This window comes from Priestia endophytica DSM 13796 (assembly GCF_900115845.1).
Classification (GTDB): domain Bacteria; phylum Bacillota; class Bacilli; order Bacillales; family Bacillaceae_H; genus Bacillus_I; species Bacillus_I endophytica.
In genome coordinates, this window is the sequence record NZ_FOXX01000001.1 from 749728 (window position 1) to 856333 (window position 106606).

Genomic DNA, 106606 nt, shown 5'->3' on the forward strand with positions numbered 1-106606 from the left:
TCTAAAATCGGTTTTAAATCTTTATGGAAATAGTGAACTTCTTCTTTTCCATGTTTCCTTTTTATATAATGAGGAATCTGCTCCATTGGTCCTGGCCGATATAAAGCATTAACAGCAACTAAATCTTCGAACTCACTTGGTTTTAACGTTTTTAATACCTCTGTAATACCCGACGATTCAAATTGAAAGATTCCCGCTGTATCTCCATTGCTTAGTAGACGAAAAGTTTCTGAATCGTTTAAAGGAATGGTTTGAAGCGTTAGTGTTCTGTTGAACTTTTGGACAGATTTTAAGATTCTTTCTAGGATTGTTAAGTTCCTCAGTCCAAGAAAATCAATTTTCAATAGTCCTGCGGCAGCTGTTTCATTCATGGCGTATTGTGTTAAAGGTACGTCTCCATGCCCTTCCTGTAGCGGTACGTAATGTGTTAATGGCTGTTCACTAATTACAATGCCTGCTGCATGAATCGATGAGTGACGAGGCAAGCCTTCAACTAGGAGCGCTACTGAAAATACAGTCTGCAAAAGAGAGGAAGATTGAAGAATGGAGCGAAACTCTTCTGATGTGTTGTACACTTCTTTTAACGTTACTCCTTGCTTAGCCGGAATAAGTTTTGACAACTTGTTTATTTCTGCTCCGTCTACTCCAAATACTTTTGCAATATCACGCAAAGCTGCTTTTGCTGCTAAGGTTCCGAACGTAATGATTTGGGCAACATGCTCTTTTCCATATCTTTTCATAACGTACTGGATCACTTCATCACGGCGATGATCCGGAAAATCAATATCAATATCAGGCATGCTTATTCGCTCTGGATTTAAAAAGCGTTCAAATAATAAATCATATTGAATAGGATCAACAGTTGTAATATCAAGAGCATAAGCAACAAGTGACCCTGCAGCAGATCCCCTTCCAGGACCTGTTATAATTCCTTTTCGATGAGCAAAATGCATAAAATCTGCAACAATTAAAAAGTAATCGCTAAAGCTCATTTTCTCAATGACATTAAGCTCATACTGAAGGCGATGTTGATAACGTTTATCTTCAGAGAGCCCCTTTTGCTCCATCCCTCTCTCACAAAGCTTCCTTAAAAGAACATGAGCACTTTTTCCTTCTTCTACAGGATATTTTGGTAGAAAAGAAGAACCGAGACTCAATGAAACGCTGCAGTTGTTTGCAATGTGTACAGTTTCTTCTAATAGTGAGGGAAAATGGGCAAAAGCTTCTTTCATTTCTTCTTCTTTTTTTAAATAACGTTCCTGTTCGTGGATTTCAATTTCTTCTCTTTTAACACCTTTTCTCACCGCTTCTAAACATTGATAAGCAAGCTGATGCTCTTTCTCTAAATAACGAACATCGTTCGTACCTACCGCTTTTATTCCACAAGAGCGAAACATATTTATCGTTTCCTCTGAAGCTTCTTTCTCTGTTACAGCTATGTAGAAATGATGGCGAAATAGCGAGGAGAATGGTGACAGAATGTTTTTTACGTGTTCTTTATTAAAGAACAGCTGTGAATAAGGGAAAAGGGCAAACAGATGCTCACTGTACGTTCTCAACGTTTCAAGCGATACTCCTTCTTTCTCATTGATTTGTACAGCTGTCGCAAGTTTTAAGAGATGTTGATATCCTTGATTATTTCTAGCAAGCAAAATAAGATCATAGATTTTTTCTTCCACTTGTACTGTAAGTGTTATCCCTAGAATTGGCTTAATACCTTCTTTTTTGCATTCTTTATAAAAAGGAAGAATAGCGTGCATGACATTGTGGTCTGTTAAAGCAATTGCCTTTTGGCCATCTTCCTTTGCTTTTTGAACAAGTTCTTTTATTTTCACTGTACTCTGAAGCAAAGTATATCCACTTTTTACTTGCAAGTGAACAAATGACATTGCATTTCACCTTCCTTTGTAACATAACGTTTTCTTTTCCTCTTTCATACATGCCTCCTTCACACATATACATATAGAAAAGGAGGAGAAAGAGATGAAAGATACATTTGTAACCCTTTTTATTACGAGTTATTTTATTGCACTTGGTGTTATTATTGGCGGCTCTTTTATCGGCTCTTTTGGTGCCTTTTTAATGGGCAAGCCCCCTTTAACATATATGAACACTCTTTCCGACAACTTAAAAATCTGGGCCCTTATTGCGGCTATTGGCGGGACTTTTGATACTTTTTTCAGCATTGAAAAAGGCTTTTTTCAAGGCGCAACAAAAGAAGCGTTCAAACAGATTCTTTATATTCTTTCTGCTCTAGGCGGCGCTCAAACAGGTGCACTTCTTATCAAATGGCTTATCCAGGACTATCTCTCATCATGAGAATTCCACCTTTACATGAACGTCCTTCTTTTCGCTTTCTACTTGTCGGAGCATTTTTCGGAGCATTAATTAGCTGGGGCGTGTTTCTGTTTATGTACGGAACACTACAAGAAAGACAAACCATTACTATTATTAAACAAAAAAGAGAAATTGAACAACTGCAAGATCAACTGTCAATTTGGCAAAATGAACACGAAAGCGAGAAACCTGATGAGGAAAAACCACAAACAAAAGAGCTCGTTATCCAAAATTTAGATGTTAAAATTATAAATAGCGATAACTTTAAACTTGGATACTATTCTACCTTTTTTATCGAAGAAGCGGTTAAGAAAGAGTTAAACAACTTAATTTCTCAGCCTGTTGAAGAAGTTTATGAATCAAAAGAGCTCATAAAAAGAGTCATCGAAAACAGACAATATGAAATTGATAAAAAAATATACAGGATTGAAGTTCGAGAAATCCTTTTTCATCGGACTTTATCTGTTCAACTTAAAGTCACAGATGTAAAATCTTCCCTGTAAAAGCTATGGAAAAGGTGATTTCCATTCAAAAGGAAACCACCTCTTTCTCTACTCTTGACATACTTTTCGTAAATCATTTAAAACGGACTGAACGTCACTCCACTGATAAATAGAAGCTCCTGAAGCAAGCGGATGACCACCGCCGTTATAATTACGGGCAACACCGTTAATAACGGGTCCCTTTGAACGCAAGCGAACTCGGATTAGACTTTCTTCTTCAACAAAGAAAACCCAAGCTTTTACTCCATCAATGTTTCCAAGAAGGCCGACAAGCTGAGATGCTTCTGATGGAGTTGCATTATATTCTCGTAAAATATCCTTTGTAATTGTAATATAAGCAATTCCCTCTTCTTCAAAGGTGAAATTGTTTAACACATAACCTTGAAGACGTGCGACATTAAGCTTTGTTTTATACATTCCTTGATAAAGATCCGTGAATGAAAAATCAGCTTGAACAAGCTCACTTGCATATTGAAGCGTTCTTTGCGTTGTATTTGGAAAAAGGAAACGACCTGTATCCCCTACAATCCCTGCATAAATAAGGCGTGCAGCTTCCTTTGTCATTGTTAGTCCGCTGTCTTTTAGCTCTATGTATAGTTCATAAATCATCTCGCTTGTTGAACTTGCCGACGTTTCAACCCACAATAAATCTCCATAAGGGTCTTCATTTGGATGATGATCGATTTTAATGATAAACTTACCGTTTTTATAGCGCTGATCAGATACACGCGCTTCATTTGCTGTATCACACACAATTACAAGAGCATCGTGATAAATAGCATCATCAATCTCGTCCATTTTATAAAGAAACTCCAAAGAAGGATCACTAGCTCCTGTTACATAAATGTTTTTAGTTGGAAAAGAGGCCTTCAAAATTTCAGCTAATCCACCCTGTGAACCATATGCATCAGGATCTGGACGTACATGTCGATGAATAATGATGGTCTCATATTTCATAATTTCCTGCAAGATTCTTTCTTTCATTTTCTCTCTCCTTGAAATATCTAAAAGTAGACATTTAGAATTTATAGCTATGCTTTCGCTAAACTGTGCACTTTATTTACTGTATTATGATCTGTTTATATTACCTATTAAATCATACAATGGCTCTGTTTTAAATAAATGTCATCCCAGTTGTAGAAAAATTCCTTTTTACAAGCTAAAATAAAAGAAAATGAAGCATTACCACTATTAAAAGATGGAGGAATTGTATGCCTATTTTTGTAGTATTGATTATTTTTTCGCTCGTTTTTTATCTTTTCTACAAAACAAAGTACATTCGTTCAAAAGCTCCAATGGAAAAACAATGGCTCTCTGCTAAATGTAGCATTGCTCTTGGTCTCTTTGTTTTTCTGTTCGGAATAAACCTCTTTTTCATCCATAATTCTATTGTTTCCACAATTGTAGCATTTGTTTTCGTTTTACTAGGCGGAGCAAGCGTAATTGCCGCTTTCAAAGCTTACAAATACTATCTTCCAAAAACGATTGAAGAACGTAAATAACGTTCCATAAAAAAACGCAAAGCAGAGTTGCTTTGCGCCTTTTTATGTTCGATCAAGCACTTGAGCCATCATAAGTGCTTTACCAACTAGAACTCCTTCACTATATGCTTCAACATCTACTTTTCCGAATTTGCGACCAATTTCAAGTACTTTTGGACGAATTTCAAGCGTACTGTCAATTTGGACAGGTTTGATAAAATATAAAGTTACATTTTCAATAACGAGATCGCCTTTTTTATAGACACGAAGAGCTCTGTTTGTTGCTTCTGTCAATATCGTCATAAAAACCCCATTTGAAATAGTTCCCATATAGTTTGTCATTTGTGGCGTTACTTCACAACGATAATAGAAGTTATCTTTTGCCTCTGACACGTCTTGAAACTGACTTGTCACAATATCATCAATCGTCTCTCCAACTTGTGGCTGCTTTTGAATCATTTGAAGAGCTTTTAATACATCTTGCCTACTAATAATTCCTTGAAGCACATTATATTCATCTACAACAGGTAATATTTCAATCCCTTCCCATACCATCATATGAGCGGAGGAAGCAACAGACGTCTTTTGGTGGACGGTAATTGGATTTTTCGTCATCACTTTTTCAATAACCGTATCTCTGCTATAGTCAATAATGTCTTTTGAAGTCACAATTCCTTTTACATGTAAATCGTCATCTACAACTGGAAAACGAGTATGTTTTGTATGATGATTATACTCATACCATTTTGATATAGGATCACTTATGTTTAGAATAGCGGCATTCTCAGCAGATGTTAAAATATCTTCGACAAGGACAATTTCTTTTTTTATAAGGTGATCATAAATTGCTCTATTGATCATAGCTGCTACTGTAAACGTATCATAGCTTGTTGAAATAACAGGTAAAGCAAGCTCGTCCGCTAACTTTTTAACATGATCTTCAGTGTCAAATCCTCCTGTTATCAAAACAGCGGCTCCTGCTTCTAATGCTAGCTCATGAGCATCTGTTCGATTTCCGACAATAAGCAAGTTATCTGCTCCTGTGTAACGCATCATTGCTTCAAGTTTCATTGCTCCAATAACAAACTTATTGAGTGTTTTATGGAGCCCTTCCATACCGCCTAATACTTGCCCATCTACAATATTAACAACTTCTTCATACGTCAACTTTTCAATATTTTCTTTTTGTTTTCGTTCAATTCTAATCGTTCCAACTCTTTCAATGGTCGAAACATACCCTTTATTTTCAGCATCTTTGATGGCACGGTAAGCCGTCCCTTCACTTACTCCAAGGTCTTTTGCAATCTGTCGAACCGAGATCTTTTCGCCAATCGGTAAATGATCGATATGCTGCAAAATTTGTTGATGCTTTGTCGCCACGATTCTTCACCCTTTAAAATTACTTAGTTTATTTGTTAATCGCCACTGTTATCTATCTTTCTCTACAGCGTCATTTATTTTGTATACTCTACTTCATTAAACCATTTTTTTACGATGATGTAACTACTCTTTATCTTACTTTTCATTTTTCATAATAAAAAGCCTTTCTTTTTATGAAAGGCTTTCCATTTCTTTCTCTACTGATACATTCTTCTCTTCAAAGGGGCTTTTGCTTTTTTCACTTTTAGTCTTTTCTCTCCTTTAGGAGCGGATAAGAAAGCTAAGAAATTACCGCTTAAGACAAGAAGAGCAAAAAGAATCCATACTAGTGAGAAAAGACCAAATGTTCCCCCATAAAAAGGCTGTAGATATGGCATTGCATAATAAAGCAAAAGGCTTGTTAGCAAAACATATAAAAGATATTTCTGTTTCATATGGGCCTCCTAACTATTCCTTTTGCTTTATTTATATGCAGAACTTGTCTTAATCAGACGTAGACGTTATCCTTCACCTTGATTTTCACTGTATCCTGTGTCAAAATGACCATTTTCATACGCTTCCATAATGTGCTGGGTTGTCAGTTGTTCTCCTTCTTCATCGTAAAAAAACATTTCATCATAAGACTTGTTTACTGACTTTGGATCTTTCATCTATTATCACTCCTCAAATTATCTTTATTCTCCGTTATTTTCTACTTATTTTTTAACATTATTCCCAAAAAAAGAAGACACCTAATTGGTGTCTTCTTTTTATAACAATATGTGTTGCTTTGCCTTTTCAATTGCAAGGCTCACTTGCGCAAAGCCTGTGCCTCCTTGGCTATTACGACGCTTAACAGCATTATAAGGATCAATTACATCATAAATATCATTTTCGAAAAGATCTGATGCTTCTCTATACTGCTCTAATGTAAGATCTTGAAGATAAATGCCTTGATTAATGCATGTTAAAACAAGTTTTCCTACAACTTCATGCGCTTCTCTAAACGGCATTCCTTTTGATGCTAGATAATCGGCTAGCTCTGTCGCATTTGAGAAATCTTGTGAAGTTGCTTTCGTCATATTCTCTGTTTTGACAGTCATCGTATCAATCATGCCGCTGAAAATTGTCAACGAACCTTCAAGCGTTGTTACGGTATCAAACATTCCTTCTTTATCTTCTTGCAAATCTTTGTTATAAGCAAGAGGAGTTCCTTTTAGAACTGTTAAAAGACTGAATAAATTTCCGTATACGCGGCCTGTTTTCCCTCTAATTAACTCTGCCATATCTGGATTTTTCTTTTGTGGCATAATGCTACTTCCTGTTGCATATGTGTCATCCATTTCAATAAATTGAAACTCTTGGCTTGACCATAAAATCAACTCTTCACAGAATCGAGAAAGATGGGTCATAACAAGCGAACTATTGCTTAAAAATTCAATAATAAAGTCTCGATCGCTAACGGCATCCATACTGTTTTCATAGATACCTGAAAAGCCTAATAGCTCTGCTGAGTAGTTACGATCAATAGGAAAAGTTGTGCCTGCAAGCGCTCCTGCCCCAAGCGGTGAGAGGTCAATACGTTTTAATGATTCTGTAAAACGCTCAACGTCACGTTGCAACATCCAGAAATAAGCCATTAAATGGTGAGCAAATGAAACAGGCTGAGCACGTTGCAAGTGCGTATATCCTGGGAAAACAGTCTCAATATGTGCCTCAGCTTTATTTATAAGAACTGTTTGTAGTTTCTTTAATAAGCCAATAATCTCTGTAACGTGCTTTTTTAAATAAAGATGCATATCTGTTGCAACTTGGTCATTACGGCTTCTCCCTGTATGAAGTTTTCCTCCTACAGGCCCAATTTCATCAATAAGAAGTTTCTCTAAATTCAAATGAATATCTTCATACTGAGCAGAGAAAGAAAGCTCATTACTTTTTGCTTTCTCCGCTAATTTATTTAGTCCAGCCGTGATTTGGTCTTTCTCATCTTCTGTGAGAATGTTGCATTTTGCAAGCATTGCAACATGAGCAAGACTTCCTTGAATATCTTCTTCTACAAGTGCTTTATCGAATGTAATAGATGCTCCGAATTCGTCAATCCATTGCTCAGGACGTTTTGTAAAACGTCCTCCCCACAATTTGGTCATGAGTTCACCTTCTCCTTATTGTTCACCATGCTATTTACTTTTGTTGGTAAGCCCCAAAGGTTGATAAATCCAACAGCAGCATCATGATTAAATTCATCTTCTTTTGTATATGTTGCAAGTTTCTCATCGTATAGAGAATTTGGCGATTTTCTTCCTTCAACAACAGCATGACCTTTGAATAGTTTCACGCGTGCTGTACCGTTTACTGTTTTTTGTGTTTCTTTTAGGAAACCTAGTAGCGCTTTTGTAAGCGGTGAGAACCAAAGACCTTCATAAATAACTTCTGTTAATTTCTTTTCGATCACTGGTTTGAAATGTGCTACTTCTTTTACAAGTGTTAAGTCTTCAAGCTCTTTATGTGCTTTAATTAACGTCATTGCACCTGGGCATTCGTATACTTCACGAGATTTAATACCAACAAGACGGTTTTCAACGTGATCAATACGTCCAACGCCGTGTTTACCAGCAATGTTGTTTAATTTTAAGATAAGTTCAGACAGTGGAAGATTCTCTCCATCTAATGAAACAGGTACACCTTGAACAAATTCAATCTCTACAACATCTGCAACATCTGGTGTTGCTTCAACTGGAGTTGTAAGGTCATATGCTTCTTCAGGTGGTGCTGCCCATGGATCTTCTAAAACACCGCACTCATTGCTTCTTCCCCATAAGTTTTGGTCAATTGAGAAAGGGCTATCCAAATTGATTGGAATCGGAATATTTTTCTCTTTTGCATATTCAATCTCTTCTTCACGAGACCACTTCCAGTCACGAACAGGAGCTAATACTTCAAGGTTTGGATTTAAAGCATTGATTGATACTTCGAAACGCACTTGGTCATTTCCTTTTCCCGTACAACCGTGCGCTACAGCTACTGCATTTTCTTTTTCAGCTACTTCCACAAGTTTCGCAGCGATTAACGGACGAGAAAGTGCTGAAACAAGTGGATATTTCCCTTCATAAAGAGTGTGCGCTTGAAGCGCTGCTAATGCATAAACATTCGCGAATTCTTCTTTTGCATCGATAACATGTGAAGAAATTGCGCCAACAGAAAGTGCTTTTGATTGAACGAAATCTAGATCTTTTCCTTCGCCGACGTCTAAACAACATGCTACAACGTCATAACCCTTCTCTTGCAACCATTTAATTGCGACTGATGTATCTAATCCACCTGAGTATGCTAACACGACTTTTTCTTTTGCCATTTCTAAAATCCTCCTCTTAATATCCTTGCATATATATATATAAGTATATTTTTATCAATTTGTTTTTTTATTCATCTTTGTTAATAATAATGTATCACCTATCTCTCAGACTTTCAATACTTATTCATAAAAAAGTATAAATATTAGTGTATATTTCTTGTTTTTTTTATTCTCTCTTTCTATTTACTTTTCATTCAAGCCCGCTAACATAAGGTTTTTAGCCCTTTCATCCTCTTTTACTTTCAATGTTCACCTTTTTCTTTTTTTCTATCTTTTTGCAAGAAACAGTGAATAATCACTACATATTCAGCAAATACACATATTGTTAAAAAACAGGAACAAGTACTAACATAGCGGGCGAGGAGTAACAGTTTTTATACCTTATGAAAAGAAGGAAGAATTGTTGAATAAAGGGAGAAGCCTAAATTTTCTATAGGTATGTTATAAAATAAAAAGAAGCTGAAAAAACTCTCAGCTTCTTTTAAAATAGTTATTTAATATGTTTTATAACGTGAGCAAGTTCAGGAATGATGAGTTTATCCATCGCAAGTTTAACAGCTCCTGAAGAGCCCGGAAGAGAGAAAAGAGCTGTGTTCTTCACCACTCCGGCTGCAGCCCTACTTAATAGTGCTGCAGACCCGATATCTTCTTGATAACTTAACATACGGAAAAGTTCACCAAAACCAACGATTTCCTTTTCAAAAAGAGGTGTGACAGTCTCAATTGTTACATCTCTTTTAGCAAGTCCTGTGCCTCCATTTGTAATAACTGCTTCAATACGTTCATCATTAATTAACCTTTGAACAGCTTCTAAAATCACTTCTTTTTCATCTTTTACAATCACATGCTCAACAACTTTAAAATTCTTTTCCCCTAGTTTCTCTTTTATGAGTGCTCCACTTTTGTCCGTTTCTTTTGTTCTTGTATCACTAATTGTAATAACTCCACAAGCAACAGCCGTTGGTGCTTCCCTTTTGTGTTCTTCAACGCTCATTTTGCTTTCCTCCCTTCTCTTCCATTAAGAAGCGATATTGGTAGAAGCGTTTTGCAAAATCCGTTACTTCAGCTGTAAATTTGTAGTTAAAACTGCCTGAAAGAAGCATTGCAAAAAGAGATCGCTTCTTTGAAGAGTGACGTTTTGTTGATAAAATAAGCATTGTTTTAATAATTTGTTGTAATAGATGAGCACTTAATGCATTATGTAATACTTTTTCGCTTTGCTCGTTATAATAGGCCGTTTCAAACGTCTCAACCTCTTCTTTCAGCTGCTCCCAAGCAGCGAAACGATGCTCTTTTGGCACAATAGCTGCATGAAATACTTTTAGAATAAGAATCATTTCAAATGGATCTTCACAATCATATCCATAGCTTAGTGCTGTTAAATGGATAGATTGAAAATTCAATGTGATGAGAAGAGGAATATCTGTACCCACAAATAAAACATTTCCTGTTCCAGAAGCTGCTCCTTGAACAAACGAATAAAGCCGCTGCTTTTTCAGCTGCTCATCAGCGAGGTATGACAGCTGATCAATATTTAGCATCTTAAGATCCTGAATCTCCTCTATGCGCTCATCTAACAATGAAGCAGTTCTTAGAAGACGTTTACGCTCGCTTTTTTGTATGTAAGATCGATCAATAAAACCTTGAAGGTGAAAAAGCCCATTGTCTAGAAACTCCATGTACTTGTAGTATTTATCTTCAGGAAGGGAGTCAAAAAAGTTTTGCAGCAACTGCTTGTTCTCTCTCTCAGCTGATGTTAAACTCCACTTTTCAAGCTCCTGTTCCCATTGCAAGATTTCTTCAAGCATAATTCTTTCTCGGCTTGTACGTTTCATTCTCACACCTCCGTTATTGTTAAAGATTATTTTAACATAAGGAGATATAAGAAACATTAGGCGGTTACAGTTATCATTCCTTTATATTAAAATGAAAGAGACGGAACGTAAAAAGAAGGAGGCTATTTTTTTTCTATGAAAAATTCAATAAAACTTATCGCACTCGATATGGATGGTACGTTGTTAGATAATGAACAAAATGTATCTTCTCAAAACAAAGAGGCTATTAAGCTTGCTAAGCAACAAGGAATTCCAACTGTATTGAGTACAGGACGCTCACTTCTCACATGCCGCGAATATGCAGAATCGTTAGAGCTTTCCTCCTTCCTTGTTACTTCAAATGGAAGTGAAATATGGGATTCTTCTTTTAAGCTTGTTGACCGCAATCTTATTGAGCATGCTCATATCGAAAAACTATGGGAACTCAAACAAAAGTATAATATTTATTTTTGGGCCTCTACAACAGAACGATTATGGAGAGAAGAATTCCCTGATAAAATTGTGGAACATGAGTGGTTAAAGTTTGGATTTGATATTCCAGATGATAGCATCAGAAAAGCTGTTTTAGGAGAACTTCAAGAAAGTAAACAGCTTGAAATCACAAATTCAAGCCCAACAAATATTGAAATCAATGCTGTTGGAATTAATAAAGCAAAAGCATTGATGAAAGTTTGTGAACGGTTAGATATTACAATGGATAACGTTATTGCAATGGGAGACAGTTTAAATGATATCGCTATGATTGAAGAAGCGGGTGTTGGAGTTGCAATGGGGAATGCCCAAGAAGTTGTGAAAGAAAAAGCAGATTGGATTACTTCTCCAAATATTGAGAATGGAGTTGCAAAAGCTATCCATCACTGGGTTTTATCCTAAATAAAAATCCCCTTCTATGAGGGGATTTTTTATTTACCAGCCGTATTCGTATTGAACAGGGGCTTCAATTTCTTCACGAAGTTCTTTTGCAGCTGTTCTTGGCCAATATGGATCGCGAAGCAATTCACGAGCTAAGAATACTAGGTCTGCGCGATTGTTACGTAAAATCTCTTCTGCTTGGAAACCGTTTGTAATAAGACCAACAGCTCCTGTATCAATATTTGCCTCATTTTTAATTTGATCTGCAAATTGAACTTGATAACCAGGATATGCTGTAATTGGTGCTGGGGCTACGGCACCTGAACTTACATCAATAAGATCTACACCTTGTTCTTTCATCCATTTCGCAAATGGAACATAGTCGTCGGCTTTTAAGCCTTCCTCAAGATAGTCAAATGCAGAAACGCGAACAAATAGGGGTCCGTTCCATTCTTCTTTCACAGCTTCAATCACTTCTTTTAAGAAACGATAGCGATTTTGGGGTGATCCACCATACTCATCTTCTCGTTTATTACTAATTGGAGAAAGAAATTCATTAATTAGATAACCATGTGCACCGTGAATTTCAATAATGTCAAACCCAGATTCTTTCGCTCTACGCGCACCTTCTTTAAAGTTTTGGATTGTATTTTGAATATCTTCCTTTGTCATTTCTTTCGGTGTTTTGTAGCTCTCATCAAAAGCAATAGCAGAAGGAGCCAAAATTTCTTCTTCAAGCTCCGCTTTACGACCTGCGTGTGCAAGCTGAATGGCTACTTTTGCACCGTGCTCTTTACTTAAAGAAACAATATTTTTTAATCCATCAATATGTTCATCGCTCCAAATCCCAAGATCACGAGGAGAAATACGTCCTTCTGATGAGACAGCTGTTGCTTCAACTATAATAAGACCAACTTGACCAACAGCACGAGTTGTATAGTGTGTTAAGTGCCAGTTTTTCACTTTCCCACTTTCATCACTTGAATACATGCACATAGGAGACATAACAATTCTATTTTTGATTGTAACACCTTTCACTGTATAAGGGGAAAATAACTTCGTTTTCATAACTTTCGCCTCCCGAAATTTTTAGATGGAAACAGAGATATTGTATCATCTCCTCTTCTACACTTCACTTAAGATGCTCAAAGTAAATCTTCTTTATAAAAAAAACCTCTTTCCAATAAGGAAAAGAGGCTTTCTCTTTTATTACATGTTTGCTAAACGAGTTACGTCGCGAGCAATCATTACTTCTTCGTTTGTTGGGATAACAATAACTTTTACTGGAGAGTGTGGATAGCTTACAAAAGCTTCGTCCCCACGTACATTGTTAAGGTCTTTGTCCCAATATACGCCCATAAATTCAAGGCCTTTTAGAATACGCTCACGAATTTCCACGCTGTTTTCACCGATACCAGCAGTGAATACAATTGCATCAACACCAGACATGCGTGCAGCATATGAGCCAATATATTTATGGATACGGCTTGAGAATACTTCAAGAGCTAACTCTGCACGTTCGTTGCCTTCTTCGGCTTGTCCAAGTAGGTCGCGAAGGTCACTTGAAATACCAGAAACACCAAGAAGTCCACTTTCTTTGTTCAATACTTGAAGAACTTCATCAGCTGTTTTTCCTGTTTTCTCCATAATAAAAGGAATTAAGGCTGGGTCAATGTTACCTGAACGTGTTCCCATTGCCACACCTGCAAGTGGTGTGAATCCCATTGAAGTATCAATTGATTTCCCACCTTCAACAGCAGCAATACTTGCACCGTTTCCTAAGTGGCAAGTAATGATGCGAAGTTGCTCAATCGGACGACCAAGTAACTCTGCAGCACGTTGTGATACAAATTTATGTGAAGTACCATGGAAACCATATTTACGTACGCCATATTTCTCATAGTACTCATATGGTAAGCTATAAAGATAAGATTGCTCTGGCATTGATTGATGGAATGCTGTATCAAATACAGCAACTGAAGGAATGTTTGGCATAATTTCTTTGAATGCTTTAATTCCTACAACGTTTGCTGGGTTGTGAAGAGGAGCTAGTTCGCTTAACTCTTCAATTTGCGCTAATGTTTCATCAGTAATAAGAGCAGAATCGCTAAATGTTTCTCCACCATGTACAACACGGTGACCAACGCCATTGATTTCATCATAAGAACTAATAACGTTTTCAGAAATTAATTTATCAAGCAAGATTTTCACTGCCACAGCGTGATCTGGGATATCTGTTATTTCTTCTTTCTTTTCTCCATTAACAGCGATATTAAATACTGCGTTATCTAATCCAATACGTTCTACAAGACCTTTTGTTAATACCGTCTCACTTGGCATTTCGAATAATTGAAATTTAAGTGATGAACTACCGGCATTAATTGCCAAAATTTTGGTCATACTCAAATACAGCTCCTTTTTTCATATAGACACGGACTAGGTAGCTTATTGCGCCACCATGTTCTACAATTTTCTATGTTATTCGACACAATTTCTATCCTATTCCATTTAATCACTAGTAGTACACAATTTCAATATAGTAAACGCTATCAGTAAATATTCATTTTTTTCTGACATCTAATATATTTTTGTAATATAAATAACCTTTTTGTAACTGTTTACTTTTTTATTCGAATAAATCCTCAAGAATTTACTATATCAAAATAAAATAAGAATACGACAGATTTCTATCGTATTCTTATTCTTCATTGCTTTGCAGTAAACCATTCATTAATTTGACTCATAATATCACTCATAGCTTCTTTATTTGAGAAAGAAGGCAGATCAACAAGCAAAGCCTGTGAAGGTGGGACTGCAGTAGCTCCTTTTTTCTGAACAATGAAGATACTTTTAGCATGCTGTTCTTTTTTAAACATTGTTAGTGGAAGTTGAAGCAGTCCTTGAATAAATCCTTCCTCTTTAATGAAAGCATGTAGTTTCTTCGCTTCATCCCCTGAAAAAATATTATTCGGAACAAGAGCAATAAGGTAGCCTCCTTCTTTTAAATAGCGGAAGCTTTGTTCGATAAATAAATAATGAGCATATGAATGCCCTTCTTCTGCTCTTAAGCGATAATTTGAAGCACCTTCATCGTTAGGATAATAACCAACTGGTAAATCTACTGTGACAACGTCAACAGGATCAACAAAGAGAGGCTGTAAGCTATCTTGATTAAAAAATTCCATTTCATGATGCTGCAGATTTGCATTAACATACGAAAGTTTTACAAGAAGCTCGTCAACATCACTTCCGTATGCCCGTACTTTTTTGCTATTTCCATTTAAAATAGCTGTAAGTAGGTTCCCCGTTCCAACAGCAGGATCTAGTATGGAAACCTCATCTTTTTTCTCCATCAATTTTTGAACAAAATAACCAACAAAGATGCTGACTGCATCGGGAGTCATTTCATGATTAGGCTGTGTTGCTTCTTTCATTCCTTTTAATACTGCGAGCTGAAAAGCTTTTCGAATACTCTCTTTAGATAGCTTTTCGATATCTACACGTTCATATTCTTTTTCAACACGCTTTTTTGTTACATCATCAACTTCTTCCTGAAGAATCGCTTTTTCAAATAAATTTTCGCCTGTTTCACTAACAGCCTCCAAGTACGTGCAGTTCAATTTATTTCGCAAAATGTTTGCTGTATCATCTATCACTTTAAAGAGCGTTTCCATCTCTTTGAGCTCAGTCATTTCTATCTCCTCCGAATCAAAAATCTCTTTTGATAACTTGACTATTTTAGCATATTTCCAAATCGAGACGCAAAAAAAGACCCCGAGAGTTTCGAGGCCTTTTTATGAAAAAATTACTTTGCTGCTTTTGCCGCTTCGATAGCTGCTTCATAGTTTGGATGTTCTGTTACCTCTTCAAGGTATTCTGCATATGTTACGTTGTCTTCTGAATCAACTACGAATACAGAACGCGATAAAAGACGAAGTTCTTTAATCGTAACACCAAATGCTTCGCCGAAGGAAAGATCACGATGATCTGATAAAGTTTGAACGTTTTCAATACCATTGGCACCGCACCAGCGAGCTTGAGCAAATGGAAGATCAACGCTAACCGTTAGCACTTTCACATTTTCAAGTGAAGCTGCTTCTTCATTGAAACGACGTGTTTGTGCATCACAAACGCCTGTGTCAATTGAAGGCACAACGCTAATGATACGAACAGAACCTTTTGAATCATCTAAAGTAACTTCTGATAAGTCGTTTGCTAATACAGTAAAGTTTGGAGCTTTTTGTCCTACTTCTACTTTTTTCCCTAGAAGCGTTACTTCATTTCCTTTAAATGTTGTCATGATAATTTCCTCCTATATAAAAAGAATATGTACATTTAAATGTTAGCCTGTTTATGTACATATTGCAACGATTTCGTTCTGTCACTTTTCACAAGGAGAAACATTGATTATGCTTCAGGATCAATTCCTTTTGCATGGCTGTCAGAAGAAGAGCCTTTTTTCTTTCCATCTTCCTTCTTTTTAAAGAGTCCTTGTATCTTTTCTACTGCTTGTGGTGCTGTTTCTAACAATCGCTCGTAAAGATGCGTACTTTCATCAAGATGCAGCATTTTCACACCTGAAGAATTGACAATAAGAAAAGCAATTGGCGTAATGGATACTCCGCCACCGCTTCCTCCTCCAAAAGGACTTCGCTCTTTTTTAGACGGAGTATGAGCAGACTGGCTGCCTCCTTCTCTCTTTCCCCCATCTGTAGAAAAATCACTTCCTCCTGCCGCAAAACCAAAACCGACTTTAGATACGGTTAAAATTACGCTTCCGTCAGGTGTTTCAACAGGATCTCCTACAATTGTATTAACATCAATCATTTCTTTTAAGTTTTCCATTGCTGTAGACATTAAGCCTTCAATAGGGTGTTCACTCATGAGGAAACCTCCTTGTGCTCGTTTTTAAATTTCTCTTTTTTACGTATTATGCTACGTCGATGTGAAAGCATAGCTATTCCCGTTAATATAGCATGACCGTTTTGGACTGAAACCATACATTGGAAGGACGTATATGAAGCTGGCTTATTAAATATGGGCGTAACAGCTAGTTTTGGTTCAGGGTGAACATTCATATATTCCACAAGTAGACCTACAATGCTTCCCTTAATCCCCCAGCATACTCCACTTAGAACACCCGTTATTGCTGCATCTCTCACACCAATTTTCGTTTCCCAATCAAGATTACGAACGTGCACCTTTCTTAAAAATCTTCGAACAATTTCATGAAAAGAAACGATATCTTGAATGACCTCTTCTACCCGATGAAACAAGTCAGTGACATTTTCGACCGAAATACTTTCTTGTGTCGATCCTTTTTTATTATTATTAATGGATTCTGTTTGCTTGATTTTCAACTTAGTTTCGCCGTCATCTTCATTTAATGTTGCTTCAGGGATTTCATATGTATAACGAATAAGCCCAAAGAGTGCTTTGCATTTTATCTGATAAAAGTCATCTTTATGCTGATGGCGAAGATGAACCTCTATTGTTATGTTAGTAAACCAAACTAAAATAAAAAATGCGATAAGAACAAGGAGTATAATGAATACAACATTCACCTTCTACCACCTCCAAATATTTATTATTTCCCATTTATCCCACTCTAAACCCAGTTACTATTAACAAATTAGTTCTCTATCCCGTAATCAAAAACTATAAAATTAATGGAATGTGAAATAATTATTTTAATTTTCTAACACTTGATGATATGATAGAAGGTAGAAAGCGGTTACTCTATTATCATCATATGGGAGGTTAAATCATGACAGCACATCGTAATAATATCTATTTATTCTACAAAAAAAATGAAAAAATTCTTGCAAACCTAAGCAGCTTGCACGAGCTAGCCGAACAAAATGGATTTAATATTGTCAGCACGATGAAAGAGGCAAACATCATTGCAGCCCTTGGAGGAGACGGAACATTCCTACAAGCTGTCCGTAAATCAGGGTTCAGAGATGACTGTTTATATGCTGGTGTAACGCTTGATGAACAGCCTAGCTTTTACTGTGACTTCAACATCGATGAAAAAGAAAAAATGGTTGAAGCTATGACAAATGCTGACATCGAAGTACGCCGCTTTCCCATTATAGAAGTAAAGGTGGATCAGAATCCTCCTTTTTATTGCTTAAATGAATGTACAATTCGCTCCTCTGTCATTAAGACTTTAACAGCGGATGTATATATTAATGACCTACATTTTGAAACGTTCCGAGGAGATGGCATTGTCATTGCAACGCCAACTGGAAGTACAGCATACAACAAATCAATCAATGGTGCTGTTGTAGATCCATTAATGGACTGCATGCAAATTAGTGAAATTGCTTCTCTTAATAATAATACGTACAGAACGCTTGGCTCTTCTTTTATTTTAAGTGAGCAAAACTCTCTTACATTAAGACTTGGAAGCTACCAAAACTTAAATCCAATTGTAGGCGTTGATAATGAAGCATTGAATATTCAACAGCTTGAAAAAATCGAAGTAAAGCTTCATCATCAAAAAATTAAAACTGTAAAATTAAAAGATAATTCGTTCTGGCGCCGTGTACAGCGCACGTTTTTATAAAAAACAAAAAGGCTTGGACATTTATTGTCCAAGCCTTTTTAATGTCTACAGCATATAATTTCAAGTTCTATAAAATTACGTGCTAAAATTAAAATTCACTGCTTTCTTTATTTTTCTCAAACATAATTGTTTCATCAACGACTGTCATACTTACTCCAACGTTTGGAATAGCGTCTTCTTCAATCTTAAATAAATCTTGTTCTAACACTGTAAAATCTGCTAAATACCCTTCCGCAATTTTCCCTCTATCTCTCTCTCGACAAACAGCTTGAGCACTTCCTTCTGTGAAAAGCTTTATTGCTTCATATATGGAAAGCTTTTCAGAAGGAATATACTCTATATTTGAAGATGGGCCTCTTTTGGTAGTAACAGCAGCATGAATGCCTAAAAGCGGATTTACAGGCTCGATTGGTGCATCTGAGCCTCCTGCACACATAATTCCTTCTTGTAATAATGTTTTCCAAGGGTAGAGATATGAAAACGTATTTTCCCCAACTTTATCAAGAACCCAAGGAAAATCACTTGCAACAAAACGAGGTTGAACATCGAGTACGACGGGAATTTCTTTCGTTCGTTGAATCAAATCATCTCTTAAAATTTGAGCATGAATAATACGATCTCGCTGTCCCTTTTTTGGTGGATAAGCTTCTAAACTTTCTAGAACATACTCATAAGCAAGATCTCCAATTGCATGAACTGCTACACTCATTCCATGACTTCTTGCTGCTTTTACAAGCCCTTGTAGCTCTTCCCTTGTATGAATGGCAACACCATTCGTTGACGGATTATCCTTATATGGAACGCTTAAAAGAGCCGATCTGCTGCCAAGCGATCCATCTGAAAAAATCTTCATAGCATCAAGTTCAACAAAAGAAGATTGTTTCTTATTCTTTGCCATATATTGAATCATATCTCCTACAACTTCATGATGGACAAGCAAGTTTAAACGAAACTTGCATCCGCTTTGTTCTGTTACATAGAGAAATGTCTCATACGTTTCTTTAAAACCTGTGTAATAGTTTAAATCCTCTGTATGCCCTCCAGTTAGACCAACCTTTAAGCAATCTTCAATCCCCATCTGCAAGGCCTTTTGCACATATGCTTTAGAAACAGGAGGCATATATGCTGTAACCAAATCTTGAGCTCTGTCAAGAAGCATTCCTGTTGGCTCTTTTCTACTATTTTTTACAATAACTCCACCAGGAGGATTTGAAGTATGTTTATTAATACTTGCTAGCTTTAGTGAATAACTATTCGCGAGACTTGCATGATGACAAATTCTTCTTGCAATGAGCGGATGTCCCTTGCTTACCTTATCAAGTTCCTCTGCTGTTGGAATGCTTTTATCCTCCCATTCATTTTCATTCCATCCTTCTCCAATAAGCCATTCCCCTTCTTCAAGTTCTTCTGCTTTTCTTTCTAAGAGGTGAAGCATTTCCTCCTTTGATTTTGCTTGTGATAAGTCCAGACGCATTAACCGTTCTCCATGTCCTATAAGGTGCATATGACTATCAACAAACCCTGGATACATGACAGACCCTTGTAAATTTATAACTTCTTCAATAGCATGTTTGTATTCTTGACGAAGCTTTTCTTTTTCTCCAACAGCTTTTATAATTCCGTTTTCAGTAAAAACTGCTTCAACTGTCTCTCCTTGGTTTTTCATCGTATAAATTATGCCGTTACACCAAAGCTTTCCCATCACAATAACCCCTTTTATCATCATAATTGTTGTACTATGTATCGTATCACACAGAAATAAGCTCAACAAAAAAAGAGCAGAAATTCTGCTCTTTTCCTTGTCTAAAATAATGATTCTTCAATGCTGTTAGAGCTGTCGTTTGGCTGAATAAGAATGGTTTCTGTTTCATTGACAGCTTTTTCAATTAGTTCATCAAAATCTACGAACTCTTCATAGCGCTGCACCTTCTCAAGCTTTGGACGAGTTTTAGGCGCTACTGGTGTAAAGATTGTACAGCAATCCTCATAAGGACGAATCGAAATATCGTACGTGTTGATTTTTTTAGATACTGAGATGATTTCAGTTTTATCTGTAGCAATAAGTGGACGTAAAACAGGTGTTGATGTAACATCATTAATCGCCACCATGCTATCAAGCGTTTGGCTTGCTACTTGTCCAAGACTTTCTCCTGTTACAATAGCTAGACCACCGTTTTGTTCTCTAATTTTATCCGCAATTTTTAACATCATACGACGTGTTGATGTCATTGTATAGTTTTCTGGAACCTGCTTATGAACAAGCTGCTGAATCTCTGTGAACGGAACAATATGAAGCTTAATGCTCCCTCCGTATTTTGTTAACTCTTTTGTTAAATCTACTACTTTTTCCTTTGCACGTTCACTTGTAAAAGGAGGACTGAAAAAGTGGACAGCTTCAATTTCAACACCGCGCTTCATTGTTAAATAACCAGCAACAGGGCTATCAAGTCCACCTGAAAGCATTAAAGCAGCTGTTCCGCTCGTACCAACAGGAAGACCACCAAGTCCTTCGTAATCCCCACTCATAATATATGTTGCTTCATTACGCACTTCCACTTTTACATTTACATCTGGGTTGCGAACATCAACAGTTAGATTTTTTGTATTGCGAAGCAAATGGGCACCGATTGTTTGATTTAATCCATTTGTATCATACGGAAAATCTTTGAAAGAGCGGCGTGAAGAGACTTTAAATGTCACACCCTCTTTATCATATTCTTTCAATGCTTCAAGAGCAGCTTCTTTCATTTTCTCGATATCATTATCTACTTTTTGAGCTAAGCTAAAGCTTTGAATCCCGAAAACTTTTCGTAAACGTTCAATGATTATTTTCTCATCTTCATCATGAAGTTGAATGTACATGCGATCTCGAGTTTGAACAATCTCTATCCTGGGAACATCATAAAGAACACTCTTAATATTTTTACGTAATCGGCTTACAAATTTTTTGCGGTTTTGGCCTTTTGTTGAAATTTCTCCATATCGAATTAGAATATGATCATATTTCATGGATTACCTCACTACCTTTTTTAAATGTGAAATGGTTTTATATAACGCTTGTGCTGCTTTTTTGCCGTCTTCCGGATTATTACAATAAGAAAAACTAAAGCGAATAGCCTGACTAGCTTGTTCAGGTGATTTCCCCATCGCAAGAAGGGTTTTGCTCGGTTGGGCTGTTTTAGAAGAACAGGCAGATGTTGTAGATGCATATACATTTTCATTCTCTAAGCTATGAATGACAACTTCTGCTTTCATCCCTGGAACTGTTACATTCACAATATGCGGAGCAGCTCCGTCTTTCGGCGTATTAATAATAAAGTCTGGGTAAGAAGAAAGTTCTTTTCTAAACTCTTCACTCATTTTTCGTAAAGTCTCTTGGTCGTGTTCAAACGTCATCCGCAAAGCTTTAGCCATAGCTACAATGCTTCCTACATTTTCAGTTCCCGCTCGATGACCGTGTTCTTGAGCTCCACCTGCAAGAAGGGCTGAAAGAGAGATACCCTCTCTTATATATAAAATACCTGCACCTTTTACACCATGAAATTTATGAGCGGAAAATGTGCAAAGATCAATATAACCTAATTTTAAATCGATAGGGACCTTGCCTATCCCTTGAACAGAATCAACGTGAAAAAGAATTTTAGGATACTGTTGCAAGGCAAGACCAATTTCTTCTACAGGCTGCACTGTACCAACTTCGTTATTAACATGCATAACAGATACAAGGATTGTTTCAGGTGTAATAGCATCTAAAATAGCGTTAACAGACACTCTTCCTTCACTATCTACAGGAACATAGGTTATGTTGAATCCCATATCTTCCAACTGTTGCAGTGAACTATGAACAGAGTCATGCTCAACAGTCGTCGTAATAATATGATTACCTCGATTTCCAAAAGTAAAAGCTGTTCCTTTTAAAGCAAAGTTGTTTCCTTCTGTTCCTCCAGAAGTAAAAACAATTTCTTTCGCTTTTACACCTAACAAATCACCAATTTGGCTTCTTGCATATGTTAATAATTTTTCAGCTTCTCCGCCTAGCTTATGAAGAGAAGAAGGATTTGCAAAATAGTCTTTCGCAACCTTTGCATAAGCGTCAATAACTTCGTCATAAGGCTTTGTTGTTGCACTATTGTCTGCATAAATCATCTTCAGTTCCCTCCCTACTTTTTATAATAACTATGATTAATTTCTTTTTTTACAAACTTTTTTTATCATACCATACGAAGAAAGTTTTGCAATAAAGCTGATTGAAAACACAAAGAAAAAAGCCGCTACATTTTATCGTAGCGACTCGTCTTCTTTTAACGAATTTTCAATGGATGAAACAGAACCTGGTTCAACGGTCTCAAGAGCTGAAGACGCTTCTTCATAGGCTCTCTTATATTCGTATTGTCTAAAAGCCTGTTCTGCTTGTAACAAACTTTCAGCAACTTCTGGATGACGGCTTCTGTAGCGGTTTCCATACTGAATCATTCGTTCTACAAGTGCTGCCTCAAAAATCAATTCTTCTGTTTCACGGAAGGAAAGCTGAACTTCTTCAACAGCCTGTTCGAGCAGCTCATTCACAGCTACTGTATCGAGCGGCTTTTCTTCTAATTTTGTGCTAACTTCTTGGATTTTCCCATAAGCACGTTGAATATCTTCTCGATAAGATTCTGGAATTCCAGGTACATTGCTTTTTTCCACAATACGACGAGCTTCAAAAAGCTGCTTGCGCAAGTCTGCAATTTTCTCTTTAGCTGCTAGCTCGTCTTTTCTTAAGTCTTGAAGCATTTCAATATATGCTTGCTGAATACCTTCGACTTTATTCAGCTGTGTTAGCACTTCTTCAAGTTCCTCAAAAATCACGCTATAAGCAATGTTTTGTTGCTCCGCTTTATTGACAATGTTGTAATAAAGATTTGTTAATCGCTTTAGCTCTCGATCAATCTTTTGATAAAGCTCAAGCTCCTCTGGTGTTAAGTGGTAGCTTTTTTGAACAAGAAGCGCCTCTTCTTTCACTTCATGATTTCTTGCCTGAAGGGCTTTAATCATAACTGAAATTCGATCAATGTCCTGATTCATTTGCTGAAATGCACGCGCTTCTTTTTCAAGCATATCGTAAATACCGTCAATCCTAGCATTAATTGCCGCAACACTTGCTTCTGCTTCTTCAATATTTAATGTTTCAATCTCTCCAATAATAGCTTTAGCTGCTCTGCTTAATTCCTCTAATGACTCTTCAATTTGAAGATGCTCAAGAATGTAACCTTCTTCAATCATCCCAATATAGCCTTCTCTTAATTCCTCAAGCTGTGTTGGTACCGTTGTTTGAAGCTCTGTAAAAAGAGCCGGGATCTTCTCAAGATTGTTTGTCATTACTGCTAACCGTTCTTCAATGCTCATTAAAATGGCACTTGCTTGCAAATAGTTGCCATTCTCTGTTTCTTCGTTAAATTTCACAAACTGTTTCTGAATTTTTTCAAGCTTCTCTGTAAGAGGTTCTTCTGCTTTTCCATATGAGTAACGATGTGCAAGCAATCGTTTCTTAGTTTCCCTGAAAAGTTCTTCCATTTCTACAATGGTTTTCTTATTATTTTCCTCACTACCGAGCAAGTTTTGAAGCTCTTCTAAAATTGTGTCAATATCTTGTTTAATATTAGCAAGCTCTTCATCTAAAGAAGCAATACGCGCTTTTGCTTTTCGAAATTTGTACTTATCAGCAAGTTCTTCAATTTCATAAAACGCATCGTCCATTTTAGGCAGGCGTATAGCAACAATGTTATCCCATTTTTCACGCCAGCTTTCAAATAATTCTTCTGTTTCTCCTGTCATTTTAAGCTGTTTCACTTTTGCAATTTCATCTGCTACAGGTTCGCTCATCAATACCGCCTTTATAGAATCCAATCGATCAACTTCTCGATAAACTTTTTTTCGAAGGAAGAAACCGTACAAAATAAATCCTATAATAAGGAGAATGATTATAATCGCGAGCTCCATCTTTATTCCCCCTCACAATGCCGTCCGACTGTTCAATTTTCTTATGTAAATATGTAATGAATGATGTTTTTGTCAATGCTTTTATGATACCATGTTCATAACATTTTTTGAGGAAATTTTTTAATTTTTTTAGATAAATCCTTGGAAATAAACAATATTTCTCATACTTTTCTACATTCTAGCATTTTTTTATCGAAAACGCTTATATTTTGCTGTTAAGGAGAGAGACATTATGAAGAAAGACGGTCACATTCATACTCCCTTTTGTCCACATGGTTCAAGTGATGAATTAAGGAGTTATGTTTATAAAGCAGTTGCACAAGGATTCGAAGAAATTTCTTTTACAGAGCATGCTCCTCTTCCTCCTTCTTTCAAGGACCCTACTCCATTGAAAGATAGTGCTATGAAAGTAAGCGAAATGGAACTCTATATTGAGCAAATTGAGAAAGTGAAAAAAGAGTTTCAAAAAGAAGTGAAGATTAATGTTGGACTAGAGGTAGACTATATTAACGAATATGAAGAAGAGACTAGGCACTTCCTTAATACATACGGGCCATATCTTGACGACAGCTTATTGTCTGTTCATTTCCTTAATAAAGAGGATTCTTTTTACTGCTTGGACTACAGTGCAGAAGAATTTGAACATATCATTACAAAGTTTGGCTCTGTTGAAGAAGTATACAAAGCTTACTTTAAAGCCGTTGCTTCATCAGTTAAAGCAGATTTAGGTTCTTACAAACCAAAACGAATAGGTCATATAACGCTTGTTCATAAATTTCAAAAAAAGTTTCCATGTGAAGTCTCTTTTCAAAATGAAGTCTTGCATATTTTAAATGAAGTGAAGAACCGAAATTTAGAACTCGATTATAATGCAGCTGGATTTCACAAACCACTTTGTCAAGAAGCATATCCTTCTAAAGAAGTTGTTGCACTTGCTCAACAAAAAAACATCCCTCTTGTTTATGGGTCAGATGCCCATTGTGCGAAGGATGTTGGTCAAAGCTATACAAAACTTTTTGAAAGATAAATGTTATTTTACGACAAGCTGCAGCGGAGTGCATGGCAAGCATATATGCTCGTTAATCCACTGCTGTAGCTCACTCGTATATTTAGTAACAAAATACTCCTCATGTGTGAGGACATGAAGTACTTCCGCTGCATACTGCTGATGTAAATAAGGCATTGTCATCATACCCTTAAGCTGCATAATTGTAAATGAAACACTCACATGGCGAAATTCTTTTCTTTTCATACCAAGCTCTAGGAGCATTTTCAAATAATATTTCTCTTTCGTTAAATAGGTTGACATAATCTCCCGGATAAACGTTGTATCTACGGAAAGTTCCCGGTAAATGACCCGAGCAACTTCTCTATGTTCGTGCTGATATTTCATAACATGAAAAAGCATTTGACCGAAGCATTCTCGCACAGGCCGATTTTGAAATGATCGCCATACTTTATCCATTTCTTTAATATATCCTTCGAAGAACTTGGTAACGATATACTCAAGGAGTCCCTCTTTCCCATCAAAGTAGTAAGAGATATTTGCTACATTCACACCTGCCTTTTTCGCAATCTCGCGAACAGAAGTCCCATTAAATCCTTTAATTTGAAACAAGGAAACAGCTGCATCCAACACTCTCTCTTTTGTTTCTACTTTTTCCTTCAACATTGTCACCCTCTCAATATAAAGTGTTTGCAAATTACAAACGAATGTGCAACAATACTTTGAACGATACAAAAGGAATTTATAATAAGGGCTATTGTGACAGAAGCAGACATAAGGGCTACTAGTAACATCAAACACGAGCAGAATATCTAATTTTTTGACTTTATTATAGATGATTCGTTTTATGAACCTTCTTTCCTTCTCTTTTTACTCGACAAAGTTTGGAGGTTCTATAAATACGAAATCGAAATTTGATTTTTTTTCTAGTTGAAAGGGGTTTTTCCATGTTTCATGTCGAAAATTATAGTGGACAAAAAGAGAAAGACTTTGAGCTTGTCATTAAACAACTTCAAGCTCTAACAGCTGATGAACCAAACACTATTGCCAATTTGGCGAATGCTTCATCACTTCTAAATCAATTTTTAGCAGAAATCAACTGGGTTGGTTTTTATCTTACAGATGAAGCTAAAAATCAACTTGTTCTTGGACCTTTCCAAGGGCTTCCTGCATGCGTTCGAATTCCATTTGGAAGAGGCGTTTGTGGTACTGCTGCTGCTGAACAAAAAACGCTTCGTGTTAAAGATGTACACGAGTTTCCAGGCCACATTGCTTGTGACAGTGCTTCTCAATCTGAGATTGTTGTTCCGATCATCAAAGATGGAAAAACAATTGGAGTCTTAGATATTGATAGCCCTATTAAAAACCGTTTTGATGAACAAGATGAAAAATATCTAAATCAGTTTGTTGACGTATTAGTTCAAACGCTATAATAAAAAGGCTGCCAATAAACCACAAAAGTGGTATCCTGGCAGCTTTTTTATTTTTCACAACTTTTTACAACCTGATTTTTTCCGTTATTTTTCGCTTGATAAAGAGCTTTATCAGCCTTAATAAATAACTGATGTGCTGACTTTTCACCCCTTTCCCACGATGAAACGCCACATGAAACGGTTGTGTGTGGAACAGTTTCCTTATGGACTTTTGCGACAAGGCGCTGCGCAATACTGACTGCGATCCGTTGTGGAACATTTGGCAAATAAACAGCAAGCTCTTCACCTCCCCATCTAGCTCCAATATCTCCATCTCTCAAATTGTTTTTAATAATTGAGGCCACTTGTATAATGACTTGGTCTCCTGTTTGATGTCCATACGTATCATTCACTTGCTTAAAATTATCAATATCCAACAAAAGAAGAGAACCAAGTTTGTCCCGTTCTATAGACTGCTGAATTTGCTCATCTAGATAACTTCGTGAATAAAGTTTTGTAAGGTGATCTGTTACAACTAGACTTTCCAACTCCTCTCGCAAAATAGAATTTGTAAAAGCAAGTGTTGAATGATGTACAAGGGATTGTAATACTCTATAGTGGTTAAATGTAAAGAAATAGGGCTTATCATGAACAATGAGGACAAGTCCGGACATTTTATTGTTGTGAATCATAGGAAGCGCAATGAGAGAACGATACGGAAACTTCTCGCCAAATAGCGTATCTGTGTCATTAATAAATTTCGACTCTTTTTCTCTGTTAATTTTCTTATAAATTTTATCAATATAAGGCTTGTTTTCTGTTTGAAAAAACAATTCTGTACTCCCTTCTAATATTTTGTACTTATCATTTGTAATACAGAGGAGAAAACCAACACCTTTAGCATGAAAAAAAGTAATGATTTGCTCTGTCATATAATGAATCGTATCATCTAACCGTAGACTTGAGTTGAGCTTATGTGAAGTCTCATTAATAAGTTTCACATCTTCAATCACCTGTTCCAACTGTTCATGGAGCTTGGCATTTTCTAAAGCTGCCCCTGTTGTATGAGCAACTTTTTCAATAAAATTCATTTCCTGCTCTGAGCAAATGACTCCATTTTCCCCAATCATTTCAAGAACCCCATACACTCCTTGCTTTCCTTGTAAAGGTGCATATAGAACAGAATTTTTTCCATCTTCCATCATCTCAATATGAATTCTTCCTGAAACGTAGGCTTTCATTACTCCAGAGCTCGACTTTTGTTCATTATATTTAATTGTACGAATAGGGAGATCATGACTTACTTCACTATCATGTGAAAGAATAAGTGAACACTCTGCTTTCGGACAAATGGTATCAATCGCAGTAATAACGTCCTTTAACACTTGATTAGGATCTAACGAAGAATAAAGCTTCATTGTGAGATCATAAAGGCCTGCATATCGGGCTCTTTCATATTCTTTCTCTATTTCTTTCTCTACATATTCTAAAAACTGAGTACATGTTCTCCATAAAAGAGGGGAAAATTCAGGTGGCAAAGTATTTTCTTTATATACAATTCCTAAATAAAATTCCTTCAAAGATAGAAAGGGAAATTGAAAAACAGTGGTTTCCCGTCCGCTCTCTTGAAAAGAGAAAATCGTTTGATCGTCTGGTACTTTTCGGACGATATTCACTATATTGTGTTCTTCATTCCACGAAACCTCTTCACTAGTCACTATATATCTATACCCTTTGTGTACTAGAAACGCACCTTCTAATGTACAGGAATCAACAAGAATACACAGGACCTCTTCGTATAAGGAGGAAGGATTTTCTCTATGCATTTTTTCCATCAGCATATCAAAAAAAGATTGTTTTACACGGGTCATTAGTTTTTCTATAGGCATATCAAACTCCTCAGTTTAAATAAACTTTTTATTGTAATTTAAGTTATGTACTCTAAATCATAGTATATATTATAATAAATGTAGTTACTTTTTCCTATTACTTTGTGCCCTTAAACACTCATCTTTTAACCTTTTACTATTTTTCTTCCTTTATTTGTTTTATCCAGAAAAAGATTTGATTTTTTTCTGAGAAGATTATATAATACTCTCTGTGTGAAATATGAAAGGCAGTACTGGCAATCTTTATGGTGAATTCATTTTGTTCCTTAACGATTAAGGTGTATCTTGTAACTCTTGGCTGCTGGAGCGAGGATGCATGAAAACAAAATGAACATGATAAAGGATTGTGGCTGTTTTTATTTCATGCGAAATAAAAACACACAAAAGGAGGAGTCATTATGGCTCGCTATACAGGTCCAAGTTGGAAATTATCTCGTCGTTTAGGTGTTTCACTAAGCGGAACAGGTAAAGAATTAGAAAAACGTCCTTACGCTCCAGGTCCACACGGTCCAGGACAACGTAAAAAAATCTCTGAGTATGGTTTACAATTACAAGAGAAACAAAAATTACGTCATATGTACGGAGTTAACGAACGTCAATTCCGTAACTTATTCGTAAAAGCAGGTAAAATGGAAGGTATCCACGGTGAAAACTTCATGACACTTCTTGAAGCTCGTCTTGATAACATCGTATATCGTTTAGGTCTTGCACGCACTCGTCGTCAAGCTCGTCAATTAGTTAACCATGGTCATATTCTTGTTGATGGTTCTCGCGTTGACATCCCATCTTACCGTGTAACTCCAGGTCAAGTTGTTTCTGTACGTGAAAAATCACGTAACCTTTCTATCGTTAAAGAAGCAATCGAAGTAACAAACTTCGTACCTGATTATGTTACATTTGATGCTGAGAAATTAGAAGGTACTTTCACTCGCTTACCAGAGCGTTCTGAATTACCAGCTGAGATCAACGAAGCACTTATCGTAGAGTTCTACTCTCGTTAATAACAGAAAGCGATTGGACTGGTCCAATCGCTTTTTTATTTATATAAGAAAAGAAGCTAAACAATAAGTGTTTAGCTTCTTTTTTCATTATTTATACTCAATTACAAAGTACTTCTTCTTACCTCTACGAATAACTGTGAACTCACCGTCAATACGGTCTTCCGCTGATAATGTTTTTTGTAAATCTTGCTCACGCTCTCCATTAATATAAACTGCGCCATTTCCGATATCTTCACGTGCTTGACGTTTAGATGGAGAGATTTTTGCTGATACAAGAAGATCAATAAGACCGATTTCTTCGTCTTTCTTTACTTCAAACGTTGGAACATCTTTGAATCCTTGCTTAATCTCAGCACCTGTCAAAGCTTTAATATCCCCTTTGAACAATGCCTGTGAAATACGGATCGCTTGCTCTAAAGCTTTCTCATTATGAACAAGTTTTGTCATTTCTTCAGCTAGTGCTTTTTGAGCTGCGCGTTGCTCTGGCTCTTCTCTTGTTTTGCGATCAAGTTCTTCAATTTCCTCATGACTTAAGAAAGTAAAGTACTTAATGTACTTGATTACATCACGATCATCTGTATTAATCCAGAATTGGTAGAACTCATATGGCGACGTTTTTTCTGAGTCTAACCAAACTGCTCCACCTTCTGTTTTCCCAAACTTCGTTCCATCAGATTTTGTTACAAGTGGGACAGTTAATCCATATGCTTTTGCATTTTCTTCTGATTTGCGAATTAATTCTAATCCAGATGTAATATTCCCCCACTGATCGCTTCCACCAATTTGCAAACGACACCCTTCATTTTGATATAAGCGAAGGAAATCAAGTGATTGTAGGATCATATACGTGAATTCAGTAAATGAAATACCTGTTTCAATACGTGACTGTACAGTGTCTTTAGCAAGCATGTAATTTAAGCCAAAGTTTTTTCCGATATCGCGCAAGAATGACACAACATCCATATTGCCAACCCAGTCATAGTTGTTTGTCATTTTTGCTGCGTTATCGCCTTCTTTAAACTCTAAAAAGCGAGAAAGCTGTTCTTTAATACGCTCAACCCATAGATCCACAACTTCTTTTTCATTTAAAGTGCGTTCTGCTTTTTTACCACTTGGATCTCCAATAAGACCTGTTGCTCCACCAACAAGAGGAAGTGGACGGTGTCCTGCTTCTTGGAATCTCTTTAACATGAGGATAGGAAGTAAATGACCGATATGCAAACTGTCTGCTGTCGGATCAAATCCACAGTAAAGCGTTACACTTTCTTCAGCTAACAGCTTTGTTAATCCTTCCTCATCTGTCATTTGATTAATAAGACCACGGTATTGTAAATCTTCGATAAGATTCATTTTATTCGCTCCTTTTTTCTTTTCAAATAAAAAACGCCCCTTCTATTGCTAGAAGGGACGAGGTTTGATCGCGGTACCACCCTTATTAAAACAATCCACTAAAGATTGTTTTCACTCAGTTACTTTAACGGTATACACCGTCTTTTGCTAATAAATGATTACCTCATTGTTCACAAAAGATGCTCTAGGAGGTAATTCACAAAACAACTTTGTACTGATTTTCACCATCCATCAGCTCTCTAAAACAGGGAGAAGTTTGTTACTAATTCCTTTCATAGCAGTCCATATATTCACATATCATTGATTATGAACGATTTTATCTTAAATTGCAAGAACTGGTCCTAAAAACAGGTATCAAATCTTATGGAAAATATACTACATTAAAGACAAAATACTACATTTCTCGTAAAAATAACTATGCTATAATAAACAGAAGTAAGGGGGATATCATATATGTGGGAAAAGTGGAAAACAAAACTAAAGGAGCTATTAGCTAGCCTTAAAGATGGACAATCATCCACTTATATAAAAAGAGGAAAGTTAGCCTCTCTTGTTATTTATAATATTGTTATTATTGGCCTCGTTTTTTTACTTATAATCGGTTCATTTGCCTTTGGAGCAGGCTCTGGCTATTTCGCTTCCCTCATTAAAGACGAGTCACCTCCTTCTAAAAAGGAAATGAGTGACGCTTTAACGAATTATAGCGAAACAAGCGAAATTTACTTTGCTAACAATGTACCTCTAGGAAAGCTACGATCAAATCTTGAACGTGATGAAGTGAAGTTAGAGAACGTTTCTCCTCACCTCGTTCATGCCCTCATTTCGACAGAAGATGAGTATTTCTATAAACATGACGGAGTTGTTCCAAAAGCTGTTCTTCGAGCTCTTTATCAAGATGTTTCAAATTCCGCTACGAGAACAGGTGGAAGTACATTAACACAGCAGCTTATTAAAAATCAGATGTTAACAAATGAAGTTTCCTTTACAAGGAAAGCAAATGAGATTCTTCTTGCCCTCCGTGTTGAAAACTACTTCTCCAAAGAGGAGATTTTAGAAGCTTACCTAAACGTTGCTTACTTTGGAAGAAACTCAGCAGGAAACAATATTGCAGGTGTTCAAACAGCTGCTCAAGGACTGTTTGGACGAAACGCAAAAGATCTGACACTTGAACAAGCAGCCTTTATTGCTGGCCTTCCTCAAAGTCCATCTCGCTATACACCATTTACGCAAGCTGGACAATTAAAGGAAGATCTTTCTCCAGGAGTAGAACGAATGAAAACCGTGCTCTTCCGTATGAAACGTGCTGGGTACATTAACAAACAGGAGTATGAACAAGCAGTAAACTACAATATTACAAAAGACTTTAAAACTTCTTCTTCTTCTGTTGTAGAAAAGTATCCTTGGTTGAATTTTGAAGTAGAAAAGCGCGTGCGTAAAATTTTAGCAGAGCAGCTTGCAAATCAAGCAGGTGTTAGTACAGAAAAGCTTTATGGTGACAAAGCTCTTCTTCAGCAATATACTGAGCAAGCAGATCTTAATATGAGACAAAACGGCTATCGCATCCATACAACAATTCATAAAAACATCTATGATGCAATGGAAAATGTAACGAAAAATTTCAACGGCTTTAATAACTACGTGAAAGTCAATACCGGCAGTGTGATGATTGATAACAAAACAGGAGCTATTATTAGTTTTGTTGGGGGCCGAGATTATGAAAGTTCGCAATACAACTATGCAACAAGTGTAGAAACGCCTAATGGTTCTACAATGAAGCCACTCCTTGTATACGCTCCTGCAATTCAATCAGGTCTTATCTCAGCTAATAGCATGGTTAATAACAGCGCATTTACGTGGGGGAACTGGTCACCGAAAAATGCAGGGAAGAATTATACAGCACCAGTAACAGTAAGAAAAGCACTTACATACTCTTACAATATTCCAGCTGCAAGAGTATATAAAATGAATAAAGGAAACAATCCAACTTCTTACTTAGAAAAAATGGGCTTTACCTCTCTGCAAAAAAATGATTATGTGAATCCTTCTCTTGCACTAGGGGCAATGGAGCAAGGTGTGACAGTGGAAGAAAACGTCAATGCCTATACTACCTTTGCTAACAAGGGACAGTTTAAAGACGCTTACCTTATTGACAAAATTGAAACGCGCGATGGCAAAGTTATATATCAACACGAAACAAAACCAACAACCGTGTTCTCTACTAATACTTCTTCTCAAATGATTAGTATGATGAGAGATGTTGTACAAAAAGGAACCGCTGCAAGAGTACGAAACTACTTACAGTTTAGTTCTGATCTTGCTGGAAAAACTGGAACAACCCAAAATGAAAATGATTTATGGTTTGTTGCATCAAATCCAAATGTAACATTCGGAACATGGGTGGGACGATTAAATAATCCGCAAAGTTCAGCAAAACCAGGAGATCACTTACGACTGTGGGCTCAGTATATGAATGCAGCATATCGAGTGGAACCTAGTCTTATAGCTCCATCCGAACGTTTTCAACCTTAATAGAAAGAGAGACTGCCAAGGGCAGTCTCTCTTTTTATTAATCTTCCATTGAGGAAAGATCTCCAGCAGGCAAATCAAGCTCCCACGCTTTCAACACGCGGCGCATAATTTTTCCACTTCTTGTTTTCGGTAGCTTTTCTCTAAATTCAATCTCTCGTGGTGCAGCATGTGCTGCAAGTCCTTTCTTCACAAACTGACGAATATTCTCGATAAGTTCATCAGAAGGCTCATATCCATCTCTTAAAGCAATAAATGCTTTAATGACTTCCCCACGCACAGGATCTGGCTTGCCGATAACACCTGCCTCTGCAACAGCCTCATGTTCTACAAGTTTACTTTCCACTTCAAATGGACCTACCCGTTCACCAGACGTCATAATAACGTCATCGACTCTTCCTTGAAACCAAAAATATCCGTCTTCATCCATATAAGCCGAATCACCTGAAACATACCAATCACCAGGCATAAAATACGTTTCATACTTTTCAGGATTATTCCAAATTGACCTCATCATTGAAGGCCAACCTTTTGCAATAGCTAGATTCCCCATTCGATTTGGAGGAAGCTCCTGTCCTCTATCATCTACAATCGCTGCTTTAATTCCTGGAATTGGTTTCCCCATTGATCCTGGACGAATTTCCATTGCTGGGTAATTACAGATCACTTGGCCTCCTGTTTCTGTCATCCACCATGTATCGTGAATGCGGATATTAAATACTTTCATTCCCCATCTAATAACTTCAGGATTTAGAGGCTCTCCAACGCTCACGATATGGCGAAGATTACTTAAATCATACTTCTTCATGAGCTCGTCCCCTGCTCCCATTAACATCCTAAACGCTGTTGGAGCACTATACCAAACAGTTACCCCATAATCGGCCAATGCTTTATACCAGTTATCAGGACTAAAACGACCCCCAACAATTACACTTGTTGCTCCAACAAGCCACGGTCCAAAAATACCGTAAGACGTACCTGTTACCCATCCTGGATCTGCTGTGCACCAGTAAATATCGTCTTCTTTTAAATCAAGCACCCATTTTGCTGTCTGGTAATGTTGCACCATAGCATTGTGTACATGTAAAACACCTTTTGGTTTTCCAGTCGATCCTGACGTATAGTGAAGAATAAGTCCGTCTTCACGTTCCACCCAAACAGGCTCAAATTTTGAACTTGCTTCACTAAAATGTTTATTAAAATCAAGGTAAACATCGTCTTCCTCAACATCTTCTCCTACAATAAGAACACTTTTTAAAGCAGGAAGATCACTGACAGGAACTCTTTCTAATAGCTCCTTCGTTGTGATAAGTACTTTTGCTTCACTATCTTCTAAGCGATCTTTTACAGCCCCCTCCATAAATGCTTCAAAAAGCGGTCCTACAATTGCACCTACTTTAATAGCACCTAGCACTGCAAAATACAGTTCAGGCGATCGAGGCATAAAGATGAACACCCTGTCCCCTTTTTCTACATCTGTGGTCTTTTTGAGAACATTGGCAGCCTTGTTAGACAAAGCACTCATTTCTCTAAAAGTATATTTCTCTTTTCTTTCTCCGTTTTCGTAAAAGAGCGCTACTTTATTTTTCCTGAAAGAGTTTGCATGCCTGTCGATTGCTTCATAGGCCATATTTAATTTCCCACTCTCATACCACGAAAATTGCTCTTCAACGTTTTTCCAGTTAAAATTGCTGTAAACATCATCATAATTTTGTAAGTTATAATTCCCCTTAATCACCGGAAGCGCTTCCATCCCCATATCAAACTCCTCCTTATGTAGCAATTTACAAAATCTATTATAATATAAAATGGAATATTTCTCAATTTTTAAAATATTTATATATTTTACCTTTCATCGTATTGAAAACGCTTTATAAGGTGATTTTTTATGTATAATATAATATATAAGAAAAGATTTTCGAGGTGGTGAATACATTTGAGGCATATAAAAACGTACCACGCCAAAGAAATAAAAACAAAGCAAGGGCCAATTATTGTGGAAGGTCCTATCCAAATAAGTAGATTAAAAGAGCTTCATTTTCATGAAGGATTAACGGCCTTTAGACCCTCTGGTCAACAAAAAGAAGCATTGCTTGAAATTTCAGAGCTTGAAGAAGGACGCATTATTGTTGCCCGTTATAAGGACACTGTTGTAGGATATGTCACCTTTCTATATCCTGATCCACTTGAGCGGTGGTCTGAAGGAAATTTAGAGAATTTGATTGAGCTTGGTGCTATTGAAGTTGCTCCTCCTTTTAGAGAAATATCTATTGGAAAAACTCTTTTAGAAGTTTCAATGATGGATAAAATGATGGAAAACTATATTATTATTACAACCGAATACTATTGGCATTGGGATTTAAAAGGCACTGGGTTAAACGTTTGGGAGTATCGAAAAGCAATGGAAAAAATGATGGAAACAGGAGGACTTACTTGGGTAGCCACAGATGATCCTGAAATTTGCTCTCACCCTGCTAACTGCTTAATGGCTCGGTTTGGTAAGAAAGTAAATCATGAATCTGTTCAGAAGTTTGATCAACTTCGTTTTCAAAATCGCTTTATGTACTAACTTACAAAAGGAGTTGTGAAGGATGATTGTTGAAGAGATTATGAGTAGAAATCTAATTACTCTTCTGCCAACAGATAAAATTAAACAAGCTGTTGTTCTCATGAATAAACATCATGTTCGTCATATTCCTGTTGTGGATAAGGAATATACGCTTCTTGGCATTATTTCAGATCGTGATATAAAAGATGCTGCTCCTTCAATTTTTGCACAAGATCGCGAATTTGAAGAATTCGAGAAGCCTGTTCATGAGATTATGACGAAAAATGTGATTGTAGCATATCCGCTTGATTTTGTTGAAGAAATCTCATTCACCTTTTATGAGAACAAAATTAGCTGCCTCCCTATTATTCACAAAGGCAAACTCGTTGGGATTGTAACCAAAACTGATATATTAAATACCCTTGTTCAATTAACAGGTGCACACCAACCAGGTTCTCAAATTGAAGTAAAGGTTCCAAATGTAGCGGGTAAACTTAGTGAAGTCACAAAGCTATTAAGTGACCATCATCTAAATATTTTAAGCGTTCTCGTTTATCCTTATAAGCAAGATGATACATACCGTACAATTGTTTTTCGCATTGAAACGCTAAACCCGACAAAAGCAATCTATGCCTTGGTTGAACATGGTTATGAAGTATTACGACCTCATATAACGGATGTGATACGATGAAACATGACGCTTTATTTGTTTATTCTCCTGATTTCTTAACATATAAATTTAATGCTCATCATCCTTTTAATCAACTTCGAGTCGAGATGACGTACGATTTATTAAAAGCACTAGGCGCCTTAAGCGATCAACAAGTAATGAAACCTCGTCAGGCTTCTGTAGAAGAGCTTAAGCTTATCCATCATGACGCTTACATTCAGGCTGTTCAGAAAGCAAGCCAAGGACTTCTATCAAAAGATGAAGGGCTGAATTTTGGACTTGGTACAGAAGATACCCCTATTTTCCCTAACATGCATGAAGCAAGTGCTTATCTTGTAGGTGGCACGCTTACTGCTGTTGATCTTGTGATGTCTGGGAGCACTCGTCATGCAATTAGCTTAGGAGGAGGGCTTCATCACGGTTTTTGTGGAAAGGCATCTGGCTTTTGCATTTATAACGATAGTGCTGTAGCCATTAAATATTTACAGCAGAAATACAATGCACGAGTTCTTTATATTGATACTGATGCACATCATGGAGACGGTGTTCAAGTTGCCTTCTATGATGACCCTCAAATTTGCACGTTTTCAATTCATGAAACAGGTCGCTATCTCTTTCCTGGCACAGGGACAATTAATGAAAGAGGCTATGGAAATGGATACGGCTATTCTTTTAATTTACCTCTTGATGCCTATACAGAAGATGAATCATTTTTATACACATACGAAACAGCGATAAGAGAAATTGCTGAATTTTTCAAACCTGACGTCATTTTAACGCAAAATGGCGCAGATGCTCACTATCATGATCCATTGACACACCTTTATACTACTATGGAAACCTATAAACACATTCCTAAAATAGCTCATGAACTAGCTCATAAATATTGTAATGGACGCTGGATTGCTGTTGGAGGTGGAGGATATGATATTTGGCGCGTAGTTCCTAGAGCATGGTCACTAATTTGGCTTGAAATGACTGGGTTCACTCTTAAAGAAGATCTCTTGCCAAAAAACTGGGTTGATAAATGGTCTAAAAGAGCGCAGCATCCACTCTGTACAACGTGGAGTGATCCTCCTAATTTATATAAAAAGGTGCCCCGAAAAAAAGAAATTGAAGAAAAAAATAGTCGTACGCTTCAAAATCTACTTTTTCCTATCCGTGGCACAGAAAGAAATAAAAATGTCACATAAACTAAAAAAATCCGCTTCAAAAAAGCGGATTTTTTTACTGTATTAATCGTTAAGGTCTGAGATTACAATTTCCACACGGCGATTCTTCTTCATCTCTTCTTCTTGGTTACTTATCTTAAGTGGCTTTGTATCCCCATACCCAATTGCCACAAACCTACTTGAGTTAATGTTATAGGTTTCTGACAAGTATTGAATAACACTGCTTGCTCGGGCAGTAGAAAGCTCCCAATTTGAAGGATAATAACTGTTTCGAATAGGCCTCTTATCTGTATGACCTTCAACACGAATAACATTTGGTAGTTCTTTAATAATTTCACCTATCTTATTTAAAAACGGTCGAGATTCAGGAACGAGACTTGCTTCCCCTGTTGGGAAAAGGATCTGTTCTTGTAAAACAAGGACAACTCCTCGTGAATCTTTATTAGCGGCGATTTTATCATCTAAGTTGTTTTTCTTCAACTTCCCTTTAATATAAGCCAAAAGATCATCAGAGTTCATCTTTGACTGTGCTTCTCCTTGACTTTCTTTACTATGTACATCTTTCGTTTTCTCACTAGCTAAGGTCTTATCCATTGAGCCAACAAGCTTCTGAAACTTGCCGCTATTAATATGAGACATGGAGAATAAAAGAACAAAAAAAACGAGAATAAGCGTAATCAAGTCTGCGAATGTGACAAGCCATTTTACATTTCCTCCATCTTCACCACGCTTTGGGCGACGAAGACGACGTTTTCTAGATTTCAATTTCTTTAACTCCTTGTACACCTTTTTCCAACTTGTTCTTCTTACGTTTTAAACGTTCTTCTGTCGATAAAAAAGCAGCTAGCCGCTCTTCTACCATACCTGGATTTTGACCTGTTTGAACTCCAATAACGCCTTCAATTACACACTGTCTTAGAAAGATTTCTTGTTCTGTTTGTAACGAAAGTTTTGCTGCAAGGGGCTGAAACACTAAATTAGCAAGCAGTGAACCATATAGTGTTGTTAAAAGAGCTACTGCCATATTTGGCCCAAGTAAAGAAGGATCATCCATATTTTTCAGCATTAATACAAGGCCAATAAGAGTACCGATCATTCCCCACGCTGGTGCATATTCAGCAGCTTTCTCAAAAATACTTCGTCCTTTACGATGACGTTCTTCTAGTGCATCAACTTCTAGATTTAATATTTCCTCAATAGTATCTGTCTCTACTCCATCAACAGCTAAAAGAATCCCTTTCTTCAGAAAGCGATCTTCTACATCTCCCATCTCTGCTTCAAGAGATAAAAGCCCTTCTTTTCTTGCTTTATTAGCAAAAGCAACAAAAAGATCCACATATGGTTCAGGCTCAAAATTTTGAGTACGAAATGCCTGCTTAGCAATGGTTCCTACTTTTTTAAGCTCGTTTATACGAAAACTAACAAAAAGTCCTGCTAAAACTCCTCCTAACACAATAAAGAAGGAAGGGATATTTAAAAGGGAAAAGAAGTTCTCAATCCCTCCACTTGTAATAACTCCAAAAATAATAATGGCACAACCAACAACTAATCCTAGCGGTGTAAGAATATCATATTTCTTCATTACGTTTCTCCATTTTCTTTTACCCCGAGCTTTTTAGAAAGTTAGTTTCTCACTCATGAAAGCTCATCAGCAGCAAACTTAGAAGTCTGCTGCTGATGAGCTTTTAATCATTTTGTAGAATTGCGATATTCAATTCGATGTGGAAGTTGAACAATGTTGCTGTCAACTTGCTCTTTGTTCATTAATTTTGTTAATAGTCGCATTGCAACAGCTCCAATATCATACATTGGTTGTACAACAGTTGATAGCTGCGGGCGCACCATTGTCGCTAATCTTGTATTATCAAATCCAAGCACTTCAATATCTTCTGGAATTGAAACGCCTTCATCTTGCGCTCCGTGAATAACTCCAAGAGCCATTTCATCTGTTGCAACAAAGATAGCTGTTGGACGATCTTCTAATTTCAAAAGTTGCTGAACAGCTTCAATTCCTGAATCGTATGTGTAGTCTCCTTCAGCAACATAATCTTCATTATAAGAAATATTTGCTTCTTTTAAAGCTCTCTTATAACCTTCATTTTTCTTTAAACTATTGATTGGTTCTTCCTCAGGGCCTGAAACATAGCCAATCTTTTGATGACCCTTCTCGATTAAAGCGTTTACTGCATCATAAGCAGCTTGTTCATACTCAATATTTACAGATGGAATTTCTTCTGATTGTTCAACAGATGCAGCAAGCACAACTGGAACTGGAGATTTTTTCAGTTCTTCAACATGCTCTTCCTGTACATTTCCACTCATAAAAATAATGCCGTCCACTTGTTTGCCAAGCATTGTATTTAAGAGATGGAGCTCTTTATCTTTGTTTTGATCTGAGTTGCTCAAAATAATATTATATTTATACATTGTTGCAATATCTTCAATACCACGTGCAAGCTCTGCGTGGAAAATGCTTGAGATATCAGGGATAATAACCCCTACTGTCGTTGTTTTCTTACTAGCAAGGCCTCTTGCTACAGCATTTGGGCGATACCCAAGTCTTTCAATTGTTTCTAATACTTTCTTTCTTGTTGATGGTTTAACATTCGGGTTTCCATTTACTACACGTGATACGGTTGCCATTGAAACATTCGCTTCTCTTGCAACATCATATATTGTAATATTCATGTTTTAACACTCCTTATATCAACGCTTTTCGCTTAGCTTATCCATGTTTTTCACATAATAGTGATTAAATTTTGGATTCATTGTCTGTAAATAATATACGATACTATTTACATAATGACAAATGCTTATTGGTCTCTCATGTATATTTTTCACAAAAAGTTTACTAAATCGCATAAAAGAGGCTCGGCAACACGCCGAGCCTTTGGTATTACTCTTACATATTCCTACAAAAGAATGCTATTCGTGTAAGTAACCGCTTAGTTTCTCGTACGTAATGTCAAAATGAGAGGTATTCCACTCTACGTTGCCTTGCTTAAAATAAAGAACTTGAGGTGATTCATGTTTTACATTGTATTGCTCTGCCACATAATTTGAAAGAGGGCGTGCTTCTTGGACATATAAATAATAGCAGGGAACATTTTCTTCTTTAGAAAACTTCTCATATTGTTCAAAAGCATTTTGACTAATAGGACACGTCGTACTATGCTTTAATAAAAATAACGTATTATTTGCTTCTAGTGCTTGATTTAATTGCTCTTCTGAAAAAATTTTATCCACGCTCAGAACTCCTTTAGCTTGTAAAAATTAAAACGTTGCTAATAAAATTAGCAACGCTTCATTTCATTAGTGCTGATTTGAAGGTGTTTCTCCCTTGTATTCAGGACTTTTTACTTCTTCATCTAGCTTTTCTAATCGATCTTCTACTTCACTTTCAAGAACTTGAAGACTTGCATTTGAGATTTCATCATCTTCTTTGTTACGGAAGTTTTTCACTTTATCCATCACATTAGATGATTGCTTTGAGAAATTTTGAGAAAAGTCTGCTGTTTTTCCTTTTGCTGACTCAGCAAATCCTTGACCTTTTTCCACAGCAACGTTTTTAAATTCCTCTGTTTTAAGGCGAACATATGCAGCTTGTTCGTTTAAATCTGTGCGAAGTTCTTTACCAGATTTCGGTGCTAATAGAAGTGCTGTAGCTGCACCAATCACTCCGCCAATAACAGTTCCAACGATAAATTCTTTCCCGTTTCGATCGCCCATAATTGAATCTCCTCCTTTGAATCCTACATATACATACGTGAACGTTTCGGAACGTTCTCTTCTTCAATTTGTGGTGATTGATTTTGTTGTTGATTTCGTTTTCCTTTTACTTTGTTCCAAATATCCATTGCGACGTTACTCCATTGAACAACTTGAGCAATTTTATCTTTATTAGCTTCAGTTTGTTCTGTGACCGTTGTAGACACTCGCGAAATAGATGTGTTTAATCCTTGAATAGAGTTTCCTACTTGTCTAACAGAGTCTACTACACTGTTTAGTGACTCTGATTTTTTTTGAATGTCAACTGCTAGTGCATTTGTTTTATGAAGCAGCTCTGTTGTTTCAACGGTAATACCCTTCATTTGCGTTTCCACACCTGTTAACGTTGTAGACACAGAGTCTAACGTAGTTTGAACAGATCGCAAAGTTTTGGAAAGTGAAATAACGAGGAAAAGAAATGCAACAGCAATAACTGCAACGCTTAAGTACAAGATGATAATCATGAACAGTAACCTCCTACTCTTTGATACGATTCACTACCCTTTTTCACCTAGAAACAAACATATTATTCACTGTGGACAGGAATCTCGGAAAAAGGAAGCAGGTCTCTTTATGTACTTATACTATTTTATCATTCGACAGAAAGAAAACAAACTCCTCTGTTTTTTTTATTCCCTTTTATTCATATTTTTATGAAATTTTCCTCTTCTAGGGTACAATAAGGACAGATATTTATTTCCAAGGAGGTTCCTCATGAAAGATCCAAGAATCCAACAATTAGCGAAAAACCTTATTCAATATTCTGTAAAGCTACAAAAAGGTGAAAAAATTCTCATCGAAAACTTCGGTTTACAAAAAGAACTTGTTACAGCACTTGTAAAGGAAGCTTATGAAGCTGGTGGACTTCCATTTGTAAGCTTAAAAGACCATACAGTAGATAGAAGTCTCTTAATGGGGGCTTCTGCAGAACAGTACGAGCTTATCGCTCAATTTGAAGCGAATGTTATGAAAGAGATGGACGCTTATATTGGTCTTCGCGCAGGGGACAATATTTTTGAGCAATCAGATGTGCCTGCTGAAAAAATGAAAATCCAAGGCGATACAGTAGGCAAGAAAGTTCACCGTGAAATTCGTGTACCAAAAACAAAATGGGTTGTTTTACGCTATCCTACAGAATCAATGGCTCAGCTTTCAAAAATGAGTAAGGAAGCTTTTGAGGATTTCTATTTCAATGTTTGTAATCTTGACTATGGCAAAATGAATAAAGCAATGGATGCTCTTGTAGAACTTATGAATAAAACAGATAAAGTTCAGCTTATTGGAAAAGATACAAACTTAACATTCTCTATTAAAGACATCCCTGCTGTGAAATGTGCAGGTGAAATGAACATTCCTGATGGAGAGGTTTTTACAGCTCCTGTTCGGGATTCTGTGAACGGGGTTATCACTTACAATACACCATCTCCATACCAAGGATTCACATTTGAAAATGTAAAATTAACGTTTGAAAATGGAAAAATTATTGATGCAACAGCAAACGATACTGAACGTATCAATCATATTTTTGATACTGATGAAGGAGCTCGCTTTGTTGGGGAGTTTGCAATTGGGGTAAACCCATACATTCAACATCCAATGCAAGACATCTTGTTTGATGAAAAAATTGACGGTAGCTTCCACTTTACTCCTGGAGAATGTTATGAAGAAGCCTATAACGGCAACCATTCTAACATTCATTGGGATATGGTAATGATCCAACGCCCTGAATATGGTGGAGGAGAAATTTACTTTGACGATGTCCTGATCCGTAAAGATGGTCGCTTCGCTATTAAAGAATTAGAAGCTTTAAATCCAGAAAACCTAAAATAAAAAAGGTTCCCATTAGGGAACCTTTTTTATACGAGCGTTTTTTGGTATAATTCTTCAAACTTTTGAATGTCTCCTGCTCCCATGAAAATTAAGACACCTTTTTCATGTTTGCTAAGCTTTTCAATGCTTTCTTCGCTAATAAGCTCTGCACCTTCAATTTTAGAACGTAAATCCTCAATTGATAAGTTTCCTTGTTTTTCACGAGCAGATCCAAAAATATCGCAAAGATAAACTTTGTCAGCACTTTGAAGAGATTCCGCGAACTCCCCTAAAAACGTTTGCGTACGTGTAAACGTATGTGGCTGGAATACAGCAATAATTTCACGATCAGGGTATTTTTGACGAGCTGCACTAATTGTTGCTTGAATTTCAGTTGGATGATGTGCATAATCATCAATAATTACTTGAGAACCTAACACTTTCTCACTGAAGCGACGCTTTACTCCTTCATAGGATTTAAAACGCTCTTGAATGATTTCGGAATCAATTTGCTCATAGTGACAAAGAGCAATAACAGAAAGAGCATTCAAAATGTTATGGTCTCCATAACCTGGAATATAGAATGTTGCATAAAATGTATTGCGTACGAACACATCAAATGTTGTTCCTTCTGTTGTTTTCTCTACGTTGCGAGCTTGAAAGTCGTTTCCTTCTCGGAACCCGTAGTAGAGAACAGGTACTTTAGCTTGAATTTTTTGCAGATGTTCATCATCTCCGCAAGCGATAATTCCTTTTTGCACTTGAAGAGCCATCTCCTGAAACGCACTGAATACATCATCTACGTTAGCAAAATAGTCAGGGTGATCAAAGTCAATGTTTGTCATAATCGCATAATCAGGATGGTAAGAAAGGAAATGACGACGATATTCACATGCTTCAAATGCAAAGTATTGGCTATCTGCCGTTCCCTTTCCTGTTCCGTCACCAATTAAATATGACGTAGGACGCGCACCTTGAATAACATGAGAAAGCATGCCTGTTGTGGACGTTTTCCCATGCGCTCCTGTAACAGCAACGCTTGTATACTGTTTCATAAAGTCTCCTAAAAAACGGTGGTAGCGAATGACTTCTAAACCTTGCTCTTTCGCTGCTTCAATTTCTTCATGCGTATCTGGAAATGCGTTGCCCGCAATAATCGTTAATCCTTCGTGGATATTATCTTTGGAAAATGGATGAATTGGTATGTTCCGATCTTCTAACGCTTTTTGAGTAAAAATCTTTTTCTCAATATCAGAGCCTTGTACTTGAAAGTCCATATCATGTAAAATCTGCGCTAGTGCACTCATGCCAGTTCCTTTAATTCCAACAAAATGGTAAACAGTCATAGAAAAGAACCTCCAAAATACGTCTATCTGTAAGACAGTATATGACGTTTAGCTTAATTTGGTTATAAATACTTGTAATCTTACTCTTATTGCTTGCATAAAATTAAATTTTCAATCATAAATCTTGAGCTTTTGACAGTAGAAAGAGGCCTTGCCTCAGGGTGCTAACGAGCTTAAAAAAGAATAAAGAACCTACTTTATGTACAGCTTTTCACTGTAACAGTTCATCATTATACCATTTCTTTAGATAATAAACCATTAAGTTTGAGGATAAGTTTCTGTATGTTTTTCCTTTTTTTCCATATTTAGCTTTCCCTTTTTTCTACTTCTCTCATTCATAAAAATAGCTTTTTTCTTTCAATTTCTGTACTTCTTCATTTTTGACATACTATTTGGCGTGAAGTCAGAGCACTTTTTAGAACAAAATGTGCTTTTTAGCTATAAAACAATGGTGTCTTTTCATATAGTAAAACATTTTTTGTCTCTCGACAACGTTAAGTTTTATTCTTCACATATATGCCGTTCTTTTATTAAAATGTACTTGTTCCTTGAAGCTCCATAAGCTCATCCTCACTCATTAACACATCACGAGGCTTACTGCCTCTTGATCCTGAAATAACGCCTTGTTCCTCCATCATATCAATGAGACGTGCTGCACGGTTATACCCTACTCGAAAGCGACGCTGAACGCTTGATGTTGAAGCACCGCCTTGATTGATTACAAACTCACAAGCCTCATAAAAAAGCTCGTCTTCATCGCTCGCAAAGCTATCATTCTTTTGAAGAAGCTGCTCTTGATTAAATAAATAGTTCGGCTTCATTTGGTCTCTTACATGCTGAACAACTTCATCAATTTCCTCATCTGACACAAAGTTCCCTTGAATCCGTACTGATTTTGACGAACCATTTGCAAGCAGAAGCATATCTCCTTTTCCGAGTAGCTTCTCTGCTCCCGCTGTATCAATAATTGTTCTTGAATCTACTTGTGAAGATACAGAAAAGGCAATACGTGTCGGAACGTTTGCTTTGATCAGGCCTGTAATCACGTCTACGGATGGACGTTGTGTAGCAAGAAGCAGATGAATACCACATGCCCGGGCTTTTTGTGCAATTCGACAGATTGCCTCTTCAACTTCCCCTGGAGATACCATCATAAGATCAGCAAGCTCATCAATAATAATAACAAGGTAAGGAAGCTCCTGCCCTTTCTCTCCTTTTTTCTCAACAAGCTCATTATACTTTTTAATATCACGTACTCCTGTATGAGCAAAGAGTTCGTATCTTCTTTCCATTTCCTCCACAGCCCACTTCAAAGCAGAAGTAGCAGCTTTTGCATCTGTAATAACTGGGCTTACGAGATGAGGAATATGGTTATATGGCGCAAGTTCTACCATTTTGGGATCAATAAGCATCAATTTCACTTCATGTGGCGCTGCTTTATAAAGAAGACTTACAATAATTGTATTAATACAAACACTTTTCCCTGAACCCGTTGCTCCTGCAATAAGACCATGCGGCATTTTGTTTAAGTCCATTACAATAGGCTCACCTGAAATATCTAGCCCTAAAGCAACAGAAAGCGGTGACGCGCTTTGTTGAAATTCATTACTTTCTAGAATTTCTTTTAAAAGAACAGGTTTGCTATTTCGGTTTGGAAGCTCAATACCAATTGCATTCTTGCCTGGAATAGGGGCTTCCATTCGAATATCTTGAGCCGCCATACTTAACTTAATGTCATCAGTTAAGTTTGTTACTTTGCTTACTTTTACACCTGGTTCTGGCTGTACCTCAAAGCGAGTTACTGTTGGTCCTTGCGTAACATTTACAACGCTTGCTCGAACATTAAAGTTAAAAAGAGTTGTGTTCAAGAGCTCGCTTTGACTTTGCATCCACTCTTCATCATCCCCTTCCGTTCTTGGGGGATCTGTCAAAAGAGCTAGCTCAGGAAACTGATAATATTCTCTATTAACCTCTTCTTCTAATTCTCTATCACTGCTACTATCACGTTCATTCATCTCTTCGTTAGTTGGAAGAATCGTCTCTTTTTCTACTTTTTTTTTTAATTCCTGTCGATCTTTTTTAAGCATCATAACATTGAAAGGCACATGCCGTTTTCGTTTCTCTTCCCTGTCGTCAGATGACATTTTTCTTTGCTCATGAGCTTCCTCAACAGGAGCTTCAGTCTGCTTCTCTTCAGTAGGCCCGGGTTCTTTTATCTCGTATTCTTTCATTCTTTCATCTTCTACTGAAGCTGAGCTTGTCTCCTCTTCTTTTCTCTCTTCTTCTATCTCTTGAATAGGAGACAAAGAGACAGAATTCTGTGTTGCTTGTTCATCTTCGATTTCGTTCTTAAAAGAGGGAGCAGGAGCTTCCTCTTCTTCGTATAAAGAAGGCTCTTCTGTAGCTGACACTTCTTCTTTTGCTTCATGTGTATACATAGAAGGTACTTCTTCAAGCTGCTCCGTCTCTTCGTAAGAAACAATCTTCTCCTTTTGAAGTGGCTCACTTTCATTCATCATATAAATCTCTTCTTCTTGTGTCGGTGGTAAATGCTCTTCAAAAGTAGGGAATGCACGATAAGCTGATTCATCTTTCTTCTCTATTTCACGTCGTTCTCTAATTGGCGAAGATGAAGGAAGCTCAAATTCAATAATGTCGTCGTCATAAACTTCCTCGGGTTCCTCCTTTTTATCTGGACGCTGATTAAATCCATAAATAGGAGAAGGTATTTCAGTTGGGCGAAACGGTCTTGTTCTTAACTTTTCTTCTTCTACCTTTGGTTTTAGGTGATCAGAAGACGTTCTTTCACTACTTTCTTGCTGCTCTCTCCATTGTTTTGGCGTTCTTCTTCTCTCTTTGGACGGGATAGAGCTTTCTCCATTAGAAACAGGCTGTTCTTCATATTCTTCCTTCCATCGCGCTGATGGGCGGACCTCGTGATTTCTTCTCCTATTAGATGGTCTACTAGACGGACGTTTTGGTTGTTCTTCTTCTCTGTAACGATGAGCTGCGTTTTCTTCTTCTTTCCAACGCGCTGACGGACGCACTTCACGCTCTTCTTCTCTCTCTTGTCGAGGCTGTCTAACGTCTGCATTATCATCAATAAGAGGGAAACGAAATTTTCCTTTTGGATATTGATAAGCGACTCTCGTTTCCAAATCAGACTGCGGTGTTTTCACTCCGTTTGGCCCACTCGGTTTTACGATTGGATGTTTTGGTTGCTTTTTAGGACTTTGCTGCTGTTTCTTTTTCTCTTCTTGAGCAGGCTCTTCTACAATAATCTCCTTCACTTCATATCCTAACAAGTAATCCACAAATTTTCGGATAAAACCCATTTTCATCACTCCAACGTTTTACTTTATCTATTCAAATTTCGGCTTAAATTTTTCACAAAGGAATTCTTTTCATTTTCACATACATTTTACCACGTTTTTAAGATTTTCTATCCTCTTCTTCATATTTTTACAAATAAAGACCACTAGTGTATACACTAGTGGTCTGTAATTTTATCAAATATAAAAAAGAGCTTTCAACGATTTTTAAACATTTGTAATGTCTGAAAGAAAAATGTAGTATTTGTCTCTAGACTCTCTTCTATTTGTTATTTATTTGTCAAAAAAAGGTTTTCCAACTTCTGCATTATCTTCTAAAACAAGAATACCTTTTTCCTTCGGTGCATCCGGAAGTGCTAATTCTTTTGCTGAACAGATCATTCCAGAAGAAGCAATGCCTCGAAGCTCTGCATCTTTAATTTCTATTCCGCTTGGCATAACAGCTCCAACCTTGGCCACAACAACCTTTTGACCTTGATCAACGTTCGGTGCTCCACACACAATTTGAAGTGTTTCACTTCCTACGTTTACTTGACATACATTTAATTTATCTGCATCTGGGTGCTTTTCTTTTGATTCTACATATCCAACAACAAACTTCGGTGATAAATCAACATCTACTTTTTCAAAACCTCTTTTTTCAATTGTTTCATTGATTTTCTCTGCTAACTCTTCTGTTAGATCAACTAAGCCGTTTGCTGACACTGTAAAATATGTAGAAGCATTAAAAATATTGTATCCTGCTGTTTCGTTTGTTTTATTGTGATATACGCGTGCTACATCACCATTGCGCTCAACAGCTCGGTCTTGAAGCTCAAGTTCATTTATTTTTACGATGAGTGTATCACCGATTCCTTCTCGATTGTAAAATGCGTTCATGATTTTTTACCGTCCTTTTTTCTATTTTTAGCTAAAATGAAAATTGGCTCTAATCCACCGTTCTCATAAAGGAAAGAGAGTGCTGTAATGGGCACATGACCATCAGCAAAAAAGCTCATTGTAATCTGTGCAAGCACGTCATAACCTGTATCGTTTTTAATATCAGCAATAATTAAAACGTCTTGATGTGGAACAGCCACTGCCATTGTACCATGAATTTCGGCTGAGAATTTCTTTAAAATTGACTCGTTTAAAATGCGACTAGCATCATAACCGTCTTTGTTGTTAACAAAGTAGAATGTATTTCCTGCTACAGTATCTTCTCGATATGAAAGTGGCAACGAACGAAGGTTGAAACGAGCCATCTCACGAACTTTCAGTAAATCCCATCCTTCTTTTTTCAAAAGGCGTTCATCAATAAGACGATACGTCGTCCCAAGGTCAAGGGCATAGTAAATACGTGTCTCTGCCGTATGGTCATCATATAAAAGCTTTGTACCATCGTTCGCTTCTGTTGGAAAAGAGGTTGAGCGAATAACAGGATAAACATTCCGTTCTTTGCCTGTTAATTCTTGTTCCTCGGACATTACTTTCAATGCTTCTTCTATATAGTAAACCATCTCATCAATGGCTTTTTCTTTCCTTACTTCCCATTTTGCAATAAGGCCTGGTAAAGAAACTGTTGTTCCCTTTTTTGTCTCTTTATCTTCAATGCGCAACGTGTCTTTTTCACGATCAAAAGAAAATGTCCAATGATCATTTTTCAATCGTTCTTTTAAAAGATCACGCATCTTCAAGCTTGTCATTTTCAACTGCTCTCACTCCTTAAGAATTAGAGGGTAGTCCTTCGATAAACTGCTCAATTTCTTCCTGTGTTTTTCTATCTTTGCTTACAAATCGACCAATCTCTTCCCCATTGCTAAATGCAATAAAACTTGGAATACCAAAGATATTAAGTTCTTGGCATAACTCAATAAAGTCATCACGATCTACATAGAAGAATTTATATTGATTATATTTCTCCATAACTTCTGGTAAAATGGGCTCAATTACACGACAGTCCGGACACCAGTCTGCTGAAAACATGAAAATGACAGCTTCGTTCCCAGCTAATTCTCTATATTGTTCAATTGTTGATAATTTTTCCATTCTCTTTTCCTCCTAGATTATATAGGTAAAATATAATATCTTTTTGATGTTAACAAATGAAGAGATTCACCGCAATGAAAGTATACTAACAACATTTATCGGCAACTTTTTAATTGCTTATACTGCCCAACAAGAGCTTTTACAATATCTGTAAAAACTTGCTCTCTTGAAATATATCCTCCTGTTAAAATGCCAATAGCTCCTTCATTTTGTCTAACATTCTCTTTTTTGGCATATTCATCAATGATTTCCCCAAGCTCTCGACCACTTTTTAAAGGGGTAACAAATTCCTCTGGAAGTGGGATACGCAATCCTCCTGCTATAACAGGCTCACAGTCTGAAGCAAGAAGTGCTCCCCAGTTGCATAAAAGCAACCCCCTATCAGTCTCAACAACGCCCCCTTCTAACCCAATTCCGATTGCGACGTTTGCTTCAACCTTTGCGTTTCGAGCTCTGTTAATAGCCCCTTCAACAGTTTCCTCATCTGAAAAAGGCTGAGCAGAGACTTCGCTTGATACCGATAAAGCTTTAATTTCTGTTGTCGTAAAGACAGCTTGTACAGCTCTTACTTTTGCAGGATTTGTCGTACCGAGCGCAATCATATTCTCTTCTCCTTTCATAAAAAGGTTCGGTAGCGCAGCATACGCTTGACCGAACCTTTTTCTATTAACCTTGCTCTAAAATCGTGTTTAGCGTTGTTTGATCTGAAGATTTTACAAGCTTGATAAGCAGTTCTTTTGCTGCCGCATAGTCATCAATATGAACCATTGATGCACTTGTATGAACATAGCGTGAACAGATTCCAATTACCGTTGAAGGAACACCCTTATTTGATAAATGAACGCGTCCAGCATCTGTCCCACCTTGTGATACAAAATATTGATATGGAATATTGTTTGTTTCTGCTGTATCAAGCACGAATTCTCTTACTCCTCGATGTGTGACCATCGTCCGGTCTAGAATACGGAGGAGCACTCCTTTTCCAAGCTGTCCGAACGCATTCTTGTCTCCAGAGGTATCATTTGCAGGACTTGCATCAAGAGCATAAAAGAGATCTGGATTAATCATATTTGCTGCAGATTGAGCTCCTCTTAAGCCAATTTCTTCCTGCACTGTTGCACCTGAATAAAGCGTATTTGGGAGCTTTTCATCTTTAAGCTCTTTTAATAACTCAATTGCTAGGCCACAGCCATATCTATTGTCCCATGCTTTAGCTAAGATTTTTTTCTCATTTTTCATTGGTGTGAATGGACAGATAGGTACAATCTGATCTCCTTGCTTAATGCCCATTTCTTTTACTTCTTCTTTGCTATCTGCTCCAACATCAATAAGCATATTTTTAATGGCCATTGGGCGGTTGCGCTGACTCTCATCGAGAAGATGTGGCGGAATGGACGCAATAACGCCTACTACAGGTCCATTTTTCGTTATAACTTCTACGCGTTGGGCAAGCAGTACTTGACTCCACCAGCCCCCAAGAGGTTGAAAACGAAGCATCCCTTTATCTGTTACAGATGTAACCATAAACCCTACTTCATCCATATGACCTGCAACCATTACTTTTGGACCGTTGCCGTTTCGAACTCCAAATGTACTGCCAAGACGATCTTGAATAATTTCATCAGAATATTTCGCAAGCTCTTCTTTCATAAATGCGCGAACAGCATGTTCATTGCCTGATGCTCCAGGTAATTCTGTTAATGTTTTAAATAATGCTAAAGTTTCTTGATTCATCATCATGCCCCTTTAGATATGTATAGTTATTTCTTTATTTTATCGAAAACAATCATGAATTGCTACTGCAGAACGAATTCGCCCCTTTTTACTTAACAAACCACCTTTTGTTCTGTATACTTTCTTATAATGAAAGCTGTTACAGAAATGGAGTGGAAGAAATGAATTGGAAAAGCTTAGCTATTGGACTTGCTGCAGGTGCAGCTGGAACTTATCTTCTTCAAAGAACGTGTGAACAAAAGATGGATGCTGAAAAAGCTCTTGAAACTGTAAAACGCGTTTTCAAACAAAATGGAACAGTTAGCGGTTCTTGGATTGAAACAACTAAAAAGACGTTTCACAAAGATGAATTATTTTTTGAAGGATATCAAGGTGGTATTACAAGAAGTAAAAATGGGCTACAGGAACACTATGAGTTTTTTGTTGATAGTGTGACAGGCTCACTTATCGAATTCAAGAAAATTGGCTAGTCTCTTTGGATTTTTACTGAATCAATAATCACACCTTTATCGTTCCATTTTAGGGCACGATAATAATAATCATGATAAAAAGTTAGCCAAGCCTTTTCATCAATGGCTTTTTTTAACCAACGCTCTTTTTGTAAAACAGATGTGACCGGATAATCATCATAAGCCATAACCCACAGTGGATTTTGATGGGCATGTGTACCAAGTAAATCACCAAGATGATAAGCAGCATGCCCATCACTTTCTAGTCGGATAATGGCATGGCCGTCGCTATGTCCTCCTGTTTTAACCATTTCTATTTCGCTTATTATACTTACTGACTCTTCAAAAGGAACGACTTGCTTGCTTATCGCTTCCCAATTTTGTTTCCAATATGTGTTTCGTGAGCGAAGGTTCGGACTTCTCATCTCATCCCATTCAGTTTTAGTGACGAATATTTCAGCATTTTGAAATGTGGATACAAACCGCCCCTCTTTTACCCTTGTTAAACCACAAGCATGGTCAAAATGAAGATGTGTCATCAAAACAGCATCAATATTTCTTGGAGACACCCCTAACTCTTTAAGGGCAGGGATAAGGTTCGATTCTCTTGTTACGCCGAAATTACGCTTTTGCTTTTCTGTTAGTTTAGCAACCCCAAGCCCTGTATCAATAAGAAAGTTTTTGTTTTCTTTTTGAATTAAAATAGGATCTGTACGAAGCGGAATTTGATTTTCTTCATTTCCTTCATACTTTTTTGACCATAAAGCCTTAGGAACTACACCAAACATTGCGCCACCGTCAAGATGATTGTCTCCTCCATCTAACCAAGTAAGCTTTAGCTCCCCTAATGATAACGTTTCCAAAAAATAACCTCCCTTTTCTTTTCCTTTATTGTATCACGCTCCATTTTTTTCGCATACAAAAAATGCGCCGTCATTATACGGCGCATAAGTCTTATTTGAACTGCACTTCGCAGCGATAAATACGATTTCCTTTTTCAGAAAATTTCTCTTCATATTCTGTCATAATATTATTTTCATCCTCTAGCTTATGAAGGTCAAGGCTAACAAACGTCAGCAGCATACCATAAGCTGAAAAACTCTGAAGTGAATACTCAAATAATCCTTGATTATCTGTTTTAAAATGAATTTCTCCATTTTTAACGAGCACTTCTTCATATTGCTCTAGGAATGTTTTATATGTGAGACGTCTTTTTTCATGTCGAGGCTTTGGCCATGGATCAGAAAAGTTCAAATACACACGGTCAATCTCGCCTTGAGCAAAATAGTCTGTTAAATTTTCCGCGTTAACGTCAAGAAGCTTCAAATTTGGTAAATCTTCCTCAATAAGCTTTTCAAGAGCGCTAACAATAACACTTTGATATGCTTCAATCCCAATGTAGTTAACATGAGGATTTTGTTTTGCCATTCCAATTAAGAACTGACCTTTCCCAGTTCCAACTTCAATATGGATTGGGTTATCATTTTGAAATACATCCTTCCAGTTCCCCTTACGTTTCTCTGGAGTTGGAATAATGTATTGTGGGTGGGCATCAATATAATCTTTTGCCCATGGCTTGTTTCGCAAACGCATGTTACACACCTCATCTATTTATGTTTTTCACTTCTTTCCTAATTGAGAGGAAAGGCTGTCTAGTTCAGTTAAATTTTTAGTTGTTGATATATCGCATAAATGTGTTGATAAAGATAAAACTAAAGGCACTACGTAAAGAAAAGGTGATACTTATGCCATTGAATTATCAAAATCAGCTTAGTGTATTAAAAGATATTCTTTCAGAACATCAAAGTGACTGCTGTGGAACTGTTTCGGAATGTGAGCAAATGGAGCGTCTCGCTAAATCAATGCTAGCAAATGCGCAGACGAAGGAGGAAGTTAAAAAAACCTTAGAAAACATTTATTACTATTCACAGGCTGGGAAAGGAAGCAGCGAGCTTAATCAATATATCCAAACAAATCAAGCTAATTTAACCCAATGGATGGACGAACTTCACACTTTATCATGAAACAAGCTCGCTGAGGTGATGATGTAATCTATTCATTTCTCGTTCATCTTGGCAGTCTTTATGTGACTGCATAAGAGAGATCATTTGGCTGATGGCATACCACTTCATTCGGTGTTCTAAGTCATCAGTCATTTCTGCTCCATATTCTTCGAGCCATTCTCCCCACTCTGATTTTGGAATATAGAGGTAAAAAAGTAATCCTAAATCAATAGCAGGATCTGCAATCATTGCTTCGTCCCAATCAATCAGGTACATCTGTCCATTTTCTCCTAACAGCCAGTTGTTATGATGAACATCACAATGACAAACTCCATAACGAATCGTATGAATGTTTGGTAATTCACGCTGTAGATATCGAATACCTTCTTGAACTGCTGGAATTGCTAGTAGTTCATGATCGATATGCTGATATAAACTTTGTAAAAGTTCATCTGGACGCAACGGCGTTTTACCTAATCTTTTTAACATGTCTAACAGTTCTTGAGAATAATGGATTTTACTGAGCAGTTTTGCCACTTTTGTTGAAACCATATCACTTGGTTTTAGTTCTCGACCATTCAACCAATGTTGCGCAGTAATAACATCTCCATTTTCCATTCTTCTTGTCCATACAAGTTTTGGAACAATTCCTTCTGCTGAAAGCATAGCTAAAAAAGGCGATGAATTTCGCTTTAAAAAAAGTTCCCGATCCTGAAACTTCGCAAAATAAGCATCTCCTGTTGAGCCGCCTGCTGGCGTTATCTTCCATTCACTTCCTAATATATGTTCCAACCAGTTCACCTTCAATTTCAACACACACATTTCATTTAGAAGTTTAGAAATAAAAAAGACAGCTACCTGAGGATACACAGACAAGTAGCCATCCTTTTTTGATTTTATCCTCAAATATCTTTTTTCGTCAAGTAAAACTGACAGATAAACAAGAATAGTTGCAGAAGTTTTCTCTTATTTTATGTTTCCACACGTAAATTAGGCCTTATCGTATCTCTATTAATGTAACCTGAACAAATATGAATTAAACGTAGCTTACAATAACGATTTACTCTTCTTCTTTGGTAACAAGTGTATTTTGAGTGCTTGTTAGCAGTGCTTTGGCTGCCTTTAGCTGCCCATGCTTCAAAGGAGTTGTTAGCATTCTAAGTTGATCAAACCATTCTCCATAATTTCTCCGATCAACAAGCATCGTATCATGGGGAACAATAGGACAGTCAAAATATCCTTTTCGATTTAATACCACTTTACGTACAGGAAAATCGCAGTTTGCTCGCTCATAAAGTTTTTGAACAATAAGACCTGTTCTATTTAAACTAATAAAAGGATTTACAATTTTCTTTTCGTCTTCTCCGTCTAAGTATTTCCAAAAGCGTCCTTGGTTATATTGAAAAATGCCATTTTCCTTTCCTTCAACAATAGAAATACAAATTGTTTCAAGTGGACTAATTAAAATAAGATCTGTTTCAATTGGCGCTTTTTTAAGCTTAAAAACAGGATTATATAAGAGTAAATAATTATCAGGAAAGCGTTGCAAAAAGTATTTCAAATGTTCGTTATAATATAAAGAATGAGGTATTGCTTGAGATGTTAGAACAGTTGAACTTGCCCACTGCGTTTGGAGTTGAAAAAGATTGTCTAAAAATAAAATTTTTAGATCCTCGATTGTTTTTGGTTCTGTTGTGAAATGACGAAGTGACTTTTCAAATATTTTCTCTTCTGTCATCACAGGCTCGTGTTGTTCTTCCACCATTACTTCTTCATTTTTTCGTTGAAATAATGTTTTTATATTATTTAAAAAAGAACTCTTTTCTTTTGCTTGGGCCTCTGCTTCTTCTGTAATCTCTTCCTCAGCAATTAAAGATTCTCCTTTATCAAATGCCGATCTTATTAACTCCCAGTTTCTTTTCTTCAATTGAATATAGTGACTAGGATATTGATAAATATCTTGCTCATAGCGTGATATATAGTCTTGTAGTTTAATTAACTGTGCCATTTTGTTCTCGTCTCCCGAGCTGTTATATTTGGACATTTTGTTTCCATAATCATGTTAAATTACCCATTTTTATCATTTTACAAGTACTTTTATTTTAATATTAAATACAGGGACGGAACAAGATTTATTTCGTTATGCTAAGCATTCAAAATAAATGAAATGGCTGCTGGACACAGAAGAACAGTAACAACAGCACTCAACGTCATCGCAACAGAACTTATGGCTCCTTCCTCTTCTCCAAGTTCCAAAGCTTTTGCTGTTCCAATTCCATGGGCTCCTGTACCAAATGCAGCTCCTATTCCAACAAAATGATTCACATGACAATATTTTAACAATATGTTTCCAAACACAGCTCCTGATATTCCTGCAATCATTACATAAACAGCTGCAAGCGATGGAGAACTCTTTGTCATCATTGCAACGTCCATAGCAACAGGAGAGGTGACAGACTTCGGGGCTAACGCTTTAATGAATGTCGAGTCAATATGTAATAAAACACTTAAATATATGCCACTAAATATTCCTACAAGCGCGCCCCCAATAACACCTAAAGAAAGAGAAAAACCGTATTTCTTTAAAATATGCTTATTTTTAAATAATGGGTATGCTAGAGCAACAACGGCAGGACCTAACAGCTCTCCAATCCACTTCCCACCAACCATATACTGTTTGTAATCTATATGATAAAACAAGAGCAGCACAACAAGGATTAGTGTTGTAGTTGCTGTTGGAACAAGGAGTGGAAATCGATATTGCTCATAAACACGTTTCATAAGTACATAAATTACTATTGTTGCTAAAATGATAACCGTTGCCCAGATCACATTCATCTTGATACCTCTCTTTCCCCTGTTCTTGTTACCTTTTCTTGCTTTCTAGCAAAATATTGAGTTAACAATCCTGCTGTCATCATAACGAGAAATGTACTGATAATAACGATAAAAATTGTAAGAATACCTTTTGAAGCAAAGAACGGTAAATAATCAATAATCCCAACGGTTGCCGGAACGAATAAAAGGGAAAGATAAGAAAGCAACCAATTCGCTCCTTCACTTACCCATTTTGCTTGTAGTAGTTTGAACTGTAACAACAAAAACAATATGAGCATCCCTACAATACTTCCTGGAACAGGAAGATGAAAAAACGAAGCTACAAATGTACCGGATTTATACAAAAAGTAGAGGAACAAAATTTGAAGAGCTATCAAACTAAAATGTTTCATAGCTCTTCTCCCCTATTTAAGGAAAAATTTTGAATTATTTCGTATTTAGGAGTTCTAGATGGATTAATTTTAATAAGCTGATATTCTGCTACATCCCATGATAAACCTTGGAGATCATTGTTTTTTATAAGTCTTTCTTCGATACCTTTATCTCCTTCATTAAATCGTTTAGCTAATGTAATATGAGGACGATACGGTCTTGATTCAAGTTTTTTTCCACTTTCTTCACAACTAGTACGAACAACTTGTTCAAGCTGGAACAGATTTTCCTCATGATGAACACCAAGCCAAAATACGCGAGGTTTTGATTCCGATCCAAAAACGCCTGTTTCAAATGTTACTAATTTAAAGGAGGAAACATTTTTACTGTTTTCTTCAAGCTGTTTAATTAATAACGCCAAGGTTTCATCACTTGTTCCCCCTAAAAAAGCAAGGGTAATATGATAATCTTCCTCATGAACAAACTGTTTAAATGGAAGCTCTTTTTTATACTTTTGCACCCATGCCTTAACTTGTTCGTTAATTCCTTTAGGAAGTTTAATTCCAATAAAATAGTGAGAAGATGACATTCCGCTTTTCTCCTTTTATAATGAATTAGTTTTTTTTACTTTACCGCAATTTATGAAAAGACTACAAGGTGGCTTTTCGTAAGAAATTAAAGATATGTTATAGTAATATTATATTTAATAATCTTATTTACATACAAAGTGATTGAGGTGACAGTAGTGAAAGTAGCCAACAACATGGGAGAATTAATTGGAGAAACTCCCCTTGTGAAGTTAAACCGCTTACAGCCAGCAAATGGAGCGTCTGTTTATCTAAAGTTAGAATTTATGAATCCAAGTAAAAGCGTAAAAGATCGGGCCGCTTATAATATGATTATTGAAGCAGAGAAAGCCGGATTGTTAACTGCTGATTCTGTTATTATTGAACCTACAAGTGGAAACACGGGGATTGGTTTAGCGATGAATGCTTCAGCAAGAGGCTATCGTTCTATTCTTGTGATGCCAGATACAATGAGCCAAGAGCGAATTAACTTATTAAAAGCATATGGTGCAGACGTTGTGCTTACGCCTGGTGAAGAAAAAATGCAGGGATCTATTCGAAAAGCAGAGGAGCTTGCTAAAACTATTCCAAACTCTTTTATCCCAATGCAATTTAAAAACCAAGCAAATCCAGATGCCCATCGTAATACAACAGCACCTGAAATTATAAATGCGCTTGATTCTATTGGAAAAAAACTTACCGCCTTTGTTGCAACAGCAGGAACAGGTGGGACCATTACTGGTACAGGTGAAGCATTGAAAAAACATGATCCAAATATTACAGTTCATGTTGTAGAACCAGCTGGTTCCCCTGTTCTATCAGGAGGTAAACCAGGACGTCACAAACTCGTTGGTACAAGCCCTGGTTTTATTCCTGAAACACTTCATCAAGATGTTTATGATGAAATTTTTAAAATTAAAGATGAACAAGCATATGAGATGGTACGTAGCCTTGCTTCTCAAGAAGGAATCCTTGTTGGTCCATCTTCTGGAGGAGCATGCTTTGCAGCAATTGAAGTTGCTAAACGTTTATCTCCTCAGGAAGTTGTTGTCTGTATTGCTTGTGATACAGGAGAACGTTATTTATCAACAGACTTATTTGATTTTGAAAATGAATAATAAAAAAGATAGAAGAGCATTCTTCTATCTTTTTTATTTTGTTATAATTTTTCACTTTGCTAATTCATATAGTGCTTGAGCATAAATGGCTGTTGCTTTTAGTAAATCTTCTATATCCATATATTCATCTTTTTTATGTGCAACATCTTCTCGTCCTTGAAATAAAGGCCCAAAGGCAACGCCAGCTTTCAGTGCCCGTGCATATGTACCTCCTCCAATAGCTAAGAGCGTTGCCTCTTCTCCTGTGCGTTCTTCATAAACGCGTTGCAGTGTTTGAATAAGTTGATGATCTTTTTCAACATGATGTGGAGGTGAATCATCAATATTTTCAATTGAGAATGTTTTTTGATCAATTCCTTCAATAATGGTGCTTGATTGTTGTGTAACAGGATAACGAATGTTGAGGCCAAATTTCCCTTCTTCATCTTCCTTATAGCGAATAAGACCAATATTTACGGTTAACGGACCGCTTACTTCATCCTTATATGCGATTCCTAGCTTTTCTCCGTAATAATCCCCACAGAACATCTGCGCTCCATACTGAACAAATTCATTTGCTTTCTCATCTAATGTAAGAGTTGAAAGAAATTCGCACATTTTAATCCCTGCGTTAATCCCTTGTTCAGGCATGCTCCCATGTGCTGAAATCCCTTCAATTGTCAAAAGCACTTCTTCTCCCTTTATCGTTACGTGACCACTTAAATTTTCGCCCTCTAAAAAGGTATGAAAAGATTCTTCTTCAAAGTTTTCTAGAGCTAACAAGGCTTCTGCATAATCAGGAACCATATTATAACGCTGCCCTGATGTCAGAGACTTTAGCACTTTGTCTCCCTTCTCATCTTTTTTCTGGATAAGATCAAAATCCATAATACCCTTCTCAGCATGGATAATAGGGAAATCGGCATCTGGAGCAAACCCAATCCCTGGCATCTCTTCATGAGAAAAGTAGTGATCAACACAGCGCCAGTTACTTTCTTCATCAGTTCCAATAATCATTCGAATTCGCTTTGACAAAGGTAGCTCAAGCTCTTTTAAAATTTTGATTGCGTAGTAGGCTGCCATTGTTGGACCCTTATCATCAATTGCTCCTCTCGCATAAATTCGACCATCCTTCACAACTGCTCCAAACGGTGGAACAGACCATCCATCTCCTTCAGGAACCACATCAATATGACAAAGAACGCCAATTAATTCTTCTCCTGAACCGTGCTCAATATGACCTGCATATCCATCAACGTTCTTTGTAACAAATCCGTCTTTATTTCCAGTTTCTAATAAAAAGTGTAGTGCTTCTGCTATTCCTTCTCCAAACGGCGCTTTCTCCGTTCCTTCTTCTAATACACTTTTTATTTTTAATAGCTCTCTTGTATCTTCAATAAGTTCATTTTTTCTACTCTCTACTTCTTGAACCCAATCAATATTTTTCACTTTTTTCAGTCCTTTCCTATGTAAATCTTCCCTTTCATTATACCTTTTTATAAAAAAGAAATTAAAATAAAGCGTTTTAGAAGATTCCACTCATATATTTCAGAAAATTCATTATAATTAAAAATAAGAAATGAAAATGGAGGTGACTTCCTTCAATATTACATAATTGTTACGCAATTTTGTAAATGTTGTGTTAATTTATGCCTTTTGCTTTTCAAATGTTTGTGTGTTTGTGTACAATAGAAGTGTAGTGGCATTATCCAATCAGCAAAGCGTACCATGTTAAAATCTGATAAGGAAGTGGTTGTTTGAAACCTGCAACGAATCGAATGCTAACTCGCATCAAATCAGTTTACATGTTCATTAGTCAAAAAGGTACAGTAACGACTCAGGAGCTAGTAGACGAATTTGGGATTACTCCACGGACTGTCCAGCGAGATTTGAATGTATTGGCATATAATGATTTAGTTCGCAGTCCTGGTAGAGGAAAATGGACGGCTACAGAAAAGAAAGTACGAGCATCATCTTAACTACAAAAATAAAAATAACGAAGAAGCATGATATTGAAAAAAACAGCATACGTTTTTTTCTGCTTGTAGACCACTGCCTTCTGGATAAAGAATGGCACTACAAGCTTTTTTTATGCGCCCTTTCATATAAAAATCCTTTTTTACTTCCACTCTATATTTAATCCTACCCCAACTTCTTTAACAATCCCTGTCCTAGCAAGTGCTATTTTAGATTGAAGATCTGTACAATGACATGGATATAATGACTGAAGTTCTAGCTTTTCTAAATAACTTACTGTTTTCTCAATTCTGTTTTCAGATGGATTTAGAAGATGAAACCCTCCGATTACACTTATAACTCGTTCTTCTTCACACACCATTTTTGCTTGTTCAATAATATTGCAAAGTCCAGAATGAGCACAACCAACAATTACAACAAGGCCCTCTTTCGCTTTATACACAAGGGCTGTGTCATCTACTACATAATCATCTTCATACTGCTCCTCAATGATTACACTCCCAATTGGTTCATCTTCTTCGAAGTCAAACTTTCTGTCAATTTCTCCTAAGAACACAAGCTTCTCTGTTAACCAAAAAGGCTCTCTTGATAGATGCACAGGAAAATGATAATTCACCTTTTCCTCTGATAAGAGACTGCCGATTTCACCTTCTGAAGGAAAGAGCTTGCTATTAAAAACAAGAGGGTGTCCAATAACAGTTGGAATTGTATGATCTATTTTTTCTCCTTTTGCCTCCATAAACAACCTCACAAGATCTGTTAATCCCCACGTATGATCAATATGACCGTGTGATAATGCAATATAGTGTAACTTTCTAAGGTTAATTCTCATTTTTTCAGCATTATGAATAAATGCATGTGAATAACCTGTATCAAATAATATTCTTTTTTCTCTATCTTCTATAAAAAAAGATAGGGCAGGTTCTCCTATAAAATAACGATCAATGTATGTATTATTATCAACTAGTACCCTTAAGTTCATTACTTCTCACCCTTTTTTACTTTATTATACAAAAAAAAGAGGAGTAAAAAGCACTCCTCTTCCTTTATAATTTCAACCTTTGTAATCTTAGAGCATTAATTACAACAGATACAGAGCTAAACGCCATTGCAGCTCCTGCTACCCATGGAGCTAGTAATCCAGCTGCTGCAATTGGAATTCCTAATGTGTTGTATCCAAACGCCCAGAATAAGTTTTGTTTAATATTTTTAATTGTTTTGTCACTAATAAATAAAGCATCTCCTATGCTATTTAAATCTCCTCGCATAAGGGTAATATCTGCGGCTTCCAGCGCAACATCTGTCCCTGTTCCAATCGCCATCCCGACATCAGCAAGGGCAAGAGCAGGAGCATCATTGATTCCATCTCCTACCATGGCTACAAAATGTCCTTTTTCTTTCAGCTTTTGTACTTCCTTGGCCTTTTCTTCTGGAAGTACTCCTGCAATAACATGTTGGATTCCAACTTGCGCTGCAATTGCTCTAGCCGTTCTTTCGTTGTCACCTGTTATCATAAAAACGTGTAATCCTTGATCTATAAGACGCTGTACAGCTTCTTTTGACGTCTCTTTTACTGTATCTGCCACAGCAATAATTCCTTCATATACTCCATCAATGGCTACAAGCATCGCTGTTTTTCCTTCTTCCTCAAGCTTGCTCATATGCTCTTCAGCTACTTCAATGTGAATACCATGTTGAAGCATAAGCTTACGAGTACCAACAAGAACTTTTCTTCCTTCTACAGTTGCAGTAATCCCAAACCCTGAGAGAGATTCGAATTGTGAAACAGAACAGAGCTCAATTTTTCTTCCTTCTACTTCTTCTACGATAGCCCCTGCAAGCGGATGTTCAGATTGTTTTTCAGCTGATCCTGCTATCCGTAGAAGTTCTGTAACTTTCATTTTTCCACGTACTAAAACATCCGTTACTTTTGGTGTTCCATTTGTAATTGTACCTGTTTTATCAAGAATAACTGTATCAATTTTATGGGCTGTTTCTAAATATTCGCCACCCTTAAATAAAATACCGTATTCTGCTGCACGTCCAGATCCTGCCATAATTGAAGTTGGCGTTGCTAATCCAAGAGCACAAGGACAAGCAATCACAAGAACAGCAATCAGCGCTTCTAAAGACGGTGCAAACTGTCCTGGTTCAACCCAGATATACCAAATCAAAAAGGTTACGATTGCAATACCGACAACAATAGGTACAAAAACTCCTGAAATTTTATCAGCTAAGCGCTGAATAGGAGCTTTCGAACCTTGAGCTTCTTCAACAACTTGGATAATTTGAGCTAGCGCTGTTTCTTTTCCAACTCTAGTTGCTTCTACTTTTAAAAAACCATTTTTATTAATTGTGGCTCCAATCACTTTGTCGCCAACTTTTTTATCCACTGGGACGCTTTCCCCTGTAAGCATTCCTTCGTCTATGCTTGACTCTCCAGCAATAACTTCCCCATCAACAGGAATTTTCTCTCCTGGTTTAATATATAAGATATCCCCTTTTCTTACGTCATCAATAGATATTTCTATTTCTTTCCCATCGCGAAAAATAGTGGCTGTTTTTGCTTTAAGACTCATCATTTTCTTGATTGCTTCTGAGGAACGTCCTTTTGCTTTTGCCTCAAAAAGTTTTCCTAATAAAATGAGCGTAAGTAAAACCGCACTTGTTTCATAATAAAGCTCAATGTGATGACTTCCTGATGAACGGAGAGTCATATATAGAGAATAAAAATAAGCAGCACTTGTTCCTAAAGCAACAAGCACATCCATATTTGCACTCTTATTTTTTAATGCTTTAAAAGCGCCAATATAGAACTGCCCGCCAATAATAAATTGCACAGGCGTTGCTAATGCAAACTGAAACCATGGATTCATAAATAAATCTGGCACAGGAAGAAAAGAAGTAAAAGAAAAATGGCCGACCATCGTCCATAAAAGTGGCAAACTTAATATAAGCGAACCCCAAAACTTCATCTGCTGTCTTTTTAAAATTTTTTCACGATAATCCACATTTTCCGTTTCTTCTTTGACTTTAGCATCATAACCAAGTTTTCTTACTTTTTCAGTCATATCTGATGGTGATAGAGTATTTTTGTTATAAACGACTGTTGCCGTTTCAAGTGCAAAGTTTACAGTAGCGTCTTCTACGCCTTCTAGTTTGTTCAACCCTTTCTCAATCCGGTTTGCGCATGCTGCGCATGTCATTCCCATTAGTACAAGCTCTGTTTTTTCTTTTACAACCTCATAACCAAGCTTATTCACTTTTTCTTCAATTTGATTTTCGTTTATTTCATCTTTATTATACTTTACTGTACACAACTCTAACGCAAAGTTTACATTTGCTTCCTCTACCCCTTCTAACTTTTTTAATCCTCTCTCAATCCGATTTGCACATGCTGCACATGTCATTCCGCTAATAGACAAGGAAGCTTCTTTATACGTTGTCATATTATCCCCCCACATACCCACGTAGGGTATATACTTTTTAAGAAAAATAGCGCACGAGATTTCGTACGCTATTTATTTATTTTACATCATAGCCTTGGTCGTCAATTGTTTCTTTAATTTCATCAAGAGTTGCTTTATCTTCATCAAATTCAACTGTTACAGATTTTGCATTCAAGTTCACGTCTACTTTTTCTACTCCATTAAGTTCTCCAACGCTACCTTCAATTGCTTTTACACAGTGGTTACATGACATACCTTCAACATTTAAAGTTACTTTTCCCATGTTCTCCATCTCCTTTATTTCATTAATCTCTTCATTGTTGTTAATAGCTCATCAATAATTTCTGGATCATCATTTTTAACACGTTCTACCACGCAATGTTTTAAATGACCTTCAAGCAATATTTTACTAACACTATTTAAAGCTGATTGAGCAGCTGCGATTTGTGTAATTACGTCATCACAATACGTATCTTTATCAATCAATCCTTTAATGCCACGAATTTGGCCTTCAACGCGATTTAAGCGACTTGTTAAATTCTTTTTTACTTCTTCAGAATGATGACTTCTTCGCTCAGTTGAAGTATGACAAAGATTTTCTTCTACAATTTTCTCTTCTTTCAATTATTCTCCCCCTTTCTATTTCGAGATTAACATACCCCCCCTCCCTATGTAAAGGATAAAGCTTCTATTTTTTTATCTTCCCTTTTCTACACCTTTTTATCTATAAAAACAAAAAATAAGAGCTTTAGCGCTCTTATTTTAAGCTATCTTATTTAAATTTCACTTCTTTTAACTTTCCTGTTTGTTGTTTCTTTTGTAGAGGAAAACGCTGCTTTTCTAATCTGTCAATTTGAGTAATTTGTGAATCATGAACAACAATCTCCACCGAACCATATTCAATGCCTTGAAGTGATTGTACAATACGATCAATCCACTGTTGGTCAATTTGCTTTTCTCCCATAGAAAATCCCTCCAATTTTAATCTCGACTATTTCAGTCGAGTTTTAATTAAAAAAGACTCCTTTCATCTACATACCATTAATTGGAATTAGATAAGAAGGAGCCTTTAGTTGTCTAATCGGCATCTTTTAGTATGTAGTTTTATAACTTAGTAATTCAATTGGTTTTGTATGATTAATTGGATTATAGCCTATTCATGAAATGATGTCTACCTGTTTTCTAAAAAAAGACAAAATTTGTAGTTAATTTAATTGTATAGGTTTTAAATTTCCTTTTAATAGATCATCAAGCGTAGTTTGTTCAAGTACATATGCAATTGTGTCTCGAACAAGAGTCCAAAGTGGCTTTAATAAGCAGGTCTTTTCAAGTGCACATGGTTCATAAGCTGTTACACTAGCACAGCTCATTGGAGAAAGAGGTCCTTCTATTTTTCGAATGACTTCACCAATGTTAATGTCTTCAGGCTGTTGACTTAAGAAGTAACCTCCGTGTATACCACGTTTACTCTCTACATATCCTAGTTTCTTAAGGGTAAGTAAAATTTTTTCTAGATATTTTACTGTAACAAGTGTTGCATCAGAAATATCGCTGATAGACATAAGTTCTTTCTTCTGCCCAAGAACAATAAGAGCACGTAGTGCATACTCACCTTTACTGGAGACTTTCATATTCCCACCCCTAAAACTTACTATACCTATCGGAATTAGTATAATTATATCTATTTTCTGATTTATTGTCTACCTAAAATAAAGCTCTAAATGTAAAAAAGTCGTTAAGAATTTCATCTTAACGACTAAAGAAGAACATCTCGTTTTCATATGACGTGTATAAAATAAAGCACACTTTATTAATTTACAGGAATGGTACGTTTTGCTTCATTAATAGATAACGCTAATAACTTATCAATACGTTCTCTTATCTCATCTTCAATAGTATAGTGTTCATTGCTTATTTGCTCCACTTGTGTGTCTATAACATAGGCTCCGCTTAAAATATTTGTTGCTCCAAGGGCTGATAATACAGGCTTTAATGCATAATCAATAGAAAGTAGGTGTCCAAAAGAACCTCCTAGTACAAGTGGAACGACCGTTTTTCCCTCTAGTCCTTTCTGTGGTAACAAATCTAAATAAGTTTTTAAAATACCTGTATAAGCAGATTTATAAACAGGTGTCAGTACAACAACAATGTGAGCATTTGCTACCTTTTCGTTAGCCTTTATAATTTCTTGGCTATGAAAATTAGCTGAAATCAAATCCTCCGCAGGTAAGTCTGAAACAAAAACTGTTTCAGTTGAAACATTCTCTTTCTTAAAATACTGCTCTGCTTTATCGAATAATCCTTTTAAACGTGATTTCTTACTGTTTCCTCCATAGATGATCACTGCATTTGTCATATTATTATCTCCTTTCTTTAATACTTGCTTAATGGATTTTCTTCAAGGATATTTAAAAAATCATGAAACTTTCTTGCTAACCCTCCTTGCCCAAATTTCAAATACTTTGTACTTCCTTTTTTTATCCCTTTTTCTTCAAGATAATTTAAAAATGCTAATAAATAAATACGACGAGAAAGAATATTAATAACACCGTGATTATAAAGCCAGTCTTCAATTGTATTAAATGTACCTCGATTAAGACCGTACCTTTGATAGCACCAATTATAAAAATGTACATTCGGTAAGTTAAGATATTCGCTTGTTTTGATCGACACTTTTGCTTCTGAAGACAGCTCCTGCATATTCTTTATCCTCCTTTATTTGTGTAAGAAGTGAGTGAAGTGAAGTGAATTTTTGTTCAGCGCGGATGTAAAAAAGAGGAATGCATTTTAAATGTTGACCATATAAGTCTCCTTCAAAATTTAGGAGGTGAATTTCAATTGTATGTTTAAGGTCAAAGCCTATCGTTGGTTTGAATCCTATGTTCATAATACCTTCGTACTTTTTGGAATTTAAATGAACTTGCACACCGTAAACCCCATTTTGAAGCGAGGGAGATGAAGAAGCTACATTAGCTGTGGGAAATCCAAGCTTTCTTCCAATCTTCATACCATGAATTACTTCTCCACCAAACTCTTGTTTATTAATCCACTGTACATTTTTCTTAATTTCCATCCTTATCACCCTTTCCTTTGAAATAAGAAAAGGCCTTTGATGCGTAGTATCTACACACCAAAGGCCTCTAGTTTTCTAGCCGGCAAATATTAGATTACGTTTATATTAAAACAATTATTCCTATTTGTAAAGTAGGATTTAAATTTTCACTTCTTTTTTCTTTTTATAAATTCTTCTCTTCTCATTAGGTTTTTTTATACATTATTGTTAGATTTTCAATACATCATGCTGTTGTTGCAAAAGGTATTTAGCACTGCTATACAAGAAATAAGCTCCTTTTATTAATGCTTTTTCGTTTATTGTAAAAGAAGGATGATGCCAATCTTCTGTTCCACTTGTTCCTAAAAATGCAAAAGCCCCCGGTACTTTCTCTAGATAATGAGCAAAGTCTTCTCCTGCTGTTGAAAGCTCTGGTTCAATAGTTTCTAGCCCAGCACTTTTGGCTCCAGACTCTATTGCTTCAATTATGCTGCAGTGATTAATCAGCGATGGCGGCCCTTCATACCATTTGATATCTCCCTCCATTAAAAATGTATTAAATATATTTTCTAAGATTGTATAGAAACGTTCTTTGACATGTGCACGCACTTCTTTATCGAATGTTCTCACTGTTCCCTCAATCGTAACCGAGCTCGGAATAACATTCCATGTGTTTCCTCCCTCAATTCTTGTTACACTCACAACCGCATTTTTTAGCGGAGAAACATTTCGGCTTACAATGGTTTGTAAAGCTGTAATTATGTGAGCTGATGCTACAATTGGATCGTTTCCATTATGAGGAAGAGCTGCATGCGCTCCTTTTCCATTGATCACAACTTTAAAACGATCAACAGCCGCCATTAATGGGCCACCCTTAATTCCTATTGTTCCAACTTGTAGGTCAGGCTTGTTATGAAGGCCAACAATAGCCTCTACATCTTCCAAATGGCCTGCTTTAATAACTTTTTCTGCTCCAGCTCCGTATTCTTCAGCAGGCTGAAATAAGAGGCGAATGCTGCCTTGAAGTTGTTCTTCTTCTTTTTTTAATAAATAGGCTGCTCCAATAGCAGTTGCTGTATGAAAATCATGACCACATGCATGCATTTTTCCACGTATTTTTGAGGCATATGGAAGATCTGTTTTCTCTTGAATGGGTAGAGCGTCAATATCTGCTCTAATGGCAACAACAGGGCCCTCATTATTACCGATGTTTGCCACAACTCCCGTTTTTAAAATTGTCTCTTCCAAGCGAATATCTTCGTCTATTAGCCATTCTTTAATTCTACTCGTTGTTTCAAATTCTTCGTGAGAAAGTTCAGGGTATTGATGTAAATGCCTATAAATATGAATTAGACGTTCCTCAAGAACTTTGGCATTCATTTTCCTCTCCTCCTTTATATAAATCATAGCGACAACATTTCACAAGGATGTCTTGATTTGAAAACTCTTTTGAATAATCTCTCTTAAATCCTAACCGTTCATATAGTGAAATTGCCTCTTTCATCATCTCTCCAGAATGCAAATATAAGCACCTTGCTCCTTTAGTCTTTGCATAAAGCAGACTTTCTTTTAAAAGAGCCTTTGCCACTCCCCTCCCTCTTGCTTTTGGATGAACAGCTAGTAAGCGTACAATAGGATCAAAAATTTCAAGTTCTAGTTTGTTATAAGCCGTTTTCCCATTACAAAAGAGCTGAAGAGTTCCAACTATCTCTTTTCCTTGTTTAGCAACTAAAATTTGCTCAACCTCTTGTTTTTCTAGTGAGCTACTTATGTTTGCTTTATACTCTTCCCATACACTTTTATCTTCATAATCTTTCTCATACTGTTTGTAGCTTGCTATTAAAAGAGCTCTTGTTTCCTCTTTTTCGAGCTCGCTCAACTTTGAAATAATAAGACGAGAACTTACATCTACCTTCTTCATTTATATCGAGTACTCCACATCTCGCTGCTCGCTTTTTATACTTTCTTCTCTTCCCATCACCCGATCTAAAATTTTCTTCTCGAAGTAAATAAAGTCATTATCTCTTGGCCTCGGTCTTGCTAATGGGATTTCAATATCCATTTCGATTCGTCCTTCTTCAATAAGAAGAACGCGATCTGCCAAAGCAACAGCTTCGCTCACATCATGTGTCACTAAAATGGCTGTAAAAGCTTTTTCAAATCATAATTGTTCAATTAGATTTTGCATCTCAATACGCGTTAGCGCATCAAGTGCTCCTAGTGGTTCATCGAGAAGAAGAAGATTAGGGTCTGCGGCAAGCGCCCTGGCTAGTGATACACGCTGTTTTTGCCCCCCCGATAAAACCCGAGGCCATTTATTGTGCTTATCACCTAGTTTTACAGCTTGAAGAGCTTCGAAAGCTGTTTCTTCTTCTTTATCCACTGAGCAAATTCTTACGTTTTCAATTACTTTCTTCCAAGGAAGTAGCCGAGGCTCTTGAAAAAGCACTCGAGTTTGCTCATTATATCCTTTTACTTCTTTACCATTTGCTTGCAAGTTTCCAGCTGACGGTTGCTCTAACCCTGCGATTAACCGTAGAAGCGTACTTTTGCCACACCCACTCTTTCCAACAATGGCAATAAACTCTCCTTTTTGAATTTCTAAATTAATATCGTGCAAAACTGCTACTTCTCCAAATCGTTTTGATAGGTTTTGAATAGAAAGGTTCATTCCATTTGAAATGTTCTTCATAAAATATCCCCCTTTAATCTTTTGCAAAGTTCGGATGCCACTTAAGCCAGCTCCTTTCCATCCATTTTGCAACTGTATCTGATAACTTCCCCAAAAATGCATAAATTAGGATACTAAGTACAATCACATCCATTTGCATAAACTCTCTTCCGTTCATCGCCATAAAACCAATTCCAGAGTCTGCTGCAACGGTTTCAGCAACAATAAGAGTAAGCCACATCACACCGAGAGAATAACGAACTCCTACTAGAATAGAAGGAAGGGATCCTGGCAAAATAACATGCCAGAAAAGAGCCCTTTTATTTAAATTGTAGACTCTCCCCATCTCAGTTAAAGTAGGGTCAATGGAGCGAATACCGTGAAAAGCATTTAAATATATCGGGAAAAAAACACCGAGAGAAATTAAAACAAGCTTGGCTGGTTCTGCAATCCCAAACCACAGAATCACAAGCGGAATTAGTGCTAGATGGGGAATATTTCGTACCATCTGGATTGAAGAATCTAACAATTTTTCCGATGTAGTACTCAATCCATTTATCATGCCTAATGCTAACCCTAATCCTCCTCCAATCAAAAAACCAGTGAATGCTCGCTTTGCACTATCTCCAATATATTGAGTAAGTTCCCCTGTTTGTAAAAGGGTGAGTAACGTATCCAACACTTTTAACGGCTGTGGAAACGTTTGTGCTCCGATAATGCCTTTTGTTGTCACAACATGCCATGTTACTAATAGAAAGAGTGGCAAAACCCAAGGCATAATATAGTGAAAAAAGAATCTTTTTTGTCTCATTAACTCCCCTCCCTATTTCTTTAATACTTTGGCTAATTCTTTATCAAACTTATCGCTCCAAAATGTTTTAGCATCTAAACTTTTCTCAATAATTCCAACATCTTTAAATGTTTCAATAATATCTTGCTGTGAATCTACTGTAACCTCAGAATTTGGAATAATTTTAGTGGGTTTCTGAGCTTCTCCTTCTTCTAGAGTCTGCAGTGCCTGTTTAACAGGCTGTTTTGTATTTGCAGCAACAATTTTAGCCCATTCTTCTTTATGTTGACGTTGCCACTCATACGCTTTATTAATGCGTGAGATATAGTCTACAATTGCTTTATGTTTTTTAGGATCTTCAATTGCTGCTGTTGAAGCATTGAGTTGAAAATTTCCTGAGAGAATATCCTTGGCGCTGGCAACTGTCACAGCATCGTTTTCATGTGCTGATAAAATAGCATTCCCATAGCTTGCTAGTGCATCGACCTTTCCACCAACTAATGCTGTAAGGCCGTCAGATGTTGTAAGTTGAACTGGCTTAATATCTTCCCAAGAAAGACCAGCATCTTCTAACATTTTAATAAGAAAATAGTGTGACGTTGTATTATTTACGTACGCTACTTTCTTTCCTTTTAAATCTTCAACTTTCTTAATTTTTGACCCTTTAGGTACGACTAGCTCTTGTTGAAGCGTGTTGGATTGTTGGGTAGCAATAACTTTGGAGTTCTCTCCCTTTTGAGATAAAGCAGAGAAAATAGGAGGAATCTCACTTGTTGCTCCAAAATCAACATGTCCAGCCGTCATAGCTTCTAAAATAAGATTGCCACCTTGAAATACGCTGTACTCCACCTTATACGGCGTATCATCTAATTCAGCCGCTTTTAGCGCTTCTTCATAAGATCCCCATCCTGTTTGAGCAACTTTTATGGTGACACCATCTAGATCTGAATCTTTTTTAGACTCCGATGCATTACTTCCTTGACTTGAACAGCCGCTCAAAATCAAAACGGCTAACAAACCCAATGCTATCAAAATGTTCACTCTACTTTTCACTTTATTTTGTCTCCTTTTCTTAAACTTTGTATTCCGATAAGTTTACTTATTATGAAACAGTAGTGAACTTATAAACTTTCTATTTTTTTCGTCTTTCCTATTTTTTCTGCTTTTTTTACTGCTTTTATAAAGCTTTGTTGATCAACAATAAATGTTAGCTGATCCAATGCTTGTTTTCTTAGTTTGACTTCATTGATAATCTGTTTTATCTCTTCACTCGTATCTTTTAATCCAAGTTCATCTAAAGTTACAGGTGCTCCCCATTCGGCAATTCTTTCTGACAGCTGTTTAGCTTCAGCTTCTTTTCCTTCCAAGAAAAGCTGAACAATTAATCCATAACCAACAAGCTCCCCATGAAGTGACTGATGTGCCCTCTTAAATTGAGTTAAACCATTATGAAGAGAGTGAGCAAGAACAGCACGCGGTGCGCCATTCGTAATGCTTCCTACTAATCCAGCAAGTTCAATAATACTATCAACAACGGTTTCAAAAGAAGCATTCACTTCCCTTTGTTCATTAGCCAAAATAGCTTTTTCAGCATGTTGTACAATGAGTTCTAAAGCTAGTTTAGAAGTGGAAAGAGAAATATGAAAGGCTACTGATTCACGTTCATACTCTTCATGTGGTTTTAGTTCATACCATTTAGCTAAAGTATCAATGATACCAGCAATCAAAAATCGCTTTGGTGCCTGGGCTAAAAGTGCTAAATCAGCTAACACTAATGCTGGTGCCTGTTTTAAAAGCTGGTGCCCGGTAGCCCTCCCGTCCTTATCATAAAAAACGGACAAGGCAGACCAAGCAGCACATGTAGCTGCAACCGTTGGCACCGTTATAACGGTTTTGTTCCCATCATCTCCAGCTGCTTTTGCGGCATCTAAAACACTTCCTCCTCCAACTCCAATAATGATTTCTGCATTTTTAGCATGTTGTTTGATTTTATCGATATTCTCTTCTGTGCAGTATCCTTTAAAAATACTAATCTCTGTTTTTACACCTGCTTCATCTAAACTTTTCATAAAAGAATCCTGTACTTCTCGAATCGCTTTTTCTCCTCCAACAACTAAAGCGTTTTTACTAATTGCTGCTACCACTTCTCCTGCTGATTGTAGGATTCCAGCTCCACTAATATAATTTTTGGGCGTTTTAAATACTGGCATCTTCCACACTCCTATTATGTTTGAATTTTCTTATAATTTCTTTTAGAGATCTTACTACAAATTGATTTTCAGCTTCTCTTCCAATTGTAATTCGAATCCAATCATCCATTCCAAAGTCTGCACCAGGCCTTATGGATATCCCTCTCTTCAGTAGTTCTTCAACTACTTTTTTGGCATCATAATGAACGTTCATCGTAATAAAGTTTGTTTTAGAAGGAATATACTCCCACCCTTCCTCCCTGCATTGCTGTTCATAAAAGGCTAATCCTTCTGCATTGTTCTCTAAACAATTTCTCTTAAACTCCTCATCTTGTAAACTAGCGTATGCCGCAACTTGTGCAAGTTTATTAATATTAACAGGAATTCGAACTTTATCTAGCATACTAATCATTTCCTGATTGCCTATCCCATAACCAATGCGCAAAGACGCTAAGCCATATACTTTTGAAAAAGTTCTTAAAATAATTACATTAGAGTATTTTTGGATAATATCTACTGAGTTTGGGTAATCTCCTCCAGCCGCGTATTCATAATAAGCTTCATCCAAAACAACAACGATGTCTTTTCGGATGTTGTTTAAAAAGTTTTCCAATTCTTCATGTGAAAAGTGTGTTCCTGTTGGATTATTTGGGTTGCATAACCAAATCACTTTTGTTCTAGGTGTAATCGCTTCTTTTATATCTAACAAGGCAACTTTATGGTGAGCTAACGGTATGAAAAGCGGAGTACCACCTGAAGTTAATGTAACGTTTTTGTACCACCCAAAGCTTGGAGATGGAATTAATGACACGTCTCCTTCTTCAATGAAGGTTTGACCAATGAGAGTAATCAGTTCAAAAGATCCGTTTCCAAAAATAAGCTGATTCTCTTGGACATTATAAAGATTGCTTAGCGCCTCTCTTAAAAGTTGACATTTTGCATCTGGATATAGAAACAGTTCATTTTCCGCACTTTTAATCGCTTCTTTTACAAGCGGTGAAACCCCCATTGTATTCTCATTTCCTGCTAGCTTTAATACTTTCTCTTGTTTATACTCTTGCTTGATTTGCTCAATTGTTTTTGCTTGTTGATATGTTGAGACTTTTTCAAGCTTTTCCCTCTGTTTATAAAGCATGTTGATGTACTCCTTTTCCAGCGTGATTTTGGTTATCGTAGTCATCACCTTCAAGTCGTTTTAAAAAGCGTTTCGTTCTTTCTTCTTTTGGATTATAAAATATTTGCTCTGGTACTCCTTCTTCAACAATGATGCCTTCGTCCATAAACAGAACATAGTCAGCTACTTCTCTTGCAAAGGTCATCTCGTGCGTGACAATAATCATTGTAATTCCTTCCTTAGCAATTTCCTTAATAACGGAAAGCACTTCTCCGACTAATTCAGGATCAAGGGCAGATGTAGGTTCATCAAATAAAATAACTTTGGGGTTAAGAGCAAGAGCCCTTGCAATTCCTACTCGTTGTTGTTGCCCACCGGAAAGCTGGCTTGGATAGTGGTGAAGTTTATCTTCTAGTCCTACTTTAGCAAGCATTTTTTTGCTTTGCTCTCTAGCGATTGATTTTTTCATTTTATGAACAACAACAAGCCCTTCCATGACGTTTTGAAGTACAGTTTTATGGGAAAATAAGTTGTAATGTTGAAAAACCATTGCAGATTGTCTGCGTATCGCAATAACCTCCTTTTTCCGAACGCTGTGAGCATCTAAACTTATCTCTCCAACAGATACAGTGCCTTCATCTGGTTTTTCAAGATAATTCAAGCACCGTAGCAACGTCGTTTTGCCAGATCCGCTCGGTCCTAGGATTGCCACAACTTCCCCATGCTCCACATTAAGACTAATATCTTTCAATATCTCTTGATCTCCAAACGACTTTTTAATTCCAGCTAATTTAATCACCGAATTCCTCCTTTTGCATATGAATACACCCTTTTTTCAATCCAAGATGACAACACTTCTATAAGAATAGTTAATCCCCAGTAAATCATCCCTGCTGCAATAAAAGCCTCTAGAAACTTTAAATTGGTAGATGCCACGATATTTGCTGCTCCTGTTATCTCTTTTTGAGAGACGATAAAAGCAATTGATGATGTATGCAAAAAGCCAACAAAAACATTGGTAAAGTTAGGAATAGACCCAGCAAAAGCCTGTGGTAAGACGATACGTCTCATCACTTGAAAAGTTGTCATGCCTGTTGCATAAGCAGCTTCTACTTGGCCTTTCGGAAGACTGACAATACCCGAGCGGATTGTTTCCGATAAGTAGGCCCCTGCGCTCAGTGACAAAGCAAAAAGGACAAATAAAGAAACAGGAATAGCATTTGTCTGTACGTTCATGTCCATTTCTCTCACTACTTTATCAATAAGAAGAGGAAGACCAAAGTAAATCAGCATAACATGCATAATAATAGGTGTTCCCCTTAAAAAAGAAACATACATTTCCGCAAATGGGGCTAATATCTTCACCTTATAAATGCGAATAATAGCTAAAATTAATCCGAGAAGAAAGCCTGCACATAAAGGAATAAGCGTTAGCATTAGGGTAATCGGAAGTGCCTTAATAATCTCCGTTAATGCTGTCCAAATAAATGGGATATCAATTGTCATTTTCTTCTTCCCTTTCTGCTTTTTAAGCTGATTTCATGACGATTGGTTTATATCGATTTGCTCGTTTTTCCAATAATTGAAAACCTCTTTCCATAATCCATACAATCCCGTAATAAATAATAGAAAGAGCGATATATACTTCTAGAGTGTGCATAGAAGATGCAACCAATGCTTCTCCTCGTCCAACCATATCCATTACACCAATTGTGAAAGCAAGGGATGTATCTTTTAAGGATCCAATCACTGTGTTCGCCATGTTAGGAAGTGCTATTCCTAATGCTTGGGGAATTACAATTCGTATAAAATTTTGTGTATCGCTCATTCCAATAGATAAAGCAGCTTCTGTCTGTCCTCTGTCAACAGCTCTAATTGCACTCCGGAAAATCTCAGAAAACACAGCTCCATTACTAAGAGAATAAGTTATCATCACAAAGTACATCGGATTAACTCTTGAGACATCCCATCCAAATAACAATATGAAAGCCGGAATTCCATAGAATACTAGAAATAGCTGAATTAAAATGGGTGTTCCTCGCACAAAAGAAGCATAGAGTACAACGAGCTGAGAAAGGAAAGGAATCTTAAAAATTCTAGGGATGGCGGCTACCACCCCTATTATCATTCCAGCAATTGTTGAAAAGGCTACAATTTCAAGCGTAACGTATAGATAGGGAATAAGCTGTGATAGAAAGGTCCAAATTAAAGTGAAATCAAATGCTTTACCCACTTTGCTTTCCTCCTCGCTAGAATTCTACTGTGTAATCTTCACCAAGCCATTTCTTGCTTAATTTGCCCACTTCTCCTTCTTTCTTTAGTTCAGCTACCGCTTCATCAATTCGTTTCTGAAGCTTTGTTTCATCTTTTCGTAACATAAAATACACTTTAGAATTTTGAACAGGATCTCCCACTACTTTTAATCCTGCATTAGCCTGTTCATTCTGCAATTTCACTCCAAATGGGGTATGAATGGTTGCATCTGCACGCCCTGTACGAATTTGGTTAATCGTATCGTCAGATCCTTGGCCAGAATAAACAATATTAATTCCTGCATTATGCTCTTTATTGTACTTTTCGATGAAAACAGCTGAGTTACTTGTTGCACTCACGATGACTTTTTTCCCTTTCAAATCTTTAATAGACTGGATGTCTTTATTCTTCTCATTCACTGCTACTTGTAGCGGGAAGATATTATAAGGCTCTTTGCTAAAGAGAAACTTTTCCTCACGTTCTTTATTCACTTCCATTTGATGTGCAATAAAATCAATCTTATTGGTTTCTAAACTTAACAAAAGATTAGAAAAATCCATTGTTTTAAACTCAAATTCATATTCAGGTAGTTTTTTATCAATCTCGCGCACAAGCTCCACATCATAGCCTGTAAGTTTCCCATTGTCCTCGATGAAGCATACGTTTGGAAACTGCGTTCCTGTTCCAACAATAATTTTTTGAACCTTTTCCTTGCTTTCTTCATCAGAGCTTACTTTCTCAACTTGCGAGCATGCTGTTGTGAGTAAAGTAAATACAAGAGCTAAAAATAGACCCGCCTTTTTCTTCATCTTTGTTCTCCTATTCCTACATGATTATCTAATAAGTTATAAAGGGACGGGTTTAGCACTTTCCGAAGAAAGACAATATCATCCCCTTCATGCACTTTTTCTTGAAAAGCTTGATACCCCCGTCGTTCATAGATTCCCACAAGCCACGGGTGACGCTTAGCCGTAGCTAAATAAACAGCCGGTGCTTTGGCTTGCTCTCCGAGTATTTTCTCTTCTACATAAGAAAGCAATTTAGAGCCAACACCTTTTCGTTTAAACTTTGGATGAACAGCAAACCACCAAATAAAAGGATATGGGGCAATGTGCTCGGGATGTGTCCAAGGATATTGAACAGTTACAGTTGCCGCAATTTCTCCATCCCTCTCTAGTACATAAGAGGCATTCCTTGTTATGTTCTCAACTACAAGATTTCTATCAGCCGTTGCTGCTGAAAACTTAATATTCAATTCTCGGATTGGTGCGTAAGCTTGTAATGTTAGAGCATGGACTTGATCTACATCCTCAATTCCTGCTAGACGAATAACATCTTCCATCACATTTCCCCCTTTATCTATTAAATCGATAAATTTAGTTGGTTTTAAGGCAATAAAGAATCTTCTTTTTTAATACGATCAATAGCTTCTTGCACATATTGAATACCAACTTTTGTAACAGCTTCATATACTTCACCATTTCCAATTTCAACAACTGGAACGTGACGCACTCCATATTTGATATCTAAAATATCACGACGGTCATCAGCATTTGTTACATCAATATCCTGATAAGCTATGTTGTGGCTATTTAAGTATTCTTTCACCTCTGTGCAATAATGGCACCCTTTCTTTGACCAAACAACCACTGAAAATGAATTTGACATGCTTATTTCCTCCTTTATTAAACTTTTTGTTTTGTATATTGATTTTCCTTAAATGGAAGACCTAAATTTGTTCGTAACGTATGCCCTTCATATTGACGACTATAATATCCTTTGCTTTCTAGAATAGGAAGAACATGTTCTGTAAAATCGTCCAAACCACTTGCAAGAACAGGTGAACCTAAAATAAAGCCATCAGCTCCGCCTTGTTCAACCCACGCAATTAGTTTTTCTGCTACTTCTTCATAAGTTCCAAACAAAGCACTTTTTGGGGTTGTTACTTCTAATGCTACTTCTCGTAATGTTTGATTTTTCTCGTGAGCTCGCTGCTTAATTTTGTCTGTTGTAGAACGAAAGCTATTTTGACCAACGTCTCCGATGTCAGGAAATGGTTCATCTAATGGATACACGCTAAAATCAAAATGATCAAAGAAACGCCCTAAGTAGTTTAATGCTTCTTCAATTGAAACTAGGTTTTGAATCGCCCTATACTTCGCTTCTGCTTCTTCAACAGTAGCTCCAGCAATGGGATGGATACCTGGAAATACTTTAATGTCTTCTTCATCCCTACCAAACGTTTTTGCTTTGTTTTTTATATCTTGGTAATATGCTTGTGCTTCTTCTAAAGATCCTGCATTTGTAAACACAGCATCTGCTTCTTTTGCAGCTAAATTCTTTCCTCTTTCAGAAGCCCCTGCTTGAAAAATAACGGGCTGACCCTGCTCTGATCGTTCAATATTAAGAGGGCCTTTTACAGAGAAGAATTCCCCTTCATGATTTAAAGTGTGAAGCTTCGTTCGATTAAAAAATTCCCCTGTTTTACGATTCCTTACAAAAGCATCATCCTCCCAGGAATCCCAAAGTCCTTTTACCACTTTTAAATATTCATCAGCTATCTCATAACGTTTTTTATGAGAAGGATGCTCTCCTTTATTATAGTTTTCAGCAGACCCCTCTAACGGAGATGTCACAACGTTCCAACCGGCACGTCCTCCGCTAATTTTGTCAAGTGAAGCAAACTGTCTAGCAACTGTAAATGGCTCACTATAAGAAGTTGATAATGTACCAACTAAGCCAATTTTTGAGGTTACAGCTGCAAGTGCCGAAAGAATCGTAATTGGTTCAAAACGGTTCAGAAAATGGGGAATTGATTTTTCATTAATAAATAAGCCATCAGCTACAAAGGCAAATGTAAACCCTTCTTCCTCCGCTTTTTTTGTCATGGATTGATAATAATTTAAGTTCACACTCGCATTTGCTGGAACAGATGGATCTTTCCATGCATTCATATGCCCTCCTGGACCATGTAGCATAATGCCAAACTTTATTTGCTTTTTAGAAGACATTTTCTTTCCTCTTTTCTTTGAGAGAATGTACAGAACTTAATAGGTGGAATGAATGCTTCCTCGCTTGTCGGTCTTCAATTGGAGTATGAAAAATAAATTCTTTCACACCATAATGCTCATGATAATACTTTAGAACACTATGAATATATTGAGGCGTTCCTGCTAGTGTTTGCAGTTTCTGCTTTCTTATCTCGTATTCTTGACCTGATTGGCTTCCAAATCCTTCAGCCTGTTCTAAAGAGTTAACGGTTACAATTCGACCACTTTCTAAAGCCACTTTATAAATCGTTTGATCGCTCACACGTTCCTCAGCTTCTTTTTGATGATCTGCAGCAAATACAGATATGGCCATCGCAAAGTGTCCATTTGGTGATAAGCTTCTGTATACCTCCGCTGCTTCTGTCCATGATGTAGGATCGCTATTAATAAATTTAGCAAAAACAAAGTTCCAGCCGAACTTAGCAGCAATCTCAGCGCTTTTAGCACTCGCTCCTAACAAGTAATAGCGAGGATTTTCAGGAGGTTCTGGCGTTACATTCACTTCAGCTAGCGGATGATCTTGGGGGAGTTTTTTTTCTAATAGCTCATAAAGTGAACTTAATCGTTCTTCAAAATCTTCCCCCTTATTCACTGTGCCAAATTGTAAAGCTTTTGTGGATAAAGGTAAGCCACCAGGGGCTTTGCCAATCCCTAAATCAACTCTTTTCGGAGCTAAAGCAGATAAAACACTGAAGTTCTCAGCCACTTTATATGGACTGTAATGCTGAAGCATAACACCTCCAGATCCAATCCGAATTTTATTCGTTTTTGCTAATAAGTAAGCCATCAGCACTTCTGGTGACGATCCCGCTAGCTTTTCTGCATTATGATGTTCAGAAACCCAAAAGCGATGATATCCCCATTTTTCTGCTTCTTGTGCTAACTCGACTGTTTTCTGTAAAGCATGGAAAGCCGTTTCCCCTTCGTATATAGGGCTTTGGTCAAGTAAGCTTATTTTATATTCCATCTTTTCATCTCCCTAACCCAACTTTTTTTATAAGGATAGTAAGTTTTTTCTAATTGACACTTATCCTACCATCTACATTTCATAAAATAAATGCTTTTGATGATAGAAAGATTTATTGTATTTATAGAAAAAATAAATACATTTATATAGCTTCTGCTTGCTTGCTTTTCTCTTCAAAAGATTCGATTACGTTCCAAAGATGATCCCATAAATAAGGAGGATTTGCTCCATAGTACGTTCCATATACTTGCTGTTTTATATTTAAAATATGGTCTGTTTCAATCGTAACCAGCGTCCCTTTCTTCAGTTCTTCTTTTATACATAAGGAAGGTAAAAACCCAATCCCTTTATTCTGTTGAATAAGTGATTTAGCTACTTCTAAATGGCCAATTCGAAATTCAATGCGAGGACTAACATTTGCCGCTTCAAACATTTTATGAATTCTATTCCAATCAAAAGCACCACATTCAAAGAAGACAAGAGGATCTTCGGATAAATCGTCCACATTAATATTTGTCTTGTTCGCCAAAGGATGATTTGGATGACAAACAAGGCGAACGGAATTATCAAGTACAGGGCTTTGATAAATTGCATCACGGCTCATTTCTTTTAAGAAGGCAATGTGAATCTCTTTCCGAATGAGTTGATCCACAAGTATCTCATTTGTTGCCGTTATAAATGTAAAATGGACATCCGGAAGAGCTTCCTTCCATAAAGGTAAAATATGAGGAATAAAGTATTGAGAAGAAATAGGATTGGCTCCTATCACCACTTCTTTTTGGATATGCTCTTTACTAAGCTGTTTCTTCGCTTTTTCATATGTTTGCACAATTTGTTCAGCATATGAAAAAAATTCTCGCCCTTTTTCCGTTAGTTTAATTCCTCTTCCACTTCGTCTAAATAATGCCTGCCCAAGCTCTCGCTCAAGTGTCTTTATTCGGGCCGTTACCGTTGGTTGTGATAGAAATAAAGCATCTGCTGCTTTATGAATACTGTTTAAATGCACAGCGTAAATAAAGGCTTCTATGTGATCAATATTCATTTTCTTTCTCTCCTTTTAAAAAAGCGCCTGAATTTAATTATTCAGGCACTTTGTTGATCATTAGTTTTTAAATTAACTGTTTTTTAATATCTTTCGCTAAAATATCGTTTCCAATGGCTTCACCAATGTTTCCACGTGAACGTCCAATATCTTCGCCAACTCCAAAAGATAAGAGCGGAAAAACAAGCTCTGCAAAACGATAAGATTCTTCTAAATGCGGGTACCCTGAGAAAATAAAGCTTTCAATCCCTATTTCTTGGTACTCTCTAATTCTTGCAGCAACTGTCTCGGCATCTCCAACAAGAGCGGTACCTGCTCCCCCGCGCACGAGACCAATTCCAGCCCATAAGTTCGGACTAATCTCTAAGTCAGCTTCTTTTCCTTTCTTATGGAGATCAGCCATTCGAGTTTGGCCTGTAGAATCATGTCGACTTAACCGTTGCTGTGCTTGCTCGATAATCTCATCATCTAAATATGAAATAAGCTTATTAGCAGCGGCCCATGCTTCTTCATTTGTTTCACGTACAATAACGTGAAGACGAATACCAAACTTTACTGTTCGCCCTTCCCTAGCCGCTTTTTCGCGAACGCTTTTTATCTTCTCTTTTACCTGTTCTGGCGGTTCTCCCCATGTTAAGTACACATCTGAATGCTCTGCTGCCACATTCTGCCCTGCTTCTGAGGATCCACCAAAGTAAACAGGTGGTGTTGGTTGTTGAACAGGTGGGAAGATAAGCTCTCCCCCTTTAGAAGAAATATGCTTGCCTTCAAAATGAACTTTATCTCCTTTTAAAAGACTGCGCCAAACTTTCAAAAATTCATCAGTTGCTTCATATCTTTCATCATGAGAAAGGAAAACACCATCACCTGCAAGCTCAACCGGATCTCCCCCTGCTACAACGTTAATCAGTAAACGACCATTTGATATGCGATCAAGAGTAGATGTCATCCGAGCAGCAACAGATGGAAGCATAAGACCTGGTCTAACGGCTACTAAAAACTTTAGACGTTGCGTCTCAGCCGCAAGGGCCGCTGCTGTTAACCAAGGGTCTTCGCACGACTTTCCTGTTGGAATCAAAACGCCCGTATATCCTAATCTGTCCGCTGCTTGTGCAACTTGACGAAAATAAGTATGATCAGCTTCTCTTCCTCCAATTTGTGTTCCTAAATATCGACCATCACCATGCGTTGGAATAAACCATAAAATTTCCATTTTTATCGCTCCTTTAAATTTTATTAACCTTTGAAACTATCTCGCCATTTTAATAGCCTTCGTTCAAATAAGCGCACAAGAGAGTCTGTTGCTTTCCCGACAACTGCAAAGATGATAATTCCCACGAACACTTTATCTGTTAGTGAATATAAGCGCGCATCCATAATCATGTAGCCAATTCCAGCGCTTGAACCCATAAGCTCAGCTACAACAAGGCCAAGCCAAGCAATTCCAAGTGATAAGCGCACACCTAGTAAAATATTAGGAAGGGCAGCAGGGAGAATCAGCTTTGTAATTTTATCTTTAAAACTAAATTCTAAAACTCTAGCAACATCAAACAGCTTAGTATCGACACTTCTTATTCCAAGAAACGTATTAATATAGATTGGAAAGAACGCTCCAAGAGCAATTAATAAAACTTTGGAAATTTCATCAAATCCAAACCATAGAATAAAAAGCGGTGTTACAGCTAAATGTGGAACTGTGCGTAACATTTGAAGAGTTGGGTCAATATACGCCTCTGTTTTTTTAGAAAATCCTGTTAAGATTCCGAAAAGTAATCCAAGGCTACCGCCAAGTAGAAAACCAAGTGCTGCTCTTATGATACTGATTTTCATATTGCTAAAAAGCTCTCCAGATAACGTGAGTTCATAAAAGGAAGATAGGATAGCAACTGGTGTTGGTAAGATATTAGCAGAAACAAACCCCATACTCCCTATATACTGCCAAATAGCGAGAATAACAGCTGGCAAAGCGCATCCTTTTATCCATAACGGTATGCCTCTTTTTCCCTTTAGTTTTCTTGTTTTCCCTTCTCTTTGCACTTGAACGTAGGCTGCTGTTTTCACTTTTCATCCTCCTTTCTTACTTTTTTCACGAAAGTATTATCAACTACTTTGGATACATCAATCTCTTTATTAATCGCGCCTATTTCATATTGGAAATCAGCCGTATCTTGCTGATCTTTAATAATTTCTTTTGAAATAGGAACATTAAATTGTTTTGTATTTTTTAAGACATTCGCCACTACTTTTTCATCTAAGTTTTTCGTCTTCGCATAAATTGCAACAGCTTCTTCATTATGAGCGTTTTGCCATTTTACAGTTTTGTCGTACACTTTCATAAAGGTTTCCAATTCTTTTGGATGGTCTTTAATAAATTGTTCTCTAGCAATTGCAAAACTAGGAGAGTATGTACCAACCGTTTCTCCATCTGCTAGTATTTTAGCGTCGTGTTCAATTGTTTGAAGTGAAATAAATGGTTCCCAGATTGACCAAGCATCCACAGATCCATTTTGAAAAGCAGGCATCGCTTCATCTGGCTGAAGTTGAATAATTTCTACCTCTTTAGGAGAAATCCCAGCTTTCTTTAATGTTTTGTGAAGGAAGTCAAACCCACTGCTTCCTTTTGCAACTGCAATTTTCTTTCCTTTTAAATCTTTGAGTGACTTAATACTGCTGTCTTTATTGACTAAAATAGCGTTACCTTTCACTCCATCTGACGTCATTGCAATTTCTTTAAATGGGACGCCACCAGCCTGCCCTCCAATAACAGGTGAATTTCCTACTAGTGTCACATCCAATTTTCCACCTGCAATCCCTTCAAATTGAGGCGGCCCACTTTGGAACTCTGTCCATTTCACTTTAATTCCTTCTTTTTCAAACTCTTCTTCAAACCATTTCTTTTCTTTTGCAATCCATAGCGGTGTTAGGCTTTGTTGAATGCCAATATTAATTTCTTTTAATTTTCCTGGTTCTGCTGAACTTTTAGCAGAGCAAGCTGTTAACAACAGTGCAGCTGCTATTACTAACAACCATTTCTTCATTAAAATCCCTCCTAAATTCCTGATCCTTGTTCATAGACCACTTCTTTTGTTTTTTCAAACTCTTTTAACACTTCCTGACGGAGATACTGGAAAGATGAATCAGTTCGATCTCTTGGAAAAGAAAGCTTAATAGGCATCACTTTCTGAAGGGCACCTGGCTTTGCTCTTAAAATCGCAAGCTTTGTGCCTAAATAAATTGACTCATCAATATCATGGGTAACTAAAATCATCGTAATTTTTTTCTTCTGCCAAATTTGAAGCAAAACATCTTGAAGGTGCTTTCTCGTGAACGCATCAAGCGCTCCAAATGGTTCATCAAGCAGTAATACTTCTGGTTCCCGAATAAGTGCGCGAGCAATAGCTACACGCTGAGACATTCCTCCTGACAGTGCTGATGGATATGCTTTTTCATAACCATCTAAGCGAACAATTTGAATAATCTCTGCTACTTTTTGCTTCACTTTTGGATCTCGTAAATTCAAATCTGCTGCAATGTTCTGTTCGACGGTTAACCATGGAAACAACCTGTGTTCTTGAAAAATAAATCCTTGATTGATTCCAGGCTCTACAATCCTTTTGTTTTCAATATGAACTTTTCCAACATAGTCAGTATCGAGACCAGCTATAATTTTTAATAGTGTGCTTTTTCCACATCCGCTTGGGCCAATAATAGTTAAAAACTCACCTTGTTTAATTTCTAAGCTAATATCGTCAATTACTACAGTGCGCTTTTCATCACTTATAAATGCTTTTTCATTTACAACAATTGAAACTGCCACTTTTCCTCTCCTCCTTATGAAAAAACTCCCTATCTAAATAAGATAGAGAGCTTTCGGTTGTTCCGATCAGCCTTTTTCAATATGTGTTTACAGTCATTCACAAAAGCATCAACTCCTTTAGTAGCAACAAAAAAAGCACACGCTTCTTTAAAAGAAACATGTGCTTTCGGTGTTCCGATCAGCTATATGAAATATATAATTTTATATCCAATTAATTCTATAGGGATTATAATATATAAATTTTCTTTCTTCGTCAATCCTTTTTTAAAAAAAATTTAAATCTAAAAAGCCCTTAAATTGTTTAAGGGCTTTTTTCATCTTTTATTCTCCTTTTAACAATGCCACTTCTTCATCCGTTAACTCGCGATACTGTCCAAGCTCGAGCTCTTCATCAAGTTTTAGTTCTCCCATTGAGAGGCGTTTGAGATAGATCACTTTTTTCCCTACGGATTCAAACATTCTCTTAACTTGATGAAACTTTCCTTCTGTAATTGTTAAGTGAATAACAGACGTTTCTCCACTCTCAATAATCTCTAGCACCCCTGGTTTCGTAACATATCCATCATCAAGTGTTACGCCGTTTTTAAAAGCTTCCACATCTTCTTCAGTCACTTCTGAATTAATGTGAGCTAAATACGTTTTCGGGACGTGCTTTTTTGGCGAAAGAAGCTGGTGAGACAGCTTGCCATCGTTTGTTAATAAAAGAAGGCCTTCTGTATCCTTATCAAGCCTACCCACTGGAAAAGGTTCAAAAACAGCATCTTCCGGTTCTAATAAATCAACAACAGTTGGTTGAGACACATCTTCCGTTGCTGAAATAAGTCCTTGTGGTTTATGTAGCATAAGATAAATAAATTCTCGATATACAACTTCTTCGTTGTAAACCGTAACCTCTTGTTCACCAGGATTTACATGTTGTTTCGCATCTTTTACAGGTGCTCCATCAACTTTAACAGCTCCTGATTTCAATAATGATTTTACTTCTTTCCGACTACCATATCCAATATTCGCTAAAAGCTTGTCAATTCTCATGACAAATACCTCCTATTCTTCTTAAAGTTTGGGCTTCTGCCTATACATCCTGTAGATAACTTTCATACTTTATGGTGAACTCAATTAGAGAGGAGAACTTTCATGTACCCTTATTCTTATTATCGCCAACAGCCCCAAGGATTCTTCCCTGGCTCTACTATTTCAAACATCAATCGCCGTCTTGATCGCATTGAAAATCGTTTAAATGATCACGATCGTAAACTTCGTCAACTTAATCGACGCCTTCGTCGTGTTGAACGTCAAATCGGTTTTTCAGTCTTTGGTACAGACGAAGACTTCTAAAATGACAATAAAATGGCGCTAAGATTAGCGCCATTTTACTTTCTATTGTTCTCTTACTTTATTACGTTTAAAACGACGGGTAATTTTATTCACAAATCCATCTCCAAACACAATGTTTAGTAAACGAGATTGGTAAGCAAGTCCTAAATATAGGGCTCCGCCAATGCCAACTCCGGCAAATGAAATCAGTCCAGCGGCAATTCTTCCGTCTTTGTAAGATACGAAAGAAGACAAGCCAAGCTGTACAAGCCATACAGCAAGAGCCATAATAGCCACAAATAAAATAATTAAAATGGATCGTTTTACAAAGAGCGTAAATTTATATGCTGCGTGTTTTTGAATCATATAGAATGTGTAAGCAATAGCTACAAAATAGCCAAGTGCTGTTGCAAGAATAGAACCTGTTGCTTGCAAATAATACGTAAGCGGAAAGTTAAACACAATCTTTACTAGCAAACCAAGCACTAAACTAATAACAGCATAACGTTGCTTGTTAATGCCTTGTAAGATAGCTGCATTGACTGTAAAGAATGAGAAGAACAGAGCAAGCGGTGCATACGTTGCTAACATCTGACCTCCTAAGTCACTTGTGCTATACATAAGAGCATAAATAGGATACGCAAGAACGCACATCCCGATAACTGCTGGTAATACTAAAAACATAATAGTTTGATATGTTTGATCAATTTGGTTTTTTAATGTTCTGCGTTTTCCGTTAACATAGGAATCCGTAATTGTTGGAACAAGTGTTAATCCGAACGCTGTTGCAATAGACACAGGAATCATGACAAGCTTTGGCACCCATCCAAATGTGATACCAAAAAGCGTTTCAGCCGTGTCTTTATGTCCTGCTGCAACCATTGCTCTATTAAACATAAATTGATCAACGTATTGGAACAAAGGAATAGCTAGTCCTACAAACACAAATGGACCTGCATAAGAAAATAGCTCTTTAAACATATCTCGCGTTGAAATGTTAGCAGGCTCAACGCTTTGTTCGAGCAATTTATCAAAGTGTTTCTTACGTTTTTTCCAATACCAATAAAGAACAGCTAATCCACCAAGTGCACCAATAAAGGCTGCAAATGTAGCAAATCCAACAGCTGTTGCAATGCTTCCATTTAACATCTTAATAATAATGTAGCTTGACGCTAATAAGAAAACAACACGTGCGATCTGCTCGATAACTTGTGAAACGGCTGTCGGTCCCATTGAACCATTTCCTTGGAAAAACCCCCGGATAAGACTCATTGTTGGAACTACAATGATGGCTACGCTAACCATCCGAATAACCATGACAACATCGTCAAGTGAGTTATCAAGGCCATTTCCCCCCAGCATTAATTCTGCAATGACTGGTGAGAGAAAAAATAGAGCTGCAAAAACGGTAACTCCCATAATCATGGTGAACTTCATTCCACTTTTGAACATCCGCATACTTGTATGATAATCTCCAAGTGCGTTATATTTAGAAACGAACTTAGAAACCGCTAGCGGAACTCCCGCTGTTGCGATACTCAAATAAATTGTATACTGTCCATAGCCATATTGAAAAAGGGCTCCCCCTTTATTTCCAACAAGACTTTCAAATGGAAAAACGTAAATCATCCCGAGTACTCGCGCAATGTATGTACCGAGTGTTAAAATAAGTGTTCCTTGCAATAGTTTTGAATTAGACATATTGGTGCCTCCAAAAAAAGCTGACTCAACTATTGATAATAGAGATATCTTTGCATTTACGCAAGTGATTATATTAAGTAGGCTGGTGAAATAATTGTTAAATTATGATGTCATTGTCATTGGTGGTGGGCCATCAGGCTTGATGGCTGCTATCTCTGCAGCAGAAGAAGGAGCAAAAGTGTTGCTCGTTGATAAAGGAAATAAATTAGGTCGTAAATTAGCAATATCAGGTGGCGGACGCTGTAATGTCACAAACCGACTTCCTGTTGATGAAATTATTAAGCACATTCCAGGAAATGGCCGCTTTTTATATAGCGCCTTTTCAGTATTCAACAATGAAAACATTATTGAATTTTTTGAAGGACTTGGAGTGAAGCTGAAGGAAGAAGACCATGGGCGCATGTTTCCCGTTTCTAACAAAGCTCAATCAGTTGTTGAAGCACTATTAAATCATTTAAGAAGACTTGGTGTAAAAACACAAACGAATACATCTGTCAAGAAAGTGCTGTATGAAAATGGAGCTGTAAAAGGAGTTCTATTTGAAAATGGAGAAGAAATTTTAAGTAAGAGTGTTGTCATTGCCGTTGGAGGCAAATCTGTTCCACATACAGGCTCAACTGGTGATGGATATGCATGGGCAAAAGCGGCTGGGCATACGATTACAGACTTATACCCAACAGAAGTTCCGCTTACATCAAATGAACCATTCATTAAACAAAAGACGCTTCAAGGACTTGCCCTTCGTGATGTAGCTCTTAGCGTATTGAATAAAAAAGGAAAAGCAGTCATCACTCATAAAATGGACATGCTTTTTACTCATTTCGGAGTTTCAGGTCCTGCAGTTCTACGTTGTAGCCAATATGTTGTAAAAGAGCAAAAGAAACGAAAAAACGAACCAATCACATTAACAATTGATAGCTTCTCAGAAAAAAATAAAGAAGAGCTCTTCCAATCCATCGTAAAAATGATGAAAGAAGAGTCGAAAAAAGCGATTAAAAATGTATTAAAAGGGCTTGTCCCAGAGCGCTTCCTTCTTTTCCTTTTAGAAAGAGTAGGAATCTCTGAACAAGAAGCTTGTGGACAAATTCCTCACGAAAAAGTACGTTCACTTGTTGAAAGTTTTAAACAGTTCTCGTTTACTGTTAATGGTACACTTTCAATTGAAAAAGCTTTTGTAACAGGTGGCGGCGTCTCTACAAAAGAAATTCATCCAAAAGAAATGTCCTCAAAATTAATGGATGGTCTTCACTTCTGTGGGGAAATTTTAGATATCCATGGCTATACTGGAGGATACAACATTACAGCTGCTTTTGTAACAGGTCGCCTTGCAGGACATAGTGCAGCAGTTCATTCATCACAAACAACATAAGTTAACAGGCTGGCGCATAATACGTCAGCCTTTTTTGTACATAACAAGAGCAGAGAAACAGTAGACTTGATCTTTTTCTGTCATCGCTGTTGCTACATTGTATTTGATATCAATAATTTGTTCATCTGATAGTGTTTTTAAAAAACGATTTATCGCTTCTTCTAAATCCCCTTCATGTTCTTTATCAAAAAGTTTTACTTTCATTTCTCTTCCTCCTCTACTATCTCTTTTTTATAATTACGAGAAAAGAGAGCAAATTATGATAGAAAGAAAACAACCTTAAAGATTTGACTTATTAGTTGAGAAAGATTATCATTATATTATCTTACTGGATAAGATAATTTCTTAGAGGAGGATTTAATAATGTTTGTTATGAATGCAAGTTTTGAAATAGATAAAGAACATGAAGATCGCTTAGCTCATAAAGCAAAGAAAAATAAACAGGAAATTCTAGAAGCTGATGGTGTAGTTTCATTTGAATGCTGGCGTAAAGAGCATCGAGAAACGGTTGAATATGTGTTTGTTTCAAAATGGGAAAAGCAAGAGGACTTTAAAGCTTGGATTTCTCGTGAAGAGCATGTTGAAGAACATAAGGAAATGAACAAGAAGAAAAAAGTGGAAGAACCTGCTGTAAAAATTAAAAAGACGCTTCGTTCATTTGATTTGTTTGAAATAGAATAAATATGAAAAAAGACGAATGTATAAAAAACATTCGTCTTTCTCTTGGTATGTGGTATGCCACAATTAATACTCCTTAATAAGGATTCGATCTGGTCTAATAAAAAACCATAAAATGATAGTAACAAAGATTGGCAATATACTTACTAGTAAAGCTCCTTCCCAACCGATTGTTTGAGCAAGCCATCCACAAAGAATAGGAGACAGAAAAGCTCCGATGTTCCCCCATAAATTCATCCACGCCGAAACAGATCCTGCAAATTCGTTCCCAACGTCAACTGCTGTAGCCCAAGATGTAACAACAGGAAATCCTAAAGCTCCTAGCGCGAGTGTTAACCCTAAGATATTTATCCAAGGTGTTGTTGCATAAGCGGCAAAGTACATACATACTGCAAAAACTAACAATCCCCCAATAGCTAGGGAACCTCTAGCTATCATCTTACTTTTTCCTTTCTTTACTAAATAATCAGAAATGGCCCCTCCCGTCATTACAGTAATAAAGATACAAAGCCAAGGTAAACTTGCAGCAAATCCCATGCTACTTAACGTAAATTGCCTAGCTTCTAAAAGATACGTAGGAAGCCAAACCAAAAAGAAAGTAACAATGTATAGAACAACAAAGTACTGAATACCTAGTGCCCAAAAACGTCCGTTCTTCAAGAACTTTTTCCAAGGAGCTACTTTTTTTTCTTTTGCTTGTACTGTACGGTTAGACAAAATTAAATTCAGTTCTTCTTTACTAATCCAAGAATGTTCTTCAGGCTTGTCTCTTCCCATCACATACCAAATTCCTGCAATTACTATCCCAATCAGACCAAATATATAAAAGACAGCTTCCCATCCTAACCACTGATAAATAGCTACGGTTACGATAGGGGCGATAACAGGTCCAAAGTAGGAACCAGCGAGCAAGGCACTAGCAGCTCTTCCTTTTTCTTGTTTCTGAAACCAATAAGTATTAAAAACTGCATTGCCAGGGTACATTGGTCCTTCTCCCACTCCAAAAAGGAATCGAATCAGTCCCATTAGTCCATGTGATTTTACAAGAGCCGTCAACCCTGTGAATATAGACCACCATATTAAAGCGTAGAAAACAATTTTACGTGCTCCAAATTTCTCAGCTAGCATTCCAGCTGGAATTTGGGATAAAGCATATCCTAATGAAAAAAGAGAAGCAAGCATTCCAAACTGAACTTTATTCATATTAAGATCTTCCATCATAGGTGCAGCAATAATAGAAATATTAGAACGATCCATGTAGGCCACTAAACCAATTATAAAAAAGAGAAATGCTAACCACCAACGTAATTTGGGGATTGTTCTCGTTTTTGTTTTGATTTCCAGATTTGAACTGACCTCTATCTTATCCATAACTCTACTCCCTCCAATTTAAAAGAATATTCAGTTTTTTATAGTCAAAAGAGGAGCTTATCCCCTTTTTCAATATAAATCTAAGCGTTGGTCTGTAATAACTGGAATGTGGCCTCTCACTTCATTTACATCATCAATATTAATATCTATATGATAAATTTCTTCATTTTTATTTCCTTCTAATACTATTTTCCCTAAAGGATCAATAACCATTGAGTGCCCTGGAAAATCAGTATCTCCACTCTTTCCGCAGCGATTAACTGCTACTACGAAAGATTGATTTTCTATTGCTCTAGCAATGAGCAAATGCTTCCAATGATCAACTCGTGCAGTAGGCCATTGAGCTACATTAACTAACAACTTTGCTCCATCGTTCACAAGTTTACGAGATAATTGTGGGAAGCGAAGATCGTAACAAATCATTAAACCAATCTTTATTTCCTCCCACTCTATTAATCCTATTTTATTTCCTGCTTTTAAAAATTTGTGTTCATCCATTAGACGAAATAGATGAATTTTGTCATAGCTTAATAGTTCCTCTCCTGTTCTACTAAAAACAAACATAGTGTTCGTCACATCTTCACTTTCAGAATGAAGAGTAAGTATACTTCCACCAATGACCATTACACAATGCTTTTTAGCAAATGAAGAAAGCATGTCTTTTGTACGTTTTCCGTCTTCATCAGCTATTTCATTAGCGCGCTCTAAATCGTATCCAGTATTCCACATCTCCGGCAGAATCATTACATCTGGTTTGTTCTCCATTGCTTGATTCATAAGAGATTCTGCATGTTTAAAATTAAATTCGGGATCCCCAAATTTGACATCCATCTGAATAAGAGCTATTTTCATTTTTGTCCCTCCATTACTTTAATGCAATAAGCGCTTTCAATACGTCTATTTAATTTTGCATCTGCCAACTCATATTGAAACTTTTCTCCATATACAAAACCTTCTAATGTCGGAACCGTGCCTGAGAAGATAACTGTATTAGAAAGGTCTCTATACCCAAACTCTTTCAATTTCTCCAATAATGTTTCTACAGGTAGAAGAGAGTGAAGACTATCTTCCTGATACTTTCTTTTCCCTTTTTCATCTTTAATCCACGAGCGTAAATAAAGTTCATCCCAATGATCTTTAATATCTTCTAAACGCCAGAAAACATCAGCTAGCGGCTTCGGACATGCTTGTTTAGATTTTAGAATATCTTTTGTTTCAAGAAATCGATCTGTATGATCACTTCCTAATGTTACTAGCCACTCTTCTCCATTATGAAACAAAACATATTCAGCTTCCCCTGATGTTTCTTTTCCTTCAACATCGATTTTATCTCCCAAATTGATTGAAGAAACATCCTGAGGATAAATGGCTGGAATTGTTTCAGGAGGAGCTACTCCAATCTCAGCTAACTCTGCAATATGCTCTTCAACTTTCTCTATATCTCTTCCGCCATATCCAACAACAATAACTTGCTTAACCGTAATAACCTCTTCATATTGCCCTTTTTCTAACGTGTCAACGCTAATTGTAAATTCCCTCATCTTCCATCCTCCTCATTTTCTTTCAATGTGCTCATTACAGCTTCTCTTGTACACTCAATATGTTCCAATACTGCCTTCTTAGCTCTTTCACTATCTCTTTCCTTTAAGCATTGAATGATGAGTTGATGCTCTGTTAACGTTTGTTTTATTCGATTCGGAGAATTGAGCGCGCTTACTCCAAACCAGCGCATTTGATCGCTTACCGTTTTCATTAGATTGGTTAGCCGTTTATTCCCACTAAATTCAGCAAGTAACATATGAAAATCGTGGTCAACCGAAATAAAGCGCTTATTCTCTTGTTGTTCATTCAGCTGGCTATCGTATATGCCTTCTAAATGCTTAATCTGTTCGTCCGAAATAATAGGGACAAGCACTTCGATAACAAGCACTTCCAATCCACGGCGAATTTGAATAACTTCTTCCACATCTTGTTTCGTAATTTTACTGACAAATGTTCCTTTTCGTGGTACAGATGTTACCCAACCTTCTAACTCTAACAGGGGAATAGATTCACGAATCGGAGTTCTACTGATTCCTAATTGTTCACTTAATGCACGCTCGTATAGTACTTCACCTGGAGCGATAGATTGGTCAATAATAGCATTCTTAATTCCTTGATATGCTTGCTGTTTTAATGAAACAGGCTTTGCTAGCTTTGGCAAATTCATAAAAGTTAGCTCCTCACATTTTATTGGCATGTGGCATACCAGTTTTAATTTTCTTAATATTTAGTATAGTCAGTTTAGCGTTTTTTGGCAAATTTTTAGTTAGCACTTCTTACGCAATAAAAAAAACGCACAATTAAGTGCGCTTTTTTTATTGTTTCACTTCACCATTCCACTCTAACATGCCTCCAACCATATTACGGGCTTGATAGCCATGGTCTTCTAAAAAGAAGCATACATTTTCACTGCGACGTCCTGAACGACAAATAAAGATATACTCTTTGTCTGTATCAAGTTGATCCATTTTTTGAGGAATCTCGCCCATTGGGATATGAACTGCTCCAGGAATCATTCCTTCTGCAACTTCCTCATTTTCACGTACGTCAATAAGGTGAAGAGATTCACCGTTCTCTAACTTTTTCTGAAGCTCTTCTGTCGTAATTTCTTTTACCATAGTAATACACCCTCAACCTTTCCTAGCTTTATTTTGTTAGAAAGGGCTCTCTACAAAAAGAACCCTCTACATTTCTTAGTTAGCTACGATATTTACAAGTTTGCCAGGTACTGCAATCACTTTACGAACGGTTTTTCCTTCAATTTGCTCTTGTACTTTGCTGTCTTCCATTGCAAGATCTTGAAGACCTTCACGCGTTGTTTCAGCAGGTACTTTTAGTTTAGCACGAACTTTACCGTTAATTTGAACAACGATTTCAATTTCATCATCAACAAGTTTGCTCTCATCATAAGCAGGCCATGCTTCATATGAAACTGTTCCACTTCCGCCAAGCTTACTCCATAATTCTTCTGCAATATGCGGAGTAATTGGAGCAATTAGTTTTAAGAACCCTTGCATATACTCTTTTGGTAAAACGTCTGTTTTATAGCACTCATTAATGAATACCATAAGCTGAGAAATTGCCGTATTGAAACGAAGTCCTTCTAGGTCTTCTGTTACTTTTTTCACTGTTTCATGGTAAATGCGTTCAAGTGCTTCATTGTCTTGGTCTTTAATCTTTTCCACAACTGCACCTTCATCAGTTACCATAAGACGCCAAATACGATCGATAAAGCGGCGAGCTCCATCTAATCCATTTGTAGACCATGCAACAGAAGCTTCTAATGGACCCATGAACATTTCATACAAGCGAAGTGTGTCAGCACCATGTGATGCAACAATCTCATCTGGGTTAACGACATTCCCTTTTGATTTACTCATCTTCTCGTTGTTTTCACCAAGAATCATTCCTTGGTTAAATAGCTTTTGGAATGGCTCTTTTGTTGGAACTACTCCGATATCATAAAGGAATTTGTGCCAGAAACGAGCATAGAGAAGGTGAAGTACCGCATGCTCTGCTCCTCCAATATAAATATCAACTGGAAGCCATTGTTTTAATTTTTCTTCGTCCGCTAATTTCTCACTGTTATGTGGGTCAATATAGCGTAGGAAGTACCAGCAGCTTCCTGCCCATTGTGGCATTGTATTTGTTTCACGACGGCCTTTTTTGCCCGTTTTTTCATCTACAACGTTTACCCACTCTTCAACGTTTGCAAGTGGTGACTCACCTGTACCAGATGGTTTAATTTCATCTGTTTTCGGAAGCATAAGCGGTAGCTCGCTTTCATCAACAGCTGTTGTTGTACCATCTTCCCAATGAATGATTGGAATTGGCTCTCCCCAATAACGTTGACGGCTGAATAACCAGTCGCGAAGACGATATGTTACTTTCTTTTCACCTTTTTTGTTCTCTTCTAGCCATGAAATCATTTTCTCAATTGCTTCTTCTTTATCTAAACCGTTAAGGAAGTCAGAGTTCACATGTGCTCCGTTTCCTGTGTACGCTTCTTTCGTAACGTCTCCACCTGAAACAACTTCTTTAATTGGTAGATCAAATGCTTGAGCAAACTCATAGTCACGCTCATCGTGAGCAGGAACGGCCATAATTGCCCCTGTTCCATATGTTGCTAGAACATAGTCTGCAATCCAAATTGGCATTTTCTCGCCGCTTACAGGATTAATTGCATAAGCCCCTGTGAAAGCACCTGTTTTTTCTTTAGCCAAATCTGTGCGCTCAAGATCACTTTTTGTTTTCACTTTATCAATATAAGACGTAACTTCTTCTTTTTGTTCTGCTGTTGTAATTTTCTCAACAAGACTGTGCTCTGGTGCTAGTACTGCATATGTTGCACCGAAAAGTGTATCAGGACGCGTTGTAAATGCTATGAAGCTTTCATCTGTTCCCTCAATTTCAAATTGAACGTGAGCTCCTTCAGAACGTCCGATCCAGTTGCGTTGCATATCTTTAATACTCTCAGGCCAGTCAAGCTCTTCAAGGTCATCTAACAAACGATCAGCGTATTCTGTGATTTTCAAAATCCACTGTTTCATTGGACGACGCTCAACAGGGTGTCCACCGCGCTCACTTTTTCCATCGATTACTTCTTCATTCGCAAGTACTGTACCAAGTGCAGGGCACCAGTTTACAGGGATTTCATCAACATAAGCAAGCCCTTTTTCATAAAGCTTTAAGAAAATCCATTGTGTCCACTTATAATAATGAGGATCTGTTGTGTTAATTTCACGATCCCAATCGTAAGAGAACCCTAATGATTGAATTTGACGACGGAAGTTATCAATGTTTTGCTTTGTAAAGATCGCTGGATCATTTCCTGTATCAAGCGCATATTGCTCCGCAGGCAATCCGAAAGCATCCCATCCCATTGGATGAAGAACGTTATAACCTTGCATGCGTTTTAGACGAGAAAGGATATCTGTTGCCGTATATCCTTCAGGGTGTCCAACATGAAGACCTGCTCCTGATGGATATGGGAACATATCAAGCGCATAAAACTTTGGCTTGTCTTTGTCTTCCCCTGTTTTAAATGTTTTATTGTCTAACCAATAATTTTGCCACTTCTTTTCAATTTCTTGATGATTATAAGCCATTGTGTTTCCTCCTTAAAGCCAATATATTCCAGTAAAAATAAAAAAACTCCCCTCCCACAAAGGGACGAGAGATGCTTTCCCGCGGTACCACCCAAATTAGCGCTTAAAACGCTCAGCTTTACGTCCGTAACGTGGACTAACGACAAATGCTACTGCTTTCGTTCACATTTATAGCTCAAAGGCGAGTTCACAAACATGCCTCTACTGACTCACACCAACCGTCAGCTCTCTTAAAGACTCATGTTTCCTACTACTCCTTATCAAAGCAAATATAGTGTTCGTTACTATGTATTGTAAATAATCTAGAATAAAACTGCAAGCAATGAAAAAGCGCTTTTTCCTATTATCGCCCGCTAAAAGTCATTATAAACGAAAAATTCCGCCTATATGGCTAAAAAAAGAAGAAAGAGCGGATTCTTTTCCGCTCTCTTTGTTAGTATTACAATTTTCCTTCGTTTTCCTTAGAAGGTTTTGATTTAATCGGCTGACCGCCGCTCTCTTCGTAACGTTTTTTTGACTCTTTAATAGGATCGAAATCTTTTCCAACTTCCATATCATTGCTGTTGAAGCCATTACGTGTTTTTTGTTCAGGGTTATTTTTCTTTGAACGTTTTTTCATCAGAAACTCTCCCTATTTTTAATAATCTGTTAAGATCATTTCATTTTGAAGCTGTTGAATTTGTAGACGCATACGGTAAAGCTGTTCACGTTGCTGATCGTTTGCACTGTGTGCCATTTCTTCTAGGTTCATGTAAGACTGTTCAAGCATTTCCTGTGCTTTCGTATACTCTGTTGCATTGTAATGTTCTTGTTTCATTCCTTCACTAAGTTGACCTTTTGCATAGCGAAGTGAGTCTTCACACTGTTGAAGAAGATTGTCAATAGATTGACGTGTTGCCATATTAATCCCTCCATTTTCATTAACTTATAGCATATCAACGTTATTTTTTACGACTTTCCTCTCTTTTATGTAGCTTCTCCTTTAACACCTCTTATTGGAGAAAAGGAGTCATTCTGTTAAAATGGTCTATGATTTATGATGAAAAAAGGAAGGAGAAATTCTCCGAATGAAAGAAACTAATCCATTTCTGTTTGCAAGCGATCATAAACGCTACCATACATGGAATTATCATTTACGAAATACTTTTGGGCACAAGGTGTTTAAAGTAGCTCTTGACGGGGGTTTTGACTGTCCGAATAGAGACGGCACTGTTGCTCATGGAGGCTGTACATTTTGTAGTGCAGCTGGCTCAGGTGACTTTGCTGGAAACCGATCTGAAGATTTAATTACCCAATTTAATGATATTAAAAGCAAAATGCACAACAAGTGGAAAAATGGAAAGTACATGGCTTACTTCCAAGCATTCACAAATACACATGCCCCACTTGCAGAACTAAAAGAAAAATATGAAACAGTTCTAAACCTTGAAGGTGTTGTAGGACTTTCCATTGGAACACGTCCTGATTGTCTTCCAGATGATGTTGTTGATTATTTAGCAGAACTAAATGAAAGAACATACCTGTGGGTTGAACTTGGTCTTCAAACTGTTCATGAACGTACAGCTCTCTTAATTAATAGAGCTCATGACTATGAATGTTATGTTGAAGGAGTTAATAAGCTACGAGCGCGAGGTATTCGCGTTTGTTCCCATATTATTAATGGTCTGCCTCTTGAAGATTATGACATGATGATGAAAACGGCTCATGAGGTGGCAAAATTAGATGTCCAAGGCATTAAGATCCACCTTCTTCACCTCTTAAAGAAAACACCAATGGTCAAACAATATGAAAAAGGACAGCTTGAATTTTTAGCTTTTGATGATTACATCAACCTTGTCTGTGACCAACTTGAAGTGCTTCCTCCTGAAATGGTTGTTCACCGTTTAACAGGAGACGGTCCAATTAACCTTATGATTGGTCCAATGTGGAGCGTTGATAAGTGGAGTGTTTTAAATGCAATCGATGATGAATTAAAAAAACGAAATAGCTACCAAGGACGACTTTTTGAACGAAAGGAAGTAAAAGCGTAATGAATATTGAACGCGTATTAACTTTCTCCAAAACGCTTCTTGAAAAAGTAACAGAGGACGGAGATTTTGCTGTTGACGCAACAGCAGGAAACGGTCATGACACTCTTTTCCTAGCAAATCTTGTTGGAGAGAAAGGGCACATTTATAGCTTTGATATTCAACAAAGTGCAATTGAGGAAACATATAATCGCTTGAATCAGGCAAAAAAAATTGAAAATGTCACACTTGTTCATGATGGTCACCACCATTTCCACCAACACCTCCCTCTCGAATTAAAAGGACAGCTAAGCAGTGCTATATTCAATCTTGGCTATTTACCTGGTGGAGACAAAAAGATTGTCACAACCCCTGACACAACTATCGAAGCTGTAAAAGGACTTCTACAATGGTTGAAAAAGGGAGGAATTATTGTTCTCGTTGTCTATCATGGTCATGAAGAAGGAGCAGTTGAACGAGATGCCCTTATGCAGTATGTAGCAACACTAGACCAAAAAAATGCACGCGTATTGAAATACGAGTTTTTAAATCAAAAAAACAATCCTCCTTTTATTATTGCCATTGAAAAAAGTACTCCTTAATGTGGAGTACTTTTTTGTAGTATGCGGTATAAACGTCCATTCCAATAAAAAAATCGGCTTATCTTTCCTCCAAGCTTAATAATCTTTTTAGCCTGCTTATGAACATTTCGTTGTTTTTTTACTTTTCGATCTGAAAGATACAACCCCAGAAGTCCTCTATTAATAAAATGGTGAAAATGCTCATGTGGAAGACCTTTAATTTTTTTGTCTGCTTCACTCACAAAATGGTGAAAGCGTTTCATCATTTCCTCTTGTTCAGGATAATAAAAACAAAAGTTCAAATCTCCCTCTTCTTCATCTTCTTCTTGATCAATAAAATAGTCTAATAAAATGTGAAGTCCTTGAATATATGGGAAATATCCTGACATAATTTGCATTGCTTGCTGTTTAGTGAAAGCACGTTGAAAACTATAAGAAACAAGACAAAAAATTCCAAGGGTTGAACCTGCACAGGCCGAAAATTCATACCAAGTCATGTTTGGAAATTTCTCCTGATGCTCGTGAAACCACGTTTCTAGACGGTGAACGCGCTCCTCTTCTCTCACATGTTTATGTATTTGCAAATCACAATAATAGCGGCAAAGCTCTAATAAATGGCTTTTAATGAGTGGATAATGTTCAATACTTGCTAGCACTTCCTGACATGTTTGAACAAGAGCGTGCAAATACCCCCCATCGTTTTGATCCTCTCGATAACGATAATATTCTCCGAGCGTCGCATGTGGTGTAAGGGCATGCGGCATTGATTCATGAAGAGCCGCAAAGTCAAGCGGATCAAGCGAAGTACTTCGATCACACAAGTTATCAAGATAGTCACTGATCGTTTGGTAAGCGACAATAAAACGGATGGCTTTTTTAAACTCCCCACATGCAAGCAACCCCATAATTGATCCACCTTCACAGTGAAAGGTTTTATCATTTATGCTTGCTAATGCTTGAGTTCGCAGTTCTTCATTTGGAATATTACTGGCTTTTTTCTTCCACTTCAACAATTCTTCATGAACAATCGGCATTACTTCTTTATAGACTTTTCTCATTAACATAAAAGGGTGTTTTGGTATCTCCACATTGCTCACCTCGAGATTGTTACGGCTTTTTCCCGTTATACATGTAAATGAACGAAGCTTTTCGCATAAGCAAACACTTGGTCCTGTTCAGGCTCATTGAATACTTCATGATAAAGTCCTGTCCATTCCTTATAAATCTTTTCACTTAAACTCATATCATCAAACCATTGTCTTACAATAAATTTCTCAATAACCTTATCTTCCCCAGCTTGAAGAATTAATAACGGTACATCTGGAAATTTATCCATATCTTTAAAAGCTAAATTCATAGCTTCCACAAACTGACGGTACCAGCGTACAGACACTTTTTTCACATACAGCTTATCTTCTTTATGCTCTCTCCAAAGACGCTGATTTCTTGTGACATTTTCAATCACAAGTGGAGACTGAACAAGTTTACCAGGCATGAGCTTATTTAAACCTTTTGAAAGGACATCTTTAAAGGCTGGGGGTTGTTCTTTTAATCCTAAAGCAGGTGATGATAAGATAACTCCCCATACAGGCAAACTGCGAAGCTGAAGCGCTCGTATAGCCGTCAATGCCCCCATACTGTGTCCTAGTAGAAAAATGGGTAAGTCATATGTTTGTGCTTCTTCAATCCATTCTTCAATTGCTTCAATATACTCATTAAAAGAGCGAATATGTCCTCTTCTTCTCGTTGTCACTCCTTGGCCTGGGAGATCTCCCATGATAACGTGAAACCCTTCTTCATTCCATCTTTCTCTCAGCCATTCATAGCGTCCGTGATGCTCTCCTGCTCCATGGATGATGACCATGACTCCCTTTGCATTCTCTACTTCCCATGTCCACATATTATGTACTTCCCTTCTTTTTATATTTACCGATGCAAAAAAAGTTTGTACACTTACATTAGAAGATTCTTTGTTTTTTTGCAACTCATAACATGGAGGGATAATAAATGTTATACGCTTACAAAGGAAAAGAACCACGCATTTCAGATACCGCTTTCATTGCTGACTATGTAACAATTACAGGAGATGTTGAAATTGGAGATGAAAGCAGCATTTGGTTTAATACCGTTATCCGCGGTGATGTTGCCCCAACCATTATTGGTCGTCGAGTGAACATCCAAGATCAATCAACACTTCATCAGAGTCCTAATCATCCTCTTGTAATTGAAGATGATGTAACAGTTGGTCATGCCGTTATTTTACATAGCTCAATCATTCGTAAAAAAGCATTAGTTGGAATGGGGTCCACAATTTTAGACGGAGCAGAAATTGGCGAAGGAGCTTTTATTGGGGCAGGAAGTCTTGTTCCTCCTGGTAAAAAAATCCCTCCAAACTCTCTTGCTTTTGGACGGCCAGCTAAAGTTATTCGAATGCTAACAGAAGAAGACCTAAAAGAAATGGAACGCATCCGTACAGGCTATGTAGAAAAAGGACAATATTATAAGAAGCTGTCTCCTCTTGAATAACAGAATTTACACACCGCATAAGCGGTGTGTTTTTTTGTAAAGAAAAGCTACACGATAATTTTACAAATTCTTAGCACTAACTCTAAAATTTCTTTCTACAATAGAAGTAAGGGCTGTAAAAAGGAGATGAAGAACGAAATGGAAAGATGGCTAAAAAGAGCCTATATATTTGAATGCTTTTTATTCCGTTCACTTAACAACCAATTTCACCGCAAATGGTTGAACGGGTATTTTCGTTTTATTACACATCTAGGAGGAGCGGCTGTCTCCATCAGCGTTTGTCTTTTACTTCTTTTCTTGCCTTTTGAAACATTGAAGGCAGCAAGTTTGGCGAGTGCTTTAGCGCTAGCTTTAAGTCATATTCCAGTTGCTCTTTTAAAAAAACTTTATCCACGAAAACGACCTTATCTTCAAATTATAAACAGCTATGTTTTACAGAATCCGTTGCGTGATCATTCTTTTCCATCTGGTCATACGACAGCTATTTTTGCTATCTCAACACCTTTTATTATTTCATTTTCTACTCTTTCTCTTTTGCTTCTTCCACTTTCATTAAGCGTCGCACTGTCAAGAATTTATCTTGGTCTTCATTACCCAAGCGATGTTGCAGCTGGTATGCTTATTGGCAGTTCATTTGGCTATGGATGTTTTTCTTTTTTTCTATAGATCATGATTTTTCATTGGAGGGATTGAAATGAAAATTGCCATCTTCACAGATACCTTTACACCTGATGTTAACGGGGTTGCGAAAACATTGAAAAGACTCACGGAGCATTTGCGCAATGAACATATTTCATTCCAACTTTTTGCTCCTGATAGTACGGGAGAAAAGCCATATTCGCTCAATGTTCATCGATTTATGAGCTTACCGTTTTTTCTTTATCCACAATGTCGGCTCGCCCTTCCCAACATGCTCAAAATTCGGCAACAGCTTCAATCTTTCAAACCAGATATTATTCATGTAGCGACTCCCTTCAATGTAGGACTTTGTGGAATTCACTATGCTAAAAAATTCAACGTCCCTCTCGTTGGTTCTTATCATACTGATTTTGATCAATATCTTTCTTACTATGATTTAGAATTTCTTTCTCCTCTTGTCTGGAAGTATATGCGATGGTTTCACCGCTCAATGAAAACTATTTTTGTACCTTCTCAAGATACAAAAGAAACGCTTATGCGGCACGGTTTTTCTAATCTTTCCATTTGGTCTCGTGGCGTTGATCATCGCCTTTTTCATCCTCACTACCCTAAAAAAAATGTTCGGGATGCTTACCATATTAAAGAACCCTACGTTATTACATATGTTGGGCGTCTTGCTCCTGAAAAAAATTTAGAACTTCTAATGAATGTGGCTCAGTCCCTTCCTTCCAAGCTGCGAGATAAGATCCATTGGCTCATTATTGGAGATGGACCCATGAAAAAACAACTTGAACAAAAGGCTCCTAGAAATATGTCTTTCACAGGATTTCTAAAAAGCAAAGAAATTGCATCTTTATACGCAGCCTCTGATTTGTTTTTTTTCCCTTCTACAACTGAAACGTTTGGAAATGTTGTTCTTGAAGCTGCCGCTTCAGGAATCCCCACAGTTGCAGCAAATGCTGGAGGAGTAAAATCGATTGTGAAAGATAGAAAAACAGGTTTCTTATGTGACCCTACTAACCCTGATGAGTTTATTAAAGCTGTGACCTATCTTTTAACACAGCATCATGATCGACTGCAAATGGGACATGAAGCTCGTCATTACGCTCTTACTCAAACATGGGATAAGATTTTTACCAACCTTCTTACTCAGTATGAAGAAACAATTTCAGTTGCTTCTACAACAAGTAAGCTTGCTTAAAAAAGAGATCCTCGTTATTAACGAGGATCTCTTTTTACATTTCCTGCTGAAAAAAGTATTGACTTTCTCTCTTCTTCAACATACAGTATTAACTGTACTACTTATGTTAATACACACACAACGATTTAATTTTATAAAATGAAAGAGAGGAAAAAGCATGATTAGCATAAAAAACATTTCTCATTCTTTTAAAATTGGAAAAAAAGGAACAGAAGAGACTGTTCCTGTCTTAAAAGATGTTTCTATGGACATTCCTAAAGGTGAAATTACCTGTATTGTTGGAAAAAGTGGTTCTGGTAAATCAACGCTTCTTAACTTAATTTCCGGCTACATTGCTCCAGCAGAAGGAACCATTGAAATCAATAATCAAACTGTCACAAACTTCAATGAAAAGGAATGGGCTCAGTTTCGTCTTGAGCATTTTGGGTTCATCTTTCAAAACTTTCAACTTATCCCTAGTCTTACTACATATGAAAATGTGGAACTACCGCTTACTTTAAAAGGTATGCGCAAGTCTGAACGAAAACAAAAGGTTCTGGAAATTCTACAAACAGTTGGATTAGAGAACCATCGTAACTATTATCCTAATGAGCTTTCAGGCGGACAGCAGCAGCGTGTCAGTATCGCAAGAGCACTTGTTTTGAACCCTTCTATTATTCTCGCAGATGAACCAACAGGAAGCTTAGATTCAGAGACTGAGAGAGTTATTCTTTCTTTCATTCAAACGTTAAATAAGCAATATGGAATTACATTTGTCATGATTACTCACGATGAAGAAGTATCCTCTATTGCACATCATAAGCTTCACTTACACGATGGGGTACTACGTAAAGAAGGTGTAAAAAATGAATTTTAAAGATCAAGTTAGTTTTATTAAACGAAATATGAAGAAAAACCGTCTCCGTGTCTTTATGACCGTTCTTGCAACAGCTATGTCGTGTGCATTTCTTGTTGTTCTTGCTTCAATTGGTTTTGGAATGCAAAAGACGGTTACAGACGAAATACTCTCACAGCAAATTGTCACAAAGATTCCTATTTACGGTAGTGACAAGAATACAAAAGATTTAAGCGGTGACTTAAAAAAAGACTTAAAAGACAACGAAAATGTCAAAGCTATTGTTGAACGTAAAACAGTTAGCGAACCTATTCAAACAATGCTTGGTGAACGATCTAGCGAGAACTCTTCTCTCATTTTTACGAATATGAAACAAGAAACAAACGCAGGAATGAGTCTTTCAAAAGGACGGATGCCAACTTCGTCACATGAAGTTGTCGTTGGCTATAATTTTGCAAGTCAGCTTTGGTCTAAGAAAGAGCAGGAAAAGTTTGAACAAGAACTAAAAAAATCCGAACAAAATGCAAATTATGATATAAAACCACCTAAAGGGTTTCAAGGAAATGTTTTAAATAAAAATATTACTCTAAAGGTGTCTAATACAGACGAAGAGAATGGAAAAGTAAAGGAGGAGAAATCTTATACTTTTAAAATTGTAGGTATTGCAAAAGAAAACCCAAAAGATTGGGTTGTTGATTCTAACATCTTTATTAGCCATTCATTTCTAAGTGATTTCTCAAATGTTCTCGGAGTTGAGCAGGAGAGCTTTCCAACAGACTTATCTGTTTTTGCAGATAAATTTGAGCATGTAGAGCAATTAACAAAAGTGCTTTTAGATAAAGGGTATCAAGCAGACTCTGTTACACAGCAGCTTGATAATATTAACAAGTTTTTTATAGCTTTCAAAATTGGACTTGTATTTGTTGGAACCATCGCTGTAATTATTTCAGCTATCGGTATTTTTAATACGATGACAATGGCTGTCACAGAACGAACTCAAGAGATTGGTATTATGAAGGCGATTGGGGCACAACCAAAAGTCATTCAAAAAATCTTCTTAATGGAAAGTGCCTTTATTGGAGTTTTAGGGTCTATTATTGGGATTATTGTGTCCTATATTGTAAGCTTTGGGGCGAATGCTATCCTACCAATGATTCTTACTTCTGTATTAAGTGAAGGAACGGATGATTCGTTCCATGTCACTTATTCTTATATTCCGCTTTCACTCATTATTATCGCCGTAATTATTAGTGCTGGCGTTGCGGTTCTTTCAGGATTAAGACCCGCTCGTAAAGCAACGAAAACAAATGTCCTTTCTGCTCTGAGAAGAGAGATATAAAAAAAGCTTGTCACTAAATTAGGGAACTGCCCCCCGTTTTTGAGACAGGGATCAAAACACCATCTAAATAGCCAGTTTTCGGTATTGGACCGGAGACTGGTTATTTAGTTTCGTTTGGATACGGATATTGTTATAATAAGTGATGTAGTCTTCGACAATCTGTTTTACGATGGCGGTCGTAGTACAGGTTAAGTTGTCGAGGTAGAAGGTTTCAGTCTTTAGAGAAGAGTGAAACGATTCAATGGAGGCATTGTCTGCGGGCGTCCCTTTTCGGGACATACTCATAGTCATGCCTCTTTCTTTGACTTGTTTTTGATAAGCATAAGTAGTATACACAGAT

Annotated in this window: 113 protein-coding genes, 1 pseudogene and 2 other annotated features (1 of these 116 cut by a window edge); of the genes and pseudogenes, 27 read left to right on the forward strand and 87 right to left on the reverse strand. The window is 37.0% G+C overall.

The window, feature by feature from the left end:
• On the reverse strand, positions 1-1889 hold the 5' portion of the coding sequence (gene dnaE / locus BM012_RS03830; RefSeq protein WP_061802206.1) for a DNA polymerase III subunit alpha. 1372 nt of this gene lie to the left of the window's left edge; the window shows 1889 of its 3261 coding nt (coding positions 1-1889); the start codon lies at positions 1887-1889; the stop codon falls past the left edge of the window.
• Between the two features lie 94 nt (positions 1890-1983).
• Between dnaE and BM012_RS03835 the strand changes: the two genes are divergently transcribed.
• Both BM012_RS03835 and ytrI read left to right on the forward strand, forming a co-directional pair.
• Complete coding sequence (locus tag BM012_RS03835; protein WP_061802207.1) at positions 1984-2319, forward strand: sporulation membrane protein YtrH; 336 nt, start codon at positions 1984-1986, stop codon at positions 2317-2319.
• Entirely contained in the window at positions 2289-2840 is a 552-nt protein-coding gene (gene ytrI / locus BM012_RS03840; protein ID WP_061802208.1) for a sporulation membrane protein YtrI, read from the forward strand. Before BM012_RS03835 ends, ytrI begins: the two co-directional genes overlap by 31 nt.
• A 48-nt stretch (positions 2841-2888) precedes the next feature.
• Here the strand turns inward: ytrI and BM012_RS03845 are convergent, their stop codons facing one another.
• Complete coding sequence (locus BM012_RS03845) at positions 2889-3824, reverse strand: DHH family phosphoesterase (protein WP_061802209.1); 936 nt, start codon at positions 3822-3824, stop codon at positions 2889-2891.
• A gap of 227 nt (positions 3825-4051) precedes the next feature.
• Between BM012_RS03845 and BM012_RS03850 the strand changes: the two genes are divergently transcribed.
• Entirely contained in the window at positions 4052-4342 is a 291-nt protein-coding gene (locus BM012_RS03850) for a YtpI family protein (protein ID WP_061802210.1), read from the forward strand.
• A 42-nt stretch (positions 4343-4384) separates the two neighbouring features.
• Here BM012_RS03850 and BM012_RS03855 read toward each other — a convergent pair whose 3' ends face one another.
• The 7 genes from BM012_RS03855 to BM012_RS03880 all read right to left on the reverse strand — a co-directional run bounded on the left by BM012_RS03855 (position 4385) and on the right by BM012_RS03880 (position 10867).
• The gene (locus BM012_RS03855; RefSeq protein ID WP_061802211.1) at positions 4385-5701 is read right to left on the reverse strand and encodes a DRTGG domain-containing protein; all 1317 of its coding nucleotides are present in this window, start codon (positions 5699-5701) and stop codon (positions 4385-4387) included.
• Between the two features lie 197 nt (positions 5702-5898).
• A complete protein-coding gene (locus BM012_RS03860; protein ID WP_061802212.1) occupies positions 5899-6135 on the reverse strand; it encodes a hypothetical protein in 237 nt (78 codons plus the stop codon).
• Between the two features lie 66 nt (positions 6136-6201).
• On the reverse strand, positions 6202-6351 hold the full coding sequence (locus BM012_RS26275; protein WP_161939272.1) for a hypothetical protein: 150 nt from the start codon (positions 6349-6351) through the stop codon (positions 6202-6204).
• Positions 6352-6450: 99 nt separating this feature from the next.
• Positions 6451-7827 carry an argininosuccinate lyase gene (gene argH / locus BM012_RS03865; protein WP_061802213.1) on the reverse strand — a complete coding sequence of 459 codons (1377 nt, stop codon included), beginning with the start codon at positions 7825-7827 and terminating at the stop codon, positions 6451-6453.
• Complete coding sequence (locus BM012_RS03870; RefSeq protein ID WP_019391199.1) at positions 7824-9032, reverse strand: argininosuccinate synthase; 1209 nt, start codon at positions 9030-9032, stop codon at positions 7824-7826. Before BM012_RS03870 ends, argH begins: the two co-directional genes overlap by 4 nt.
• A 490-nt stretch (positions 9033-9522) precedes the next feature.
• The gene (locus BM012_RS03875) at positions 9523-10026 is read right to left on the reverse strand and encodes a MogA/MoaB family molybdenum cofactor biosynthesis protein (protein ID WP_061802214.1); all 504 of its coding nucleotides are present in this window, start codon (positions 10024-10026) and stop codon (positions 9523-9525) included.
• A complete protein-coding gene (locus BM012_RS03880) occupies positions 10016-10867 on the reverse strand; it encodes an EcsC family protein (protein WP_061802215.1) in 852 nt (283 codons plus the stop codon). The genes BM012_RS03875 and BM012_RS03880 overlap by 11 nt, the downstream gene beginning before the upstream one ends.
• Positions 10868-11002: 135 nt before the next feature.
• Here BM012_RS03880 and BM012_RS03885 point away from each other — a divergent pair, with 135 nt between their 5' ends.
• Positions 11003-11740, forward strand: a complete 738-nt coding sequence (locus BM012_RS03885; protein ID WP_061802216.1) for a Cof-type HAD-IIB family hydrolase — start codon at positions 11003-11005, stop codon at positions 11738-11740.
• A gap of 33 nt (positions 11741-11773) precedes the next feature.
• On the opposite strand, the gene namA is transcribed toward BM012_RS03885, so the two are convergent.
• The 6 genes from namA to BM012_RS03915 all read right to left on the reverse strand — a co-directional run bounded on the left by namA (position 11774) and on the right by BM012_RS03915 (position 17283).
• Entirely contained in the window at positions 11774-12787 is a 1014-nt protein-coding gene (gene namA, locus BM012_RS03890) for an NADPH dehydrogenase NamA (protein ID WP_061802217.1), read from the reverse strand.
• A gap of 141 nt (positions 12788-12928) precedes the next feature.
• Positions 12929-14119 (reverse strand): acetate kinase, encoded by a 1191-nt coding sequence (locus tag BM012_RS03895; protein WP_061802218.1) that lies wholly within the window; start codon positions 14117-14119, stop codon positions 12929-12931.
• 305 nt (positions 14120-14424) lie between these two features.
• Entirely contained in the window at positions 14425-15411 is a 987-nt protein-coding gene (locus BM012_RS03900; RefSeq protein WP_061802219.1) for a class I SAM-dependent methyltransferase, read from the reverse strand.
• Between the two features lie 113 nt (positions 15412-15524).
• Positions 15525-16025 (reverse strand): thiol peroxidase, encoded by a 501-nt coding sequence (gene tpx, locus BM012_RS03905; RefSeq protein ID WP_111922039.1) that lies wholly within the window; start codon positions 16023-16025, stop codon positions 15525-15527.
• Positions 16026-16126: 101 nt separating this feature from the next.
• Complete coding sequence (ytfJ, locus tag BM012_RS03910) at positions 16127-16603, reverse strand: GerW family sporulation protein (protein WP_061802221.1); 477 nt, start codon at positions 16601-16603, stop codon at positions 16127-16129.
• On the reverse strand, positions 16600-17283 hold the full coding sequence (locus tag BM012_RS03915) for a DUF2953 domain-containing protein (protein ID WP_061802222.1): 684 nt from the start codon (positions 17281-17283) through the stop codon (positions 16600-16602). The genes ytfJ and BM012_RS03915 overlap by 4 nt, the downstream gene beginning before the upstream one ends.
• 203 nt (positions 17284-17486) lie before the next feature.
• Between BM012_RS03915 and BM012_RS03920 the strand changes: the two genes are divergently transcribed.
• Positions 17487-18290 carry an NAD kinase gene (locus BM012_RS03920; RefSeq protein WP_019391189.1) on the forward strand — a complete coding sequence of 268 codons (804 nt, stop codon included), beginning with the start codon at positions 17487-17489 and terminating at the stop codon, positions 18288-18290.
• 88 nt (positions 18291-18378) lie between these two features.
• On the opposite strand, the gene BM012_RS03925 is transcribed toward BM012_RS03920, so the two are convergent.
• The 4 genes from BM012_RS03925 to ezrA form a co-directional block, all read right to left on the reverse strand.
• Entirely contained in the window at positions 18379-19992 is a 1614-nt protein-coding gene (locus BM012_RS03925) for an amidohydrolase (RefSeq protein WP_061802223.1), read from the reverse strand.
• 101 nt (positions 19993-20093) lie between these two features.
• A complete protein-coding gene (thiI, locus tag BM012_RS03930; protein ID WP_061802224.1) occupies positions 20094-21299 on the reverse strand; it encodes a tRNA uracil 4-sulfurtransferase ThiI in 1206 nt (401 codons plus the stop codon).
• Between the two features lie 3 nt (positions 21300-21302).
• The gene (locus BM012_RS03935) at positions 21303-22436 is read right to left on the reverse strand and encodes a cysteine desulfurase family protein (protein ID WP_061802225.1); all 1134 of its coding nucleotides are present in this window, start codon (positions 22434-22436) and stop codon (positions 21303-21305) included.
• Positions 22437-22568: 132 nt separating this feature from the next.
• Positions 22569-24269, reverse strand: a complete 1701-nt coding sequence (gene ezrA / locus BM012_RS03940; protein WP_061802226.1) for a septation ring formation regulator EzrA — start codon at positions 24267-24269, stop codon at positions 22569-22571.
• A 232-nt stretch (positions 24270-24501) separates the two neighbouring features.
• Here ezrA and hisJ point away from each other — a divergent pair, with 232 nt between their 5' ends.
• Positions 24502-25296, forward strand: a complete 795-nt coding sequence (hisJ, locus tag BM012_RS03945) for a histidinol-phosphatase HisJ (protein WP_061802227.1) — start codon at positions 24502-24504, stop codon at positions 25294-25296.
• 3 nt (positions 25297-25299) lie between these two features.
• Here the strand turns inward: hisJ and refZ are convergent, their stop codons facing one another.
• Complete coding sequence (gene refZ / locus BM012_RS03950; protein ID WP_061802228.1) at positions 25300-25941, reverse strand: forespore capture DNA-binding protein RefZ; 642 nt, start codon at positions 25939-25941, stop codon at positions 25300-25302.
• A gap of 281 nt (positions 25942-26222) precedes the next feature.
• Here refZ and BM012_RS03955 point away from each other — a divergent pair, with 281 nt between their 5' ends.
• On the forward strand, positions 26223-26708 hold the full coding sequence (locus BM012_RS03955; RefSeq protein WP_061802229.1) for a GAF domain-containing protein: 486 nt from the start codon (positions 26223-26225) through the stop codon (positions 26706-26708).
• Positions 26709-26755: 47 nt separating this feature from the next.
• On the opposite strand, the gene BM012_RS03960 is transcribed toward BM012_RS03955, so the two are convergent.
• Positions 26756-28576: a sensor domain-containing diguanylate cyclase gene (locus BM012_RS03960; protein ID WP_061802230.1), complete on the reverse strand. Its 1821-nt coding sequence runs from the start codon at positions 28574-28576 to the stop codon at positions 26756-26758.
• Between the two features lie 398 nt (positions 28577-28974).
• Here BM012_RS03960 and rpsD point away from each other — a divergent pair, with 398 nt between their 5' ends.
• Positions 28975-29577 carry a 30S ribosomal protein S4 gene (gene rpsD, locus BM012_RS03965; RefSeq protein ID WP_019391177.1) on the forward strand — a complete coding sequence of 201 codons (603 nt, stop codon included), beginning with the start codon at positions 28975-28977 and terminating at the stop codon, positions 29575-29577.
• Between the two features lie 87 nt (positions 29578-29664).
• Here rpsD and tyrS read toward each other — a convergent pair whose 3' ends face one another.
• Positions 29665-30927: a tyrosine--tRNA ligase gene (gene tyrS / locus BM012_RS03970; protein WP_061802231.1), complete on the reverse strand. Its 1263-nt coding sequence runs from the start codon at positions 30925-30927 to the stop codon at positions 29665-29667.
• A gap of 50 nt (positions 30928-30977) precedes the next feature.
• Positions 30978-31212, reverse strand: a binding site (T-box leader).
• Positions 31213-31380: 168 nt separating this feature from the next.
• Between tyrS and BM012_RS03975 the strand changes: the two genes are divergently transcribed.
• The gene (locus tag BM012_RS03975) at positions 31381-33456 is read left to right on the forward strand and encodes a transglycosylase domain-containing protein (protein ID WP_061802232.1); all 2076 of its coding nucleotides are present in this window, start codon (positions 31381-31383) and stop codon (positions 33454-33456) included.
• Between the two features lie 37 nt (positions 33457-33493).
• Here BM012_RS03975 and acsA read toward each other — a convergent pair whose 3' ends face one another.
• Positions 33494-35212, reverse strand: a complete 1719-nt coding sequence (gene acsA / locus BM012_RS03980) for an acetate--CoA ligase (protein WP_061802233.1) — start codon at positions 35210-35212, stop codon at positions 33494-33496.
• A 177-nt stretch (positions 35213-35389) separates the two neighbouring features.
• On the opposite strand from acsA, the gene BM012_RS03985 reads away from it, so the two are divergent.
• From BM012_RS03985 to BM012_RS03995, 3 genes are read left to right on the forward strand one after another with little or no spacing between them, the layout of a single operon-like run.
• Positions 35390-36022: a GNAT family N-acetyltransferase gene (locus BM012_RS03985; protein ID WP_061802234.1), complete on the forward strand. Its 633-nt coding sequence runs from the start codon at positions 35390-35392 to the stop codon at positions 36020-36022.
• Positions 36023-36044: 22 nt separating this feature from the next.
• The gene (locus BM012_RS03990; protein ID WP_061802235.1) at positions 36045-36692 is read left to right on the forward strand and encodes an acetoin utilization AcuB family protein; all 648 of its coding nucleotides are present in this window, start codon (positions 36045-36047) and stop codon (positions 36690-36692) included.
• On the forward strand, positions 36689-37864 hold the full coding sequence (locus tag BM012_RS03995) for an acetoin utilization protein AcuC (RefSeq protein WP_061802236.1): 1176 nt from the start codon (positions 36689-36691) through the stop codon (positions 37862-37864). The genes BM012_RS03990 and BM012_RS03995 overlap by 4 nt, the downstream gene beginning before the upstream one ends.
• 42 nt (positions 37865-37906) lie before the next feature.
• On the opposite strand, the gene BM012_RS04000 is transcribed toward BM012_RS03995, so the two are convergent.
• The 6 genes from BM012_RS04000 to BM012_RS04025 form a co-directional block, all read right to left on the reverse strand.
• Positions 37907-38608 (reverse strand): OmpA family protein, encoded by a 702-nt coding sequence (locus BM012_RS04000; RefSeq protein ID WP_061802237.1) that lies wholly within the window; start codon positions 38606-38608, stop codon positions 37907-37909.
• Positions 38598-39425 carry a MotA/TolQ/ExbB proton channel family protein gene (locus tag BM012_RS04005; protein WP_061802238.1) on the reverse strand — a complete coding sequence of 276 codons (828 nt, stop codon included), beginning with the start codon at positions 39423-39425 and terminating at the stop codon, positions 38598-38600. The genes BM012_RS04000 and BM012_RS04005 overlap by 11 nt, the downstream gene beginning before the upstream one ends.
• Positions 39426-39532: 107 nt before the next feature.
• Positions 39533-40531: a catabolite control protein A gene (ccpA, locus tag BM012_RS04010; protein WP_061802239.1), complete on the reverse strand. Its 999-nt coding sequence runs from the start codon at positions 40529-40531 to the stop codon at positions 39533-39535.
• A 237-nt stretch (positions 40532-40768) separates the two neighbouring features.
• A complete protein-coding gene (gene ytxJ, locus BM012_RS04015; RefSeq protein ID WP_061802240.1) occupies positions 40769-41095 on the reverse strand; it encodes a bacillithiol system redox-active protein YtxJ in 327 nt (108 codons plus the stop codon).
• Positions 41096-41155: 60 nt separating this feature from the next.
• On the reverse strand, positions 41156-41572 hold the full coding sequence (locus tag BM012_RS04020) for a YtxH domain-containing protein (RefSeq protein WP_061802241.1): 417 nt from the start codon (positions 41570-41572) through the stop codon (positions 41156-41158).
• Positions 41573-41595: 23 nt separating this feature from the next.
• The gene (locus BM012_RS04025) at positions 41596-42075 is read right to left on the reverse strand and encodes a DUF948 domain-containing protein (RefSeq protein WP_061802242.1); all 480 of its coding nucleotides are present in this window, start codon (positions 42073-42075) and stop codon (positions 41596-41598) included.
• Positions 42076-42325: 250 nt separating this feature from the next.
• Here BM012_RS04025 and BM012_RS04030 point away from each other — a divergent pair, with 250 nt between their 5' ends.
• The gene (locus BM012_RS04030) at positions 42326-43441 is read left to right on the forward strand and encodes an aminopeptidase (protein ID WP_061802243.1); all 1116 of its coding nucleotides are present in this window, start codon (positions 42326-42328) and stop codon (positions 43439-43441) included.
• 26 nt (positions 43442-43467) lie between these two features.
• Here the strand turns inward: BM012_RS04030 and murC are convergent, their stop codons facing one another.
• From murC to BM012_RS04065, 7 genes are all read right to left on the reverse strand, one after another.
• Positions 43468-44766: a UDP-N-acetylmuramate--L-alanine ligase gene (gene murC, locus BM012_RS04035; protein WP_061802244.1), complete on the reverse strand. Its 1299-nt coding sequence runs from the start codon at positions 44764-44766 to the stop codon at positions 43468-43470.
• A 530-nt stretch (positions 44767-45296) separates the two neighbouring features.
• Positions 45297-48101, reverse strand: a complete 2805-nt coding sequence (locus BM012_RS04040) for a DNA translocase FtsK (protein WP_061802245.1) — start codon at positions 48099-48101, stop codon at positions 45297-45299.
• A 270-nt stretch (positions 48102-48371) separates the two neighbouring features.
• On the reverse strand, positions 48372-48977 hold the full coding sequence (gene ytpR / locus BM012_RS04045; RefSeq protein ID WP_061802246.1) for a YtpR family tRNA-binding protein: 606 nt from the start codon (positions 48975-48977) through the stop codon (positions 48372-48374).
• A complete protein-coding gene (locus tag BM012_RS04050; protein WP_061802338.1) occupies positions 48974-49783 on the reverse strand; it encodes a DUF1444 domain-containing protein in 810 nt (269 codons plus the stop codon). Before BM012_RS04050 ends, ytpR begins: the two co-directional genes overlap by 4 nt.
• Before the next feature lie 19 nt (positions 49784-49802).
• Entirely contained in the window at positions 49803-50126 is a 324-nt protein-coding gene (locus BM012_RS04055; protein WP_061802247.1) for a thioredoxin family protein, read from the reverse strand.
• A 95-nt stretch (positions 50127-50221) separates the two neighbouring features.
• A complete protein-coding gene (locus tag BM012_RS04060; RefSeq protein WP_061802248.1) occupies positions 50222-50728 on the reverse strand; it encodes a DUF84 family protein in 507 nt (168 codons plus the stop codon).
• A 64-nt stretch (positions 50729-50792) separates the two neighbouring features.
• Positions 50793-51860 (reverse strand): M42 family metallopeptidase, encoded by a 1068-nt coding sequence (locus tag BM012_RS04065; protein WP_061802249.1) that lies wholly within the window; start codon positions 51858-51860, stop codon positions 50793-50795.
• Between the two features lie 161 nt (positions 51861-52021).
• On the opposite strand from BM012_RS04065, the gene BM012_RS04070 reads away from it, so the two are divergent.
• Entirely contained in the window at positions 52022-52330 is a 309-nt protein-coding gene (locus tag BM012_RS04070; protein WP_019391156.1) for a hypothetical protein, read from the forward strand.
• On the opposite strand, the gene BM012_RS04075 is transcribed toward BM012_RS04070, so the two are convergent.
• Together BM012_RS04075 and trmB are read right to left on the reverse strand one after the other, a co-directional pair.
• Positions 52327-53172: a YtnP family quorum-quenching lactonase gene (locus BM012_RS04075; protein ID WP_061802250.1), complete on the reverse strand. Its 846-nt coding sequence runs from the start codon at positions 53170-53172 to the stop codon at positions 52327-52329. The two genes, BM012_RS04070 and BM012_RS04075, sit on opposite strands and share 4 nt — an antisense overlap.
• Positions 53173-53263: 91 nt before the next feature.
• The gene (gene trmB / locus BM012_RS04080; RefSeq protein ID WP_061802251.1) at positions 53264-53902 is read right to left on the reverse strand and encodes a tRNA (guanosine(46)-N7)-methyltransferase TrmB; all 639 of its coding nucleotides are present in this window, start codon (positions 53900-53902) and stop codon (positions 53264-53266) included.
• Between the two features lie 152 nt (positions 53903-54054).
• On the opposite strand from trmB, the gene BM012_RS04085 reads away from it, so the two are divergent.
• On the forward strand, positions 54055-54333 hold the full coding sequence (locus BM012_RS04085) for a YtzH-like family protein (RefSeq protein WP_061802252.1): 279 nt from the start codon (positions 54055-54057) through the stop codon (positions 54331-54333).
• Here the strand turns inward: BM012_RS04085 and BM012_RS04090 are convergent.
• The 5 genes from BM012_RS04090 to thpR all read right to left on the reverse strand — a co-directional run bounded on the left by BM012_RS04090 (position 54328) and on the right by thpR (position 58111).
• Positions 54328-55104 (reverse strand): phosphotransferase family protein, encoded by a 777-nt coding sequence (locus tag BM012_RS04090; RefSeq protein ID WP_026009468.1) that lies wholly within the window; start codon positions 55102-55104, stop codon positions 54328-54330. The genes BM012_RS04085 and BM012_RS04090 overlap by 6 nt on opposite strands.
• A 268-nt stretch (positions 55105-55372) precedes the next feature.
• The gene (locus BM012_RS04095; protein WP_061802253.1) at positions 55373-56320 is read right to left on the reverse strand and encodes a nuclease-related domain-containing protein; all 948 of its coding nucleotides are present in this window, start codon (positions 56318-56320) and stop codon (positions 55373-55375) included.
• Positions 56321-56457: 137 nt separating this feature from the next.
• Positions 56458-57150 carry an LrgB family protein gene (locus tag BM012_RS04100; RefSeq protein WP_061802254.1) on the reverse strand — a complete coding sequence of 231 codons (693 nt, stop codon included), beginning with the start codon at positions 57148-57150 and terminating at the stop codon, positions 56458-56460.
• Positions 57147-57542, reverse strand: a complete 396-nt coding sequence (locus tag BM012_RS04105) for a CidA/LrgA family protein (protein ID WP_061802255.1) — start codon at positions 57540-57542, stop codon at positions 57147-57149. Before BM012_RS04105 ends, BM012_RS04100 begins: the two co-directional genes overlap by 4 nt.
• The gene (gene thpR, locus BM012_RS04110; RefSeq protein ID WP_061802256.1) at positions 57539-58111 is read right to left on the reverse strand and encodes an RNA 2',3'-cyclic phosphodiesterase; all 573 of its coding nucleotides are present in this window, start codon (positions 58109-58111) and stop codon (positions 57539-57541) included. Before thpR ends, BM012_RS04105 begins: the two co-directional genes overlap by 4 nt.
• A gap of 174 nt (positions 58112-58285) precedes the next feature.
• Between thpR and cysK the strand changes: the two genes are divergently transcribed.
• Entirely contained in the window at positions 58286-59206 is a 921-nt protein-coding gene (cysK, locus tag BM012_RS04115; RefSeq protein WP_113715269.1) for a cysteine synthase A, read from the forward strand.
• A gap of 51 nt (positions 59207-59257) precedes the next feature.
• Here cysK and pepV read toward each other — a convergent pair whose 3' ends face one another.
• Complete coding sequence (gene pepV / locus BM012_RS04120) at positions 59258-60634, reverse strand: dipeptidase PepV (protein WP_061802258.1); 1377 nt, start codon at positions 60632-60634, stop codon at positions 59258-59260.
• Positions 60635-60942: 308 nt separating this feature from the next.
• On the opposite strand from pepV, the gene BM012_RS04125 reads away from it, so the two are divergent.
• Positions 60943-61164, forward strand: a complete 222-nt coding sequence (locus BM012_RS04125) for a DeoR family transcriptional regulator (protein WP_019391145.1) — start codon at positions 60943-60945, stop codon at positions 61162-61164.
• 140 nt (positions 61165-61304) lie between these two features.
• Here the strand turns inward: BM012_RS04125 and BM012_RS04130 are convergent, their stop codons facing one another.
• The 30 genes and pseudogenes from BM012_RS04130 to BM012_RS04270 all read right to left on the reverse strand — a co-directional run bounded on the left by BM012_RS04130 (position 61305) and on the right by BM012_RS04270 (position 86588).
• A complete protein-coding gene (locus tag BM012_RS04130; protein ID WP_061802259.1) occupies positions 61305-62144 on the reverse strand; it encodes an MBL fold metallo-hydrolase in 840 nt (279 codons plus the stop codon).
• A 64-nt stretch (positions 62145-62208) separates the two neighbouring features.
• Positions 62209-64611, reverse strand: coding sequence for a heavy metal translocating P-type ATPase (locus tag BM012_RS04135; protein ID WP_061802260.1), 2403 nt, complete (start codon positions 64609-64611; stop codon positions 62209-62211).
• A gap of 76 nt (positions 64612-64687) precedes the next feature.
• The gene (gene copZ / locus BM012_RS04140) at positions 64688-64894 is read right to left on the reverse strand and encodes a copper chaperone CopZ (protein WP_061802261.1); all 207 of its coding nucleotides are present in this window, start codon (positions 64892-64894) and stop codon (positions 64688-64690) included.
• Between the two features lie 14 nt (positions 64895-64908).
• On the reverse strand, positions 64909-65235 hold the full coding sequence (locus BM012_RS04145) for a metal-sensitive transcriptional regulator (RefSeq protein ID WP_061802262.1): 327 nt from the start codon (positions 65233-65235) through the stop codon (positions 64909-64911).
• Between the two features lie 148 nt (positions 65236-65383).
• Positions 65384-65575: a YezD family protein gene (locus tag BM012_RS04150; RefSeq protein WP_019391140.1), complete on the reverse strand. Its 192-nt coding sequence runs from the start codon at positions 65573-65575 to the stop codon at positions 65384-65386.
• Between the two features lie 241 nt (positions 65576-65816).
• Entirely contained in the window at positions 65817-66242 is a 426-nt protein-coding gene (locus BM012_RS04155) for an RrF2 family transcriptional regulator (RefSeq protein ID WP_040056948.1), read from the reverse strand.
• A 179-nt stretch (positions 66243-66421) separates the two neighbouring features.
• Complete coding sequence (ssuE, locus tag BM012_RS04160) at positions 66422-66967, reverse strand: NADPH-dependent FMN reductase (RefSeq protein ID WP_082802467.1); 546 nt, start codon at positions 66965-66967, stop codon at positions 66422-66424.
• A 17-nt stretch (positions 66968-66984) separates the two neighbouring features.
• Positions 66985-67311 carry a hypothetical protein gene (locus BM012_RS25785; RefSeq protein ID WP_061802264.1) on the reverse strand — a complete coding sequence of 109 codons (327 nt, stop codon included), beginning with the start codon at positions 67309-67311 and terminating at the stop codon, positions 66985-66987.
• The gene (locus tag BM012_RS25790) at positions 67256-67684 is read right to left on the reverse strand and encodes a riboflavin kinase (protein ID WP_061802265.1); all 429 of its coding nucleotides are present in this window, start codon (positions 67682-67684) and stop codon (positions 67256-67258) included. Before BM012_RS25790 ends, BM012_RS25785 begins: the two co-directional genes overlap by 56 nt.
• A 207-nt stretch (positions 67685-67891) precedes the next feature.
• A complete protein-coding gene (locus BM012_RS04170; RefSeq protein WP_235606093.1) occupies positions 67892-69070 on the reverse strand; it encodes an amidohydrolase in 1179 nt (392 codons plus the stop codon).
• The gene (locus BM012_RS04175; protein WP_061802267.1) at positions 69024-69584 is read right to left on the reverse strand and encodes a GNAT family N-acetyltransferase; all 561 of its coding nucleotides are present in this window, start codon (positions 69582-69584) and stop codon (positions 69024-69026) included. The genes BM012_RS04170 and BM012_RS04175 overlap by 47 nt, the downstream gene beginning before the upstream one ends.
• A pseudogene (locus BM012_RS04180) lies at positions 69585-70355 on the reverse strand (ATP-binding cassette domain-containing protein).
• A 13-nt stretch (positions 70356-70368) separates the two neighbouring features.
• Positions 70369-71145: an ABC transporter permease subunit gene (locus BM012_RS04185; RefSeq protein WP_061802268.1), complete on the reverse strand. Its 777-nt coding sequence runs from the start codon at positions 71143-71145 to the stop codon at positions 70369-70371.
• A 12-nt stretch (positions 71146-71157) separates the two neighbouring features.
• Positions 71158-72177 carry an ABC transporter substrate-binding protein gene (locus BM012_RS04190; protein ID WP_061802269.1) on the reverse strand — a complete coding sequence of 340 codons (1020 nt, stop codon included), beginning with the start codon at positions 72175-72177 and terminating at the stop codon, positions 71158-71160.
• A 68-nt stretch (positions 72178-72245) separates the two neighbouring features.
• Positions 72246-73334 carry an iron-containing alcohol dehydrogenase family protein gene (locus BM012_RS04195; protein ID WP_061802270.1) on the reverse strand — a complete coding sequence of 363 codons (1089 nt, stop codon included), beginning with the start codon at positions 73332-73334 and terminating at the stop codon, positions 72246-72248.
• Positions 73321-74448, reverse strand: coding sequence for a histidinol-phosphate transaminase (gene hisC / locus BM012_RS04200; RefSeq protein WP_061802271.1), 1128 nt, complete (start codon positions 74446-74448; stop codon positions 73321-73323). Before hisC ends, BM012_RS04195 begins: the two co-directional genes overlap by 14 nt.
• Entirely contained in the window at positions 74438-75226 is a 789-nt protein-coding gene (locus BM012_RS04205) for an amino acid ABC transporter ATP-binding protein (protein ID WP_061802272.1), read from the reverse strand. The genes hisC and BM012_RS04205 overlap by 11 nt, the downstream gene beginning before the upstream one ends.
• Positions 75223-75933 (reverse strand): amino acid ABC transporter permease, encoded by a 711-nt coding sequence (locus BM012_RS04210; protein ID WP_061802273.1) that lies wholly within the window; start codon positions 75931-75933, stop codon positions 75223-75225. Before BM012_RS04210 ends, BM012_RS04205 begins: the two co-directional genes overlap by 4 nt.
• Before the next feature lie 22 nt (positions 75934-75955).
• Complete coding sequence (locus tag BM012_RS04215) at positions 75956-76660, reverse strand: amino acid ABC transporter permease (protein ID WP_061802274.1); 705 nt, start codon at positions 76658-76660, stop codon at positions 75956-75958.
• 16 nt (positions 76661-76676) lie between these two features.
• On the reverse strand, positions 76677-77489 hold the full coding sequence (locus BM012_RS04220; protein ID WP_061802275.1) for an amino acid ABC transporter substrate-binding protein: 813 nt from the start codon (positions 77487-77489) through the stop codon (positions 76677-76679).
• Positions 77486-78022 carry a GNAT family N-acetyltransferase gene (locus BM012_RS04225; RefSeq protein ID WP_061802276.1) on the reverse strand — a complete coding sequence of 179 codons (537 nt, stop codon included), beginning with the start codon at positions 78020-78022 and terminating at the stop codon, positions 77486-77488. Before BM012_RS04225 ends, BM012_RS04220 begins: the two co-directional genes overlap by 4 nt.
• A gap of 44 nt (positions 78023-78066) precedes the next feature.
• Positions 78067-78348 carry a glutaredoxin family protein gene (locus tag BM012_RS04230; RefSeq protein WP_061802277.1) on the reverse strand — a complete coding sequence of 94 codons (282 nt, stop codon included), beginning with the start codon at positions 78346-78348 and terminating at the stop codon, positions 78067-78069.
• Between the two features lie 17 nt (positions 78349-78365).
• A complete protein-coding gene (locus BM012_RS04235; protein WP_061802278.1) occupies positions 78366-79691 on the reverse strand; it encodes an LLM class flavin-dependent oxidoreductase in 1326 nt (441 codons plus the stop codon).
• Positions 79681-80697 (reverse strand): LLM class flavin-dependent oxidoreductase, encoded by a 1017-nt coding sequence (locus tag BM012_RS04240; RefSeq protein WP_061802279.1) that lies wholly within the window; start codon positions 80695-80697, stop codon positions 79681-79683. The genes BM012_RS04235 and BM012_RS04240 overlap by 11 nt, the downstream gene beginning before the upstream one ends.
• A 142-nt stretch (positions 80698-80839) precedes the next feature.
• Positions 80840-81739 carry a LysR family transcriptional regulator gene (locus BM012_RS04245; protein ID WP_061802280.1) on the reverse strand — a complete coding sequence of 300 codons (900 nt, stop codon included), beginning with the start codon at positions 81737-81739 and terminating at the stop codon, positions 80840-80842.
• 67 nt (positions 81740-81806) lie between these two features.
• Positions 81807-82952, reverse strand: coding sequence for an FMNH2-dependent alkanesulfonate monooxygenase (gene ssuD / locus BM012_RS04250; protein ID WP_061802281.1), 1146 nt, complete (start codon positions 82950-82952; stop codon positions 81807-81809).
• A 23-nt stretch (positions 82953-82975) separates the two neighbouring features.
• Positions 82976-83776: an ABC transporter permease gene (locus tag BM012_RS04255; RefSeq protein ID WP_235606101.1), complete on the reverse strand. Its 801-nt coding sequence runs from the start codon at positions 83774-83776 to the stop codon at positions 82976-82978.
• Positions 83777-83796: 20 nt separating this feature from the next.
• A complete protein-coding gene (locus tag BM012_RS04260; RefSeq protein WP_061802283.1) occupies positions 83797-84777 on the reverse strand; it encodes an aliphatic sulfonate ABC transporter substrate-binding protein in 981 nt (326 codons plus the stop codon).
• Positions 84778-84788: 11 nt separating this feature from the next.
• Complete coding sequence (locus tag BM012_RS04265) at positions 84789-85556, reverse strand: ABC transporter ATP-binding protein (protein WP_061802284.1); 768 nt, start codon at positions 85554-85556, stop codon at positions 84789-84791.
• Positions 85557-85877: 321 nt separating this feature from the next.
• Positions 85878-86588, reverse strand: a complete 711-nt coding sequence (locus tag BM012_RS04270) for a pseudouridine synthase (protein ID WP_061802286.1) — start codon at positions 86586-86588, stop codon at positions 85878-85880.
• A gap of 102 nt (positions 86589-86690) precedes the next feature.
• Here BM012_RS04270 and BM012_RS04275 point away from each other — a divergent pair, with 102 nt between their 5' ends.
• A complete protein-coding gene (locus BM012_RS04275; protein WP_061802287.1) occupies positions 86691-86891 on the forward strand; it encodes a hypothetical protein in 201 nt (66 codons plus the stop codon).
• A 42-nt stretch (positions 86892-86933) separates the two neighbouring features.
• Here BM012_RS04275 and BM012_RS04280 read toward each other — a convergent pair whose 3' ends face one another.
• Positions 86934-88571 (reverse strand): putative polysaccharide biosynthesis protein, encoded by a 1638-nt coding sequence (locus tag BM012_RS04280; protein WP_061802288.1) that lies wholly within the window; start codon positions 88569-88571, stop codon positions 86934-86936.
• A gap of 94 nt (positions 88572-88665) precedes the next feature.
• Here BM012_RS04280 and BM012_RS04285 point away from each other — a divergent pair, with 94 nt between their 5' ends.
• Positions 88666-89940: a BaiN/RdsA family NAD(P)/FAD-dependent oxidoreductase gene (locus BM012_RS04285; protein WP_074842762.1), complete on the forward strand. Its 1275-nt coding sequence runs from the start codon at positions 88666-88668 to the stop codon at positions 89938-89940.
• A gap of 24 nt (positions 89941-89964) precedes the next feature.
• Here the strand turns inward: BM012_RS04285 and BM012_RS04290 are convergent, their stop codons facing one another.
• Positions 89965-90144 carry a sporulation protein Cse60 gene (locus BM012_RS04290; protein WP_019391117.1) on the reverse strand — a complete coding sequence of 60 codons (180 nt, stop codon included), beginning with the start codon at positions 90142-90144 and terminating at the stop codon, positions 89965-89967.
• 159 nt (positions 90145-90303) lie between these two features.
• Here BM012_RS04290 and BM012_RS04295 point away from each other — a divergent pair, with 159 nt between their 5' ends.
• Entirely contained in the window at positions 90304-90621 is a 318-nt protein-coding gene (locus BM012_RS04295; RefSeq protein WP_061802289.1) for an antibiotic biosynthesis monooxygenase family protein, read from the forward strand.
• Between the two features lie 63 nt (positions 90622-90684).
• Here BM012_RS04295 and BM012_RS04300 read toward each other — a convergent pair whose 3' ends face one another.
• The 8 genes from BM012_RS04300 to BM012_RS04335 form a co-directional block, all read right to left on the reverse strand.
• The gene (locus tag BM012_RS04300) at positions 90685-91989 is read right to left on the reverse strand and encodes an MFS transporter (protein ID WP_061802290.1); all 1305 of its coding nucleotides are present in this window, start codon (positions 91987-91989) and stop codon (positions 90685-90687) included.
• Between the two features lie 69 nt (positions 91990-92058).
• Positions 92059-92841, reverse strand: coding sequence for a carbon-nitrogen family hydrolase (locus BM012_RS04305; RefSeq protein WP_061802291.1), 783 nt, complete (start codon positions 92839-92841; stop codon positions 92059-92061).
• Positions 92838-93530: a DUF2848 family protein gene (locus BM012_RS04310; protein ID WP_061802292.1), complete on the reverse strand. Its 693-nt coding sequence runs from the start codon at positions 93528-93530 to the stop codon at positions 92838-92840. The genes BM012_RS04305 and BM012_RS04310 overlap by 4 nt, the downstream gene beginning before the upstream one ends.
• On the reverse strand, positions 93527-94198 hold the full coding sequence (locus BM012_RS04315; RefSeq protein WP_061802293.1) for a GntR family transcriptional regulator: 672 nt from the start codon (positions 94196-94198) through the stop codon (positions 93527-93529). Before BM012_RS04315 ends, BM012_RS04310 begins: the two co-directional genes overlap by 4 nt.
• Positions 94199-94346: 148 nt before the next feature.
• Positions 94347-94649, reverse strand: a complete 303-nt coding sequence (locus BM012_RS04320) for a rhodanese-like domain-containing protein (protein ID WP_061802294.1) — start codon at positions 94647-94649, stop codon at positions 94347-94349.
• A 75-nt stretch (positions 94650-94724) separates the two neighbouring features.
• The gene (gene leuS, locus BM012_RS04325) at positions 94725-97139 is read right to left on the reverse strand and encodes a leucine--tRNA ligase (RefSeq protein WP_061802295.1); all 2415 of its coding nucleotides are present in this window, start codon (positions 97137-97139) and stop codon (positions 94725-94727) included.
• A gap of 57 nt (positions 97140-97196) precedes the next feature.
• Positions 97197-97412: a binding site (T-box leader), on the reverse strand.
• A 166-nt stretch (positions 97413-97578) separates the two neighbouring features.
• Entirely contained in the window at positions 97579-97758 is a 180-nt protein-coding gene (locus tag BM012_RS04330; protein ID WP_061802296.1) for a hypothetical protein, read from the reverse strand.
• 18 nt (positions 97759-97776) lie between these two features.
• Positions 97777-98040: a YtzC family protein gene (locus BM012_RS04335; RefSeq protein WP_019391111.1), complete on the reverse strand. Its 264-nt coding sequence runs from the start codon at positions 98038-98040 to the stop codon at positions 97777-97779.
• Between the two features lie 166 nt (positions 98041-98206).
• Here BM012_RS04335 and BM012_RS04340 point away from each other — a divergent pair, with 166 nt between their 5' ends.
• Complete coding sequence (locus BM012_RS04340; protein WP_061802297.1) at positions 98207-99169, forward strand: tRNA modification radical SAM protein MnmL/YtqA; 963 nt, start codon at positions 98207-98209, stop codon at positions 99167-99169.
• Positions 99169-99747, forward strand: a complete 579-nt coding sequence (locus BM012_RS04345; RefSeq protein WP_061802298.1) for a tRNA 5-(aminomethyl)-2-thiouridylate-methyltransferase MnmM — start codon at positions 99169-99171, stop codon at positions 99745-99747. Before BM012_RS04340 ends, BM012_RS04345 begins: the two co-directional genes overlap by 1 nt.
• Here the strand turns inward: BM012_RS04345 and BM012_RS04350 are convergent.
• Positions 99744-100814, reverse strand: coding sequence for a tetraprenyl-beta-curcumene synthase family protein (locus BM012_RS04350; RefSeq protein WP_061802299.1), 1071 nt, complete (start codon positions 100812-100814; stop codon positions 99744-99746). The two genes, BM012_RS04345 and BM012_RS04350, sit on opposite strands and share 4 nt — an antisense overlap.
• Positions 100815-100849: 35 nt before the next feature.
• On the reverse strand, positions 100850-101626 hold the full coding sequence (locus BM012_RS04355) for an alpha/beta fold hydrolase (RefSeq protein WP_061802300.1): 777 nt from the start codon (positions 101624-101626) through the stop codon (positions 100850-100852).
• Positions 101627-101733: 107 nt separating this feature from the next.
• Between BM012_RS04355 and BM012_RS04360 the strand changes: the two genes are divergently transcribed.
• The 5 genes from BM012_RS04360 to BM012_RS04380 all read left to right on the forward strand — a co-directional run bounded on the left by BM012_RS04360 (position 101734) and on the right by BM012_RS04380 (position 106266).
• Positions 101734-102252 carry a gamma carbonic anhydrase gene (locus tag BM012_RS04360; RefSeq protein WP_061802301.1) on the forward strand — a complete coding sequence of 173 codons (519 nt, stop codon included), beginning with the start codon at positions 101734-101736 and terminating at the stop codon, positions 102250-102252.
• 138 nt (positions 102253-102390) lie between these two features.
• Positions 102391-102918, forward strand: a complete 528-nt coding sequence (locus BM012_RS04365) for a phosphatase PAP2 family protein (RefSeq protein WP_061802302.1) — start codon at positions 102391-102393, stop codon at positions 102916-102918.
• Positions 102919-102946: 28 nt separating this feature from the next.
• Positions 102947-104092 carry a glycosyltransferase family 4 protein gene (locus BM012_RS04370; RefSeq protein WP_061802303.1) on the forward strand — a complete coding sequence of 382 codons (1146 nt, stop codon included), beginning with the start codon at positions 102947-102949 and terminating at the stop codon, positions 104090-104092.
• 157 nt (positions 104093-104249) lie between these two features.
• Positions 104250-104948 carry an ABC transporter ATP-binding protein gene (locus BM012_RS04375; protein ID WP_061802304.1) on the forward strand — a complete coding sequence of 233 codons (699 nt, stop codon included), beginning with the start codon at positions 104250-104252 and terminating at the stop codon, positions 104946-104948.
• A complete protein-coding gene (locus BM012_RS04380) occupies positions 104938-106266 on the forward strand; it encodes an ABC transporter permease (RefSeq protein ID WP_061802305.1) in 1329 nt (442 codons plus the stop codon). Before BM012_RS04375 ends, BM012_RS04380 begins: the two co-directional genes overlap by 11 nt.
• A gap of 63 nt (positions 106267-106329) precedes the next feature.
• On the opposite strand, the gene BM012_RS04385 is transcribed toward BM012_RS04380, so the two are convergent.
• The coding region (locus BM012_RS04385; RefSeq protein WP_139210296.1) for an IS3 family transposase at positions 106330-106606 on the reverse strand (277 nt) is incomplete at its 5' end.

Coding starts and splice junctions, on each gene's coding strand:
- BM012_RS03835 (WP_061802207.1), top strand. CDS start 1,984: ATGAAAGATACATTTGTAACCCTTTTTATTACGAGTTATTTTATTGCA.
- ytrI (WP_061802208.1), top strand. CDS start 2,289: ATGGCTTATCCAGGACTATCTCTCATCATGAGAATTCCACCTTTACAT.
- BM012_RS03845 (WP_061802209.1), bottom strand. CDS start 3,824: ATGAAAGAAAGAATCTTGCAGGAAATTATGAAATATGAGACCATCATT.
- BM012_RS03850 (WP_061802210.1), top strand. CDS start 4,052: ATGCCTATTTTTGTAGTATTGATTATTTTTTCGCTCGTTTTTTATCTT.
- BM012_RS03860 (WP_061802212.1), bottom strand. CDS start 6,135: ATGAAACAGAAATATCTTTTATATGTTTTGCTAACAAGCCTTTTGCTT.
- BM012_RS26275 (WP_161939272.1), bottom strand. CDS start 6,351: ATGAAAGATCCAAAGTCAGTAAACAAGTCTTATGATGAAATGTTTTTT.
- argH (WP_061802213.1), bottom strand. CDS start 7,827: ATGACCAAATTGTGGGGAGGACGTTTTACAAAACGTCCTGAGCAATGG.
- BM012_RS03870 (WP_019391199.1), bottom strand. CDS start 9,032: ATGGCAAAAGAAAAAGTCGTGTTAGCATACTCAGGTGGATTAGATACA.
- BM012_RS03875 (WP_061802214.1), bottom strand. CDS start 10,026: ATGAGCGTTGAAGAACACAAAAGGGAAGCACCAACGGCTGTTGCTTGT.
- BM012_RS03880 (WP_061802215.1), bottom strand. CDS start 10,867: ATGAAACGTACAAGCCGAGAAAGAATTATGCTTGAAGAAATCTTGCAA.
- BM012_RS03885 (WP_061802216.1), top strand. CDS start 11,003: ATGAAAAATTCAATAAAACTTATCGCACTCGATATGGATGGTACGTTG.
- namA (WP_061802217.1), bottom strand. CDS start 12,787: ATGAAAACGAAGTTATTTTCCCCTTATACAGTGAAAGGTGTTACAATC.
- BM012_RS03895 (WP_061802218.1), bottom strand. CDS start 14,119: ATGACCAAAATTTTGGCAATTAATGCCGGTAGTTCATCACTTAAATTT.
- BM012_RS03900 (WP_061802219.1), bottom strand. CDS start 15,411: ATGACTGAGCTCAAAGAGATGGAAACGCTCTTTAAAGTGATAGATGAT.
- ytfJ (WP_061802221.1), bottom strand. CDS start 16,603: ATGAGTGAACACCCTATTGAAGGCTTAATGTCTACAGCAATGGAAAAC.
- BM012_RS03920 (WP_019391189.1), top strand. CDS start 17,487: ATGACAGCACATCGTAATAATATCTATTTATTCTACAAAAAAAATGAA.
- BM012_RS03925 (WP_061802223.1), bottom strand. CDS start 19,992: ATGGGAAAGCTTTGGTGTAACGGCATAATTTATACGATGAAAAACCAA.
- thiI (WP_061802224.1), bottom strand. CDS start 21,299: ATGAAATATGATCATATTCTAATTCGATATGGAGAAATTTCAACAAAA.
- BM012_RS03935 (WP_061802225.1), bottom strand. CDS start 22,436: ATGATTTATGCAGACAATAGTGCAACAACAAAGCCTTATGACGAAGTT.
- ezrA (WP_061802226.1), bottom strand. CDS start 24,269: ATGGAGCTCGCGATTATAATCATTCTCCTTATTATAGGATTTATTTTG.
- hisJ (WP_061802227.1), top strand. CDS start 24,502: ATGAAGAAAGACGGTCACATTCATACTCCCTTTTGTCCACATGGTTCA.
- refZ (WP_061802228.1), bottom strand. CDS start 25,941: ATGTTGAAGGAAAAAGTAGAAACAAAAGAGAGAGTGTTGGATGCAGCT.
- BM012_RS03955 (WP_061802229.1), top strand. CDS start 26,223: ATGTTTCATGTCGAAAATTATAGTGGACAAAAAGAGAAAGACTTTGAG.
- BM012_RS03960 (WP_061802230.1), bottom strand. CDS start 28,576: ATGCCTATAGAAAAACTAATGACCCGTGTAAAACAATCTTTTTTTGAT.
- rpsD (WP_019391177.1), top strand. CDS start 28,975: ATGGCTCGCTATACAGGTCCAAGTTGGAAATTATCTCGTCGTTTAGGT.
- tyrS (WP_061802231.1), bottom strand. CDS start 30,927: ATGAATCTTATCGAAGATTTACAATACCGTGGTCTTATTAATCAAATG.
- BM012_RS03975 (WP_061802232.1), top strand. CDS start 31,381: ATGTGGGAAAAGTGGAAAACAAAACTAAAGGAGCTATTAGCTAGCCTT.
- acsA (WP_061802233.1), bottom strand. CDS start 35,212: ATGGGGATGGAAGCGCTTCCGGTGATTAAGGGGAATTATAACTTACAA.
- BM012_RS03990 (WP_061802235.1), top strand. CDS start 36,045: ATGATTGTTGAAGAGATTATGAGTAGAAATCTAATTACTCTTCTGCCA.
- BM012_RS03995 (WP_061802236.1), top strand. CDS start 36,689: ATGAAACATGACGCTTTATTTGTTTATTCTCCTGATTTCTTAACATAT.
- BM012_RS04005 (WP_061802238.1), bottom strand. CDS start 39,425: ATGAAGAAATATGATATTCTTACACCGCTAGGATTAGTTGTTGGTTGT.
- ccpA (WP_061802239.1), bottom strand. CDS start 40,531: ATGAATATTACAATATATGATGTTGCAAGAGAAGCGAATGTTTCAATG.
- BM012_RS04020 (WP_061802241.1), bottom strand. CDS start 41,572: ATGGGCGATCGAAACGGGAAAGAATTTATCGTTGGAACTGTTATTGGC.
- BM012_RS04025 (WP_061802242.1), bottom strand. CDS start 42,075: ATGATTATCATCTTGTACTTAAGCGTTGCAGTTATTGCTGTTGCATTT.
- BM012_RS04030 (WP_061802243.1), top strand. CDS start 42,326: ATGAAAGATCCAAGAATCCAACAATTAGCGAAAAACCTTATTCAATAT.
- murC (WP_061802244.1), bottom strand. CDS start 44,766: ATGACTGTTTACCATTTTGTTGGAATTAAAGGAACTGGCATGAGTGCA.
- BM012_RS04040 (WP_061802245.1), bottom strand. CDS start 48,101: ATGGGTTTTATCCGAAAATTTGTGGATTACTTGTTAGGATATGAAGTG.
- ytpR (WP_061802246.1), bottom strand. CDS start 48,977: ATGAACGCATTTTACAATCGAGAAGGAATCGGTGATACACTCATCGTA.
- BM012_RS04050 (WP_061802338.1), bottom strand. CDS start 49,783: ATGACAAGCTTGAAGATGCGTGATCTTTTAAAAGAACGATTGAAAAAT.
- BM012_RS04055 (WP_061802247.1), bottom strand. CDS start 50,126: ATGGAAAAATTATCAACAATTGAACAATATAGAGAATTAGCTGGGAAC.
- BM012_RS04060 (WP_061802248.1), bottom strand. CDS start 50,728: ATGATTGCGCTCGGTACGACAAATCCTGCAAAAGTAAGAGCTGTACAA.
- BM012_RS04065 (WP_061802249.1), bottom strand. CDS start 51,860: ATGAATCAAGAAACTTTAGCATTATTTAAAACATTAACAGAATTACCT.
- BM012_RS04070 (WP_019391156.1), top strand. CDS start 52,022: ATGAATTGGAAAAGCTTAGCTATTGGACTTGCTGCAGGTGCAGCTGGA.
- trmB (WP_061802251.1), bottom strand. CDS start 53,902: ATGCGTTTGCGAAACAAGCCATGGGCAAAAGATTATATTGATGCCCAC.
- BM012_RS04085 (WP_061802252.1), top strand. CDS start 54,055: ATGCCATTGAATTATCAAAATCAGCTTAGTGTATTAAAAGATATTCTT.
- BM012_RS04095 (WP_061802253.1), bottom strand. CDS start 56,320: ATGGCACAGTTAATTAAACTACAAGACTATATATCACGCTATGAGCAA.
- BM012_RS04100 (WP_061802254.1), bottom strand. CDS start 57,150: ATGAATGTGATCTGGGCAACGGTTATCATTTTAGCAACAATAGTAATT.
- BM012_RS04105 (WP_061802255.1), bottom strand. CDS start 57,542: ATGAAACATTTTAGTTTGATAGCTCTTCAAATTTTGTTCCTCTACTTT.
- thpR (WP_061802256.1), bottom strand. CDS start 58,111: ATGTCATCTTCTCACTATTTTATTGGAATTAAACTTCCTAAAGGAATT.
- cysK (WP_113715269.1), top strand. CDS start 58,286: ATGGGAGAATTAATTGGAGAAACTCCCCTTGTGAAGTTAAACCGCTTA.
- BM012_RS04130 (WP_061802259.1), bottom strand. CDS start 62,144: ATGAACTTAAGGGTACTAGTTGATAATAATACATACATTGATCGTTAT.
- BM012_RS04135 (WP_061802260.1), bottom strand. CDS start 64,611: ATGACAACGTATAAAGAAGCTTCCTTGTCTATTAGCGGAATGACATGT.
- copZ (WP_061802261.1), bottom strand. CDS start 64,894: ATGGGAAAAGTAACTTTAAATGTTGAAGGTATGTCATGTAACCACTGT.
- BM012_RS04150 (WP_019391140.1), bottom strand. CDS start 65,575: ATGGGAGAAAAGCAAATTGACCAACAGTGGATTGATCGTATTGTACAA.
- BM012_RS04155 (WP_040056948.1), bottom strand. CDS start 66,242: ATGAAAGTCTCCAGTAAAGGTGAGTATGCACTACGTGCTCTTATTGTT.
- ssuE (WP_082802467.1), bottom strand. CDS start 66,967: ATGACAAATGCAGTGATCATCTATGGAGGAAACAGTAAGAAATCACGT.
- BM012_RS25785 (WP_061802264.1), bottom strand. CDS start 67,311: ATGCAGGAGCTGTCTTCAGAAGCAAAAGTGTCGATCAAAACAAGCGAA.
- BM012_RS25790 (WP_061802265.1), bottom strand. CDS start 67,684: ATGGAAATTAAGAAAAATGTACAGTGGATTAATAAACAAGAGTTTGGT.
- BM012_RS04170 (WP_235606093.1), bottom strand. CDS start 69,070: ATGATTTATATAAAGGAGGAGAGGAAAATGAATGCCAAAGTTCTTGAG.
- BM012_RS04175 (WP_061802267.1), bottom strand. CDS start 69,584: ATGAAGAAGGTAGATGTAAGTTCTCGTCTTATTATTTCAAAGTTGAGC.
- BM012_RS04185 (WP_061802268.1), bottom strand. CDS start 71,145: ATGAGACAAAAAAGATTCTTTTTTCACTATATTATGCCTTGGGTTTTG.
- BM012_RS04195 (WP_061802270.1), bottom strand. CDS start 73,334: ATGCCAGTATTTAAAACGCCCAAAAATTATATTAGTGGAGCTGGAATC.
- hisC (WP_061802271.1), bottom strand. CDS start 74,448: ATGCTTTATAAACAGAGGGAAAAGCTTGAAAAAGTCTCAACATATCAA.
- BM012_RS04210 (WP_061802273.1), bottom strand. CDS start 75,933: ATGACAATTGATATCCCATTTATTTGGACAGCATTAACGGAGATTATT.
- BM012_RS04220 (WP_061802275.1), bottom strand. CDS start 77,489: ATGAAGAAAAAGGCGGGTCTATTTTTAGCTCTTGTATTTACTTTACTC.
- BM012_RS04225 (WP_061802276.1), bottom strand. CDS start 78,022: ATGGAAGATGTTATTCGTCTAGCAGGAATTGAGGATGTAGATCAAGTC.
- BM012_RS04230 (WP_061802277.1), bottom strand. CDS start 78,348: ATGTCAAATTCATTTTCAGTGGTTGTTTGGTCAAAGAAAGGGTGCCAT.
- BM012_RS04235 (WP_061802278.1), bottom strand. CDS start 79,691: ATGTCTTCTAAAAAGCAAATAAAGTTTGGCATTATGCTACATGGTCCA.
- BM012_RS04240 (WP_061802279.1), bottom strand. CDS start 80,697: ATGGAATATAAAATAAGCTTACTTGACCAAAGCCCTATATACGAAGGG.
- BM012_RS04245 (WP_061802280.1), bottom strand. CDS start 81,739: ATGAATATTGATCACATAGAAGCCTTTATTTACGCTGTGCATTTAAAC.
- ssuD (WP_061802281.1), bottom strand. CDS start 82,952: ATGGAAATTTTATGGTTTATTCCAACGCATGGTGATGGTCGATATTTA.
- BM012_RS04260 (WP_061802283.1), bottom strand. CDS start 84,777: ATGAAGAAATGGTTGTTAGTAATAGCAGCTGCACTGTTGTTAACAGCT.
- BM012_RS04270 (WP_061802286.1), bottom strand. CDS start 86,588: ATGAGAATTGACAAGCTTTTAGCGAATATTGGATATGGTAGTCGGAAA.
- BM012_RS04275 (WP_061802287.1), top strand. CDS start 86,691: ATGTACCCTTATTCTTATTATCGCCAACAGCCCCAAGGATTCTTCCCT.
- BM012_RS04280 (WP_061802288.1), bottom strand. CDS start 88,571: ATGTCTAATTCAAAACTATTGCAAGGAACACTTATTTTAACACTCGGT.
- BM012_RS04290 (WP_019391117.1), bottom strand. CDS start 90,144: ATGAAAGTAAAACTTTTTGATAAAGAACATGAAGGGGATTTAGAAGAA.
- BM012_RS04295 (WP_061802289.1), top strand. CDS start 90,304: ATGTTTGTTATGAATGCAAGTTTTGAAATAGATAAAGAACATGAAGAT.
- BM012_RS04300 (WP_061802290.1), bottom strand. CDS start 91,989: ATGGATAAGATAGAGGTCAGTTCAAATCTGGAAATCAAAACAAAAACG.
- BM012_RS04305 (WP_061802291.1), bottom strand. CDS start 92,841: ATGAAAATAGCTCTTATTCAGATGGATGTCAAATTTGGGGATCCCGAA.
- BM012_RS04310 (WP_061802292.1), bottom strand. CDS start 93,530: ATGAGGGAATTTACAATTAGCGTTGACACGTTAGAAAAAGGGCAATAT.
- BM012_RS04315 (WP_061802293.1), bottom strand. CDS start 94,198: ATGAATTTGCCAAAGCTAGCAAAGCCTGTTTCATTAAAACAGCAAGCA.
- BM012_RS04320 (WP_061802294.1), bottom strand. CDS start 94,649: ATGGTAAAAGAAATTACGACAGAAGAGCTTCAGAAAAAGTTAGAGAAC.
- leuS (WP_061802295.1), bottom strand. CDS start 97,139: ATGGCTTATAATCATCAAGAAATTGAAAAGAAGTGGCAAAATTATTGG.
- BM012_RS04330 (WP_061802296.1), bottom strand. CDS start 97,758: ATGAAAAAACGTTCAAAGAAAAATAACCCTGAACAAAAAACACGTAAT.
- BM012_RS04335 (WP_019391111.1), bottom strand. CDS start 98,040: ATGGCAACACGTCAATCTATTGACAATCTTCTTCAACAGTGTGAAGAC.
- BM012_RS04340 (WP_061802297.1), top strand. CDS start 98,207: ATGAAAGAAACTAATCCATTTCTGTTTGCAAGCGATCATAAACGCTAC.
- BM012_RS04345 (WP_061802298.1), top strand. CDS start 99,169: ATGAATATTGAACGCGTATTAACTTTCTCCAAAACGCTTCTTGAAAAA.
- BM012_RS04355 (WP_061802300.1), bottom strand. CDS start 101,626: ATGTGGACATGGGAAGTAGAGAATGCAAAGGGAGTCATGGTCATCATC.
- BM012_RS04360 (WP_061802301.1), top strand. CDS start 101,734: ATGTTATACGCTTACAAAGGAAAAGAACCACGCATTTCAGATACCGCT.
- BM012_RS04365 (WP_061802302.1), top strand. CDS start 102,391: ATGGAAAGATGGCTAAAAAGAGCCTATATATTTGAATGCTTTTTATTC.
- BM012_RS04370 (WP_061802303.1), top strand. CDS start 102,947: ATGAAAATTGCCATCTTCACAGATACCTTTACACCTGATGTTAACGGG.
- BM012_RS04375 (WP_061802304.1), top strand. CDS start 104,250: ATGATTAGCATAAAAAACATTTCTCATTCTTTTAAAATTGGAAAAAAA.
- BM012_RS04380 (WP_061802305.1), top strand. CDS start 104,938: ATGAATTTTAAAGATCAAGTTAGTTTTATTAAACGAAATATGAAGAAA.